The sequence below is a fragment of the Shewanella colwelliana genome, assembly GCF_001735525.1.
GTDB lineage: Bacteria > Pseudomonadota > Gammaproteobacteria > Enterobacterales > Shewanellaceae > Shewanella > Shewanella colwelliana.
This window is the reverse complement of record NZ_MCBT01000003.1, coordinates 1-83,073: the sequence shown is the minus strand read 5'-3', so window position 1 is coordinate 83,073 and position 83,073 is coordinate 1. Positions and strand designations below refer to the sequence as shown.

The 83,073-nt window shown below is 44.9% G+C and carries 72 protein-coding genes and 2 pseudogenes; 28 read left to right on the top strand and 46 right to left on the bottom strand.

Going from position 1 to position 83,073, the window contains the following annotated elements; translation table 11 throughout:
* Positions 1 to 1,322: 1,322 nt before the first annotated feature.
* Positions 1,323 to 3,653, top strand: a complete 2,331-nt coding sequence (locus tag BEL05_RS01805) for a putative bifunctional diguanylate cyclase/phosphodiesterase (protein WP_245686919.1) — start codon at positions 1,323 to 1,325, stop codon at positions 3,651 to 3,653.
* Between the two features lie 18 nt (positions 3,654 to 3,671).
* Here BEL05_RS01805 and BEL05_RS01800 read toward each other — a convergent pair whose 3' ends face one another.
* The 7 genes from BEL05_RS01800 to BEL05_RS01770 form a co-directional block, all read right to left on the bottom strand.
* Entirely contained in the window at positions 3,672 to 4,655 is a 984-nt protein-coding gene (locus BEL05_RS01800; protein WP_069670096.1) for an alpha/beta fold hydrolase, read from the bottom strand.
* Positions 4,656 to 4,785: 130 nt separating this feature from the next.
* Positions 4,786 to 6,609 (bottom strand): DUF885 domain-containing protein, encoded by a 1,824-nt coding sequence (locus BEL05_RS01795; RefSeq protein WP_069670091.1) that lies wholly within the window; start codon positions 6,607 to 6,609, stop codon positions 4,786 to 4,788.
* Positions 6,610 to 6,844: 235 nt separating this feature from the next.
* Positions 6,845 to 8,221, bottom strand: a complete 1,377-nt coding sequence (gene hemN / locus BEL05_RS01790; RefSeq protein WP_083250277.1) for an oxygen-independent coproporphyrinogen III oxidase — start codon at positions 8,219 to 8,221, stop codon at positions 6,845 to 6,847.
* A gap of 181 nt (positions 8,222 to 8,402) precedes the next feature.
* The gene (locus BEL05_RS01785) at positions 8,403 to 8,870 is read right to left on the bottom strand and encodes a DUF2489 domain-containing protein (protein ID WP_028764526.1); all 468 of its coding nucleotides are present in this window, start codon (positions 8,868 to 8,870) and stop codon (positions 8,403 to 8,405) included.
* A gap of 84 nt (positions 8,871 to 8,954) precedes the next feature.
* A complete protein-coding gene (yihI, locus tag BEL05_RS01780; protein WP_028764527.1) occupies positions 8,955 to 9,494 on the bottom strand; it encodes a Der GTPase-activating protein YihI in 540 nt (179 codons plus the stop codon).
* A 48-nt stretch (positions 9,495 to 9,542) separates the two neighbouring features.
* Complete coding sequence (locus BEL05_RS01775) at positions 9,543 to 10,211, bottom strand: methyltransferase domain-containing protein (protein ID WP_028764528.1); 669 nt, start codon at positions 10,209 to 10,211, stop codon at positions 9,543 to 9,545.
* 721 nt (positions 10,212 to 10,932) lie between these two features.
* The gene (locus BEL05_RS01770) at positions 10,933 to 11,553 is read right to left on the bottom strand and encodes a c-type cytochrome (RefSeq protein WP_069670090.1); all 621 of its coding nucleotides are present in this window, start codon (positions 11,551 to 11,553) and stop codon (positions 10,933 to 10,935) included.
* Positions 11,554 to 11,721: 168 nt separating this feature from the next.
* Between BEL05_RS01770 and yihA the strand changes: the two genes are divergently transcribed.
* Complete coding sequence (yihA, locus tag BEL05_RS01765) at positions 11,722 to 12,378, top strand: ribosome biogenesis GTP-binding protein YihA/YsxC (protein WP_028764530.1); 657 nt, start codon at positions 11,722 to 11,724, stop codon at positions 12,376 to 12,378.
* 1,144 nt (positions 12,379 to 13,522) lie between these two features.
* Here the strand turns inward: yihA and polA are convergent.
* On the bottom strand, positions 13,523 to 16,285 hold the full coding sequence (polA, locus tag BEL05_RS01760; RefSeq protein WP_069670089.1) for a DNA polymerase I: 2,763 nt from the start codon (positions 16,283 to 16,285) through the stop codon (positions 13,523 to 13,525).
* 389 nt (positions 16,286 to 16,674) lie between these two features.
* Here polA and elbB point away from each other — a divergent pair, with 389 nt between their 5' ends.
* Entirely contained in the window at positions 16,675 to 17,331 is a 657-nt protein-coding gene (elbB, locus tag BEL05_RS01755) for an isoprenoid biosynthesis glyoxalase ElbB (protein ID WP_028764532.1), read from the top strand.
* A gap of 33 nt (positions 17,332 to 17,364) precedes the next feature.
* On the opposite strand, the gene glpG is transcribed toward elbB, so the two are convergent.
* The 6 genes from glpG to BEL05_RS01725 all read right to left on the bottom strand — a co-directional run bounded on the left by glpG (position 17,365) and on the right by BEL05_RS01725 (position 22,742).
* Positions 17,365 to 18,201, bottom strand: coding sequence for a rhomboid family intramembrane serine protease GlpG (glpG, locus tag BEL05_RS01750; RefSeq protein ID WP_069670088.1), 837 nt, complete (start codon positions 18,199 to 18,201; stop codon positions 17,365 to 17,367).
* Positions 18,202 to 18,225: 24 nt separating this feature from the next.
* Positions 18,226 to 18,531 (bottom strand): thiosulfate sulfurtransferase GlpE, encoded by a 306-nt coding sequence (glpE, locus tag BEL05_RS01745; RefSeq protein ID WP_028764534.1) that lies wholly within the window; start codon positions 18,529 to 18,531, stop codon positions 18,226 to 18,228.
* Between the two features lie 79 nt (positions 18,532 to 18,610).
* Positions 18,611 to 19,636 carry an L-threonine 3-dehydrogenase gene (gene tdh, locus BEL05_RS01740; protein WP_028764535.1) on the bottom strand — a complete coding sequence of 342 codons (1,026 nt, stop codon included), beginning with the start codon at positions 19,634 to 19,636 and terminating at the stop codon, positions 18,611 to 18,613.
* Positions 19,637 to 19,645: 9 nt separating this feature from the next.
* The gene (locus BEL05_RS01735) at positions 19,646 to 20,839 is read right to left on the bottom strand and encodes a glycine C-acetyltransferase (RefSeq protein ID WP_028764536.1); all 1,194 of its coding nucleotides are present in this window, start codon (positions 20,837 to 20,839) and stop codon (positions 19,646 to 19,648) included.
* Between the two features lie 421 nt (positions 20,840 to 21,260).
* Positions 21,261 to 21,911, bottom strand: coding sequence for a TetR/AcrR family transcriptional regulator (locus BEL05_RS01730; protein WP_028764537.1), 651 nt, complete (start codon positions 21,909 to 21,911; stop codon positions 21,261 to 21,263).
* 156 nt (positions 21,912 to 22,067) lie between these two features.
* The gene (locus tag BEL05_RS01725; RefSeq protein WP_028764538.1) at positions 22,068 to 22,742 is read right to left on the bottom strand and encodes a TetR/AcrR family transcriptional regulator; all 675 of its coding nucleotides are present in this window, start codon (positions 22,740 to 22,742) and stop codon (positions 22,068 to 22,070) included.
* Positions 22,743 to 22,908: 166 nt separating this feature from the next.
* On the opposite strand from BEL05_RS01725, the gene waaA reads away from it, so the two are divergent.
* Positions 22,909 to 24,174 carry a lipid IV(A) 3-deoxy-D-manno-octulosonic acid transferase gene (waaA, locus tag BEL05_RS01720; RefSeq protein ID WP_028764539.1) on the top strand — a complete coding sequence of 422 codons (1,266 nt, stop codon included), beginning with the start codon at positions 22,909 to 22,911 and terminating at the stop codon, positions 24,172 to 24,174.
* A 24-nt stretch (positions 24,175 to 24,198) separates the two neighbouring features.
* On the opposite strand, the gene BEL05_RS01715 is transcribed toward waaA, so the two are convergent.
* From BEL05_RS01715 to rfbC, 4 genes are read right to left on the bottom strand one after another with little or no spacing between them, the layout of a single operon-like run.
* Positions 24,199 to 24,930 (bottom strand): 3-deoxy-D-manno-octulosonic acid kinase, encoded by a 732-nt coding sequence (locus tag BEL05_RS01715; protein ID WP_069670087.1) that lies wholly within the window; start codon positions 24,928 to 24,930, stop codon positions 24,199 to 24,201.
* 56 nt (positions 24,931 to 24,986) lie between these two features.
* Positions 24,987 to 25,874 (bottom strand): dTDP-4-dehydrorhamnose reductase, encoded by an 888-nt coding sequence (gene rfbD / locus BEL05_RS01710; protein ID WP_028764541.1) that lies wholly within the window; start codon positions 25,872 to 25,874, stop codon positions 24,987 to 24,989.
* Positions 25,867 to 26,931 (bottom strand): dTDP-glucose 4,6-dehydratase, encoded by a 1,065-nt coding sequence (gene rfbB / locus BEL05_RS01705; protein ID WP_069670086.1) that lies wholly within the window; start codon positions 26,929 to 26,931, stop codon positions 25,867 to 25,869. Before rfbB ends, rfbD begins: the two co-directional genes overlap by 8 nt.
* Positions 26,921 to 27,505, bottom strand: a complete 585-nt coding sequence (rfbC, locus tag BEL05_RS01700) for a dTDP-4-dehydrorhamnose 3,5-epimerase (protein ID WP_069670085.1) — start codon at positions 27,503 to 27,505, stop codon at positions 26,921 to 26,923. Before rfbC ends, rfbB begins: the two co-directional genes overlap by 11 nt.
* A 127-nt stretch (positions 27,506 to 27,632) precedes the next feature.
* On the opposite strand from rfbC, the gene BEL05_RS01695 reads away from it, so the two are divergent.
* The 3 genes from BEL05_RS01695 (at position 27,633) to BEL05_RS01685 (ending at position 30,944) form a co-directional block, all read left to right on the top strand.
* On the top strand, positions 27,633 to 28,676 hold the full coding sequence (locus BEL05_RS01695; protein ID WP_069670084.1) for a glycosyltransferase family 9 protein: 1,044 nt from the start codon (positions 27,633 to 27,635) through the stop codon (positions 28,674 to 28,676).
* 109 nt (positions 28,677 to 28,785) lie between these two features.
* Complete coding sequence (locus tag BEL05_RS01690) at positions 28,786 to 29,862, top strand: hypothetical protein (protein ID WP_069670083.1); 1,077 nt, start codon at positions 28,786 to 28,788, stop codon at positions 29,860 to 29,862.
* On the top strand, positions 29,859 to 30,944 hold the full coding sequence (locus BEL05_RS01685; protein WP_028764545.1) for a glycosyltransferase: 1,086 nt from the start codon (positions 29,859 to 29,861) through the stop codon (positions 30,942 to 30,944). Before BEL05_RS01690 ends, BEL05_RS01685 begins: the two co-directional genes overlap by 4 nt.
* Here BEL05_RS01685 and BEL05_RS01680 read toward each other — a convergent pair.
* The 3 genes from BEL05_RS01680 to BEL05_RS01670 all read right to left on the bottom strand — a co-directional run bounded on the left by BEL05_RS01680 (position 30,936) and on the right by BEL05_RS01670 (position 33,934).
* Positions 30,936 to 31,742, bottom strand: coding sequence for a glycosyltransferase family 2 protein (locus BEL05_RS01680; RefSeq protein ID WP_069670082.1), 807 nt, complete (start codon positions 31,740 to 31,742; stop codon positions 30,936 to 30,938). The genes BEL05_RS01685 and BEL05_RS01680 overlap by 9 nt on opposite strands.
* A 206-nt stretch (positions 31,743 to 31,948) precedes the next feature.
* Entirely contained in the window at positions 31,949 to 32,797 is an 849-nt protein-coding gene (locus BEL05_RS01675) for a glycosyltransferase (protein WP_069670081.1), read from the bottom strand.
* 36 nt (positions 32,798 to 32,833) lie between these two features.
* A complete protein-coding gene (locus BEL05_RS01670; RefSeq protein ID WP_069670080.1) occupies positions 32,834 to 33,934 on the bottom strand; it encodes a glycosyltransferase family 9 protein in 1,101 nt (366 codons plus the stop codon).
* Positions 33,935 to 34,206: 272 nt separating this feature from the next.
* Here BEL05_RS01670 and BEL05_RS01665 point away from each other — a divergent pair, with 272 nt between their 5' ends.
* From BEL05_RS01665 to BEL05_RS01645, 5 genes are all read left to right on the top strand, one after another.
* On the top strand, positions 34,207 to 35,214 hold the full coding sequence (locus tag BEL05_RS01665; RefSeq protein ID WP_245686917.1) for a CDP-glycerol glycerophosphotransferase family protein: 1,008 nt from the start codon (positions 34,207 to 34,209) through the stop codon (positions 35,212 to 35,214).
* A 4-nt stretch (positions 35,215 to 35,218) separates the two neighbouring features.
* Entirely contained in the window at positions 35,219 to 35,611 is a 393-nt protein-coding gene (locus BEL05_RS01660) for an FAD synthase family protein (protein WP_028764550.1), read from the top strand.
* Between the two features lie 290 nt (positions 35,612 to 35,901).
* Positions 35,902 to 37,332 carry a bifunctional D-glycero-beta-D-manno-heptose-7-phosphate kinase/D-glycero-beta-D-manno-heptose 1-phosphate adenylyltransferase HldE gene (gene hldE, locus BEL05_RS01655; protein WP_069670078.1) on the top strand — a complete coding sequence of 477 codons (1,431 nt, stop codon included), beginning with the start codon at positions 35,902 to 35,904 and terminating at the stop codon, positions 37,330 to 37,332.
* Between the two features lie 81 nt (positions 37,333 to 37,413).
* The gene (gene coaD, locus BEL05_RS01650) at positions 37,414 to 37,890 is read left to right on the top strand and encodes a pantetheine-phosphate adenylyltransferase (protein WP_028764552.1); all 477 of its coding nucleotides are present in this window, start codon (positions 37,414 to 37,416) and stop codon (positions 37,888 to 37,890) included.
* 9 nt (positions 37,891 to 37,899) lie between these two features.
* Positions 37,900 to 39,405 carry a capsule assembly Wzi family protein gene (locus BEL05_RS01645; RefSeq protein WP_069670094.1) on the top strand — a complete coding sequence of 502 codons (1,506 nt, stop codon included), beginning with the start codon at positions 37,900 to 37,902 and terminating at the stop codon, positions 39,403 to 39,405.
* Positions 39,406 to 39,595: 190 nt separating this feature from the next.
* Here BEL05_RS01645 and mutM read toward each other — a convergent pair whose 3' ends face one another.
* The 8 genes from mutM to BEL05_RS01605 form a co-directional block, all read right to left on the bottom strand.
* Positions 39,596 to 40,411 (bottom strand): bifunctional DNA-formamidopyrimidine glycosylase/DNA-(apurinic or apyrimidinic site) lyase, encoded by an 816-nt coding sequence (mutM, locus tag BEL05_RS01640; protein WP_028764295.1) that lies wholly within the window; start codon positions 40,409 to 40,411, stop codon positions 39,596 to 39,598.
* An 8-nt stretch (positions 40,412 to 40,419) separates the two neighbouring features.
* Positions 40,420 to 40,872 carry a hypothetical protein gene (locus BEL05_RS01635; RefSeq protein ID WP_069670077.1) on the bottom strand — a complete coding sequence of 151 codons (453 nt, stop codon included), beginning with the start codon at positions 40,870 to 40,872 and terminating at the stop codon, positions 40,420 to 40,422.
* A gap of 100 nt (positions 40,873 to 40,972) precedes the next feature.
* Positions 40,973 to 41,959, bottom strand: coding sequence for a GTP 3',8-cyclase MoaA (gene moaA, locus BEL05_RS01630; protein WP_028764293.1), 987 nt, complete (start codon positions 41,957 to 41,959; stop codon positions 40,973 to 40,975).
* Between the two features lie 61 nt (positions 41,960 to 42,020).
* Positions 42,021 to 43,823: a bifunctional molybdopterin-guanine dinucleotide biosynthesis adaptor protein MobB/molybdopterin molybdotransferase MoeA gene (locus BEL05_RS01625; RefSeq protein WP_069670076.1), complete on the bottom strand. Its 1,803-nt coding sequence runs from the start codon at positions 43,821 to 43,823 to the stop codon at positions 42,021 to 42,023.
* 14 nt (positions 43,824 to 43,837) lie between these two features.
* Positions 43,838 to 44,428 (bottom strand): molybdenum cofactor guanylyltransferase MobA, encoded by a 591-nt coding sequence (mobA, locus tag BEL05_RS01620; protein WP_069670075.1) that lies wholly within the window; start codon positions 44,426 to 44,428, stop codon positions 43,838 to 43,840.
* Entirely contained in the window at positions 44,412 to 45,143 is a 732-nt protein-coding gene (locus tag BEL05_RS01615) for an ATP-binding cassette domain-containing protein (protein ID WP_069670074.1), read from the bottom strand. Before BEL05_RS01615 ends, mobA begins: the two co-directional genes overlap by 17 nt.
* A gap of 3 nt (positions 45,144 to 45,146) precedes the next feature.
* Positions 45,147 to 45,854 (bottom strand): ABC transporter permease, encoded by a 708-nt coding sequence (locus BEL05_RS01610; protein ID WP_028764289.1) that lies wholly within the window; start codon positions 45,852 to 45,854, stop codon positions 45,147 to 45,149.
* Positions 45,851 to 46,636 (bottom strand): ABC transporter substrate-binding protein, encoded by a 786-nt coding sequence (locus tag BEL05_RS01605; protein ID WP_245686920.1) that lies wholly within the window; start codon positions 46,634 to 46,636, stop codon positions 45,851 to 45,853. The genes BEL05_RS01610 and BEL05_RS01605 overlap by 4 nt, the downstream gene beginning before the upstream one ends.
* A gap of 306 nt (positions 46,637 to 46,942) precedes the next feature.
* On the opposite strand from BEL05_RS01605, the gene BEL05_RS01600 reads away from it, so the two are divergent.
* Both BEL05_RS01600 and BEL05_RS01595 read left to right on the top strand, forming a co-directional pair.
* A complete protein-coding gene (locus tag BEL05_RS01600; protein ID WP_069670072.1) occupies positions 46,943 to 48,325 on the top strand; it encodes a sigma-54-dependent transcriptional regulator in 1,383 nt (460 codons plus the stop codon).
* A gap of 1 nt (position 48,326) precedes the next feature.
* Positions 48,327 to 50,468, top strand: coding sequence for a sensor histidine kinase (locus tag BEL05_RS01595; RefSeq protein ID WP_069670071.1), 2,142 nt, complete (start codon positions 48,327 to 48,329; stop codon positions 50,466 to 50,468).
* Between the two features lie 207 nt (positions 50,469 to 50,675).
* Here BEL05_RS01595 and BEL05_RS01590 read toward each other — a convergent pair whose 3' ends face one another.
* Together BEL05_RS01590 and BEL05_RS01585 are read right to left on the bottom strand one after the other, a co-directional pair.
* Positions 50,676 to 51,137 carry a GNAT family N-acetyltransferase gene (locus tag BEL05_RS01590; protein ID WP_028764285.1) on the bottom strand — a complete coding sequence of 154 codons (462 nt, stop codon included), beginning with the start codon at positions 51,135 to 51,137 and terminating at the stop codon, positions 50,676 to 50,678.
* 86 nt (positions 51,138 to 51,223) lie between these two features.
* Complete coding sequence (locus BEL05_RS01585) at positions 51,224 to 51,892, bottom strand: 7-cyano-7-deazaguanine/7-aminomethyl-7-deazaguanine transporter (protein ID WP_028764284.1); 669 nt, start codon at positions 51,890 to 51,892, stop codon at positions 51,224 to 51,226.
* A 243-nt stretch (positions 51,893 to 52,135) separates the two neighbouring features.
* Here BEL05_RS01585 and BEL05_RS01580 point away from each other — a divergent pair, with 243 nt between their 5' ends.
* Positions 52,136 to 52,885, top strand: coding sequence for a substrate-binding periplasmic protein (locus BEL05_RS01580; RefSeq protein ID WP_069670070.1), 750 nt, complete (start codon positions 52,136 to 52,138; stop codon positions 52,883 to 52,885).
* Here BEL05_RS01580 and BEL05_RS01575 read toward each other — a convergent pair.
* A complete protein-coding gene (locus BEL05_RS01575) occupies positions 52,882 to 54,240 on the bottom strand; it encodes an isochorismate synthase (protein WP_069670069.1) in 1,359 nt (452 codons plus the stop codon). The two genes, BEL05_RS01580 and BEL05_RS01575, sit on opposite strands and share 4 nt — an antisense overlap.
* 389 nt (positions 54,241 to 54,629) lie before the next feature.
* Here BEL05_RS01575 and BEL05_RS01570 point away from each other — a divergent pair, with 389 nt between their 5' ends.
* The 10 genes and pseudogenes from BEL05_RS01570 (at position 54,630) to BEL05_RS20990 (ending at position 62,936) form a co-directional block, all read left to right on the top strand.
* The gene (locus BEL05_RS01570; protein WP_069670068.1) at positions 54,630 to 56,744 is read left to right on the top strand and encodes a TonB-dependent receptor; all 2,115 of its coding nucleotides are present in this window, start codon (positions 54,630 to 54,632) and stop codon (positions 56,742 to 56,744) included.
* 12 nt (positions 56,745 to 56,756) lie between these two features.
* Positions 56,757 to 57,212 (top strand): annotated as a pseudogene (locus tag BEL05_RS21345) (ABC transporter ATP-binding protein); the annotation flags it as partial.
* Positions 57,213 to 57,527: 315 nt separating this feature from the next.
* Positions 57,528 to 58,172: pseudogene (locus BEL05_RS21340) on the top strand (ATP-binding cassette domain-containing protein); the annotation flags it as partial.
* Complete coding sequence (locus BEL05_RS01560) at positions 58,162 to 58,845, top strand: energy-coupling factor transporter transmembrane component T (protein ID WP_069670093.1); 684 nt, start codon at positions 58,162 to 58,164, stop codon at positions 58,843 to 58,845. The pseudogene BEL05_RS21340 and the gene BEL05_RS01560, both read left to right, overlap by 11 nt.
* Before the next feature lie 15 nt (positions 58,846 to 58,860).
* A complete protein-coding gene (locus BEL05_RS01555; RefSeq protein ID WP_069670066.1) occupies positions 58,861 to 59,403 on the top strand; it encodes a core component of ECF transporter in 543 nt (180 codons plus the stop codon).
* A 14-nt stretch (positions 59,404 to 59,417) separates the two neighbouring features.
* Positions 59,418 to 60,155 carry a DNA-binding protein gene (locus BEL05_RS01550; RefSeq protein ID WP_069670092.1) on the top strand — a complete coding sequence of 246 codons (738 nt, stop codon included), beginning with the start codon at positions 59,418 to 59,420 and terminating at the stop codon, positions 60,153 to 60,155.
* Between the two features lie 10 nt (positions 60,156 to 60,165).
* Complete coding sequence (locus BEL05_RS01545; RefSeq protein WP_028764277.1) at positions 60,166 to 60,375, top strand: hypothetical protein; 210 nt, start codon at positions 60,166 to 60,168, stop codon at positions 60,373 to 60,375.
* Positions 60,376 to 60,617: 242 nt separating this feature from the next.
* Entirely contained in the window at positions 60,618 to 61,796 is a 1,179-nt protein-coding gene (locus BEL05_RS01540; RefSeq protein WP_069670065.1) for a cyclic di-GMP phosphodiesterase, read from the top strand.
* 190 nt (positions 61,797 to 61,986) lie between these two features.
* Positions 61,987 to 62,676, top strand: coding sequence for a DJ-1/PfpI family protein (locus BEL05_RS01535; protein ID WP_069670064.1), 690 nt, complete (start codon positions 61,987 to 61,989; stop codon positions 62,674 to 62,676).
* A gap of 101 nt (positions 62,677 to 62,777) precedes the next feature.
* Positions 62,778 to 62,936 carry a hypothetical protein gene (locus BEL05_RS20990; protein ID WP_169731093.1) on the top strand — a complete coding sequence of 53 codons (159 nt, stop codon included), beginning with the start codon at positions 62,778 to 62,780 and terminating at the stop codon, positions 62,934 to 62,936.
* Here BEL05_RS20990 and BEL05_RS01530 read toward each other — a convergent pair.
* From BEL05_RS01530 to BEL05_RS01490, 9 genes are all read right to left on the bottom strand, one after another.
* Complete coding sequence (locus BEL05_RS01530) at positions 62,910 to 63,857, bottom strand: YeiH family protein (RefSeq protein WP_069670063.1); 948 nt, start codon at positions 63,855 to 63,857, stop codon at positions 62,910 to 62,912. The two genes, BEL05_RS20990 and BEL05_RS01530, sit on opposite strands and share 27 nt — an antisense overlap.
* A 119-nt stretch (positions 63,858 to 63,976) precedes the next feature.
* Entirely contained in the window at positions 63,977 to 65,344 is a 1,368-nt protein-coding gene (locus BEL05_RS01525) for a magnesium transporter (RefSeq protein WP_037428723.1), read from the bottom strand.
* A 67-nt stretch (positions 65,345 to 65,411) separates the two neighbouring features.
* On the bottom strand, positions 65,412 to 65,840 hold the full coding sequence (locus tag BEL05_RS01520) for an ATP-dependent zinc protease family protein (RefSeq protein WP_028764272.1): 429 nt from the start codon (positions 65,838 to 65,840) through the stop codon (positions 65,412 to 65,414).
* Positions 65,841 to 65,868: 28 nt separating this feature from the next.
* Positions 65,869 to 66,894: a succinylglutamate desuccinylase/aspartoacylase family protein gene (locus tag BEL05_RS01515; protein ID WP_069670062.1), complete on the bottom strand. Its 1,026-nt coding sequence runs from the start codon at positions 66,892 to 66,894 to the stop codon at positions 65,869 to 65,871.
* Positions 66,894 to 67,799, bottom strand: coding sequence for a 30S ribosomal protein S6--L-glutamate ligase (rimK, locus tag BEL05_RS01510; RefSeq protein ID WP_069670061.1), 906 nt, complete (start codon positions 67,797 to 67,799; stop codon positions 66,894 to 66,896). The genes BEL05_RS01515 and rimK overlap by 1 nt, the downstream gene beginning before the upstream one ends.
* Before the next feature lie 605 nt (positions 67,800 to 68,404).
* Entirely contained in the window at positions 68,405 to 71,092 is a 2,688-nt protein-coding gene (locus BEL05_RS01505; protein WP_069670060.1) for a DEAD/DEAH box helicase family protein, read from the bottom strand.
* Entirely contained in the window at positions 71,085 to 72,950 is a 1,866-nt protein-coding gene (locus BEL05_RS01500) for a site-specific DNA-methyltransferase (protein WP_069670059.1), read from the bottom strand. Before BEL05_RS01500 ends, BEL05_RS01505 begins: the two co-directional genes overlap by 8 nt.
* 40 nt (positions 72,951 to 72,990) lie before the next feature.
* The gene (locus BEL05_RS01495; RefSeq protein ID WP_069670058.1) at positions 72,991 to 75,861 is read right to left on the bottom strand and encodes an ATP-dependent helicase; all 2,871 of its coding nucleotides are present in this window, start codon (positions 75,859 to 75,861) and stop codon (positions 72,991 to 72,993) included.
* Between the two features lie 108 nt (positions 75,862 to 75,969).
* On the bottom strand, positions 75,970 to 76,392 hold the full coding sequence (locus BEL05_RS01490; RefSeq protein ID WP_069670057.1) for a PD-(D/E)XK nuclease superfamily protein: 423 nt from the start codon (positions 76,390 to 76,392) through the stop codon (positions 75,970 to 75,972).
* A 38-nt stretch (positions 76,393 to 76,430) separates the two neighbouring features.
* Between BEL05_RS01490 and BEL05_RS20985 the strand changes: the two genes are divergently transcribed.
* Entirely contained in the window at positions 76,431 to 76,601 is a 171-nt protein-coding gene (locus tag BEL05_RS20985) for a hypothetical protein (RefSeq protein ID WP_175427308.1), read from the top strand.
* 183 nt (positions 76,602 to 76,784) lie between these two features.
* Here the strand turns inward: BEL05_RS20985 and BEL05_RS20980 are convergent, their stop codons facing one another.
* On the bottom strand, positions 76,785 to 76,955 hold the full coding sequence (locus BEL05_RS20980) for a hypothetical protein (RefSeq protein ID WP_175427307.1): 171 nt from the start codon (positions 76,953 to 76,955) through the stop codon (positions 76,785 to 76,787).
* A 223-nt stretch (positions 76,956 to 77,178) separates the two neighbouring features.
* Here BEL05_RS20980 and BEL05_RS01485 point away from each other — a divergent pair, with 223 nt between their 5' ends.
* Positions 77,179 to 78,090, top strand: coding sequence for a BrxR family helix-turn-helix transcriptional regulator (locus BEL05_RS01485; RefSeq protein ID WP_069670056.1), 912 nt, complete (start codon positions 77,179 to 77,181; stop codon positions 78,088 to 78,090).
* Between the two features lie 493 nt (positions 78,091 to 78,583).
* Here BEL05_RS01485 and BEL05_RS01480 read toward each other — a convergent pair whose 3' ends face one another.
* Positions 78,584 to 80,002, bottom strand: a complete 1,419-nt coding sequence (locus tag BEL05_RS01480; protein ID WP_069670055.1) for a DEAD/DEAH box helicase — start codon at positions 80,000 to 80,002, stop codon at positions 78,584 to 78,586.
* A gap of 5 nt (positions 80,003 to 80,007) precedes the next feature.
* Positions 80,008 to 80,529, bottom strand: coding sequence for a VspR family transcription factor (locus BEL05_RS01475; RefSeq protein WP_069670054.1), 522 nt, complete (start codon positions 80,527 to 80,529; stop codon positions 80,008 to 80,010).
* A gap of 131 nt (positions 80,530 to 80,660) precedes the next feature.
* On the opposite strand from BEL05_RS01475, the gene BEL05_RS01470 reads away from it, so the two are divergent.
* Positions 80,661 to 80,867 (top strand): helix-turn-helix domain-containing protein, encoded by a 207-nt coding sequence (locus BEL05_RS01470; protein WP_069670053.1) that lies wholly within the window; start codon positions 80,661 to 80,663, stop codon positions 80,865 to 80,867.
* Between the two features lie 304 nt (positions 80,868 to 81,171).
* Here BEL05_RS01470 and BEL05_RS01460 read toward each other — a convergent pair whose 3' ends face one another.
* Complete coding sequence (locus tag BEL05_RS01460) at positions 81,172 to 81,486, bottom strand: hypothetical protein (protein ID WP_069670051.1); 315 nt, start codon at positions 81,484 to 81,486, stop codon at positions 81,172 to 81,174.
* Positions 81,487 to 81,891: 405 nt separating this feature from the next.
* A protein-coding gene (locus BEL05_RS01455; RefSeq protein WP_139151799.1) for an IS3 family transposase occupies positions 81,892 to 83,000 on the bottom strand; the annotation gives its coding sequence in 2 pieces (ribosomal slippage) (positions 81,892 to 82,748 and positions 82,748 to 83,000; 1,110 coding nt in all).
* Between the last annotated feature and the right edge of the window lie 73 nt (positions 83,001 to 83,073).

Sequence of the window (83,073 nt, the reverse complement as noted above, 5' to 3'; positions counted from 1 at the left end):
CTGTCATGCGTGCCGAAGGCACACGGGTTCGAGTCCCGTCCGCTCCGCCAACATTACGATAAGCCCTAGCAGCAATGCTAGGGCTTTTTCGTATCTGGAATTCGCAAAAAACAAATCAGTAGTTCAGTTGGTTAGGGCTTTTTATTAGAGATAGTCGGCCTGTCATGCGTGCCGAAGGCACACGGGTTCGAGTCCCGTCCGCTCCGCCAACACAAAGACGAAAGCCTCTGCAGCAATGCAGAGGCTTTTTTCGTTATGGCGTCACGGATAAATTCACCCCAGCTACGCTAAAGCTTCGCGCTCGTATGCTTGTGGCTATCGCCACACTTGCCCACAAACATTACGATAAGCCCTAGCAACAATGCTAGGGCTTTTTCATGTCTGTTTTTCAGAGACATGGTCATGACTGTACAAGGTTAAATAGGTAACTCCTTGCTGACGGAGCGGTCACTTTTGACCATCCATGGTCGACATGACCTTTGTATATCATGCACTTCGTCGTTCAGTTGCTTAGACGCTCAGCATCGAAACGTCGGCCCGTCCTAATTGATGAAGGCAAGCCTGTCTCGTCAACATTATGATGGAAGCCTCAGGCGAAATGCTGTGGCTTTTTCGTTTGGCGAAGCTACCTCTTTAATCGGCATTAATCTGTACAAGCTTCGTATTTATAAGTTTATAGCTCGGAGATATTCCTCCATACACATTACGATATGCCTTAGCTAGAATGTCCGAGCCTAAATATCTGGTATTTCTCTAATTCAGCTGCCCCCTTGTCTTATCCGTATTTTTTCACGTATTAACGGCCTATTTAATATCTCAGCTTCTCTTGGGTAATCATCTTGCCATGGTCTATTCAACGGTTAGTATTCGATGCATATTGGTAGTCAGTTCTCTCACTTCTATAGAAAAAATAGAGTTTCCTTTTCCAAAGACGCTGGAGAATAATATTAATAGTGTGGTTAACGTTATGTTTTATATTAATAAAAATCTTCTCTGTTTTGTTGTTCATGTGTTTTGTTTTATTCATTGGTGATATATTGATTGGTGAAGAGAGCCTGCACAGGGAAGTTATGGCATAATCAGGGGCCGCATTTTCCTTTACCTTATGCTGGTTTATGCATGCTAATAATAAAAATTGATATTGGGTGATATCGCCTTTGCTTAGAGCTTTTTTTTGTCCCTCACTGTTAGTTATCACGCCCATTATCTGTGTGGTGTTATTTGCGCTGTCAATTGTGTCTATCTATTTTGTAGAACGTGATCAAAGTAGAAGCGATGTTTATAACAGCAAAATTCACGCCTTGTCTCAGCAGCTGTTGAGAATGGATCATATACTCTCTATTGCCACATTTCGTGAGGATTCTTCGCGTATAACGGAAGAGATATCGCTTGTAAGCAGTGATCTATGGATGTCTGTTTACACCTTAATTGATGATCAAGGTATTATTCGATTTGCCAACCATGCAGTGTGGAGTGAAAGTTCTGCGAGTTTGGTTATTGATGGATATAGCCATCAACTCCATCAGCAAGCGGTATTAGAAAAAGCATCTTTGATTCAATTCAATCGGCAGCGAAAGTCAATACAGGCTTATTACCCTATCGCGGTAGCTATGTCTGCTTTATCTGATGAGCAGCCAAATCTGATTTACCTGGAATACGATATCTCTCCAGCCCTCTCTGCTTCCGATGATGAAGTATTTATGCGGTTGGTGCGTATTGCATCAATTTTCGCGGTCGGTGGTGGACTCGCGTTGATACTTTTATATATCGGTGTACTTAGACCCATTAGGCTGCTTAATAGACAAGCGAGCGGTCTTCCAGTGGCCACTGGGGATTTCCATCCAATGCCATCACGATTTAGCGAAATTTCGGCGTTAGGCCATCATCTTTATGAATTTAAACAGCGTTATCATATTGGCGCTAAGCAGTTGAAGGATAGCGAGCAGCGCTGGCTATTTGCTGTAGAGGTTTCTCGCTACGGTATTTGGGATTGGAATTTAACTGATAACTCACTATTTTTGTCAGATAGATGGAAGGATATGCTTGGCTATAGTGCGGATACGCTTAAAGGTGAGTTAGCGACCTGGGAGAGCCGACTGCACCCAGAAGATAAGGCATCGACACTTGAGCTGCTGAACCAATACTTATCGGGTAAGTCTGATGAATTTGAGAGTGTACATCGTTTACGGCATAAGCAAGGGCACTATGTTTGGGTTTTAGATCGCGGTATGGCTGTAGAGTGGAGTGACAAAGGTAAGCCCGTCAGAATGATCGGGACCCTGTCTGATGTTACCGAAGATGTTCGGAATCAAAGAGCGGCACAGCATCAGACAAAACATGATCCACTCACCGATTTAGCTAACCGTAGGGCCTTAATGGATGTACTTTACGGTCTAACGCATGAAACAGACTACAGTGCATCACTGTTTATGGTTAACTTAGATAATTTCAAAGTGGTTAATGATGCGCTTGGGCATCATGGCGGTGACCGATTACTCATTCAAATTGCAGCAAGGTTGTCGAGCTACTTCTCCTCAAACGCATTGATTGCTAGATTGGGTGCTGATGAATTTGTGATATTAGTTAAACGATTGCCCAAAGATCCCGTTATAGCAGCTAAGCGTTCCCAAGCGGTAGCGAGCCAGCTTAGGCAATTGATTGCTCGTAGTTTTAGCATTAGTAATCATACGTTTAACCTCTCTGCTTGTGTCGGTACGACGATAATCAATAATGATGAAGATGTTGAACCGGAACAACATCTAAAGCGTGTCAGTTTGGCATTAGCCCAAGCGAAGGAGAATGGTCGAGATGGGTGTGTTCTCTATAGCAAAGAGATGGATAAGCAGGCCGAAAAGCATCTGCTGATTCGTACAGAATTAAACCATGCAATTGCTAGGGAGCAGTTATCATTGGTTTATCAACCACTCATTGCTCGTGATGGCTCGGTTGCGTCGGTTGAAGCATTACTGCGTTGGAATCATCCTCATCATGGGATGATATCTCCTGCTGAGTTCATTCCTATTGCTGAAGGTAGCGGATTAATTTTAGAGCTAGGGCGTTGGGTTTTACTGGAGGCTTGTCGTTTTATTCGTACAATGGAAATGCAAGGAATTGAGCCTCCGATGGTCTCTATTAACGTAAGTGCAAGACAGTTTAATCAGTTAGAATTTGCACAGAAATTATTGGCCGTTTTGAAGGGGCAAAATGTCGCGCCTAACAAAATTGAACTTGAGCTGACCGAGTACGCCTTATTGACCGATATTGCACAGGTCCGCCACTCAATGTGTTTACTTCGTGAGGCGGGTATTAGTATTGCGGTCGATGATTTTGGTACGGGTTATAGCTCTCTTAGTTATCTAAAGGGGCTGCCTTTGAATCGGTTAAAGCTTGATGCCAGCTTTATTCGAGATATGGCGGATGGCGATGCCTCAACCGCTATCGTTAAATCAGTTATCGATATGGCACATGGCCTAGATTTGAAGTTTGTAGCTGAAGGCGTAGAGATTCAGTCGCAGTTTGAGCAATTGTTAGATTTACAGTGTGACCTATTTCAGGGCTATCTGTTCCATCGGCCAATGAATGGCGAAGCATTGAAAGCCCTGCTATTAACAAATTGTAGTAAAACAAAAAAGGAAGTTAGCGCTACCTCTTAACGGTATCTGTTGAACGTTCTATTTTGTGTGTTCATCTAAAAACTGCATTAATGCTTTTAGGGCTATTGTGCGGGCCTGATCGCTTTCCATAAATATTTCATGGCGTGCATCGGTGATGCTGACTAGCTGACAATGTTTACCTGCTGCCCTATCCTGAGCCCGATTATCAACAATGGTGTCTTGGTCTGCCTGTAAAATTAAAATTGGGACAGTACTATTCTTTGCTGCGGTTCTTGCTTGTTCGGAAGCCTCGATTGCTTGCCATAGCCAACGATTCGTTGGGGAGCCTAGTTGTAAACTTGGCTGTTGAGCATAGAGCGCACGGTAAGCGTCATAGCGGTGCTGACTGTTCGTCAGATCATTTTTTTCAAAAGGGTCAGGGCTATAGTCCTTGCCGCCTAAGACATAGTTAGGCGCAGAACTTGAGTCATTATCTAACTTTTTGGCGAGCCAATGTATGAACGCCCTATTTGCCGGGAGAACAATACCATACATGGGGGCAGAGAATACTGCAGCTTTGAAGGTAGCAGGATGATGCTGTATATAGAGCGTACCAATGGTTCCGCCCATTGAGTGGCCCACAAGATAGAGTGCGTGGTGATGGGCTGGCTTGACTATAGTGTCGATGAAACAACTAAAATCCTTAACATAATCATCAAATCTGTCGATATGACCTTGATGTGGATTATGTGTTGTACGACTGGATAGGCCCTGACCACGATGGTCAATCGCGTAAATGCTATAGCCTAGTTGGTAGAGGTCATAGATTAATTCTTTATATTTTAAGTAGGTCTCGACTCGTCCACTACTGATAACAATTGCTTTTGTCGATGCAGGATTATGAACCCAGCAGTAAGCCAATTCTACACCATCGTTAACGGCGAGTATTTTGTGATTAATTTGCTGCCAGAAACGGTCTAAATTAGTGCTATCTAGCGCCATTTCTGAAGAAAATGTGAGCGAAGGTAGCTGATTAAGAGTGGGATTAGCAACAGTAGACATTGAGCTTTTAGCAATTGATGGGCAAGACCATGAGTGTAACATAGCATAGCCATTAAGCTGAATTTCAGTCCTGTTGGGTCCAGTGATTGATTCTGCAGAGTAGTGGGATCTCCACTACTCTGCATTGGAGTTAGGCTTTTGCTTTGTACTGGGCAATAAAGTCATCGATCTGCTGTTCTAGCAGTGCCATAGGTACGGAGCCGTTAGCCAGTATGGCGTCGTGGAAGGCGCGGATATCAAATTGAGTACCTAAAGCGGTTTCAGCTTTTTTACGTAAACGTTTAATGGTTAACTCACCCACCTTGTAGGACAGTGCTTGGCCTGGCCAAGAGATATAGCGGTCAATTTCGGTAGTCACATTATGCATTGAAAGTGCCGTATTGCTTGCCATAAAGTCGAGTGCTTGTTGTCGGCTCCATCCTTTTGAGTGCATGCCTGTGTCGACGACTAACCTTGCTGCGCGCCACATCTCATAGGTTAAACGTCCAAAATTACTGTAAGGGTCTTGATAAAAACCAGCTTCAAGGCCGAGAAATTCTGAGTAAAGCCCCCAACCTTCGCCAAAGGCTGAAATATAGCTATAACGTCTAAATTTGGGTAGCGAGTCTAGCTCTTGATTTAACGATATTTGTAGATGGTGTCCGGGCACTGCCTCATGCAGTGTTAGTGCCTCCATCTCATAAAGCGGGCGCTTGTCCAATGCATAGGTATTAACCCAGTAGTAACCTGGCTCATCATCTCTATTAGACCCAGAATAGCGTCCGGTAGTGTATTTTGGGGCTATCTCGGCAGGCACCTCTTGAATACCATATGGCGTACGAGGTAGCTTGCCAAAATATTTTGGTAGCATGGCATCGGCTTTCTTGGCGATATAGGCGGCTTCTTTGAGTAGTTCCTCTGCTGTTTTGGGGTAGAACTGTGGATCGGTGCGTAGAAAGTGCAGGAACGCTGAAAAATCGCCGTTAAAGCCCACTTCATCTATGATGGTTTGCATCTCTGCGCGAATACGTTTGACCTCTTTAAGTCCAAGTTGATGAACTTGCTCTGCGGTCATGGGTAAGGTGGTGTAGTAGCGTACTCGATTTTCATAGAAAGCATTACCGTCTGGTAGGCTCGATGTAGCAATAGAAGTGCGAGCGCCTGGAATATAGGTTTCGGTCATAAATTGGTAGTAGGTCTGATAGGTCGGTAGCACTGTGTTTTTGACTAACTCTTTACCTAGCTTGGTTAAACGTGCTTTTTGCTCGGCACTAAAGTGCTTGGGGTATTGTGTAAATGGCTTGTAATAGCCACTTTCCTCAACTGGAACGATAAAGGCGCTAATACTCTCTTCAAACCCGTTTAATACCACTTTCGCAGGAGTAATACCGGCTGATAAGCCCTGCTGAAGCCAGTATGTTTGCTGGGCAAAATATTTAGGTAGTGCTTTGAGCTTAGCAATGTAATCTTGGTAGTCTTGCTCGCTCTTGAAGCGTGCTTTGGCTATCGAGGCAATATAAGCGTGGAAGCCACTTTCTGCTGAGATAGGTAGGTAGTGATCTTTATAACGATAGAGGTCGACACTGTTTTGTAACTGGTACTGCAATATCTGAGCATTGATCTTGTCTTCTTTAGAGAGTGAAGATAAGTCCAATCGTTTAAGGGAGGCGAGCAGGGCTTTCTCTGCTCCAAATGTCTTTTGTAATGCCGCGGGGGATAGGTCGGCTAGTTTACCCGCGGCACTTTTATCGCCCTGTGAATACGCTAAATCTGGGCTAGAATTTAATCTAAGTTGCCAAGCACTATCTATAATGGATTGCAGGTTACTGCTAGCCTGATTCGTGGATTGATTTGCTTTGCTGTCACTCTGCTGGGTAGCATCTTTGGCGGCATTATTGTAATCCGATGTCGTGGTGTTAAGTTGGCACGCACTGAGGCTTAATATGAGAAGGCTGGGCCCAACGAGCTTGTACATGAGAGTCTCCCTTAATTATTTTTTTATTTGTTCAGGGATTATGCACGAATTGCTCTTAGAACGTCATAATTGGTAGCGATAAATGTGTTAATTAGATTTCTTAAGCCATGACAAGCAAGGTTGTTGGATGACATTAATTGTAAGTCTTACCGTTTTGTTTTGTGCTGGTTAGCACTAGAGACTTGATACAAAAAAGCCGGTGATCACTCACCGGCTTTTCTAGATATCTAAAAGGCTAGATCACACGAGAGAACTGTTGTTGGCGTGCTTTGTCACGATAATACACATCAAAACAGATACAGATGTTACGGATCAAGAGACGACCCGTGTTGCTAATAGTGATCTTACGATCTGTGATATCTACCAGCTTATCATCAATAAACGTTTGCAGTAGTTTAAGATCTTCAACAAAGTATTCTTCAAAGTTAATACCTAGTTGTTGTTCAATCTTGGCCATATCGAGATCGAAGTGACAGATTAATTGCTTAATCACCACGCGACGAATTTCATCATCACGGTTGAGTTTACAGCCTTTCCATAATGCGTGACCCGATTCATCGACCGACTCATAGTAAGGGCGAATATCTTTTTGGTTTTGTGCATAGCAATCGCCAATCTGGCTGATTGATGAGACACCTAGACCGAGTAGATCACACTCTTCTTGAGTGGTATAGCCTTGGAAATTACGATGTAGACGACCTTCATTTTGCAAAATCGATAGCTCGTCGTCAGGCTTAGCAAAGTGATCCATGCCAATATATTGGTAACCTGCACCCGTTAAGGTTTCGATCGTCTGATGCAGCATGTCGAGCTTTTGCTGTGGCGAAGCGAGGTCTTCATCTTTAATCTTACGCTGCGCAGCAAAGCGTGCTGGCAGATGCGCGTAGTTGAACACAGAGAGACGGTCCGGCGATAAATCTAGGACACGCTGCATGGTTTCTGCAAAAGTCTCAGGTGTCTGATGTGGCAAGCCATAGATAAGATCTATATTCGTTGACACAAAGCCCATTGCTTTTGCTTTTGCCATCAAGTCGAAGATAAACTGCTCATCTTGCTCGCGATTGACCGCAATTTGAACTTTCTTATTGAAATCCTGTACGCCGATAGAGATACGGTTAAAGCCAGCTTCTTTGAGGGTATCTAACATCGATAGCTCAATTTCACGTGGATCGACTTCAATAGAGTATTCGCCTTCATCCGCAACGTTGAAATGCTCTTTGATCAGTGCGGATAGTTTTAAAATTTGCTCAGGGTTGAGAAAAGTCGGCGTGCCGCCGCCCCAATGGATCTGTGTGACGAGATAATGCTTAAATAGTGGCGCGCGTTTTACTATTTCTGCAGCCAGATATTCAATATATTGATCGGCTTTATGCTGGTGACGAGTAATAACTTTATTACAGCCACAGTAGTAGCAAAGCTTGGCGCAGAAAGGAATGTGGATATAGAGCGAAAGCTTATCACTTTTGCTGTTTTTAATAGACGTCAGCAGATCATCTTCGGCAAAAGAGTCGTCAAATTCCAGTGCGGTCGGATAAGAAGTATAACGGGGACCGCTGTAATTATATTTTTCGATCATCGACTGATCCCAACTAATTTGGGTGGGCTGCTTCAAGGCGTGTCCTCCGAAGGTGGTAATTTAGCAACTAACGAAGTATGCAATGTTATTGATTGAATAACATTGATCCATGTTGCAAATTGGCACTGCAATTAATAATTGCTGCTGAATATGGTTCAAAATTGGGGGAATGTCTGTGGCGTTTAGTCGTTTTTGTGCACAGCTTCACGCCATCACATCAGCTAACGTGATGGGCGTAGTCTTTTGCCAGTTGTTGAACCTCTTCTAAAATAAGAGGTTCAAGTGCGGCTTCCGATTTCATTCGTGCTAAATCGAGCTTCATACGAGCTTGCTTATCGAGTGCTTTTCTAGCATCCATAATCGGATGTTTTTCAATGATGTCAAAGTGTTTGAACAGTGAAGGGTAATGGCTGTTAACCTCTTGGGTCAGGTTAAGCAGGCCAAATAACTTGCCAATGCGCATCACACCTTCAGAGAGTTCACATCTATCTTCTAACATGGCGACGGCAATATAGTGGATATCGCCTTGCAGTGCTTTCTCTTTTGCTGCAGTAGCTGCTTGTTGCGCTGTTAACAATGCTTGCTGTTGGCGAGTTTGCTGTCTTACTTTAAGCAGTAGATTGGCGGCATAAGCTGAGAGCAGCAAGATAATAGTAGAGCCAATGATGATAAGCGCTGTAGTCATGTCAGATCCTGTTATACAACTTTATTAAATGCCAGATATAGAAATGGCATCGAATTCGATGCCATTAACGTAATGTGGACTAACTTAGTCTTTATTTTGATAATCTTTCAATAGATCGGCACCCGATTCAAACTGTTGAAGAAGGTCATCATCAGAACGCGTCGCTGTTTTTACAACATGCTCAAGGTCGTCTTCTTCGGTAATGCCTAAACGTTCCATTAAGCGCTCAATTTCTGACAGCTGCTTCTCTAGCCAAGTTTGATCTGCCTCGTTGAGTTCTCTGCCCTCTTCAAGCATATCCAGTAACAAGTTAAGGCGTGGATCATCTTCAAGTTTTAACAGCTTCTGCTCATCACTGAGCTTAGGCGTTGCCGCTTTGGCTTTCTTCTCTACGGGTTTAGCGTCTGGCAGGTTAAGTTGCACTGGCTTCTTGCTGCCATGGCGCGGATCTTTTGCTTTCTGTGTTCCACCAAGAGACTGTTGGATCTGCTTTTCGTCATGACGACTGCCCGCTTTATTGCCTGAATTCTGCTTCTTACCACTTAGTGCGCGGTCTTCTTTCTTCGTTCTTGGCTGTCGTTTAGGCGCATTTTCATTGATTTTGCGCGTTTTTTTACGGGACATAGCATTAATCTCAACTACAAAAATATCGTGAACTTATCTTATCTGATGTCAGATAAGTGAACTTGGGTCGCGTGTTATATCAGATTTTGATGGTTTTTGCACCAAAATGAGATCGTTTGATGCGAATAATAGCTTAAAGTCAGCTTGCTGAGCTAGAAATTGAAAGGTTGCCTGCTGATAAAAGCTAACGTGGGTTAAATTATTCTTGTGATGCCACTTAGCAAATCCGTTTAACTGGACTAATAGTTGTGTGTTAATCGCTATCCAACCCCCTGGTTTTAGGATTGAGCAGAGTAAGTTCCACTCTTTATTAGGAAAACGAAAGTGCTCGAATACCTTGTAGCAGGCGATGAAATCATATTGCTGCTTTAACAAGCTATGGTCGGGGGCAAAGAAAGGATCGTATTGATAGAGTTGGTGGCCCCGTTGAGAAATAGTATTGACCACACTGGTCTCGAGAGTGCGACCAAAATTGAGGCCTAGCAAAGGTTGTGTGGTTTGTTGTGCGCACTGTTCAAGTAAGCTCATCACAAATTGCTGTAATGCCTTGTGCTTATTAGCTGCTGTTTGATATTTATTTAATTCAGCTGCCGGGGGGAGGTGAGAGTTGGCGTCGGCAAAAAGGAGTTCACATGCTTTACAGCGATAGATAGCACGTTTTCTGTCTTGATAGAAAGGTACGCAGTTATCATTGCTACACAGGGGACATCTTCGCATTGGTGTGAAGTGACTCTCTTAATGATTTAGATGGTATATAGTTTGCCATAAAAAAAGGCGACAGTATTACTGTCGCCTTCCAAAAAGTACCAAAGGTACTCAATTCTGATTCCAAGTTTCCATACTTGCTATGCGACCTTCCCAGTCGGATTCCATCTTATTTTTTAGTCTGCTTCCATGCATAGTTTTTCGTTATTGGTCTTCCAGACACTTTTTTTATTTCCCTGTTGCCTTCCTGACCACAGCTTCCGTAGATGGTCTTCTTGACACATCACAATCCATATCGTCATCTATGACGCCAAATAAACCATCCTTGTCGGTATTGCTTTAAGTTCAGCAATGAGCAGTTAAACTGTCTTCTGAACGTGTAAGGGAGAGTGCTAATTAGCGCATTGGCCTTCCTAACCAATATCCTTACCTAAATATTTATGACCAGACTTCAATGTTGAAGTACGACTCTTATTATTTTTAGTGAGTGGTCTAAGTATTATTATTGTTATTGCTTATCTTTATTCTTATATCTTAAATGTTTACATACCGAAATCTGAAAGCTGTTATTAGATAGATTTTATACAATCAGTTGGGTTCACCTCGGTACGGGCACAATTAAACCGAAATCTGTGATCTATGTCAAGCGACATTTTTATTCAGTTTACGTAAACGTAAACCTGGTGTTGTAAAAAAGGGCAGCAAAGCTACCCCTTCATTGCACCAGTAAAGTTTACTTAATGCTTGATATATATTTAGATAATGCTTCGATATCTTCGCTTGTCAGCTTCTTAGCGACATCTTGCATCATGCCATTTAAGTCGTTGTTACGAGTTGTATCATGGAACTTATTTAGCTGGATCTTGATATAATTGGCATGTTGACCAGCGATGGCTGGGAAGCCTGCTGCTTCAGAACCTTGTCCACTTGGACCATGACAAGCGATACAAGCTGTGATGCCACGAACCATGTCACCACCTTTGTAAAGCTGTTCGCCTAGCTCTGGCACATCTTTAACATCAGCCATAACCAAGGTTTGTGCATTGAAGTAAGCTGAAAGATCTTCAATATCTTGATCGCTTAAGGCTGCTGCCATAGCGCTCATCATGGGATCGTTACGACCCTCTTTACCACCAGTGTGAGCGGCTTGACGAAGATCGTGTAGTTGCTTATTAAGGTAAGTTACTTGTTGACCTGCAAGTTTTGGGTACATGTCTATCATGCTGTTACCATCAACACCGTGACAGGCAGAACAAACGATTGCTTTAGTCTTTCCCGCTTCAGCATCACCTGCTGCGAGAGCCGGAGTTGATAATGTGGCTAAAATTGATAGCGCAATAGCTAACTTTTTCATGGCGTTCCAACTTTTAGTTAAATTTTTTGTCCTGAGCTTACGAGAGTGACCTGCAAGCGTGATAAAATGTGATTTATGTGATCGGAGTAATATTTTACACGAAATTGTGCAAATGTAAGCAACTCTTCGATATTAAAACTGAAGAATAAACAAATTTTGGAGTGGGTAGTGACTGATTCTCGTATTGATTTTCGACAGGCTAAGTTTTTGATCAGTGCGCCTGACATTGCTCATCTCAATGAGCACTTGCCTGGTGACGTGGGGGTAGAGATCGCTTTCGCTGGTCGCTCGAATGCTGGTAAGTCGAGCGCATTGAACCAACTAACCGAACAAAAGAGCTTAGCTCGTACCAGTAAAACCCCAGGTCGAACGCAATTAATCAATGTATTTGCATTAGACGAACATCGTCGATTGGTGGATTTACCGGGTTATGGTTTTGCTCAAGTTCCTTTGGCGCTAAAGAAAAAATGGCAACAGGCATTAGGTCAATATTTACAAGAACGTGAATGTTTAAGTGGCCTCGTTGTGTTAATGGATATTCGTCACCCGTTGAAAGATTTAGATGTTCAGATGATTGAATGGGCGGTAGACAGTCAAATTCCGGTGCTTGCGCTGCTGACAAAGTGTGACAAACTCGCTCAGAGCGCACGGATGAAGATGGTTAACGAGGTGCGTAAAGCGCTGGCTGATTTTGGGGATGCGGTAAAGGTTGAACCATTTTCTTCATTAAAGGGGACTGGTAAACCTAAAGTGCTTGGGATTTTAAATGAGTGGTGTCATCCCGATTGGTTAGTTGAGGCGCTTGCTGAGGAAGATCAAGAATAAGGACAATGTGTTAAATAGGGCTCATGACGCTTCCGTAATGGAGGCGTTTTTTTTGGGCTGAAGATAAGTATGTTGTGGTAGATAAAAAAAGCCGACGGCATAGGCCATCGGCTAAAAAAATAGCTCTTTTGGGGAGAAGCTAAATTTCAACAAGACTCAAGTACCATCAACCTCTAATTGATGGCGCTCAATGTCGATAGCATATCGCGAATTGAAACTTAGTTAAAGTATTTGCTCTAAAATAAATTTCAGACGAAAAAAAGCCCCAGCAAATAATTTGCTGGGGCGCCATAATTTGGCTGTTCACTTAACGTGAAATAAAAAGGTCTGAAAGATAGAACATCTTAACCTCTGTACCCTACGCAGAGAATAATACTGCATTGGACGTATTATGGGAAACTGTTTTTTATAAAAAACGACAATAATGTGACCTGTCTCTAACTATTTGTTTAATTAAACATCGATTTTTGATCCGAAATTTACATTTTAGGCTTATAAAATAACTGTTTAGCTATAATCTCGGGGTATGTAGCTAAGTGTATCAATCGAGTCCTATTAAGGATTTTATTAGATTTGTTATTATTTACAGTTGGTTAATAAGCTTAGGGCTGCTTATTGAGGAGGGAATGATATTGCTTATGGTGGATAGTCCTGTGTGATTGATGTGGAGCAGGAGATAAAGAATTTGTTATTTAGGCATCACAATTGAGCGTTCAGAGGGTTTAATCGCTAGCGAAAGGACCGCGCTTTGGAGGAGTGTTGGCGCAATGTTCTTGCGGTGCTGTATCCTAACCAATCGTTCAAAACCTGATCCAGCTTTCTAAATAATTATTATTTTCTCAGTTTATGGGTATGCATAAAGGGTGTTTACAACCTCTGAGGGTGAGTGGGTGGAATGGATAAAGTATTAAATAAACCGTCCAGGCCCTGTTGACCGCAACACGTAAAGGCTATGCATAAGGGTAAAAGTTGGCCTTTTAAGCCTGCTATCTCTTCGGTGGATGAACTTAAAAGAGATCAAGCATTCCTGACCGTATTGTCCATCTTGAATCGGCCATTATCTTATGCCTGCAGAGTTTTCTAGCTCTAGATAGAAAAAAGCCTCATCGACGTGAGGCTTTTTGTGCGTAAATTGACGGTTAGCTTAGTGCGCTTGTTCCCAGTTGTCGCCAATGCCGGCTTCCGCGAGTAGCTCAACATCTAAATCGGCTGCCTGAGCCATAAGATGGCAAACTTTTAGCTTGAGCTGCTCAGCTTTATCACTGTCTACTTCAAAGACCAGTTCATCGTGCACTTGCATCATCATGGTGATTTCACCATCTGTTTCATTTGTTATCCAGTCGGCAATTTTTAGCATCGCTTTTTTGATGATGTCTGCTGCAGTGCCTTGCATTGGTGCGTTGATGGCTGCACGTTCAGCTGCTTGACGGCGCATAGCGTTTCTATCTTTAATCGCAGGTAAGTAGAGGCGGCGACCAAATAATGTCGATACATAACCCAGATCAGCGGCTTCTGCGCGGGTATCTTCCATATATTTAAGAACACCCGGATAGCGCTTAAAGTAGATGTCGATATATTGCTGTGCTTCGGCGCGCGGGATGTCTAATTGGCGAGCTAACCCAAAGGCTGACATGCCGTAGATTAGGCCAAAGTTAACCGCTTTCGCTCGACGGCGCTGTTCTGTAGTGACGTCATCAAAATCAACGCTAAACACTTCAGCAGCTGTGGCGCGGTGAATATCTTTTCCTTCTTCAAAGGCTGCTAGCAGCCCTTTGTCCTGTGATAAATGCGCCATTATGCGTAGTTCGATTTGCGAATAATCGGCCGCCAACACCTTACGCCCCTCTTGGGCGATAAAAGCATGGCGAATACGACGACCCTCTTCAGTGCGGATAGGAATGTTTTGCAGGTTTGGCTCACTAGAGGATAAGCGTCCAGTTGCCGCGTTTGCTTGATGATAGCTAGTGTGGACGCGGCCTGTTTTGGCATCCACCATCAGCGGCAGTTTATCTGTGTAGGTGCTCTTAAGCTTGGATAGACTGCGGTGTTCGAGCAATATTTTTGGCAATGGGTAATCCAATGCTAGCTCGACTAAAACCTCTTCAGCTGTTGACGGAGCCCCTTTGGGCGTCTTTTTAATAACCGGATAACCAAGTTTCTCAAAAAACAGGGTTTGTAGCTGTTTCGTCGAGCTGAGGTTAAAGGTTTCACCCGCTATCTCGTAAGCTTTCTGTTCTAACTCATCTATTTTGCGTGCGAGTTCATCACTTTGTTGGCCGAGTAGCATACTATCAATCAACACACCTTGGCGCTCTATTGCAGATAATACCGAGACCAAGGGGAGTTCTATTTCTGTAAATACCGACGCAAGCTGTGGTGCTTTTTCCAGTCTTGGCCATAGATGCTGATGCAATCGTAAGGTGATATCAGCATCTTCAGCTGCATAGGGCGCTGCGGTTTCCAGTGGTATTTGATTAAAGGTTAGTTGCTTAACGCCTTTGCCGGCTACCTCTTCGAAGCTAATGTTCTTATGACCTAAGTATTTAAGTGCCAGATCATCCATATTATGCTTGGATGCAACTGAGTTGAACACGTAAGACTCAAGCATGGTGTCGAAAGCGATTCCGCGTAATGAGATGCCGACGTTAGCTAAAATGCTCATATCATATTTAAGGTTTTGGCCCACTTTTTTAATGTTGGCATCTTCTAATAAGGGTTTGAGTTTAGCCAATGCAATTTCTGTGTCGAGTTGCTCTGGTGCGCCGGGATAATCATGTGCCAAGGGTAGGTAAGCTGCAGTACCTGGGGCGGTGGCAAAAGAGAGTCCAACCAGTTTTGCTTGCATATAGTTGAGGCTGGTGGTCTCAGTGTCGAGTGAAAATAGCTCGGCATTAGCGAGTTTTTCAATCCATTCATCGAGTATGTCCCAACTTAAAATGGTGGTGTAGTCAGTCGTGATATTTTGCGGAACAGGTGCGCTATCATCGCTGCTTGAGTCGACCGTTGCTGTGTTCTTAGTACCTTTATCACCAAGAACTTCCGCAAGCCAGCGCTTGAACTCCATTTCACCATAACATTTGATCAGTTCATCTTTGTCCGCTGGGGTGATGGTGAGTTGGTGCCAGTCTTGTTCTAATTCGACATCAAGCTTAATGGTGGCGAGTTCGTAAGATAGCTTAAGCATGTCGCCATGTTCGGCAATTTTTGCCGGCATGGTCTTAGAGCCTCTAAAGCCCAGGTCCGGCAGCTTTTCGGGGGTCGCCAATATCTGCTCAATGCTTCCAAGTCCAGTTAACATGGCCAATGCTGTTTTTTCGCCAACACCAGGTAGTCCTGGTATGTTATCTGCCTTGTCTCCCTGCAGAGCGAGTAGGTCGATGATGAGCTCTGGGCCAACACCAAACTTTTCGGTGACTTCATTGGGTCCTAAGATGGTATTTGTCATAGTGTTGATTAAGGTGACATTGTCATCAACAAGTTGAGCCATATCTTTATCACCAGTGCTGATAAGGACGGCTCGGCCTTCTTTACTGGCTTGGGTGGCTATAGTGCCAATTACATCATCAGCTTCCACGCCAGGAATACAGACTAATGGCAGACCTAGGGCTCGAATAATACGATGTAGAGGTTCGATCTGTGTCCTCAGATCATCTGGCATTGGCGGCCGATGTGCCTTGTAGTCGGCGTACATATCGTTGCGGAAGGTTTTACCTTTCGCATCAAAGACCACCGCCATTTGCGATGGCTGATATTGATTTAGCAAGCTGCGCAGCATATTGATTACGCCGTAAACTGCGCCTGTGGCTTCACCTTTTGAGTTGGTCAGGTGAGGAGGTGCATAGTAAGCGCGGTAAAGATAAGACGATCCATCCACAAGCACGAGCGGGTTTTCAGCAATAGTTGGCATAATTTCAATTCATTTATCGGGTTTCGATGATGGCGCTAGCATGCCACAGAAGGGCGATTTCGGCCACGCAAAATTACTCACTAGGCTGTGGATAAGTCTGTGAGCTAAAAAATTATCAGCGATTAATTATCACGACGACGAACAAAAGCGGGTGATGTAACCTATTGAATTTTATTTGTATTATATTTTTTTGTGAACTAGGTATTACTTCCGAGTAAAAACCTCTAATTTGTGGACTTTTTTATTTGTCTATCCATTTTTTAACTCTCTCTTGGCGAAAAGCAAATGCCTTGCTAGAGTCGATGAACTAACTTAGCACGAAAAATAAACAGATCAAGCGCTTTGTTATCTGCTTGTTAAAACCATTCGGTCTATCAAAGGAGTTTTTAATGAAAAAAATAGCTGTTTTGTTGAGCGGTTCCGGTGTCTTTGATGGCAGCGAAATCCATGAAGCAGTACTAACCCTGCTTTCTTTAACTCATGCCGGGGCTGAATATCAATGTTTCGCGCCAGACATTGAGCAGCTACATGTCGTGAATCATCTCACTGGTGAGGTTGCGGTAGGCGAGCAACGCAACGTATTGGTTGAAGCGGCAAGAATTGCCAGAGGAGAGATAAAAGCCACCACTGAGCTTGAAATTGAGCAGTTTGACGGACTAGTGATCCCTGGTGGGTTTGGTGCAGCCAAAAACTTATGCAACTTCGCTATTACTGGCAGTGAGTGCAACATTGCGCCATCGGTTAGTGAGTTCATCCAAGCATTCGTTGATGGGCAAAAGCCGGTTGGCTTTATCTGTATTGCGCCAGTGATGATTCCGAGGCTGTACCATTCTGGTGCAAAAGGTACCATAGGCAATGATAGTGAAACTGCCCATGCGTTCAACCTGATGGGAGGCGAACATCAAGAAGCTAGCGTTGAAGATATTGTGGTTGATGAAACCAATAGGCTGGTGAGTACGCCAGCCTATATGTTGGCGGAAAATATTACACAGGCGCATATAGGTATCGAAAAGCTGGTGAAAAAAGTGTTGTCGCTCGCGGATTAGTCTAGCTTTTATGCTAACGGCCTAGGCTGGTGCTTAGGCGCGTTTTCTGCTGTCTATAAAACCTTGAATAACACCCACTATCAGACCGCCTATATGTGCCCCGTTGGCAATCGATAACCCGAATAGATCGGTAAAGCCAAACACAAGCCAAAGCAACATAAAGCCGATATAAGCGGGCGGTAGTCCAATTCCGGCTTCTGGGCGTTTAACCCCCATAATCCAGGTGTAACCCACAACCGCATAAACGACACCAGAGAGTCCTCCGAAGTTTGGACCAGCAAGAAAATATTGCACAACATTGGGCAGGGTGCCTGCGACCAGCAGCAGAATTGCGAGTGGCGCGACGCCTATCTTGTTTTCAATTTTTCCGCCTAAGTACCACCACCACAGCAGATTGAAGATAATATGCATGGCAGAAAAGTGCATTAAGCTTGGGGTGAAGAGCCGCCAGAATTGGTTTAGCCCACTATCTGGTACGGCACCGAAGAAAGAGAGGTGCTCGAACAAGGTATTGGCAAAGCCAACATTGAAACCTAAAAAAATGATGCCGCAAATCGCGATGACGCTGAGTGTTAGAGGGCCAGCACCAGAGATAAACTGAGTAAAAAGCTGTAGACCTGGTGCACCATAATCGAGCTGTTTTTTGGTTGTGCCATTATCCCAAGATGCGGCAAGGTATTTGTCATCAAATGGGTTCTGTATAAAACGCTCATATTCATTACGTGCGGCGTGATAGTTGTTTTCATCCACGACCGCTAGGGCGACACCTTGCTCTGTATGAGTGATATAACAGGCGATGCCTTGGCCTTTCAGATAGTCGACGAGTGCCTGAGCGGCTCGTTCATTGGGTAAGTGACCAATCTCTAGCATCATGCGCTCCTAAGTTGATTGGTGTTAGTTTGCCTCGCGCCAAGCTTGAAAGCCACCATCTAGACTGTAAACCTCATCGAAACCTTGTTCATTAAGGTACTGCGCGGCATTTTGGCTGCTGATTCCGTGATAGCAGACGACAATGAGCGGCTTATCCATATCGGCGTTACCAATATAGGCGGCGAGGTTCTCATTAGTAAGGTTGGTAGCGTTAGCGATATGTCCTGCCTCAAAGCTCGCGCTATCACGAATATCCACAATTTGGATATCTGTTGAGGACGCTTGCATTTGAATGAGTTGGTTGATGCTTAAGTGTTGAAAAGCTGACATAGAAAACCTGACGAAATAGAAAATATAGAGAGAGTGTGCAGTAAGGGGCTGCCGCTGTACAGCCCCAAATCTGTATCGGTTAATCCCAGCTTAAGATCACTTTTCCAGATTGACCTGAGCGCATGGCATCAAAGCCGGCTTGGAAATCATCAACTTTAAAGTGGTGGGTGATGATAGGTGAGATATCAAGACCTGATTGGATAAGGCTTGCCATCTTATACCAAGTTTCAAACATCTCGCGGCCATAGATGCCCTTGATGATTAAGCCTTTGAAGATCACTTTACTCCAGTCGATAGCCATGTCACCGCCAGGAATACCTAGCATAGCCACTTTCCCGCCATGGTTCATGGTATCTAGCATGGAGTGGAATGCTGCTGGTACACCAGACATCTCTAGTCCCACATCGAAGCCTTCAGTCATGCCAAGCTCTGCCATGACATCCTCAAGCTGTTCGGTTGCGACGTTTACAGCACGAGTCGCGCCCATTTTACGCGCTAGCTCTAGGCGATACTCGTTGACATCGGTGATGACAACGTGACGAGCGCCAACATGGCGACACACGGCTGCTGCCATGATGCCGATAGGGCCTGCACCTGTGATCAACACATCTTCGCCGACTAAGTCGAATGATAAGGCCGTGTGGACGGCGTTGCCAAATGGATCGAAGATAGAGGCTAGATCATCTGAGATATCATCAGGGATCTTAAATGCGTTAAATGCTGGGATGACTAGGTATTCAGCAAAGGCACCATCGCGATTGACGCCCACCCCGGAAGTGTTACGACATAAGTGAGTGCGGCCTGCACGGCAGTTTCGGCAATGGCCACATGTGATGTGCCCTTCGCCCGATACGCGGTCTCCAATAGAGAAACCACGTACTTCTTGTCCAATTTCAACCACTTCACCAACATATTCATGACCCACAACCATAGGCACAGGAATGGTGTTTTGCGACCATTCATCCCAGTTGTAGATATGGACATCTGTGCCACAAATAGCCGTTTTACGGATCTTAATTAGCAGATCGTTATGGCCCACTTCAGGTTTTGGCGCATCGACCATCCAGATGCCTTCTTCAGGCTTTAATTTACTTAACGCTTTCATCATAGAGTCCTAAATAATGCCCATCTCTTTAGCGATGCGGGTGAAGGCATCGATGGCGCGATCTAACTGCTGGCGAGTATGGGCCGCTGACATTTGCGTGCGGATACGAGCTTGACCTTTAGGTACCACTGGGAAGGAGAATCCGACGACATAGATATTCTCTTCAAGTAAACGGTTAGCAAAATCACCGGCAAGCTTGGCATCACCAATCATCACTGGGATGATTGCATGATCCGCCCCCCCTAAAGTAAAGCCTGCTTCGGTCATTTTTTCACGGAAATAACGACTATTTTCCCATACCGATTCACGCAGTGCTTGACCCGTTTTTAGCATTTCTAATACATGGATAGATGCCGTTACGATAGACGGTGCAAGAGAGTTAGAAAATAGGTAAGGACGAGAGCGCTGACGTAACCAATCAATGACCTCTTTCTTGCCCGATGTGAACCCGCCTGACGCGCCACCAAGGGCTTTACCTAAGGTACCGGTAATAATATCGACGCGGTCCATGACGTCGCAATATTCGTGGGTGCCACGACCATTCTGACCAATGAAGCCTACAGCATGAGAGTCATCAACCATCACTAATGCGCCATATTTATCGGCAAGATCACAAACCCCTTGGAGATTAGCAATGACCCCATCCATTGAGAACACACCATCGGTAGCGATCAGAATATGGCGTGCTCCCGCTTCTTTAGCGGCTTTAAGTTGAGACTCAAGATCGGCCATATCATTGTTGGCATAACGGAAACGTTTCGCCTTACATAGACGCACGCCATCGATGATTGAGGCGTGGTTGAGTGCATCGGAGATAATGGCATCTTCTGCGCTAAGGAGTGTCTCGAACAGACCTGCGTTCGCGTCAAAGCAAGATGAATAAAGAATGGTATCTTCCATGCCTAAAAATTCACTTAGGCTTGCTTCCAGTTGTTTGTGAATATCTTGAGTACCGCAAATAAAACGCACTGACGCCATACCGAAGCCATGATCAGTCAGGCCCTGTTGAGCGGCACTAATGAGTTCTGGATGGTTGGCGAGGCCAAGATAGTTGTTAGCGCAGAAGTTCATCACTTCAGCGCCGTTTACCTCTATTTCAGTTTTTTGAGGAGAGGCAATTACGCGCTCACTCTTGTATAAGCCTTCTGCTTTAACTTCAGCAAGCTGCTGGTTGATCTGGTTGTAGAATGAGGTCGTCGCCACCTGTAATCTCCTTCTTTTATATAATTATATTTTTAATATTGATGAGGTTGGCTCTGTGCATTTGATTCGAGAGAAACCACATCAATGATATAAGTTAGGAATCATTTTAGCCGTTATTGACGGCTTGAGTTTAGCTGTATCTGCCTGATTGATGAGTGCCTTAGTTTAGCTTAAATTCACTCATAATTTCTGTATGCTGTTTTGTGTCGCTATCGTTTGCGGCGCCTACGCCATGCGATAGATTGGCCGAATTCTAACCTTAAACAGGGCGCGTGCCACACACTTTTTTTGTGCTATTAACTAAGATAGTGCTAGCGCAACTTTCACATAACAAAAAGTAATGTGAAATGTCACATTTTGGGTGCTGATAAACTGAAGATTTAGGGGGAGCTAGCGATAACTAACGCAGCCCCCTGACGGCCTAATCTTCTTGCTCTGCCTTGGCAAGTGCTTGGTAATGTTGCTCTAGGCGGATAAAGGTCGGTTTAGAATTGGGGGTTGCATAAGCCTTAAATATCATCAGTACGCGCAAAAGTCCTTCATAGAGTGACGTTTTGGTGATCTCTGTGGTATTGGAGTGTGTTAGACGATTACTGATCCAGAAGCAGGCAACCATACGAATTGTGTCGGCCAATGGGGTGATCTCACTGTCATCAATCACCAATACACCATCTTGTTTTAATTTAGACAAAATGCCCGTTGCACGAGTTAAAAAACGTTGTTGAGTTTCTGTGTATAGGCGGTTCAGCTCTTCATCTCGGCCCAAAATAATCACCAAGTTGGCGTACATAAAGCGGAATTGCCATAAAGTGTAAAACAGAGCATCGAAATAGCCGATAAGTAGATCAACATCGACCTCTTCCCCCTCATAAGGTTGGAAACCCGACTCTAGATGTTGTTCGTAAAGGGTGAAGATGGAGCGAATAATGTCTTCTTTATTGCGAAAATGGTAGTAAAGGTTGCCCGGACTGATCCCCAGATGTGCGGCAATATGGTTGGTGGTAATGCTTCGTTCACCATGCTCGTTAAAGAGTGCCAGGCTGGTATGTACAATTTTGTCACGGGTTTTCATGCAGATCCTAAATGGGTCAGTTAAGAGTTGTACTCAATCACTCTCTAATGGGCGCTGTCAACGAAAGGCCACCCATTAAAATAGAAATTGAAAGGTAAACATGCTCTTAACAAAAGTCAATTGATGGCTAATCAGACCAGTGCCTATTTGGCATCACTATAGTTGTACGCTTAACTCGGATGCTTGGCAACTTTGAGGCTGTGCTAACGTTTGATAATGCTCCTCTAAACGGTTGAAGGTGGCAATAGAGGTTGGCGTGGCGTGTGCCTTGAAAATCATGATCACTCTGAGCAAGCCTTCATAAAGGCAAGTTTTGGTAATGGCAATAGAGGAGGAGTGGGTCTGTTTATAGCCAATCCAAAAACAGGCCACCATTCTCATGGTATCGGCTAGTGGCATGACCTTATCATCGTCAATATGCAATAGACCATCGCGCTTGAGCTGCCCTAAAATATTGCTAGAACGATCGAGAGCTAACTGCTGAACTTGCAGATAACGTTGCAGTAAGGCCTCGTCGCTGCTCAAGATATAGGTCAAGTTGGTATACATAAAACGGAAACGCCACAGGATGTCAAACATAGTATCGAAGTAACCAACCAGCAGCTCGACATCAACTGCTTTATTCTCATAGGGCTGAAATCCTGCGTGGAGGTGTGTTTCATACAGGCTAAAGATAGAGCGAATGATGTCTTCTTTATTCTTAAAGTGATAATAGAGGTTACCAGGACTAATCCCCAAATGTGCCGCAATATGGTTAGTGGTAATACGCCGCTCGCCCTTAGTATTGAATAGTTCTAGGCTAGCGTGGACAATTTTTTCACAGGTTTTCATGCTATTACCGCTGTTATGAGGTGAGTGATTTATCTTAACCTAAATAGGAGGCCAATCGAAAACGGGGTTGTTAGCACATGTAAATACCCTAATTGTCTCTGTTTTCTGTGCTTATGTTAGTATTACGGCAACTAAGTAAACAAAATGCAATCAAGCGCACACTTTTATGAATCGAATCTTATACTCTGCCCTGTTATATCTACTCTCTCCCTTATTGCTACTCTATTTGGCTATTCGTTCGATTAAAAGTCCCGCTTATCGCAGCCGCTGGAGTGAGCGTTTTGGTTTAAGCCAATTAGCCCCAACCGATCTGTTGATCCATTCCGTTTCAATGGGGGAAACGTTAGCGGCAATACCACTGATCAATAAAATCATGGCGAGCTATCCACAGCTAAGCATTACAGTGACGACAACCAGCCCCACAGGATCGGCGGAAGTAGTAAAAGCTTTTGGTGATCGAGTGCAGCATTGCTATCTACCGTTTGATTTGCCGCTATGTGTGCAACGGTTTTTATCTCAGTTGCAACCGAAAACCTGTATTATCATGGAGACTGAGCTTTGGCCAAATCTCGTTCATTTGGCAAAAAAGCGTGGCATAAAGTTAATGCTAGCCAACGCGCGTTTATCACCTAAATCCGCCACACAATATGAAAAGCGTGCAGCATTATCTGTGCCTATGTTACAAGCATTAGATATTATCGCCGCGCAATCAAAACCAGCAGCCGAACGTTTTATTGATCTCGGCACTGCACCTCATCAAGTTACTGTGTGTGGTAGTCTCAAGTTTGACCTCACCATTAAGTCTGAACTGTTTGAACATGCGTCAGCAATGCGACAGCGCTGGCAGCGAAAAAACGCCTCTATTTGGGTCGCAGGTAGCGTACATCCGGGTGAGTTTGATCTCATGCTGGCTGCACATAAGCGAGTGTTAGACGCTGACCCTAGTGCTCTATTAATAATGGTACCAAGACATCCTGAACAGTTTGATGCAGCGGCAAGCCGGGTGGTTGCCGCGGGTTTACGCCTTGCTCGGCGCAGTCTCAATGATAATGTCGACGAGCATACGCAAGTGCTGTTAGGTGACACCATGGGCGAGCTACTGAGTTTTTATGGTGCTGCGGATCAAGCATTTGTTGGTGGCACTTTAATAGCCAATGGTGGTCATAATCCGTTAGAACCTGCGGCCATGGGCTTGCCTGTATATGTTGGGCCTAATCATTGGGATTTTGCCGAAATCACCGAGTTACTTCGAGATGCTGGCGCATTAACTGTGGTCGATAGTGCAGAGTTGCTAGCGCTGCAGTTGAATAACAAATTTGCAGACAAGAGAGCTTACCTCACTGCCAGAGATGCTGGTTTAAAGGTGGTTGAAGAGAACAAAGGCGCGCTTGAGACGCAATTTGCACTTGCCTGCCGTTTAATAGAAGCGTAATTCCCGGCGCACAACCTGAGTCGTTTAACGGCTCGCCTCGGCATAGCCTGCTAGCAACTGTTGCCAGTCAGGCTCGCTAAAATGCAAGGATGCTAGCTTCGCTTTCTCCTTATTGAAGGATCGCAATAGGCGCGCTAAATTGGCCTGCTGCCAAGATGGAGAAGGAGACCTTATTTCGCCTCTGTCGAAATCGATGAGGGTAAAGTCATCGCCGCTAATTAAGATGTTTTTCGCATTCAGGTCGGCATGATAGACGCCACGCTGGTGGAATTTGGCAATTAATTGTCCAAGTGCTTGCCACTGCTGCGCAGTCATCGGCAACTTGGACAGTTGAGCAACCAAATCTTGTGCCCCTTCAACACGCTCGATGATGATATCGCCACGATAGTGTATGCCACTGCGTTGAATCTGCGCCGCTATAGGCTTAGGGACGGCAAAACCTTCATCAAATAGCTGTTCTAGCAGTTTCAATTCTGCAATGGCGCGGGTCCGATTTAGGCCTGTGTAGAGGTAAGCATCGCGGCTCACTTTTTCTATTAAGCCACCACGATAGTAATGGCGTAATACCCATTGCGAATGATGGTTGTTAGTGACAGCGCTCGGATTGACAAACCAAGTGGTATAACGACCTTTCGAAGAGCCTGTAACACAGCCTATATCTTGCCAATAATCGACAGTAAACCAATCTGGTGTGATGGATTTGAGTGCGGGCTGACAAAAAGCAATAAAGCCAGCATCAGTCGGTTTGATCTGCATAAGTGAATCGACTCAGTTGGGTTGTTTGGCGCGAATAGGCTAATTGTACCCGATATTTACCCGCTGTCAGAACTCTTTGCGTGCTTAAGGGCTTGCATGACGGTTTCAAGATTTTCTTGCCAGGGTTTCGGCTGTGCTATGGACCACGACGCCTGTGAATTGAGCGCGCTAAATGCTGGCCGTATCGCTTGAGACGAATATTCACGGCTTAATATCGGCTTTATGGTGACCGGATGGTTAAGAAGTCCGTTTCGCTGCCCGCTCTCTGCTATCTGCTGAGCAAATTCATACCAAGAGACAGCCCCTAAATCGCTCCAGTGATAGCAAGGTGCTAATAGGTCAACTTGGGTTAGCCGCCAAATAAAATGTGCCAGCTCGATGGCCGATGTAGGGCTACCAACTTGATCCTTGATGACACTCAATGTTGTCTGCTGACGCATCACTCTGAGCATGGTTTTGACAAAGTTATTACCAAAGGGCGAGTAGATCCAGGCACTACGAATGAGCGTACTATTTTGAGGTTGGAGTTGCGTGAGCGCGTGTTCGCCCGCCAACTTTGACTTGCCGTAGACGTTGAGCGGATTCGGATGGTCATCGACTCCATAGGAGGCCTGCTGCGTGCCATCAAACACATAGTCACTCGACAAGTGAATAAGGCGAATATTTTGTTTAGCGCAGAGCGTGGCAAGGTGTTCAACCGCTGTTGCGTTAAGGTCGAAGGCTTTCTCGGGTTCTGATTCAGCTAGATCGACAGCGGTATAGCCGCTGGCGTTGATGATCGTGTTGACTTTGTGTTGGGTGAGGATATTTTCTAACTGATCTGCATGAGTGATATCAAGTTGTTGCCTGCCAAAAAATCGTGCAGTAACGCCACTTGGAAGCGTTGCCTTAAGTGCTTGCGCCACTTGTCCTTGCTGTCCGATCACCAATATAGGGTTACACATTGGCGATATCTGTGGGGGGATTTTGAGCAGAAATATGCGCGCACCAATCGAGATTGTCGAGATACCACTTCACCGTTTTTTCGAGACCGGTTTCAAAACTCTCCACGGGTTGCCAATGCAGTGTTTGAGTCATCTTGGTGGCATCAATCGCATAACGAGTGTCGTGTCCCGGCCTGTCTGAGACAAACCTGATTAGGGTGCTGAAGTCATTGATGCCCACTGGCTTGATACTGACGTGTTGATTGAGTTGTTCACAGATAGCGGCAACAATTTCTAAATTAGTTTTTTCATTATTGCCACCTATGTTGTAGCTTTCGCCTAGCTCACCTTCAAAGGCAACTTTACACAGGGCTTTAGCGTGATCATCCACAAATAACCAATCGCGCACCTGTTGGCCATTGCCATAAATAGGCAGAGGTTGTCCCTGCAGAGCATTGAGTATGACCACAGGGATCAACTTTTCAGGATATTGAAAGGCGCCATAATTGTTGGAGCAGTTAGATAATACCACCGGGAAGCCATAGGTTCGATGCCAGGCTCGAACGAGATGGTCGGCGGCTGCTTTACTGGCTGAATAAGGGGAACTTGGTGCGTAGGCAGTTTGCTCGGTAAAGTAGCCTGACTCTCCTAAATCCCCGAATACCTCATCGGTAGATACATGGTGGAAACGAAACTGCTTTTTGAGATCCTCATCTAGGCTATTAAGATGCTTGCGACATTGCTCAAGTAGCTCAAAGGTGCCGATAATATTGCTGTCGATGAAAGCTCGTGGGTCATCGATTGAGCGATCAACATGTGTTTCAGCCGCCAAATGAATCACTAATGATATTTGATGGTGTTGCAGGGCGCTAAAAACCTTATCGCCCTCATTGATATCGGCGTGGATAAAGTGATATCTCGGGCTGTCAGCAATGGATGCCAATGACATCGTGTTGCTCGCATAGGTTAATTTATCTAAGTTAACCACGGTATGCGATGTGTGATTGATGAGGTGACGAATGAGCGCGGAACCAATAAATCCAGCACCACCAGTCACCAAAATTGCCCTATTTCCCATGGACGTTTCCTGCAGTTAGGCGGTTGAAGTCAAATAATTTCGCGTCATTAAAGCTGCCCGCTTGGCGATCTTTGTCAGAGATGATCAGTGGAACATTATTTTGTTTAGGCCAGTCAATGCCTAATCCTGTATCGTTCCACCTGATGCTATGTTCATCTTGTGGTGCATAGTAATCGGAGCAACGATAGTGGCACACGGCGGTTGCTGACAGGACGTAGAAACCATGGGCAAACCCTGCGGGGATCCACATTTGGCGGCGGTTGTTGGCGGATAAGTATTGCCCAGTCCATTGACCAAAAGTTGGGCTGCCAAGTCTTAAGTCGACACAGACATCAAATATCTCTCCAGCGATCACCCGTACTAACTTTCCTTGAGGCTGTTGGAGTTGGTAGTGTAGTCCGCGCAGTGTCCCTTGAGTGGATAAGCTTTGGTTATCTTGGACAAAATCGACACTGGCAATATGTTGTTTGAACCATGCATCACGAAAGGTTTCAAAAAAATGGCCGCGCTCATCGCCAAACACCTGTGGTTCGAGCAACTTTACATCAGCTATTGAAGTATGGATGATTTTCATAATTATTCGTAGCGGCTTATCACCGAAATTTGACCTCAATATAGGTCTAAACATGGAACCTAGTCACATTCTACATTAAACTCGGTGCGGATCCTTACGCCCATTAACTCCAGTGGCATCAAATTTTATGCATATCAATTTATCGACGATTCAATCCCTATGTTTACTTCGCCTATCTGCGATAGGGGACGTTTGTCATGCTGTGGCTATGGTACAGGCGATACAGCGACAACACCCTCAGATTCAGATCACTTGGGTGATAGGAAGAATTGAATACCAATTACTGAAGCATCTCCCTGGGGTGGATTTTGTGGTGTTCGATAAGTCACAGGGATGGCGGAGTTATTTCAATTTAAAGCAGGCGTTGGCGGGTAAACATTTTGATGTATTGCTGCACATGCAAGTCGCCTTGCGAGCGACGATCGCTTCTTTAGCCATTTCGGCTAAGGTGCGGATAGGCTTTGATCGCGCGCGTGCCAAAGAGGGGCAGTGGTTAGTTACAAACCTTAGGGTAGAGCCTTTGAGCACCCCCCATGTGCTAGAAGGCTTTATGGGGTTTGCTAAGGCACTAGGGGTTGAAGATTTAACACCTCGTTGGAATATTCCTGTGCCTGAGACAGATACTGACTTTGCAAAGCATATGATCCCTGACGCACATAAAACGTTAGTTATTTGCGCCGCTGCGAGTAAGGCTGAGCGTAATTGGTTGCCAGAGCGTTATGCTGCCGTTGCCGATCATGCTAGCGAGCAGGGGTACCGAGTTATATTGTGTGGCGGCCCCTCTAATTTGGAAAAACAACTGGCTGACGCGATTCAAGGTTTTGCGATACAGCCTATCGACAATCAAGTGGGGAATACCTCTTTGACAGAGTTGCTGGCAGTGTTAAAACGCGCGTCGATAGTGCTGGCGCCAGATACGGGACCGGCTCACATGGCGGTGACCCAAGGCACGCCGGTTATTGGTCTTTATGCGCACTCTAATCCCGGTCGTACTGGGCCTTATACTTGTCTGGATTCTGTTGTTAGTGTGTATGATCAAGTTATCACGGCTCAAAAAGACGGTGAGATTTCTTGGGGAACACGTGCTAAAGGTGAACATTTAATGGCGTTAATTGACGTTGAGTCCGTTATCGTCCAATTTAATCGGGTGTCGCAACAGCTTAGTCACTAGTGGTAAACTGTTGCGAAGTTAGTCCTTCATGGATGATGAACGACATGAAAACGCGTTCTTTTATGGAATAAAGGTTGGCTTATTTAAGGTAGGTCGAAGGGAAGAGTTGATGTCGAAAGCGCCGAAGTTTCTGTTTGTCCCAGTTTCCTCAGAAGAGGGAATTGGAGAGTATATGCGCTCTAAGATCCTTGCTGACGAGGTGGTGAGTCGTTGGCCTGATGCCGAAATAGAATTTGTTCTCAATAGTTATGCGCCATACAGTCAGCAGTGCCCCTATACCACCCACTTGGTGAACGACACACCAACTAAGCGAGTGAAAGAGGTCAACGCTCTTATTACCGCGTTTAGGCCTGATGTGGTTATTTTTGATGCCGCAGGCCGTAAGGCACAGCTTCGCCATGCCCATAAATGTGGTGCTAAGGTTATCTTTATTAGCCAACATAAACGCAAACGGTCTCGGGGGATGAAAGTTGAGCGGGCGTTAGTCACCGACAGCCACTGGGTGGTCCAGCCTGAATTTGTGATGGGTGATATCAGTCAGTTTGATAAGTTAAAGCTCAACTTAATTAAACGAGCTTTCCCTATTTTTACTGGATCGATTTTCACCCAACCTAGCAGCCTAGTACAACAGGGGTTGTACACTAAATATGGCGTGATGCCAAAACAGTACTTGCTTTATAGCGCCGGTTCAGGTGGACATAGTTTAAAAAATCAACTTGCTGCAGATCTGTTCGCGCAGGTAGCTCAAGCGATTTTCAATCAAACGGGGATCCCTAGCTTGATGGTGTTTGGGCCTAATTACCCCAACGCGCTACCTCAACTCGATGGCGTTACAGTTATTGAGCAGCTTTCAAGTGTAGACTTCATTAACCTTCTTGACAGTGCTCAAGGAGCGATATTGAGCGGTGGTGACACTTTACTGCAAGCGATAGCACTTAAAGTACCCACGTTAGCTGTTGCGGTATCTAAAGACCAACCTAGCCGAATAAAGCAATGTGTTAATGAGGGGCTAGTGCTGCATTGTGAGTCAGAGACTGATGTCATGGTAAGTCAAGTTACGCAACTCCTCCAACCATCAAGTTCGGAACAATTACGGAACAAGATGGAGAGCGTGGGTGAAACCAAAGGACTTGATATCTGTATGGCTGAAGTCGCTCGCTTGTTAGACGCTGCACCGTGCCAATGAAGCGTATTGCGATTGCGATTGATAGCTTGGCCGGTGGTGGTGCCGAGAAAATCGTGCTGACATTAGCGGCAGAACTTAAACGCTTAGGGCATGCGCCACACCTGCTTGTGTTGACGCCGCACTGTGAGTATCAATTGCCAGCCGATATTCCTGTGCACTTTTGTTTCGATGAATCACAAAAGCAGAGTGATAGTATTTGGCGGGTGTCTCGCTCAGTTGAGGAGGTCAAGCGATGGGTGTCAGAGATAGAGGCAGAATATGGACTGTTCGATCTGTTTTTATCCAATCTTGATAAAACCAACTTATTGTTTACTCAGGCCAATTTATCACCGCTATTTTGCATTGTTCATAACTCCATTGAAGAGGAGCTAAAGCGGCAATTGAAATTGGGGCCGCTGGCGTACTTCAATATGTTGAGAGCCAAAAAGTCACTCAATGGTCAGCACCTAGTGACAGTATCAAAAGGCATAGAGCGTGAAATTATCGCGTGTCAGCGGATCTCTCCTCAATCGATTCGAACCATCTATAACCCCTTTGACCTAAAAGATATTCGTGGTCGTGCCGATGAGCTAAACCAAGCTATACCCGATGGGGACTTTATCATTCATGTTGGACGGGTCGCGAAGCAAAAACGCCATGACATTTTGTTCGCAGCGCTTGCCAAAATGAAGCATCAGTTACCCTTAGTGTTACTGTGCAGTAACCCTAAGAAGGCGATGAAGTTAGCGAACAAATATGGCGTGGCAGATCGTATTATCTGCCCGGGTTTTCAAGCTAACCCTTTTCCGTGGATCAAAAAAGCACGTCTATTGGCATTGAGTTCTGACTATGAAGGTCTACCCACAGTGTTATTGGAGTCGCTGATTTGTGGCACACCAGTGGTGAGCACAGATTGTCCACACGGGCCCAATGAGATTTTAACGGGCCCCTTAGCCGACTTCTTATCGCCAAGACGCGATGTAGACCAGCTAAGTGAGAAAATGGATGCCGCGCTCGGCGACTACCCCAACATGGAAGATATTGCTCTGTTTGAACACATTGAGATAGAGAAGATTGCTAAGACTTATTTAGCGTTAATTTAGATCACTGAGTTGACTAAATTCATTGATACCGAGTGTGCAGCAAGTCAGCCCGCTTTGTTGTATTCCTCTGAGAATATTTGCATTTTTAGCGAGATTTTCGCGACTGTTTTCGTTGTGATCTAGGTGGTAAGCCACTGCATAAAACTTAATGAGCTTTCGTTGTTTACCGCTGTTAATTAAACGAAGTGCGAACTCTCTATCCTCTGGCCCCCACCCTTCAAACTCAGCATTAAAACCATTCACATCAATGGCATCTTGACGCCAGAATGCTAAGTTGCAACCATGAATCCCCTCTATTGAGTTTCCTCTTTTTACGCTCGCGTATTGTTGTAAACGCCAACTACGAATGGCAAGTTCTCGCCCCCGCGCGATGCCACGAGAGAAGAAAGAGAGTTGAGTGGGACCTTGCAACGCTTTTTGGCTTAGGGCTGAGCTAAGTTTGACCCGTTTACCCGTAATGAAATAGCCTTTTTCGGCGACAGCTATATGGTCGGCAACAAAGTGTTTATCTAGGGACAGATCGCCATCAATCATAATGATGTAAGCATAGCGAGCGCGATTTATCGCTTTATTGCGGCTGCGTGACAATCGAAAGCCTTTATCTGCTTGCCAGCTGTGGATAAGCGGGACGGGAAAGTCAGGCGCTAGACGCTTAATCAACTCTGCGGTGGCGTTAGTAGAGCCATCATCTGCAATAATCACCTCGTCGGGAAGTCGCGTTTGAAGCGCGACACTTTGCAGCACGCAATCGAGTGCTGCAGGCCAATTATAGGTCGTGATGATTAGGCTTGTTTTCATGATGATAATGTTGTCGAAGGTATTAAGCTTCTTATATAACCCATTGTGGCTAAGTGAGCGAATATATTGGTTTTTTTGTGTTTTATGGGTTAATTTTGCTGCAAGGTGGGGGCGTGGGTGTTTCTAGCTGTGGCGGGGTTGTTGTAAAAATGTGGCTGTGGCTAGGCGCTGGCTCATTGGTCAGCACCTAGCCCTGTACTGAGGTACTAGTACTTATGGCTTGGGTGAATTAAGCCAAATATAAAATTCAAAAAGGAGATTGGCAGTTTGGTTTTGCGCTGTTGCTTGAGCATATACCAGCGCCACGCTTGTTGTTTATATGCCAGTGCTTCTTCTTTAGAGAGCGAATCTTGATACATGTCACAATAATCTGCGATGTACTTTAACTCCCTCATCGGGATCTTTCCACGATACCCGCGCCCAGCATAATGAATGAAACTGGCTTGTTGATAATCATCAGCGCCAAGTAATGGCATGCGATTGAAGCTTTTGTCTACAGAGATATTGTTAATATTGTCACGGCGGATCAGATAATTAATATAGGTTTGATCGTAAAATTTAACTTCATTGCAGACCTGTTGCATCTCTTCTGCACTGGCATTTTGAAATAGGCCAGTTTGCTTTGAGACCAAAATCATTCCTGAGTTAAAGTAGACCATTTTGTCTTTTTCTATTGGCCAGTTAACCTCTCCGAGAATCGAGTTAATTTGCACTGATTGCTGTGACCTGTCGATATAGGCACCTTCATTGAACATGTAGACGGTGTCTAGTGAGGGGTGTTTTTTAAAGATATTCTCTGCCCAAGGAGTGACAAGCATATCGGCATCTAAATACAAAACGCGATCATACTCTTTGAGTAGCTCGATCATGTACAGCTTCTCTGACCATGCTGGACTTGCATCAAATTTCTTATTATTTACATTGAGTTTGTAATGGAGCTCATCAGAGACGATGACATCGGCGCCGACTTTTTCGCCATACTGCTTAAAACTCGCAATGGCGGCTCTGTACATGGGGTTATCGCCAATGGCGAGAGTAAATATTGCTTTTTTCATTTGCAAGCCTTTGAGATTGTTGAGTTGCGGAGCAACCTAAATCATTGAAATATATGTCTCATAAACATTTTTTACCGATATATCGGAAACATAGCCTTTCCCCTCACTCGCATATAGCACTTGTGCCATATCAGATGTCGGGGGCGCCCAATAGGGTTTTTTAGCTCGCATTAAGGCGATAAGCGGCGTATGGGCCGCGGTTGCAAAATGCATTATCGCTGTTTCAACTGTGATAACGAGATCCGCAGCGGCTATCATGGCGGGTAGTTCAAAAAAGTGATCCTGCACCGTAAACACTGCAACATTGCTTTGCTGCGCTGCCAAGCTCGATGCGACAAGTTCACACGCTCGTGAATACTGTTCTTTCGTCACGTTAAGGACTACACGACCATCGGGTCGGTGTTGCAGAATTAACTCAATTAGCTCAATAACCTGCTCTTCACTCCAATCTCTTTTGGTATTGGTCGACAGATAGTTAATTAAGATGATCTTTCCTGATTGTTGGCCAAACGCTTTGATTAGCCATTGTTGCGTATTGCTGCGATAGGTTTCATTAATCCGTAAGGCTGGCATAAAGTCAGGCTTAGACAGTGTCAGTCCGGCAATGTCATGTAGTATGGTGTAAAAACGGTCGGTAATATGATGATCTTGCGCTAATCGGTTGGCATCTAGCTGATATAAACTATCACTATGGCGAAAGATGATCTTGTTAAGCAAACCCTTGAATGGCGCCTTGGCGATGCTTGAAACAATAAATGCATCGGGAGATATTTGCCGAGCAAGTGCTGAAAACTGCTGACTCTTACTACCGGAGTGGCAAATGATCACGTCATACTTATGTTGCTTTGCTTGCGCTATCTGGGCTGTTTGGTGAGCCACTGAGTCAGTGCAGCCAAAACTGCGGTTAAAGGCGGGTTCAGCTTCAATCCATTGCTGTAATATTTTGCTGCGAGATAATCGCCAAGCATCAGTATTGCAACGGTTATCATCTAACCAAATATCTAGCTCAATATGTGGATTCTGTTGCTTTAATGCAATTAGAAAGGTTTTTAGATATAGAAAATCACCTAGGGCCACAGGCGACATAAACAACAACCGCTGACAATGATTCAGTTGTTTTTGGGAGATGATAGACATAATTACAGGTATCCGTTTTCTAGTGGCTTAAGCATACCTTGTATTGTGAAGGTTTAAAAAAATTACCGTGAAATATGCGGTAAAAAATCGACTTTTATCTATCGAACGCACCCATTGAGTGCGTGGATGTAGTAACCCAATCTCAATATGTTATTATTCAGGCTGTATTATGGTAGTCACGGCATACTGTGACTTAACGGCGATAGTGAAGGCTCATTTTGATTTGCTTTGATGCATTACACCCTTATTACTTACCTCAGTATTTTCCTGTTATGAATGAGTTGCGTGCTCGTGGTGAACAGGTGCATTTTGTGGTCTACAAAAGTGTAGAGCAACAAGGTGTTCTCGACGCCTTAGTGGCAAAGTATCAACTTCCTGTGACTTGGGTGGATAATGAAGAGCAAGCCTTAGCATTTTACTTGGCGAAAAAGCCAACTTGGGTCATATTTGGCAATACATTTGAACATGCTGAAAAATTAAAGGGTATTTTCCGTACAGCGTTAATGCAGCATGGTATTGGCCCTAAGGCCTGTTATTACACGGTTTCCGATTCGGAATTTGATGTGCGCTTTGTTGAAGGTCAGTACCGCCTAAATCGTTTACAGCAGATGTATCCAACTAAGCAATTCATTGATACGGGTTATGCCAAGTTAGATCCTATTATTCAGGGTGTTGAGCCTGGGTTAGATTTGGCGGCACTTGGACTCGATCCCACTAAACCTACCTTATTGTATGCCCCGACGTTCTACCCCAGTAGCATCGAAAAAATGGCCAAACATTGGCCTGCAGAATTCAGCGAATATAACATTTTGCTAAAACCCCATTACTTTTCATTAAGTAAACCTGCTTATAAAAAGCAGAAGCAGCTTTTGGAGCATTGGGCCAGCTTTGATAATGCCTATCTAGCAACCGCAGAGCAGGCTAATTTATTGCCCTTTATGGCCAGCGCAGATCTGCTCATTAGTGACGCTTCGTCGGCACTGTTTGAGTTTGCTGCCCTAGATAAACCTGTCGTATGGTGCGATTTTTATCATCTACGTTGGAGTTATCGTGGCATCTTTAAGTTTCGTTTTAATCAGCGTATGGATGAAGACCTGTACCGATATGCTGGTGTCGCTGTTCATGCAAAAACATACAAGATGCTAAAATCAGTCGTTGATCAGCAAATTAGTGAACCAGACTCTTTTGCATCGCAACGTGCGCAGTACACCTATGAGTTAGCTGGTAACGTTGATGGTAGATGTAGCGAGCGCATCGTTAATTTCCTTTTATCCGAGTAATTAGATGAGAATAATCACTTTTGGTACGTTCGATATGTTCCATATTGGACATTTAAACATTATGGAGCGCGCTAAAGCTTCAGGGACTCATCTAACGGTAGGTGTGTCTTCTGATGCGCTTAACTTTTCTAAAAAGCAACGTTTCCCCGTATGTTGCGAGCGTGATCGAATGCGTATCGTTAAGGCTCTAGCTTGTGTTGATGAGGTATTTTTAGAAGAATCATTAGAGCTTAAAGCCGAATATATTGCTGCACACAAAGCAGATTGCTTAGTGATGGGGGATGATTGGCAAGGTAAGTTTGATCATTTGAAACCACTGTGTGAAGTTATCTATTTACCAAGAACACCAGCAATTTCGACCACGCAGCTTATTGAAGTCGTCAAAGAGATTCCATAGTCATTACGGGTAATTGATGGCTGCGATTTTTAGAGGCTTATCAGCCTATCAACAATGATATTTTTGAAAATCGATACAGGTTTGGGTATGTGTCCGTGCGGCAATATTGCGTAAATTTCAACGTTGCGGATGTCTCAATGATCGCGCTTTAATGATTTCCTTGATTCATGTGTTGCGCTTTTATATTCGGTCATGTCTAACATCACCGTAATAAAAAAGCGTAAAGCTAACCGCACTCGATAAAATTAGGTACAATATGCGGTCTAATTTTCGCAAAAGAATAGAGTGTTATGAAGGTTTCTCTACCAGCATTTGAAAAAGCCAAAGTACTTGTGGTCGGTGATGTCATGCTAGACCGATATTGGACTGGACCGACTGGACGAATTTCACCTGAAGCGCCCGTACCCGTTGTGCGAATTAACCAAATTGAAGATCGCCCAGGCGGCGCCGCTAACGTCGCGTTAAATATTGCCACCTTAGGTGGACAGGTATCTTTGGCTGGTATCGTCGGTCAAGACGAAACAGCACAGGCCCTAACGACAGGTATCCAAGCATTAGGCGTAGAGCCTAAGTGGCACACGGTCAGCGGCCTCCCTACCATTACCAAGCTGCGCGTGATGTCGCGTAATCAGCAGCTTATTCGCCTCGATTTTGAAGAAGCTTTCCCTGCAGCGGAGAGTGAGGCGTTACTTGCGAGTGCTATCGAGCAGCTATCGTCCGTTGATGTGGTGATTCTGTCTGATTATGCCAAAGGTGCATTAGCTGAGCCGCAAGCATTTATTGCGCAGGCAAAAGCGGCAGGCGTTAAGGTGCTAGTCGATCCTAAGGGCAGCGATTTTTCTCGCTACCGTGGTGCAACCTTACTCACCCCCAATTTGGCTGAATTTGAATTGGTCGTTGGAGAGGTAACCTCCGAGGCAGACTTAGTCGCAAAGGCACAAGGTTTACTTGAAGAGTTTGACTTTGAGGCCTTGCTAGTGACGCGTTCAGAGAAAGGGATGACCTTAATTACCGCGGGTAAGCCTGAACTGCATATTCCCACCGTGGCGCGAGAAATTCATGATGTCACGGGGGCTGGCGATACCGTTATTTCGGCGCTGGCGACGGCATTAGCTGCGGGGAGTTCATTGCCTGAAGCTTGTGCGATTGCCAACACTGCCGCGGGTATCGTGGTAGCTAAATTGGGAACGTCAACGGTCAGCCGTATCGAGCTTATCGATGCCTTATCACAGTCTCGCTCAGAAATGGGTTATGGGGTCGTGTCGGAAGAGCAGCTGATCTATGCACTCGAAGAGGCCAAATTACGCGGCGAACGAGTAGTGATGACCAACGGTTGCTTTGATATTTTACATGCGGGTCATGTGAGCTATCTGCAAGAGGCTAGGGCCTTGGGTGATAGATTAATCGTTGCCGTTAATGATGACGACTCAGTCAGACGTTTAAAGGGTGACGGCCGGCCTGTAAACTCTGTCGATCGTCGTATGGCAGTCTTAGCTGGACTCGCGTCGGTAGACTGGGTTGTGCCCTTTAGCGAAGACACCCCACAACGTATTATCTCTGGTTTGTTGCCTGATCTCTTAGTAAAAGGTGGTGACTATAAAATTGAAGAGATTGCTGGTGGCGAAGAGGTGATTGCTGCGGGTGGAGTGGTGAAGGTGCTCTGTTTTGAAGATGGTATTTCAACCACCAAAATTATTCAGAACATCATGGAAAATCAATAATTTAATAGAATATAGAATAGGTTTCTGCGCTGAATGCACTCGGTGCAGAAAGTGGTTTTCTTGTAATAGGGCACGCATGTCATGCACACAAGAGCAATATACCCAGGCACATTTGATCCGGTAACCAATGGCCATGCCGATCTCATTGAGCGAGCGGCAAAACTGTTTAAACACGTCATTATCGGTATTGCGACCAACCCGTCAAAGCAGCCACGCTTCACATTAGCGCAACGGGTGGAGTTGGTTAGGCAAGTCACTGCACACCTTGATAACGTAGAAGTGGTTGGTTTTAGCGGATTACTTGTGGACTTTGCTAAAGAGCAACATGCTAGTGTGTTGGTGCGTGGTATTCGTGCGGTATCGGACTTTGAGTATGAGTTTCAGCTGGCCAGTATGAACCGTCGCCTAGATGAAAACTTAGAAAGTGTGTTTTTAACACCAGCAGAAGAGAACACATTCATCTCCTCTTCGTTGGTGAAAGAGGTGGCATTACACGGTGGTGATGTCAGTCAATTTGTTCACCCCGTAGTGAGCAAAGCATTGTTAAAAAAGGATTGAGTGTTGGTTATGCATAGAAAAATACAGACTTTTGCAGCGGGAGTTCTGTCTGCCGCTTGTTTATTGCTCTCTGTGAGTGTCCAGTCGGCACCTTGGGTTGATGTATCTGATGTCTACCTTAGAGCCGACATTCAAGCGCTTGCCGATGCTGGCGTGATCACTGTACCGGTCAATACCTATCCGTTAATGTGGTCAGGTATTGGTGTTGATTTAGGTAAGACTGAGGCGTCGACCTTGTCTCCAGCGCTAGCCGATGCCTACGCGCGGGTTAATTTTTATTATCATAATGCGGTTAACAACCGCGGCAATACACGGATAAAAGCGGCTGCGGCAACTGATGCAGCGCGTTTTCAGCATTTTGGCTCAGATTATCGTGAACAAGGGGAAATTACCGCTTCTCACGAATATATGGGCGATCGCTTTGCCTTTAAAGTAACAGCATCAGCTAATTACGATCCGTTCGACGAAAAAGAGTTTCGCCTGGATGACTCCTATTTTGCCGTCGCATTAGGTAATTGGATGGTGACGGCTGGTGCGGTTGAACAGTGGTGGGGACCAGGGTTTGATTCGGCACTGCATAAATCTAATAATGCCCGCCCAGCCCCAGCATTGATGCTATCACGTAATAATGCCGCGGCATTTGAAACACCTTGGCTGTCTTGGGTTGGTCCTTGGACGCTTACGACGGGGATTAGCATGCTCGAAGAGGAGCGTGCTGTTGAAAATCCGTTGGTGTGGAATTTTCGTGGCACGATTAGACCTATTCAGCAATTAGAAATGGGGGTCTCTTGGACCACTATGTTCTGTGGGGAAGGTGAAGAGTGCGGTTTGTCGACGTTATGGGATGCGATGACAGGCAAAGCAACTTGTCCTGATGGCAGTACAAATTGTGATGAGGCGCTGCAATCTAAAATCGGTAACCAGATGGCGGGTTTTGATATTCGCTATGGCGATACTTGGTTCGATATTCCGGTCGGTATCTATTTAGAGCGCACCTGTGAAGATTCGAGTGGCCCAATGCCTTGGGATTTGGCGGACTGCGCTAAGATGTTTGGTGTCGACACGCGCTTTGACTTTGATAGCCAACAGTACAAGCTGTTTTTTGAATACACAGATACCATGGTGGCTTGTGGTGAGAATCAAAACGCCTTTAACTGTTTTTATGAACACGGTACCTACCAAAGTGGCTCACGTTACTATGGCCGTTCACTTGGCAGTACCTATGACAGTGACGCGAAAGTCTATGTTTTGGGCTTAATCGGTCAGTTTGCCAATAGCCGAGGGATCACTTCAATTCTGCGTTATGCTCAGTTGAATAAAGATGGTGCAAACCGAGGTGGGGAGTGGGCGCCACAGCCACTGAAAGAAGATCTCTTGATGCTAGAGCTAAGCTATCGCATGCCAATTTGGATGGGGATGATGAGTGTTGGTGGTACAGTGTCACAATCTGAGTTTGAAACCTTAGATAAAGATACCAATGCCACTCTATTTGGCACTTACGAGTATCGCTTTTAAGCGTTACATTGGTTTAAGGTTCTAGCAGCGAAGTGTTAATCTTCTTGCTAGAACCTAGAACCTAGAACCTAGAACCTAGAACCTAGAACCTAGAACCTAGAACCTAGAACCTAGAACCTAGAACCTAGAACCTAGAACCTAGAACCTAGAACCTAGAACCTAGAACCGTCTTCAGGTCACCTTTAAAACATCACCGCGTCTGACACAAGCCACAAAATACTGTCGCGCGTTGCCCTAGCTTAATCTCACTTAATAGATGTCCACATTGGTTACAGGTTTCACCGCCACGTCCATACACGTGGAGTTTCTGTGCAAAATATCCCGGTTTTCCTTCGGCATTGGTAAAGTCTTTTAGAGTCGTTCCCCCCTGCTTTATCGCATTGGTAAGGATCTGTTTTACTTCTGTGACTAAAATTGTCAGCCTGGCAATATCGACTTTGCCCGCTTCAGTTTGTGGGTGGATTCCCGCGGCAAAAAGAGCTTCATTGGCGTAGATATTACCGACGCCGACCACGATATGATTGTCCATCAAGCACAGCTTTATCGCCTTCTTCTTGCCTTTTAAGGCTTGCTGAAAATAGTCCACATTAAAAGTGGGTAGTAAGGGCTCAGGTCCAAGTTTTGCCAGTAAGGGGTGGGCAGCTTCTGGCAATTCACACCATAGCCAAGCGCCAAAACGTCGTGGATCGTTGAATCTTAGCACTTTACCATTGGCCATCTCGAGATCGATATGGTCATGCTTTTCCACTGGCGTGGATTTTGACAATATGCGAAGGCTTCCCGACATACCGAGGTGGACAATGGTGGTCCCCGCATCCGTATCAATCAGCAAATATTTAGCGCGTCGTCTGATACTGCGAATCGTTTGGCCAACAATTTGTTGGGCGATATCGGGCACAGGCCAGCGTAACGAGCCATTGCGCACAATCAACTTAGTCACTTCTTGGTCAAGCAGGTGGGGCGATATCCCTTGGCGGGTGACTTCAACTTCTGGTAATTCAGGCATGATGTTCTCTATTGGCTAGCGGCGCTAATAATGGGATTGAGTGATGCGCGAAGACTCGGGGGAATTTGATACCAGTTTCCCGAAGGAGACTTAAGTAACCCCTGTTGACGATAAAACAGCCATAGTTGTGGCGTTGCAATATCCTGTATCTGAATCACTAATTCATGAGGTGTCGATTCTGGTGGGATCAGCTTTTCGATAGGTGATATTTGCACCTTACTCCAGGCGTTAGCCCACTCATCACAGTTGAGAATACTGGCTTCACACTGCCATGAAAAGCCGCCCTCACTGAGCCAAAAATCATCATATTGAAGTTGTTGCAGTGGCGCTGCATCATCAAAAAGTGGTTGAGCGTCATCGGGTAATTTTTCTCGCTCATTGTCGAGCAGAGTTAGGATAGCCACCATAAAGATGGAGGCGAAGATAATGATGTTATTCCATTTTTTTCGGGATAAAGCCATTGGCGAATGCGCTCATACTTACTTGTGATCTTACTTGAGTTTATCACCGAAAAAGCATGAGAGCATTAACGCACTGCGTTTGCTTAGGTAGGAGCCGCTGTTAGCCACCCGTTGCATTCATAAAGCGCAAAATTTGCGTGTCGCCTTCCGGACCAAAGTGATGCTCTTTGGGTTTTAGCTTGATGGCATCAAGAATGGCATGCTTCAATCGCGCTATATCTCCAGGTGATTCACGCACAATGGTTTTTAGATCGACCGAATGCTCATTGCCTAAACATAATAGTAAACGGCCTTCAACGGTAACGCGGACACGATTACATTCATGGCAAAAGTTATTGCTGTGGGGGGAGATAAAGCCCACATGGATTGTGCTACCTGGCATGGTGTAGTAGCGGGCAGGGCCGCCAGTACGCTTATTGGAGAGGTGCAGCGGGTAGCGTTGGTTGATGAGGGCTTTGACCTCATCGCTGCTGCAATGACGGCTTTTTTTGCGCTCATCGATCACGCCTAAAGGCATCTCTTCAATAAAGGCAATATCCAGCTCTCGTTCACGACAAAACTCTATGAGGTCGAGCACTTCATCGTCATTTTGGCCTCGTAAAATAACGGCGTTAATTTTTATGCGCTCAAATCCCGCAGCTTTGGCTGCATCGATCCCTTCAATAACACGTTCTAATTTGCCGTTACGGGTGAGTTGAGTAAACAGCTCTGGTTTAAGCGTATCTAGGCTGATGTTGAGTCGACTTAGCCCTGAATCACGCATTTTGCCAGCAAACTTGGTGAGTCGAGAGCCGTTGGTCGTCATTGACAGCTCCTTTAGCCCAGGGAGATCGCCAAGCAGTTTGACCAGTTGATCGCAGTCAGTTCTAACCAAGGGTTCACCGCCAGTCAGACGGATTTTTTTGACCCCCAACTCGGTAAAGGCTTGGCCAATCCAGGCCAATTCTTCGAGGCTGAGTACTTGCTCTCTATCGAGGAAGCAGGGATCTTCACTCATGCAATAGACACAGCGGAAATCACATCTATCTGTCACCGACAAACGTAAGTACTCAACGGTGCGGCCAAAGGTATCAACAATCAAACTCATACGGACTTACCTACTACAGACAGTGGGGCTGACCCACTGCAACGGCTAAAAAGGTGGCCTTTTATAAAAGGTCGGCAAAAGGTTGGATATAGACAGTATCGCCAGGATTTAACTGCTCATTTTGTTCGCCAATGACGATTAAGCAATTTCCTTTTACCATTGAACTCAACATTCCAGAGCCTTGTGCGCCTGTACTGGAAACATGTAGCTTGCCATCCGTCCCTAAGTGGTAGACACCACGGGTGAATTCAGTTCGGCCGCTGCGGCTGCGAAGTGTGCAGTCGGCAATGGCGGGCACCATGCTTGGTGACCAGTCTTTCTCACCTGCGAGTTTACGTAGTGCTGGTTGTACAAACTGCATAAAGGAGACCATCACTGCAACAGGGTTGCCGGGTAAGCCGAAAAACAAGCTGTTACCAATCTGACCAAAGGCCAGTGGTCGACCGGGTCGCATGTTGATGCGCCAAAAGTTGATCTGGCCAACTTTCTCTAGGGCTAACTTGATAAAGTCCGCATCACCCACCGATACCCCACCAGAGCTGATCACTACATCTGCTTGGGCTGCTGCGCCTTTTAAGGCATCAATAAGCGCGTCTTCTGAGTCGTGAATGATACCAAGATCGATCACCTCACAACCCAGTTGCTTGACCATAGACTTAATGGTGAAACGGTTGGAGTCGTAGATGCAGTTGGGTTTGAGTGGCTCACCTGGCTGGCACACTTCATCACCTGTTGAGAACACGGCGACACGCGGTTTTCGATAAACGGGTAAGGTGCCAAAGCCTAAAGAGGCCAACATACCTTGATGAGCCGCTTGTAAGCGGTGTCCTGCAGCCAGTGCGGTGTGGTCTTTTGCGATATCCTCACCTGCCTGGCGCACATGCTGGCCAAGTGAAATAGAGCCTGAAAAACTGACGGTGTCATTATCCTCTATGGCCATCTCTTTCATCTGTACCGTATCGGCACCCGCTGGTACAGGTGCACCGGTCATGATGCGTACGGCTTCGCCATCGTTAAGGTTACCTTGATAGCTATGTCCTGCCATCACATCGGCAACAATGGTGTATTGCGCTAACATCGGCTCACTATGTTTAAAAGCGTAACCGTCCATAGCCGAGTTGGTGTGCTGAGGGACATCCACTGGCGATATAGCATCACTTGCTAGCACGCGATTACTGCTGTCATCAATGGCTTGCTGTTCGACTTCCATTACTGGATTAACAAAGGAGAGGATGCTATCGATGCCTTGCCTTACGGACAGTGTTTTGCTGGTATCTAATTCACAGCCACACTCCGGCGCTTGCAGTGGTCGTTGGGTTTGGCTCGGTTGCCACTGCTTGATATATGCAATCACAAAATCTGCAATTTGGCCGACGTTGTTAATATCAAGACGTTTTAATTCTGTTGGTAGTTCGGTGTCATCACAGCAGGCAATAGCTTGAATGTTGTCGTCGTGCGTATGGATAAAAGGTTTACCGTGGGCGGCGCGGTGCAGCTCAATTTTAGGTAGGGCTAACTTTTTAAATCCTTCAACTAAGACAATATCAACTTTCTCTTGTTCTATCTGTTGCAGTAAGTGTGGCAGCTTAGGTGCATCATCGACTAAGTCTTCGGTCATCAATGCCCAGCGCACATGGGAGGCGACCAGTACTTGTCGAGCGCCGGCTTTACGCATTTCGTAACTATCTTTACCAGGAATATCGACATCAAAATTATGATGAGCATGCTTGATCACCGCCAACTTGATACCACGACGATTGAGCTCGGGGATTAACTTTTTAAGTAAGGTGGTTTTACCTGTGCCACTGTAGGCACAAAACCCGAGAACAGGAATCGACAACGGATTGTTAAACGGAATGCTCATGTAGACCTCTAAATTTATTTGGCAATTGCCTCAGAAAGTTGTTGATTTTGTTCTGGTGTGTTGACGTTAACAAAGGCGTTGGGTTGATCAGAAAAATCACACACGACGCACTGGTGCTTGGCGTACCAAAAATCAATTTTGCGCTCACCCGCGTCTAAAAAGGCTTTCATCGATGCCCTGAGTTCTGGTTTCATTAACAGCACCACAGGTTGTTCTCGTTTGCCATCACTCGCCACTGCAAGTTCTGCATTATTAGTGTCAATGGCCGCTAACATTCGTGGAACAAGATCTAATGGCAGTAGCGGGCAATCACAAGGAACAACCAGTAGGTAGTCTGCCAGTGTATGACCTAGCGCGGTGATCATGCCTGCCAATGGACCTAAGTAGCCAGAGTCTTCATCACTCAACACTTTGTAACCAAACTCAGCATAGTGATTTTGGTTACGGTTGGCGTTGATCAGGATCTCCTTAACTTGTGGTTTTATCCTATCGATGGCGTGCTTTATCATAGGTTGGCCATTAAGCTCGACCAATCCTTTGTCGTTTCCGCCCATACGGCGAGCCATACCGCCGGCAAGGATCACTGCATCAATACGCTGTGACATAGTTTAATTCCTGAGTTTGTTGATGTTGGCCTGCAGCCGAGAAGGGTGATGGTGCTGTGGGCGCATCACCTGCTGCAATGATGTTATCGTGAATCAACCAATTTTGCTCGCATAATCCTGTTAGCGAACAGTTTTGGTGGCTGCTGATTAACATGCCAGTGCCTTGTTGTTTCAGGTCGCTAATCATGGTTAAAACCAGTTGCTGGGACAGTTTATCCATATTCGATGTTGGCTCATCGAGCATCAGCAATTTGGGGCGCATTATCCAGGCTCTAGCAATTGCTAAACGTTGGCGTTCACCACCAGAGAGACTCGCTGCTTGCTGAGTTAATAAACTGCCAAGTTGTGCCCTCTCAATAGCGTGAACAGTACGCCTTTCAATTTCGGCACGGGTCAACTGGCAAAATGGATGGGCGTAGTTGAGATTATAGTCAACCGTCCCATCAAATAGGTAAGGGTGCTGATGCAAGTATACGGCTTTGCCCAATAACGGGTTACGTCGCCACCATGGGTTTGTTGAAAAACCTTGTGTCACAATTTTTCCGGCGCTCGGTGCCTGCAGGCCGGCAAACATCTTCATTAAGGTGGTCTTGCCTGAGCCATTATCGCCTTGCAGGTGAACAGTTTGCTCTTGCGCCAAAGATAGGTGCTCAAATCGATATAGAAAGCGCTCACCAAAGCGCATTTCGATATTGTTGGCGATCACTTTAACCATAGATTAATGTGTCCTCGGTTCAGCTTTGCCACGCAAAGTCCCTAAGGTGAAATTTAGTATTAGCGACAGAATTAATAATACCAACCCCAGTGCGATTGCCTGGGCAAAGTCGCCTTTGCTGGTTTCAAGAGCGATGGCTGTGGGGATATTACGGGTGACATCGGCAATATTGCCACCGACCATCATGGAGCAACCTACTTCGGTTAGAATGCGGCTAAACGCGGCGACGATGGCCATCAACAGTGGAACTTTCAGTTCTCGGCAAACGACCCAAACGGAACGTAGCCAAGATGCACCTAGAGTACGAGATGTTTCCCATGCACGTTTATCAACGCTAGTAAATGCAGCTTGGCTCATTGCCACAAGCACTGGTGCACAGATCATCATTTGGCCTAAGATCATTCCTTTTTGAGTAAATAGCCAGCGTAGATCTCCCAGAGGCCCCATTCGAGTTAGCATGAGATAGACAAGAAGGCCGATAACAACGGTAGGGATTGACTGGATTGTCTGCACTAAGTTGGTGACAAACCAACGGCCAGGAAAGTGGGCAAATGCAAGGATAAAGCCTAATACAAGTGACGGTATTAGGGTGAGCGCAAGCGCTGCAAACGAGACAGAAAAAGAGACACTTACGATAGACCAGACATCGGGGTCTAATGAAAACAGCAGGCTTAATGCCTGCTGTATCAGGGCTAACCAGCCTTCACTCATTCGCTATATGTTGCCTTAAAGAGTTGCTCACCTTGTACGGTATAGCTATTGATCATGCTTTGAGCTTCAGCGCTGATCAGCCAGTCACTCAGTGCTTTAGCACCTTTGTGGTTTAAGTCTGGATACATTTCCGGGTTAATTAACATAATTTGATAAGGGTTCGCTAGCGCTGCGCCACCATCGTAATCAACAGCAAGGTCTAGCTTGGCCTTGTACGCAACAAAGGTACCACGGTCTGACAGTGTATAGCCTTGTAGCTCGTTTGCCATTAGCAAAGTTTTACCCATTCCTTGTCCCACTGAGCGGTAGCCTGCAAACTGTGGTTCAATTTTAGCGCCTTTCCAGATGATTAACTCTTTCATATTAGTGCCAGAGTTGTCACCACGAGAGATAAACGGTGTCCCTGACTTGGCAATTTTAGCAAAAGCTTCTTCAGCTGTTTTACTATTACGAACGTTTGCGGGGTCGTTTTTAGGCCCTAAAATCACAAAGTCATTTTCCATAATGCCACGTGGCATCAGGCCATAGCCTTCTTGGACGAACTTAGCTTCGGCTGCTGGGGCGTGAGTCATGACGACGTCAACGTCACCTTGTCTGGCAAGTTTAAGGGCTTTACCTGTTCCGGTGGCAATCACTTGTACTTTGAAACCCGTTTCCGCTTCAAACTTGGGTAATAAGCTTTTAAGTAGACCTGAGTTTTCTGTACTGGTGGTTGTTGCAAGCTTAATGATCTCTTCTGCTTGCACTGGTGCACTAGCGATTGTGGTGGCGACAAGCGCCATGCTAAAAATCGTTCTTAGGTTAAACATTACTGCTCCTTGGCATTTTGAGTGAAAAACGTGATTCGCCAGGGTCACGTTTGTTCGAAAATCAATACGCTCAAATTACAGCAAAAACAATGCCAACTGAGGTAAACGGAAAAATATGTCACACGGTAATGGCAAAGTGTGAGGCAAGTCCCATGCTGGGTAAATTGTTACCAGACATATTGTCCCAACTGATGTTTAGACTGGTTCAGGGTGACCAATTTGCTGAACTTTGATGCTAGAATCAATTCAATGTGAGTCAAAATGTCCAAAGAAGACAATATGAGCCAATCAAATAAAGAGATGAAGCCGCTACCATCTGCCGTATCTGTGTTAATCGTTGACGATGAGCCTGGGATGCGTAGCTTTTTAAAGAAAGCCCTATCTAAAAAGTTTGCCCTCGTTGAGACCGCTGGCAGTGTAGAAGACGCCGAGCAGTTACGTAGCCGTTGTCATTTCGATCTCTTAATTGTCGATATTCGTCTACCGGGCCGTTCAGGTATTGAGTGGGATGAAGCGCTCAATGATCAGGAGCGTCGCTCTGACATCATTTTCATGACAGGCTATGCCGATATGGATGTGGCGATTAAAGCGCTGCGGGCTGGCGCGTCAGACTTTATTATGAAGCCATTTCACCTAGAGCAGATGATGAAGGCGGTAGACCGCTGCATTGAACGTCGCTTGCTTAAACGTGAGAATTTGATGCTTCGTCGTGAGGTGTCCATCGGTCAATCCTCTACCATTATTGGTAGCAGTGACGCGATGATGGAAGTGAAGCATGTTATTGAACGCGTCGCCCCCACCAATGCCGTTATCTTGATTGAAGGAGAGTCAGGTACGGGTAAAGAGTTAGTCGCTCGACAGTTGCATCTGCTCAGTGGTCGCCAAGGCCCGTTTGTGCCCGTCAATTGTGGTGCGATTGCCCCTGAGCTATTAGAAAGTGAGCTTTTTGGTCATGCGGCAGGCTCGTTTACCGGCGCTAAAGGTAACCGTGAGGGGCTATTTAGCTTTGCATCTGGTGGGACTATTTTTCTCGATGAGATTGGCGAGATGCCACTTAAGATGCAAACAGCATTGCTGAGGGTGCTGGAGCAAAGAACCATACGTCCAGTGGGCAGCGAAAAAGAGATTAATATCGATGTGCGCGTGCTCGCGGCCACCAACCGTAAGTTAGCCGATGAGGTTGAAGCGGGTAACTTCAGGCGAGATCTGTTCTATCGACTTAACGTACTGGATATTGTGATTCCGCCTTTGCGAGATCGCCCTGATGATGTCGTTGAGTTAACCCATCATTTTACACGTCAATTGGCGGCTGAATTAGGGGTGAAAGAGGTGGTTTGGAGCCACGAAGATATGCTCAAGCTGCAACAGCATGAATGGCCGGGTAATATTCGAGAGCTGCGTAATATGATTGAGCGCTGTATTTTACTGGGTAAGCCTCCGGCGGAATATTGGAAACAGCAACCTAAAGCGGATGTACTTGGAGAGTCTGGTTACCCGCTCGACTGGACGCTTAAAGAGGTTGAAAAACACCATGTAACCCAAGTGGTCGATCTACATCAAGGTAATAAATCTGCAGCCGCAAGGGATCTTGGGGTGTCGAGAAAGACGCTCGATCGTAAATACAAAGAGTGGTTTGACGTTAGTCAAAACGAGAAAGAGTAATATGTCATTTTTTCCTCGTATTTTTGGTGTTAATTGGCAGCAAATGCAGGCCAAAGTGCGTTATCGCATTTTGATTTTGACCTTATTGCCAATCTTACTGACCTTAGTCAGCTTAGTGTTTATTACCATCTACTGGAATATTAGCTACACAGGTAAGCAGCTATTTATGAAGGTAAAGGCTGATTTAACGGTAGCCAGCAATACCTTGGTGTCTGTGCAAGATACTCAAGAGAATCAACTTGAGTTGGTGAAGGCATCGTGGGAATTCCAAAATGAGTTTAGAGATATTGACACAAATACTCGCCAGACTCGTGAACAAATAAACACACTCTTAGCGATAAAAAAAGAGAGATTAAACCTCGACTTCTTACGTCTTGTTAGCGTGTCTGAAGCCGCTGCTGATCCCGATCTCCGGGTTATGCTGCCTAAAATTGAGAATAATGAGGCGATTTCGGGCTTGATGGTACTGCAGCCGCAGCGACTTTCTCGGCTCGACCCTCAACTGGCGATTGATGCGGTGGTTAAGTTGGTTGATACACCGCGCTCACAAAAGCCAAGTAAAGAGAGCGAGAAGCGTGGCATGTTAAGCCGCAGTCTACTGCCAATTGTGGGCAGTGATGGCTCCATCCGTTGGTATCTTGATGGTGGCATTTTGCTCAATCGCGATATTCGTATTGTCGATCATATTCGCGATCTGGTTTATGACAAAGGTACATTGCCAGAGCGTTCAATCGGTACGGTGACCATATTTCTCGATAATACCCGTATTAGCACCAATGTACCCTTGCATTTCTTTCCTCAAGGTACTGAGAAGCAAGGCCGCGCCTTAGGCAGCTTAGTGTCTGAAGAGGTACGGCAAAAAGTGTTAGTGCAGGGCCTATTGTGGGTCGACAGAGCATTTGTTTATAACGATTGGTTTATCTCAGCTTACGCCCCGCTGCAAGATATACGGGGTGAGCGTATTGGGATGATCTATACCGGCTTTTCAGAATCGCCCTTTATCCATAACTATCTATTGAACATCATTGAATTGGGTACCATCTTGATGCTGGTATTACTGGTGTCGGGATTGTTAGTGTATCGCGGCGCATACAGTTTGCTGCAACCGATTGAACGTATTCACCATGTGGTGAAGGCGGTGCAGTCAGGCAGAAACTTGCGTATTGGGTCATTAGGGTTGGAACGTGACAATGAGCTATCTAACCTCGCAGAGCAGTTTGACCGTATGTTGGACCTACTACAACGTCGTAATACCCAGATCCAAGCGGCAGCCGAACAACTTGAGGTCAAAGTTGAAGAGCGCACCCGCAGCTTGCAAGAGAAAACTGACGAACTCCAACGTAACGTCGCCTTGCTGAATGAAACACGTCAGCAGCTAGTGACCAATGAAAAATTGACCGCATTAGGGGAGCTCACTGCAGGTATTGCCCATGAGATCAATAATCCCACAGCGGTGATTTTGGGCAATATGGAGTTACTTAAGTTTGAGTTAGGGGACAAAGCTGAAGATGTCGAGGAGGAGATTGACATCGTGATCCAGCAAGTGGGTCGTATCAGCACCATTATTCGTAGTCTGTTGCAGTACAGCCGACCTGGTGAATTTAATGCGCCACTGGAGATGCACCAGCTCACCCCGATTATCGATGAGATGATGGTGCTAGTGAGGCATTCAATTCAGAAGCAGCAAGTGGTCCTGATTCAAGATTTAACTGCCAGTTACCCTATTGAAGTCAACCGTCCGCAGCTCTTGCAGGTGTTGATAAACTTAGTGGTCAATGCAGCGCATGCGATGGATGGTCAGGGGCGGATCTGGATCCGAACTTACGACTGGGTACTTCACGGTGAGCCGATTGGGGTAAAGATCGAGATTGAAGATGAAGGGAAAGGGATACCCGAAGAGCAATTAGGGCGTATTTTTGATCCATTTTACACCACCCGTAAGGATGGCACCGGCTTAGGTTTATCACTCAGTTACGGCATTATTAAGCGCATTGGCGGGACTATAGAGGTGAGTTCGACTGTGGGTAAGGGCACCCTGTTTACCATAGGACTTTATCATAAGGCCATTGACGATCAGTTTAATCCACCCTATGAAGGACTGCATTTCTCCAGCAGTATCAATAAGAAACGTACCGCGAAATAAGAGTGCTCAAATTAGGCACAAAAAAAAGCCGGAATAGTAATATTCCGGCCACAAAGAGTGTGTGAGCAATGTTGTGCTTGCGAACTCAATGGGATTAAGCAGAGATGAAGTGCTTAAATTACTGAGCTTTGGAACACATGTAAATAGTAATTATTATCATTTGGTTCTGCAAGCTCTTTTAATGTAAAGATTGCTCCAATAGTCTCTTTAGCAAATCAACTTGTTTAAAATCAGTTTATTATCATCAATTTTATTTGTGGCACTTTGTAGTGCGGCAATCTGGTAGCCTTGGCGGATCAACATCTGCAGCATGGTAGCAAATCGATTGTAAGTCTTGACTTCAATGTGGCTTATGCCGTTGTCTTTGCCCCATGCTTCCTGATCGACTAACAATGTTTTTGCCAGCCCTAACTGTCTGAAGTCAGGTAAGATGCCTCCAAGCCAACTATAAAACTGTCCCGTTTTTTCACTGTAACCTAGCTTAAATCCTGCCAGTTCACCTTCAACATAGATAAATTGCAGTAAGGCAGGCTTGTTCTGCAGACGTTGCTGGTAGTCTGCCAATGTATAGCGAGATTCAAACTCAGGTATAGCGCGATTCAATTCAATCAGTGCGAGTAGCTGAGTGTCGGTGATCTGAGTATGGCGCTCTATGGTGATGTGATACATCTTATCTCCTGATAAATACGCCAAAAAAGGCGGCACAAAAATGTGGTCAAAATTTGAGAGCCGCGATGATATAGCAAAACAACTGGTCAGGCCAGTGTGTTGGTCGAATTTTCCCCATCGACACGCAAAATTCTCTCCTGTAGGAGCTTGAGTAGTACACCGTAGACGGGAAGAAATAAGCCCAGGCTGACGATGAGTTTGAAGCCGTAGTCAACCGTCGCGATTTCAGGCCAATGTGTTGCCATAAATTGATCGGTTGAGGCGTAAAAAGCCAAGCCAAAAAAGACTAAGGTATCAATAAGGTTACCTATGATAGTTGATGCGGCTGGGGCCACCCACCAGGCTTTTGCTTGGCGCAACTTGGCAAATACTGTGATATCCATCAGCTGACCCACTAAGTAAGCAGCAAAACTGGCAAAGGCGATGCGAAATACAAAGCTATTAAACTCGGCCAGCGCTTGCCCGCCTTGAAAACTACCTTGATGGAACAGCACTCCCATTAGGTAGGAGATCACTAGGGCCGGTAGCATAGCTCTGAGAATGATCTTTCTGGCAGCCTGTTGACCGAAAATTCGCACGGTTAAATCTGTCGCTAAATAGACAAATGGAAAACTAAATGCTCCCCAGGTGGTATGGAAACCGAATATTTGAAATGGAAGCTGAACTAAGTAGTTGCTTGTCGAAATGATGAGGATATGGAAGCTCACCAATAGCAGTAAAGCACGTTTTATTTGTGCAGGTGTTAGCATTAACATCTTGTGGCCTTTTTAATGGGTTGATGCGGGGTGAGGGAACCCGCTTGATTAAATTATGGTGTCCATCGAAATGTTTTGTATTTGGATGGCTTCTTATGGTTAGGGCGGAAGATTATAGTGGAGGATTAAAAATGAGCAAGCGGTAAGCGCTAACTTTGTGGCAATGTTTTTGAGAAATTGAGCGACCTAACTTCATAATGCGTTCTAAACTAAATGGATTGCAGGTCTACTTTGAGGTGTTAGATGCAGCAGTTTGCTAGGTGGTGGTTAATATTGCTTATTTGCTGGCCATTGTCGCTGTTAGGTGCAGCACCAGTGACAATTAATGCGGTGACCGATCACTGGCCTAAATACAGTAACCTTGATGGAACTGGTTATTATATTGACCTACTGCGGCATGTATTCCCCGAGCCTGATTATCAGTTGGAATTGGATATCGTGCCTTTTTCTAGGGCGCTATTTTTAGTCAATCAACAGCGTGTTGATGTGGGGCTAGGTTTTTATCGTGGTGATGTTGATCCGAGTTATTACAGTGAGATACCCGTTGAGGTCGATCGCGTGGATGCGGCGGTAACCCCTGAACTTGCCGCTGTTTGGAAAGATATTACCAGTCTAAAGCAAAAAAAGGTGCAGGCGATGCTAGCGTATCGTTTTGACAGCTTCATTAGTGTCCCTATGTACTATGAAGAGAGCAGCGAACTCTTGTTAATGCTGAACCATGTCAATGATGGGAAAATAGATGCTTTGCTCGACTACAAACGTTCGATGATCTCACTCGCCAGTCATCTCGACCACCCTCGGCAATATGTCATCATTGAAAATGTATTGAATCCAGCAGTCTATTTTGTATTCCCGCAAACCGAGAAAGGTAAGCGACTCAAAGTGAGATTTGACAAGCAGATGCAACAGCTCATTAAAAGCGGTGACATTGAACAGCTCTTTAAACGTTATGTCTCTGATAGAGAGCGGGTAGCAAAAGCACGTAGTGACTAAACTTCTGTCAAAATAGACAAAATCGTGGCGAGTTTGTTTTCTAACTCGTGCCACTCCGCATCAGCCTCAGACCCTGACACTATGCCTGCCCCAGCGAATAGATTGATGCGACCTGGCTCAATCAAGGCGCTACGGATTGCCACGGCAAACTCGCTTTCATGCTTGTTAAAGTAACCACAGGCACCCGCATACCAGCCGCGGGTGTAGCCCTCTCTTTGCCTGATAAAATTAATTGCAGACTCTTTTGGCAGACCACCTACAGCAGGGGTCGGGTGGAGTGCTTGTAGAATTTGGAAGTCGTTAACACCGCCCTTCAACTCGGCTCTAATCGCGCGGTGAAGATGTTGAATATGGCTGAGCTTAAACACTTTTGGCGATTCGTCAGCACCTACATAGTTACTGAGCGGAGTGAGAGCGTCGACAATATGTTTTCGAACCAGCTGATTCTCATGGCTGTTTTTGCTGTCATCCAATAGCTGCTGCGCCAACATCGCATCCTCTTCTTCATTGAGGCCACGCGTTGTCGTGCCTGCTAATGCTTCAGTAAACAGCTCGCGCTGACGTCTTCGATAGAGGCGTTCGGGTGTGCAGGAGATAAAGGCGCTATCGGGGCTAAATTGGAAGCCAAATTGAAAACTATTTTGGTTTCGTCCCTGCCAACTGGCGAGCAACATCCAGGGATCGATCTTTTCGTTAATCTCCAACTGAGTCAGCCGTGACAAGACCACTTTTGGGGTCTGTTTAATAAATTTTTCGTGAGTGACTTGGTTAACGAGCTCAGTCCAGCGGCGGTGATCGGGACGATCACTGCGGCTGAGCAGGTGAATCTTGTTTGGTGGTGAAAGCGGTGAAGGCGATGCTAACTGTTGCAGAGCTTGCAACGCGTTTTGACGCTCCTGCTCTATCTCTTCGTTTTCAATGTTGAGGTTGATCACCAATTTATAGTCATGGCCGCTGCGTCTTAACTCGAGTCGTGGCAGCACAAAATGCGCTTTACCATACTCTGGCCAGCAATCGGTATCACGATCAAAGGCAACCCCGCCGTAGTAGCGAATATCTTGATTGGTGGATAGTGCTCGTTGCTGCTGATAAGCCAAGGAGAGCTGGTTATCGTCTACAGCATCTTCAAAAATAAAGTCTTTACAGGATCCTATCGCCGCCACTTCCTCTTGGGTGTCACGACCTCTCCAGTAAATACGCGGATAACAAGGTTGGCTGGCTAACCACGCAATAGTCGGCAAAGGGCATACTGGTACGGACACCTGAATAATAGGTTCGCCATGTTGATGTATGTCGAGTCGCTCAAGTTTGCTGACTAAAGATTGTATAGCCTGTGATAGCGAGAAAACGCTCAATGAATATTCCAACCTTATTACTTTAGTGTCGATGCATGCGGTGAAAAGCAACCGCGGAGCCGATAGTGAACAGACTTACTCTGTATTGGAAATAAGAATCTTTACCACAAACTAATATCCTAGCAAAAAAGTGTCAAGTTACAGGGAGGTAAGCTGTGAGCTTGGCCAAGAAATCCTCACCTCTTCCAGGCAGTGATGGTGTTTGCTTACACTGAGAACTTTTGTCTGACCTTATACTTTGCTTGGACATTCTGTCCCGACAATTATCAATCACCCACTCCCAATGTTTAAATTAGTCGATCTAGGTTGGTTTTTGGTTTTTGTTTGCTTGCTGCGCTTTAGGGATACCTTCAACAATATGGGCAATTAGATCAATAACAGTGCCTGTAATGAAAACAAATCAAAAACTTATCAAACTTTCTATGGTGGCGTCAGCCATCACTTTAAGCCCTTTTGTGAATGCCGTTGATGCGGCCCGCGATCCCATTTTAGATGTCTCTGAGGTGATCGTTGTAACGGGTGAAAGGCCGACGCCACTTGAGCAGACCACCACCACATGGAGTATCTCTGAAGAGGAGATTCGTGAGCTAGGTGCCCAAAGCCTAGATCAGATCCTAAAGAATGCTCCTGGCGTCTATGTCAGAACCGGTGGACAGGGAACTCCTAGGGTCGATATTCGCGGTTTTAAAGCACGTCATGTGATCTACTTAATTAACGGCGTGCCCGCTAATGGTGCCGAAGATGGGCAGTTTGATCCCAGTGTTATCCCTGCTAGCCAAATAGCGTCAGTCACGGTATCCGTTGGCCCCACATCAGTGTTGTATGGCCCTGGTGGCGCGGGCGGTGTGATCAATATTCGGACTAAGCAGGGCGATGATGCGCCTAGGTTATCTGGGCATTTAGAAGCTGCTGACAATAATACTTTTAATGGCGATATCACCGCCGCTTCCTCTGGTGCACGTTGGCAGGGTTTGATGTCACTATCGCGCCAGCAGACAGATGGCTGGCCCATATCCAGTGATCACTATGATACCGCGTTGCAGTCTGGTGATACACGCCTTAACTCAGACAAAACCATCAATAGTCTATTTGCTCAGGGAAGTTATTGGTTGTCGGACCGCACTCAATTGATGGCAAATGTCAGTTTGCGTAGCGGTGATTGGGGTAAGCCAGCCATCGATGGCTCCAGTACTGGGAAACCTAAGTTTGAGCGTGTCGATGATTATCAATCGCAGACGATTCAGTTGGGCATGGCGCACAAGTTCGATCAATTAACCTTGCGGGGTTTTCTTTATCAAAATCAAACTGACGTGATAGAGAATCGCTATACCGATAGCCATTACACCTTGATGCAACAAACTCAGGACGGCCGGTCTACTGTGAGTGGTGGTAATCTGCAGTTAGTTGCTGATTTGGAGCAAGGGCATCTGTTAACGAGTTCCTTGATTGCTGAGCGTCAAAGCTGGCAGTCAACCAGTAGCAAGCCGGTTGTAGAAACAACATCGGGCAGCAACAGTGGTGCTGGTGGCTCTGGTTCTGGTTCAGGTGGAGGCAATGGCGGTGGTTCTGGTTCCGGTGGCGGTAATGGCGGTGGTTCTGGTTCTGGTGGAGGCAATGGCGGTGGTTCTGGTTCCGGCGGCGGTAATGGCGGTTCATCGAATGAATCGTTTGATGATGCGGCGTGGCTATACACCTTGGCTGCGGAATATCAGTATCAGCAAGATCAGCTAGGCGCAACCTTAGGCGCTGCAGCACACCAGCAAGAGCGTGTTAGTGATGATGAAACGGACTATTCAGCACAAGCGGCGGGTTATTGGCAGGTTGCCGATGATACCCGGGTCAACCTTGGGCTGGCGCGTAAAGTACGTTTTCCGTCGATGAGAAACCTTTACTCACTCTCTTCAGGTAATGATGCTCTGGTGGCTGAGACATCTGAGCATGTTGAATTAAGCATGGCGCAAAACTTTGCTTGGAGTACCGACCTTCATTTAGCGGGCTTCTATACCGACACCGAAAACTATATCGCCAAAGATTTAGGCGGTGTCTATCAAAATATGGGGCGTTATCAGTTTAAGGGTATCGATCTGTCGTTACGTAACCAAAGTATCGACAAGCTAGCCGTGACCTTTGCCTATAGCTTTCTTGATACTGAAGATAAGGATGCCACGCCAGGGCTAGAGACATTAGCATATCGCCCACGCCATCAGTTTAGAGTACAAGCCGATTATGAGTTGCCATTTGCACTGCGCCTCAACCTCAATGTCGAGCATATTGTGGGGCAAGTTTACCATCAGCAGCAAAAAGTTGCGGGGCAGAATATGCTGGTTGAACAGGATCTAGACGATTACACCTTGGTGGATTTGAACCTCATCCAGCCAATTATGGGTGATAACCTAGAGCTCTACCTCAGAGCGACCAATTTGTTTGATGAGCACTATTACCAGAGCGAGGGATTACCTCAAGCGGGTAGACAAGTGTTTGTCGGCCTTAATTGGCAGCTGTAAAGCGTTATCATTATGTGTTTACTTGAGCTCAAAGCGGTAAGTTTTGGCTATCAGGCTGCAATCGGCGAGCTCTTTGATGAGCTTAGCTTACAGCTACGTCAGGGAGAGTGTCACCTCATCCATGGGTCAACGGGCTCAGGAAAGTCGACCCTGCTAAAGCTGCTAGTTGGCGTACTCTCCCGGCCTTTTTCCGGTGAGAGAGTTTGCCAACAGCCATGCTCAATTGGCGTTGTTATGCAAGATCCTAATGTGCAGCTGCTGCGCCAAACTGTTGGGGCTGAAGTGGCTTTTGCGCTGGAAAACAGCGGTGTACCCAGCAATAAGATGATTGATTTGGTGGCGCATGCTTTGCGGCAGGCGGGGCTGTATGTCGCCTTAAATACGCCAATTGCCAACTTATCGCTGGGTCAGCGCTATCGCTTAATGATTGCCGCACAACTGGTGTCGTCCCCCCAAATATTACTGCTAGATGAACCTTGGGCACAATTAGACAATCAAGGTGTCGATGAGCTCACTGGGCTGCTGTTTGAGTTGCAACGCCGTGGTATGGCGATTGTGATTGTTGAGCATCACCGAGGGGCTTTTAGCCAATGTGTGACTCACAGGTGGATGTTGAGTGGCGGAAAGTTAATCTCTTATCAACCATGTGATGAGCCGGTTATATCTGTCTGCCAACTGCCTGGGTTAAACAGGCGCCGAGACCTGTCATTGTTAGCGCCAGTGGTCGTTAGCAAAGCACTGACATTGCAGTTTAACGACAACAAGTTACTGTTCCATTCTAGTGGGCTTAACCTGTACCCAGGAGAGGTGGTTGCGCTTATCGGAGACAACGGTAGCGGCAAAAGCACACTACTTAAAGCCTTGGCGGGGATTCAATCTGACATTGGGGCGCTGGATCTCAATGTGCTGGGTGTGCGGCCTAAGTTAGGACGCTATGGTGCCTCCTTAGCACTACTGCACCAAAGGCCGAGTCGTCAATTGTTTGAGTCGACGGTGATTGAGGAGATGCAATTTAGCTTAAAGCGTTACGGCTTACCAATAGAGCGTGGTATCGGCATGCTGACCAAATTAGGCTTGAGCACTTTGGCAAATCTGTCTCCTCATACGCTCTCTTATGGTCAACAACATCTCGTCGCTTTGGCTTCTCTGGCGTGCCTGCAGCCTAAACTTTTGCTGCTTGATGATCCGTTTGCGGGTTTAGATAGCCGCTATGTCGATGTGGTGGTCGATCTCATTAATGAGTTGAGTCAGCAAGGCTGTGCCATTTTACTCTCCAATCATCGTGTTCAACCTCAGTTAGCCGTGGACCATTACTGGTGCATTGCTCAACAGACGTTGCGCTGCTATCGCGCGGAGTCGCTTGCCGGTGAGGTCGCTCTTAAGCACTGTGATGGCATGGTTTCTGATGGTTATCAAGATGTGGGTTAAACGTGTTAAAACACCGTTTTTTGATCGCTCTGGAAGGGATCGAACATCTCCTCATTACGTGGTACGCAGCGCTAAACTCTGTGCGCTATGTATAGTCGCGACGCTCTGCTGTGCCAGCGGTGCATTTTTTGTCCCCAATACCGCACTCATCCCCCTGCTTTTGATCAATGCTGCTTTGCTTGGGCATGGACGTTATTTAGGTGGCAGAGTACGTGGGTTGCTGTTGCTTTTCGCCACACAACTATTGATCACCTCAATGCTCTATCTATTGCTCCACGGCGTAGAGCGTTTGCATGAGGGAGGATTGGCGGTGACACGTATTATGTTGGCAATCATTCCAGGTTGGTGGTTGTCAATCGTCTGCACGCCTCAGCGCATTGGTGAGGTACTTAGTTGGTGTTTACCTCGAAAGTGGGCGTTTGTGATGGCAGCGAGCTTTAGCCTGTTGCCCTATATGGCCAAAGAAACCAGAGAGATTTACCAAATGCAGGTGATGCGTGGTGCCAATATCACCGCCAAAGCACTGTGTTATCCAAAGCATTGGCCGGAGTTAATTTACTGCGTGCTGTATCCGCTATTAATCCAATTGTTAAAGCTCTCTAAGCAGATGGCATTGGCCGCCAAACTCCGTGGCTTTGGCAGCCATAAAAGACCAACCCATTGGCCTGACTAGGTAAGGAATATTGAAATGAGTAACAAAGGTTTCAGTCTACACGACTCACTGTTTATTGGGTTCTGTGCCACATTATTGGTGGCGCTTAAAGGGATGTTACGCCTAAAACTAGGCATCACAGGTCATTCAATGTTTTTGATCTGTTTCTTTTATCTTATTTGCTACGGGGCCGTAGGCAAGGCGGGGGCGATAAGCGCTTGCGGCATGTTGGCGGGGCTATTAGCGATGATGTTGAGTGTGGGCAAAGGCGGACCATTTATCCTGCTTAAGTTTGCTTTGCCTGCCATAGCGATGGATTTCTGTTTATTGATACTGCCGACACTACTCGGTCTGAAGTGGCGTTTTATCATGTTGGCGCTGGTTGCAACGTTAGCGTGGGCGAGTAAAGGGTTAATTGAAGATTTACTTGTGGGCATGAGTATCGCCGTGGCACTAGTGCAATTTGCTAAGAGTGCACTGTTTGGCAGCCTGTTTGCTGTGTTTGCCGCAACGTTAGTCCCCCCTGTACTGCAGCGATTAAGAAGCCATGATCTATTAGATAATACGGAGTTAAAGTAATGCTTAATGGTAAATTGAAATCTTGGTTGATCTGTATTGATGACACCGATGATATAGGCACAAAAGGCACAGGAGAGATCGCCGAGGAGATAGCGCTGCTGATCAGCGGTGAGCCACTGAGTCGCTGTAGTTTTGTGACAAGGCATCAACTTTATGTCCATCCCGAAATCCCTTACACCTCACATAATAGTGCGATGTGTTTTCAGGTTCGCACCCACCTCTCTTTAGCTGAGATTCGTGACGTCGCCGTCGCGCACTTATTGCAAGAAAGTGCCGCTGCGGCAGACCCTGGTCTGGCAATACTCGACTTACAATCAGATATTGACCGTCAGGCGTTAATCGATTTTGGCCTTGCTGCAAAACAAAGTGTGAAAACTAAATCTCAGGCCTACGGATTAGCGGAGGCGTTAGGGGTGAGCTTAAGTGAGCACGGTGGCACCGGGCAGGGGATCATTGGTGCATTGGCTGGGTTAGGTTTGCGTTTACAGGGCAGCGATGGGCGCATCAAAGGACAAGTAAAGCTCAAAGGCTTATTAGATGGTGAGCAGGTTTTTTCGGTAGCTGAGGTGATAGAACAAACCGGAGTCGACAGTGTGCTCACCCATACTGGACAGTTTTTATGCTTTAAAGAATCAGTGACACTCTCTGGCAAACTCAAAGCCGTTTATCACGACCACCAGGTTTGCCTGCTGGTTTATCCCCAAGACGGCATTTGGCGTAACGCCTTAAAGCAGCACTTGCAACATTATTGATGGAGTTGATATGCGATCTATTTTTCGGTTAGTCGCGGATGTTTGGCAATTGAATATTATTGATGATGATTATTGGCAGGCCCGGCTTGTGGCATCACGTTGTATCCAGTTCTGTGCCGACGATGAGGATGAACAGGTTGATGACACATTGCGATCTTGTGTCAATTGTACTCGTCGCCGTTGGTTAGTGAATGGCATTACGTGCACTGAAGCACAATAACAAGAGTCACCCGATTAATATTAGTTGTTGCTGTATAAGGTTTTTTGTTTTGGCTTGTAAAACTTTAATAAATTAATAAAAGTTTGCATAAATTTATTGGCGATTTAACGCCGCTAGGCATAGTATTAGCCCCCTATTTTCTCGTAAATTGACTACCTCGCACTACCTTAAAGTATTAGACGTACTAGAATAGAGGGGGAGTGTGGGTCATTTCGAGCATTTTTACTATCTGAGTGGGGTTTATGGGCGAAAGAGTTGGCAATAGAACAGATGTTATTAAAGTACCTGTGCCACGTTTGTCTTTAGGTATGTTTGTCACGGCTGTCGATAGCCAAGGAAAGGTCAATATCGCCAATCCTGGTCAGATAAAAAGTCGTGAAGCCATTAGTAAGCTCACTAAAAGTGGCATTAAGTTTGTTTGGGTCGACGTTGAGCGTTCATCGGAAGATTGTGGCCTAAAGAAAAAGTCCGCCACTCTGCCAACAAAGCCGAAGAAAGTCACTCGAGAGCAGTCTCAAGAGAAAGCTAAGCGATTAATGCAAGAAGCAAAAGGCTTAGTAAAAAAGGTTCTGTCAGAGACCTTTGAGGGTAAGGCTGTACAAGTTGAGCCTTTCGAAGACTTAGCGGAAAACATGATTGAATCGGTGATGTTAGATGCCGATGCCTTTAAGTGTATCTCTGCACTGCGTTCAAAAGATGCCTACCTGCTTGAACACTCTATCAACGTCGCCTTTTTGTTGGTGACATTTGGTAAGTACTTAAAATTAGAACGTGAAGTGCTCAAGCAGCTTGCGGTTGGCGGCATATTGCATGACATTGGTAAAGTGCGTGTTGATAATAAAATTCTGCACAAACCAGGGCGTTTAACACCCGAAGAGTTTGAGCATATGAAGCTGCATCAGGTCTATGCCAAAGAGATATTATCGGAAACCGAAGGCCTCTCTCAAATTAGCCAAGATGTCTGCCTGATGCATCATGAAAAAATTGACGGCAATGGTTACCCAAATGGCCTAAAAGGCGATGAACTGACGCTGCATGGGCGGATGAGCTGTATTGTTGATATCTTCGATGCCTTAACGGCAACCCGTTGTTATAAAGAGGCAATGAGCCCGGCCGCCGCATTTAAAATTTTGCTTAGCCTGACACCGTTCCATCTCGATGAAAAACTGGTTTATGAGTTTATTCGTTGTATTGGTGTGTATCCTGTGGGCTCATTGGTACAGCTTTCTGATGGTCGAATTGGTATCGTTTGGGATGCCAAAGATAGAGATGCTTTGCACCCAATACTCAAGTGTTTCTATTCAATAAAGCATAAACGATATACTGAAGTGGCTATGATTGACTTGAGTAAATCAGAACTGCATATCGAGCGCGGCATTTCCCCCAGCACCTTAGAGGTTGACCCTTCACCTTTTTATTAATCCTTGGGCAATCGTCTATTTTTTAGTTTGTCGGCAGTATGATGAGGTCACAGGTATTCAGATAATGTGGCCTCGCTGACAAACTCCGCAACAAACAATGAAGCCATTATCTTCGCTTAGCTATACTCACCCGCGCTGAACCATGACGGCACCTGATGTCCATTCCTGATTGTTTACACGGATTAATTAAATGAAACGACGTGATTTTTTAATTGCTGGTGGCTTAACTTTCGCTGCGGCTACCCTTTCCCCATCACTGTTTGCTTCGCAACAACAACCATTAAAAATATTAGCTTTAGTTTTTGATGACTATGAAACCTTAGATCTTCACGGGCCCATTGAGATGTTAGGCCACATGCAAAATGTGCAGATTAAACTGATTGGTGCTAGCCCTACAGTGAGAAGTTATCAAGGACCCAGAGTGGTTACAGATTACCAGCTTGATGATGTCGTTGATTGTGATCTGTTGTTGGTTCCTGGTGGGTTAGGCACGCGAACATTGATCAATGATGAAGCCTTGTTAACGTGGCTTAGGCGTCAGGCAAGCGTGTCTAAAAAGGTATTTTCCGTCTGTACTGGTTCAGCCTTGTTAGCGAAAGCAGGGTTGCTTGACGGAGTGAGTGCAACCACTAACAAAATGGCTTTCTCATGGGTTACCAGTTTGTCACAGCAGGCGTTGTGGCAGCCAAGTGCTCGTTGGGTCGATGACGGACGTTTTTTGACTTCATCTGGTGTTTCAGCTGGTACCGATGCGGCGTTATTTTATGTCCGTCAACGGCGTGGTGAGGCTGAAGCTCGTCGGATTGAGAGATTGACCGAGTATCAGTGGAACAGTGATGCGGCGAATGATCCCTACGCAGTTGAGCCAATGACACCTTAGCCGATTCGGCTATTTGTTAGTAAAAACGGGTATTTGTTGCTACTGGCCTGATTGATAAATAATAACCACTCTCTATAACCGCCTAGTCATGAGGAGGCGAAATGAAGCAGTGGTTAATTATTTTTTGTTGTGTCGTCTTTGTAATGGCCTCTGTGCTGACCACTGGATTAGTGCGCGCTTTAATCGATCTTAGTGCTTTTATCGCAATACTAGCCTTAGTATGGCATCAAGACTCAGCTAAAGTTGAGAATATAGAGTAGCGAACCCGTCCCAATTGACAACCATAACAGCACGCCGAGAAGCAAAGGTTTAGCGCCAGCTTCTCGCATCCTTTGTATCGTGATGCCCGCTCCAATAAAAAATAGACACAAAACTAAGGTGCGTTTAGATAACGCAAATACCTGCTGATATAGCGTTTCTCCCTGTGGGAAATAGTGCGCGGTTGCAATCGCTACACAGTAGAAGATGATAAACAGTGGAATATTGAGTTTGCGTTTATCCCCGCCAAATATCATCGCGCTGATCAACGCCAATGGCACAATCCATAGCGCCCGCGCTAGCTTAATCGTTGTGGCGACTGTCAGTGCCTCATCACCATAGGCGGAGGCAGCACCGACAACCGATGAGGTGTCATGGATAGCAATCGCACTCCATATGCCAAAGTGATATTGGCTCATCTCTAGTAGGTGACCAAGAGCTGGGAACAGAAATAGCGCCATAGAGTTCAGTACAAATACCGTCGCTAACGCGATAGCGGTTTGCTGGCTGTTGGCCTTAATGGCGGGCGACACTGCTGCAATGGCGCTGCCACCACAGATAGCGGTACCAGCTGAGATCATATGGCCAAGTTTGTCATCGAGTTTCAGTACTTTGGTCAGTAGCGCACCCAGTATCAAGGTAAAAACGATGGAGCCTAATATCAGGCTGATATTGGCCATGCTGGCTTCTATTGCTGCATCGAGTTGAATACCAAAACCTAAGCCCACAATGGAGTAAGCCAATAGTTTCTTGGTGAGACTGGCGAGATTAAACTGTGTTGGCACAAACCCTAAACTGGCTAGGGTAAAGCCAAGAATTAACGCAATAGGCGATGAGATAAATGGTGTTAAACACAGCAGTGAAAAGCCGATAAATACCACGGTTGCTGCGCTATTAGCGTGTCGAGAAAATAGAGCCTTCATCTTGCCTTGTATACAGTGTGATCAATAAGCATCGCAGTATAGTCGCTAATAATATTCGATGAAATTCAATTGCACTTACCCAGAGGTTAAGTTTTGCTTAATCTCTGGGTGATTCAGCATCAATTTAATAGGATTAAACTACCTAAACCTAAAAAGATAAAGAAGCCTACAACATCGGTAACCGTGGTTAAAATCACTGACCCCGCGACGGCTGGATCTATTTTCATCTGCTTCAAAATAAAAGGGATAACAGTCCCTGATGACGCGGCTGCTAAACTGTTAAATACAATCGCGACAAAAATAATGCCTCCAAGTGCTACTGATGAAAACCAGTAGCTGACGACCAACCCAATGAGTGCGCCGAGCAGTAGCCCATTAAAGGCCGCAATTTTTAACTCTTTATCTAACAATAACCTAAGGTTACTGCGACTTAAGTGATTCAGTGCAATACCGCGCAGTGCCACCGCTAAGGTTTGGCTGCCTGCAATGCCGCCCATACTGGCGACTACTGGCATTAAAATGGCCAGCGCGACAACTTGTTGCAAAGCATCACCAAACAAGCCGATGACCCAAGAGGCTAAAAAGGCGGTTAATAGGTTAGTCGTGAGCCAAATTGCGCGCATTTTTGCCGCCACAGAGACAGGGGTAAACAGATCCTCTTCATCTTGGGCGGTGTCTGAGGCGAGCACTTCAAGGCTTCGCTCTTTTAAGCGTTGCATCAAAATTGACACTGCAATGGCGCCGATGATCTTGCCCTCTTTTTCAACGGGAAACCAGGCAAAGCCGGTTGTAGGGTTAAGGTTCTGGGCGGCTTTGGTGATATCTTCCTCATCATTGACCAGCTCAACATCGCAGAGAATCTGTGACAATGGGGCTTCAGGTGGCACACTGTGTAACTGCTCCATATTGCAGGCGCCGTGGTACTCGCCTTGAGCATCTACCGAATAAATAGCGACTATTTCCCGGCTCTTTATTTTTGCGAGCCGTTCTAATACCCGCCCCACAGAGGCGGTGGGGCGAGAGCGTAAAATATCACTGTTGAGATAACGACCCACTGCCTCATCTTGATAGCGCAGTGCTTGTTGCATCTGCTCTGTGGTGAGAGACTCTTGATGGTCAAGGTAGTCCTCAACTACCTCGTTTGGCAGTATTTCGGCAAAGGTAAGAATATCGATTTCTGATACTCTTGCTGCCAACCCTTTGATCTGCTTCTCTGTGAGCAGGTTTAAAACGTGACGAGCGGTTTCATAATGCAACAGATGCAATATGGGCCAACCGCGATCGATGGGGATATTGTGGCAAATAGGCGAACGGTACTGATCCGTTACCGATTCCAATAGGTCAGCCAGTTCACCATCGCTGTAATCACCCAGAAAGGCCAGTGATGCAGGAGTCTCTTCTTGGTGACTAACAATGTCAATCACCTTCGCTAATAGTTGGTCTTGCTCCAAGACTTCGACGAAGGGGGCTGGATCTGGCATTGTCATCTTACTTCCTTAATTGGACGACGTGGTCATCTATTTGCCGGTAGAGCGATGGTAATCGCTTTACCCTTTATTCGCCATTGATTAAAAAGCTGGCCGAGGGATCGACGAGCACTTTATCGCCCATGCCTTCACGGCCGAGTAACATCAAATAACTCATATCTTGGCGATTACTTAAGGTCAGCTCAATTGGCCACTGGTCTTCACCTAGCTGTAATAGGGTTTTGATGACGCAACGCTGTTCAACTTCGCCATTAGACGATTTTATCCGGCGCGTGTCATGCAGGGGCGCGCGACAATGCACCGTCTGCTCCAAATTATAGATATCGGGATGCAGGTCAAACTCGACAAACGGACGCCCAGCCACTTTAATGCGTTTGAGGTTGTCCACATGCAAAGAGGAGGTTTTTGCTCCAGTGTCGATACGGACATGCAAATCATTAATGCCAAGTTCTGGTAAATGACAGGCCTCAAGATTACCAATAATCATTTTCTTCATATAATACTCATACCTTTAACCATTTCTTTCAGGGTTGTATCGAATTCGACAACGGCATAATTTGATCTGTCATGATTTCGATATGTTCAATCACTTCATCGGCTGAATCGCCAAAATAAGCGATATGGAACATCGCATCACCCTCTAAGACCAATGGAATATTTTGTTTGCCGATAATAATGCCCGCACGCGTCGAGGTCACTTGTTGGATCAGCTCTCCCAGAGGGCTATTGATATCGGCCAACACCTCGCCTTTTTCCACATAGGCACCAAGTTTGGCATATTCACAGACAAACCCACTGGCCGATGCACGAGTCCAGTCGCTCTTGTTAGCGACAAAGGGTTCAATTTTTTTACGACCGGTGCGCTTTCTAATGACACCAAGTGCTGAAAGCACATTTTTAATGCCGCGAACACCCGTTTGAATTGACAATTCGTCAAAACGTAACGCCTCTCCCGCTTCATACAGCAATACTCGTGCGCCCTTATTAACGGCGGATTCGCGTAATGAGCCATCGCGGACATTGGAGTTAAGTAGCACTGGTACCCCAAAAGCTTGTGCTAATGATAAGGTGTCGGCGTCATCCAAATTGGCGCGAATCTGTGGCAAGTTAGACCGATGAATCGCGCCCGTATGCAAGTCAATCCCATAATCACAGTGGGCAACGATGCTATTTAAAAAGGTATAAGCTACGCGTCCAGCAAGCGAACCTTTTTGTGAGCCCGGAAAGCAGCGGTTTAGATCGCGTCTGTCTGGCATGTAGCGGCTCTGATTTAAGACGCCATACACATTTACCATAGGCACTAAAATTAGCGTGCCCCTGGTGAGCTTCACTTGGCTCTGAATTAAACGGCGAATAATTTCAATACCGTTGAGTTCATCGCCATGAACCGCAGCACTAACAAAGATTATAGGCCCATCCTTTTTGGCACGAATAACATGTACCGGCATCGACACTTCGGTGTCGGTATATAAACGTGCTACAGGCAGTTCTAGCTGTCTTTGCTCTCCGGGGAGAATATCTACCCCGCCAATCGTTAACGGGGTTTTCATTAGCCTTTTCCGCGTGTTTTGTTGGCGTGAGGCTTAGCTTTTTTCTCAATAAATTGGAAAATCAGGTCGGCTACATCTTTACCTGTCGCTTTCTCAATGCCCTCTAGTCCCGGTGACGAGTTAACCTCCATTACCACTGGACCATTGTTAGATTGCAATATGTCGACACCACACAAATTAAGCCCCATCGCCTTAGCTGCGTTGAGTGCCGTCGCGCGCTCCTCTTTCGTGAGGCGCACCAATTGAGCTTCGCCGCCGCGATGTAGGTTAGATCTAAACTCGCCTTCAGCAGCCTGACGCTTCATTGCCGCAACAACTTTATCGCCCACCACAAAACAACGGATATCGGCACCGCCAGCTTCTTTGATGAACTCTTGCACTAAGATGTTGGCCTTAAGCCCCATAAACGCTTCGATAACACTCTCGGCTGCTTTATTGGTCTCGGCTAATACCACACCAATACCTTGTGTGCCTTCGAGTAACTTAATCACTAAAGGTGCGCCACCGACATTTTTGATTAAATCTTGAATTTTATCTGGCTTGCTCGCAAAACCGGTGCGCGGCAGGCCTATGCCCTTACGCGATAACAGCTGCAGCGAGCGTAGTTTGTCACGTGAGCGACTAATGGCCACAGATTCATTGACTGAAAACGTACCCATCATCTCAAACTGGCGTACTACGGCCGTACCGTAGAAGGTAATCGATGAACCGATACGAGGAATGATGGCATCGTACTGTGGCAACACTGTACCCATATAACGTACCGTCGGATTACTACTGGTAATATCCATGTAGCAATGAAGTGTGTCGATGATATCGACCACATGACCGCGAGCTTCTCCCGCCTCTTTCATGCGACGGGTTGAATATAGGTTTTCACCACGAGACAAAATTGCAATGCGCATCTGTTCATTCCTTTAAATCTAACTCTCATCATGCATGAGAGTGAAGCATTTGGTCCAACTAGCGCTGGACGATGAATTGGATAAATAATCGCTAACCTTAGGTCAGTCTACACTAACGGTTGCGTTATAAATATAGCCACTAAAATGGCTCTAGTGTCTAATTTACCAATAAAAAGTACGATGGTGTTGTTACGATTTTTTTTACTAGCCTAGCCAACGAGGACGCGAAAATAGGGTGAAAAACTTTAATTGGAAAGCTAATTATTTTTATCGTAACAATAACAAACGCTAATCGTTAAGTGTGGGGCGCAGTGCATCGAAGTTATTGATAAAAAAAATGCCCAACACTAAGCAAAGCTTGATGTTGGGCATAGTGAATATTTAGCCGTTTTTTACCAAAAAAGCTTATCTCATGGTCATGATGTACTACCACACGTGGAATCTGGAAGATTTCTGTAAAGCCTTTAACAACAAGGCGTGTGTGTATTTTCCAGAAAAATGATATTTATCGGTCACTTTTCCTAAAAATCTAGATATCAACATATCATTTTCCAGAGTACTTATCACTATGTAGTTGCTATATTCTGCGTATAGCCAGAGTATACTTAACTTAAGAAACTACGATCGTAAGTACCACTTTCAGCGATTTTACCCGCAATTATTTCGTAACCAATACCTGAAGCTACTCCCATCAAATCTGCCGCATCTTTTTTATCTTTCACGTTCTGAGAGTCAATCATGTGCTCGCCTTTAACCTCGATCATCACATAAGAGCCATCTTGCTTCTTGATTAAGAAGTCTGGGTAGTAGCTTCGCACACGTTGTGTTTCACTATCCACGTAATGGATAACAAAGTCGCTCTGGCCATGTGTTAGCATACCGGTAAACCAGATCTTATCGACTTTATCTTCGTGCAACATGCTCCAGAAGAAGTCTCTCTCAGGGTTAGAATCGAAGCAATAGTTATCAAGATGGAAACTTTTTCCAACATTGGGGTTTGATTCGCTACTCGACTTGCTAATGACCTTATCCTTCGCGACCGTTACAGGGTAATAGCCCACATCAATAGGTGGTTCGTTTACAAGATCTACTTCGAATTCTTCAGTAATGCTCTCAGCTTCGATATCATAAATCGCTTTAAACAGGCGTGGGATGACCTCATCATAAAGCACCTCGTTGAATTCGTTAACCATCTTCAAGATACCTTCGAAGCCTTCGGTTGTACCTGTAATGATTTTCTCTGTAGCCAAACAAGGCTTGTTGAGGTAACGCGCAATATCAGCAACCAACGTTAGCTTTGAAAAAGTGCGCTGAACTTTGATATGGGAAATATCGTTATGTACTCGAGATTTCGCAGAGCCAAGATCATCAGGCATCAGCATTCCGTCTTGAGTTGAGTGGATAATTCGATATTTATCGACTTCCACATCTTTAAGGCCAAGTTCATACCCTTTGTCTAAGTCTTCTTTCTCTATCAACTTGAACTGACGACGTACCCGCTTAATCGGAATCTTTATGCTTGGTTGCTCAACTCTAACCTGCATCGTGACTTTGTTCGGATCGGGATCTTTCATCTCTTCAGCTGAGATACGGAAGTTCGCTTGAAGCTCTTTATCTAGAAGCTTCATGTTCTCATCGGTCAAGAAAACCTGACCTGTATGTTGACGATCACCGATAGCGCGCAAACAACGCATAGTCGCTTGGAGTATGAACACTTTTGATTTAGGCTCCCGGAACATCGCAACAGAAAATAGCGAACGACAGTTCCAACCTTCGCGACCTTTGTTTACCAACAAGATGAACTGCTTTTCCGATCTCGGTGTGTCTAGGCGATTAAACTCGCGAATGTCATCATCGGTCGTGAGTTTCTTATCACCAACGTTCACCAAAATACGATCTATTGAGATGCCTCGCTCTGCTAAAATTTCTTCTACGGCGGGGCGAACAACATCGTTTATCTCTTCGATAGTGGTCCCAAAAATAGCCATTTTTGGTAGCATATTTTCTGGGCGATCGACTTCCTCGGCACCTTCTAAGAACTTATCAATGGCAATCTCAAGGAACTCTTTTTGACGGGTCTGAGTAAAGCTATGAAGCTTTACCTGCTTCAGGTAATTGTTGTCGATAGCTTTACGCAAACCATAAGCGTAGACCACCTCAGGGAGCACATCTTTACCCACATAAGGCGTACCCGTATAGTTATAACAGCCAACAACTCGTGTCCCAGCTGCTTTTAAGTTGATTGCCAGCTCATCGATGGTTTTACGCAACGAATTGGCCGTATTATCGGTTTTGACCCCCATATCTTGAGCGAGCTTTGTGCCGAATGCGTGGTGCGCTTCATCGACAAAGATCCCTAGCTGAGGAAGGCGTTTGATTTTCTCGAAGCGTTGGTTGGTGACTAAGTCTGCTTCATCTTTTGGTGCGACATTCATTGTTTCCGAATCAAGATCGAGTACATCCATCATGTCATCAACAACGTTGCCCATTCCTTGGTAGGTATCTTTGCCTGAGCTAAACAACATATCCGCTGTTGATTTACCCTTGTTATCGCGACGCAAGATAATTTTCTGGCTGTTCGATACGATGATGTTGAATTTAGAGCCATCTAGCGTATTAAGCGACACACCGACATCTTCTAAGTAATGAAACTTAAACTCCGCAACAATCTGCATGTATTCAGACGGCACAACTTTAGTGTGGTCGAAAGACTCTATCTCACGCAAAGATTGGAGAACAGTCTTATCTGGGGCAAAAATAAGCGCGTTCTGAATAAAACGGTTATCATCTTTGCTCTTTTTGTTTCCAGCCAAGAAATCATAGAAGATACAAGTGGCCATCAAGATGGTTTTACCGGTACCCATTGTCAAAGCGAAGATGTAGTTGGGGTAAAGTCGGCCACCATTACTGGCCTTCATCTTATTGAAGACACCTTTGTAATCTTTCGCAGACATCTCCCAGAACATATCCCCTTGCATAAGCTGGCCATCGACCGCGCTAATACCAGAGACTCGTTCTTCGAAACGGCCTTTGTTGCCGTACCAATCTTCAAACAGTTGGTAAACAGGTTTGTTGTCCAAGAACTCTTTCAAGAAAACGTAAATCTCGAGCGCTTCGAACTGCGGCGTGCGCAAAAAGCTCCCTGGACGAGAAGGATCGTTGAAATCCAGAAATGCCTTACTTAGACGAGAATAATGCTTGCGGATCGTACCGCAGTGAATCTTATAGAACTCATGCAGGTGCACATAAAATGCATTGTTGAGTTCGAAGTTCTCTTGGGCATTTTTAGCCATGCGCAATCACCTCTTCATAAGATTCAGAGAGTAAATCTGTGATCTTAATCTTGATGTTATTTGCACCTTCTGGGATTTCGTATTCACCAGCAACGAATTCATCTTTTGCTGGGATATCGATAACGATAGGCTCCATGACCGCACCATCGAAGTTCCAGTCGATCATGATAGATTCCACCATTTCTCGCCACTCAGTTACGTCGTCTTTTTGTTGGCTGAGCTTTTGTAATAGGTTGCGAGGATAGAAGGCTTCGATGACTAACTTACCATCTTTAATTTCAATAGATGCTTCTGAGTCGTACTTGAAGGTAAGGTCAGATTTATCACGCAGAATATCGACCACTTCAACCTTCATCTTATAGCTAGACTCATTCTCAAGAATTGCGCCTAGTCCCGGCTCATGTCCCATACAAACCAGCATGATGTCTTCTACCGGTTTATTAGGATTTGCCTCTTTACGCTCCTCGAATTGCTTATAAGGGAAACCCTGAATCAGATCGTTCAAATCTTCTTTGGTTGCAATACGGTTTATAGGCATAATTTTAACTTTGTAACCGTCTTTTTCGCCATCGTAGATGGTATTAGAGCCAAGAGGTTGTATTTCTAAAGCTTCAAGCAGTAGTTCTTTCGCCTCTACAGGGTTGCGGAAAATGTCATAGTTATTGACGTTATAGACTTCGAAAGCAGCACCTGAGTTTGATAATCGCTTGGTTGTAGTTTGAATAGCACCTAAGTTTATATCTGCACCAACGAATCGTCGATTCAACTTGTTAGCAGCGACTTGAGTTGTGCCCGATCCCATGAATGTGTCAAGAACTAGGTCATTTTCATCTGTCGAAGACAAAATGATGCGTTCCAATAGCTCTAATGGCTTTTGTGTTGGGTAGCCAACACGTTCAGCTGCTTGGGAGTTAATTAAGGAAATATCATCCCAGATATTACCTACCGGCTTACCCTTATCATCTTCTGGTCGCAACTTTCGAAACGGAACATTGTTAGAAGACCACCCAATGTTTCCTTTTAGGTCGAGTTTCTCTAATGTTTCTTTTTTTACCCTCCACCCAGACGCAGGAGGCGTGTAACCTTTATAGGTGTAAACTAAGCTAGGTCTCTCTCCCATAGACATAGAACGGATAATTGGAGCATCATAGAATGGCCCTATCTCATCCTTTCTATGGTATTTCTCGGCAATCTCTTCTTTATTTAGTGGCGCTCGAACTCGATCGATGTCAATAACGCTATTTTCCGACTTTGAGTAAAAGTGGATAGAGTCTGTAAACACACTGAATTTTGACGCTTTATGTTGAGAGCCCTTTGGGTTAGTAGATCTAACCCATACAATTTCATTTCGAAAGTTGTTTGCTCCAAATATCTCATCCATCATCAAACGAATGTAATGGGACTGATGCCAATCGCAATGTAAATAAATGAAGCCATCATCACTGAGTAGTTCTTTCAATAAAACAATACGCTCATAAATAAACTGTAGGTAATCATCATTAGCCCAAATGTCTGTGTACTGTTTTTCCTCAAATGTAGTAGAGTCGTTCTGTACCTGCTTACCTTTAAGCTTTATTGTTTTTTTATAATCAGCCTTAGAATCAAATGGAGGATCTACATAAATAAGTTTGAACTTCCCGCGAAATTCTTTTAACAAATGGCTCATAACCTGAAGGTTATCGCCCCAGAAAATCTTGTTAATCCAGCCGTTATCGTCTTCTTGACCGTATACTTCTTTTAGTTGCGCTGGGAAGAACTGAGTCGAACGGAATGGACGTTTACCTTTCCAATTCAGCATCGGGTAGCCTTTGATCGGCTCAAATTCGTAGTTTTCTACGTTGGTCTGTTCATTAGACATAGTCTTATTCTCTTTATTCTTTGATGTCACTTAGCCTTCGCTAAGCAAAAAATTTCCAATTCTTTCGGTCACAATAACCACGCGCACTGCAGTCAACACATGTTTTATCTGGTCGAGCTTTGAGCGAAAAATCTTTGTTTTCTATTCTGTCGACAATACTATCAAACTGTTCAATGGTTTGGCCGATCACTGCCGTATTTTTGTTGAAACTGATGGTCGGTAAGCCTACGGACTCCCCCGTAAAATAAAGATGCATTTTACTCACCTTATAGCCGGTGTTTTCTTCGACCAAATGCGCGTATACCTCAAGTTGACGCTGATGGTGCAAAATGCGCTCTCGGTCCTTTTCCATGTTTGGCTTGCGCTCTGACTTAAAGTCGATGATCTCGACTGTATCGCCTTCTCCTTTGATAAGATCAACACTGCCGGTAAGTACATAGCGATCTTTAACCAATGAGATATCCACTTCCGTCTCTCTAATATCATCCCAATTACTGCCTTTGCGGTCCACGTAACGCATCACATGTTGCAGCGCCGCACCAAGGGTTGAATCACCTAAGTACATTCGCTCGCGGTTAGCCAGATTTTGGTAGTTATCTTGGAGCCATTCCGCAATATTCTCTTTGGTTATCTTATCTTCTTCCCCGCGAAGCGCAGCTTTGTGCACGTCTTCCAAGGTTTCGTGGATCAAGGTACCGAATAGCATTGGGCTTGCTTTAACCGGCTGAAATTCAAGTTCCTTGAACAAGCGATATTGCTCAGCGCAAGTCTCAAACAAAGTAATGTGCGATGTAAATGCGTATTCGTGTTTGATGTTTACGTCTTTAACTTGCTCAAACTCAATAGAAGCAAGCTTGTGCCTAACATCTCTCCAATATGGGAGCTTTGAAGTGTAATCCGTAAAGTACTTTGATGGCGTTTTTCCGTGGCCAGATTTCTCTTGTCCTGTGAGAACAAGTAGATTCTGAGGGCGAGAGAAAGCCGTATAAAAAAGACGCCAGAAGTCAAAGTGCTTGGTATCTTCTAACGGCTCAAACGGAGGTTTGGCCATGTACTGGTGTTCGATGATTTCGTCTAAGTCAGTGTATTGCTTTCTTGGTACTGCTTCGAGCGAACCGACGAATACAATAGGAAACTCCAACCCTTTCGATTGGTGAATGGTCAAGAACGAAACACAACCAGACGGTGCGTATTCAGACATATCCTCATACTCATCGATTCCACCTTCGAAAAGAAACTTCAAGAAGTTGTCGAATAGAGACGTCAGGTTTCGCAGTAAGTATTTTGGACTCAAGACACTGATATGGTGTAGGTACTCGAATTTTCCAAGCATTCGGCTCATCTGAGCTAAATTACGCTGCGCACGTTCGTGCCCATTCTCTTGTTCTAGGAAATGCGAAAACAACGGAAACTGAAGCAGCTCATAAAACAACCCAAGGAAAGCCGATTCTGCGTTCTTTGTCATATTATGGTGCGCTGCAGCTTTGCGCTTACACCAGATGAGTAAATCCGATTGCTCCGGTTGGCGCAGTTTTTCAATAAAAGGTGCGATGCATTGTAGTTCGTAGTAATCCCAGATCGGTAGCCGTTTACCTTCTTGGATTTTTTTCTTTCGATCTAGCATCACCATAGGAAATACCATGTGTAATGCACCCATTAAATGACGAATTTCTTCTCGCTCAAAAAACAGATTTGCGCGTGGTGAATATACAGGAATACCTTTTTCTTCAAGAGATTGCGCAAGCGCTCTTACCTTATCCGCTTTTACGGAGCGGAATAAAAACGCTGCTTGGTTCCAATCGGTAAGCTTGCCTTCATTTTTTAGGTGCATGAGCATCTGATAGACATCTTCATGCCAGTCATCACCTTCAGGTGTCACAGCACTGACAACCGTTGGGCCTGCGTCAAAATCTCCTTCACGGGCTTCGATGGTTTTACTGTAACGGTAGTTCACACCGCCACGTAACCATGGCTTATCTCCCATATAGGTATCATAAAAACCTACGATGTCAGGATGAGAGCGGTAGTTGATGGATAGCTTAACTTGCGCGCACTCTCCTAGAGTAAACTTAGCCGGAAACTCCAAGATATTGCGAACGCTCGCCCCTCTGAAACGATAGAGTGCTTGGTCATCATCGCCAACTACACATAAATTACGCTTCGATCCCATCAGAAGCTGTAAAAGTTGCTCCTGAATAGTATTGGTATCTTGGTATTCATCGACCATGAGATATTTTATTTTCGAAGTCAGCTCCTCGAGAATAAGAGGGTTCTGTTTTAGCAGGGCAAGTGTTTCTATTTGAATGCTTGAGAAATCTAGTGAATTATGTGTTTTCAGTAGTTCTTGATAAATTTTATAGCACTCACCAAGTGCACAGATTGCTTCATCTGGTGAGCTAACTAATTTATCAATATCTAGTATTTCTTCTGAGGCCTTGTTCAGCCAACTTAGTAAGTTCTCAGATTTTGCCCAGGCAGGTATTTTATGCTCGCCTAAGATATGTTCGATACCGCTGATGTCTTTGAACTCACGAAGCCTCTGATAAATAAAGTACTGTTGATCGAACTGATCCATGAGCACGAAACTGCGCTTAAGGCGTGTAAACTCACGATACTCTTCTAGTATGCGTAAACAGATGGAATGAAAAGTACCGAGGTACATATTGTTTACATTGAAGTTTGAACCGCGCTCAAGAAGGCGATTTGAAATTCGGGTTTTCAGCTCTTGTGCTGCTTTCTCGGTAAATGTGACTACTAATAGCTGCTCGGGCTCAGCTCCATGCGCAAAAATAAGATTCATTACTCGCTCTACTAGCGTATAGGTTTTACCTGAGCCAGGACCTGCAATAATGAGCAAAGGTCCTTGAAAGTGATGAATAGCGGTTTGTTGAGCAGCATTTAGAGATGTCATATCAACCTATTTAGCGTTTTGAGCAACCCAAGCTATTAAATACAATAGTAATATCTCTTACTTACAACCTTGCAAGCAAGAGATATTTAGTTAAAAGATGAAGCAAACCTAAGCTGCTTTAAGTTTTATATCATCGCTTAAAAAGCTTTCAATATCTTCAACTCGTAATGCATGCAGTCGAGGAGCTATGTTCTTTTGTCCATTGAGAAATTTTATTGCTCGACTATGTTTGAGTAGCTCATTACCACCACAAATCACCAAATAGTTATCATATGTGGTTCGAGCTGCATCTATAGCTGTATAGCCAAGTTTCTCCATTGTCGTACCTGTTGACTCCTGATACTTAGCAACGATTTGTAGCGTTCGTTTAGGTGTGTAAAGGATATAATGAGCATGATCACTTTTATCCGCAAAAATACTCGGATATTTAATGTTAGATTGATAGGTGAAAGGTGCTTTAGTGTTACTTGGCACAAAACCCATTTTTTCAAAAGTGGTTGATATATCTTTTAAAAGCGTTTTTCTACACATATTCTTTCTCCGAATAGCGTTAACTAAATTATTGAGTGATGCTTCTGACAATTTCAGTAGCATCTATTGACAGCTTCTCGGTTATCGAGGAAGTGATCGAAGGTGGCTGCTTACGTATTCTTGCCGACCGTTACGGCGACGAATATATGCACAAACCAGCACATCTTTTTGTCGAATACTCATATGAGTTTCCTCCCAAAAAAGATTGAAGAGGGAATTCTGCTATTGAGATGAACACATTTGAAAGGTATGATTGCGAAACAAACCTGAGCAATCTTGCCTTTCAGTGGGCTTGAAACCTCTTTATGTTGGGCCTTATATAGTCTGTTGGCGCAGAGTATATAATTCACCTCATTATAAAAAGCACTTTTAGTCTCTACTAAAAGTGCTTTTTATTTCTCTTTTCTAACACCCTTGAATGGGGTGCCATCTTGTTTTACATCCATAAATTGTCCAGTATTGGCATCTCTTTTTACCCAGTGTCCCGATTGGGTTTGAGTTTGAGAGCGTTCACGGACCATTCCGTGTCGGCGGTTATCGCCTGATTTACCATTTGTAGCCATAATGGCCTCCTAAATAATGCAGTTAGTTTGCTTGATACTTGCCTAGCTTGTTCATTATATGATCGATCACCGATCGAGATCAACTGCATTTATATTTTTTATAAGTCAATTTCACTTTTATAGTGTTTTTTTTGTAACTCATTGCTCATTTTTATAGTGCTAATATATACATGCCAAAGTCTTTGATCTAAGATTAAAACAAAATAAAGAATGGATACTTTTCATGATTACATTCGAAGAATTGAAAAACTCATACCCAAAAACCGCAGACAGACTAGCTTTTATAGATTTCATGCTTAGATTTACAGGTGTAGTAAAGCGCTCAGGCATAAGCGAGATGTTTAATCTTTCTGATGCAGCATCTTCCAAGGTTCTAGCGGAGTATAGTGAATTAAAGCCTAATAATATTGAATATAATCGAACGGTTAGAGCTAATGCTATAATGAGGGATAGTTTCCGACCGCTACTAGATTTAGATTCTGAGACTGCTTTGGGAATGCTTGCTAATGGCTTTAATAGAAATAAGTTGTCCTTTCCCGTGAGAACCGCAATCCCTTTCGAAAAAATAGGGCGAGTTCCAAATAATCTTCCAACAGATTCTGTTGCAAAGATTACAAGGGCCATAAATGGTAAATATGCCATAAGCTGTTGTTACCAATCAGAAAGCAGTAGTAACCATGATAGGCGAGTAATAATTCCCTTAAGCATTATGCATGATGGCTCAAAATGGATGTTTAGAGGCTTTGACCGAAACGACCCTAAAAATATTTTTTACAAGAATTTTCATTTCTCTAGAGTAAGAGATGTAGAGGAGTATTTTCAGAACAAAGATTATCAAGCAGAACCAGAGGAAACTCTTGAAGCGGATAAACAGTGGAATTTGATTTTACCTTTGCAGTTACAGATCCATCCTGATAGAACACTTGAAGAGGCAACTAGGATCCGCAATGATTTCGGTATACCAGCAAGCGCCAATGAGTTAACTATTGAGGTGAGATGTGCCCTGATGTTTTTCGTTGAAAAACAATGGTTCATTGATAAGAGGCTAAACTCAAATCAAGATGTAGAACGATATTTCAAGTTCAAACTCATGAATGCAGAAATGTTAGAGCTTGTAATGCAAAAAAATTTATAACTTACTTGGTACTCGACCACCTAATAACCTGAGTCAGGTAAGCTCTTGCCCCCACCGCTTTTATTAGGCCGTATATCATCATATTGAGCTCGGTAATTAGAAGCTCAGTATTGTATTAAAAAATCCGAAGTTATATTTAGCTTCGGATTTTTTAATACAATAAGCTCTAATAGGTACATTTATTTTTTCAGCGTCTTATTCAGTGATAATGCTGTAGCAATAAATGTTGAGTCGTGGGCTACATTTAATTTTGATATAAATATCAGTTTGATAGATGTCATAAATCTCGTGAGCTGTTATTTATAAGCGGGTGAAAAACCGGTTTTAGTGATAATGAAATCCGTAGATAGGCAGATTGTTGATGGGTTCTTAGATAGTTAGGGCTCAAACTCTCATGCATAGTTTTATCAAAGTATAAGCTGAGTATTATGGGTACACCATAATACTCAATAACAGTAGAAAAATGGGTGTACCATAATACTCAGATTATAGCTTAGAATGGCGAATCGAACGTAGATATTACCTTTTCTCTAAATCCCCCTAAAAGCTCAAAAGACTGTGATACAAAATTTATAATATGATTAGATGGCATTGTATTCAGAGAGTTAGATTTAATGGGGTTTTGTAGATAGTTACATCCTAGATCTAGCTTACGAACACTTCGAGATACATTATGATCTTCCATAACTTCATTTTTTTCTATCGATAGTACTTCTGACAAACTGACATTTATTGGCCTTCTGAATATTAAAGGCCTGTCAGGTATTTCTTCTGCTATGCGGTTTGCAAACTCTACAAGCTTTGGCTCTGCAAATGTGTATAACCAAGCTTGTGGGTTAGCCGAATCATCCGTACGTAAAATACGGCCTAGCACTTGCCTAAAATAGAGCTCGGTTTTAACTCTGCTCAGATGACAGCAAACCTGCAGACGCGGTATGTCAGTTCCTTCACTTATCATGCCTACACTGACAATCCAGTTGGTCGTACTGTTTTTAAATTCATTTATCTTAAACGAAGGATCATCTTCTTTGTATGTAACGATCTGAGCCGTTTCACTAAACTCAGTTTTTAACATATTAAACATATATGCAGCATGTTTAGTTGACGAGGCTACGATGAGTCCGGCTGCATAAGGGTTGTTCTGTTTTATTACTTTAAGCTTGTTCGTTGCTAACGCTAAAGTATGTCGAATTGCTTCATGGTCATTGATAACAGCCTGGTATGAAATCGATGAACCTTCAAATAAGTCGTGTAAGCAACTATATGTCTTTACTTCATTTTCTTCGTCAGTTACTGAAATGTTGTCATTGTCGATTAGTACAATTTGGGGGACCCGACATACACCATCGGCAACAGCTTCCTTCAGACCATAAATATAGTCACATTGAATCATATTATCCGGATCTGTATATCGAGATAAGGTAATCGGTGCTTGATCAGAACGCCAAGGCGTACCAGTCAGGGCTAAGGTGTACTGCGCTTGCTCTTGTATGTTGAGTAAGATTTCTTCCCCCCAAGCATTAGCATCCTCAAGATTACTGCCAGAACAATGATGGATCTCATCAAAGACAACCAATACTCGATTTCTTTTTAGCAGTTGCCAGAAGTCTTCTTTGAAAGAAAGCATCCCTTGATAGGTATAAGAACAACCTACAGATCCAATTACACCATCAAAGCGGCATTCCAACCGGTGTGAAAATGTTTTTTGAATACCTTGGGAGATGTTTACTGAAGGAGAAAAGCACAATACAAAATCAATAAGATCTTGCTTGAATAATTCCGCTGCCACCTCTGCCGCCATAATCGTCTTACCTGCGCCTGGAGTCGCCAAACAAAGGAAGTGTCTTAGATTTGAGTCAAAGTGCTCTAGAGCGCGATTAACGCACTCTGATTGCCATTTTCTTAGTTGCATTAAAGTTACTTTTTCTGATGAGCAAGAACAGACTTAATCGCTTTGACTTGACCTAAGAGCTTTGAGCTATTCTCTCTCGCTAGCATGTATTGTGATTCAAGGTGGGCTTTCATTTCTGGGAAAGATTGGTACAGACGCATGTATTCTTCTGACTCACCAATGCTGGTGAGTAGATCAACTTCAGATTGCTTAAGGCGATCCTTTAGCTGTCGGGTTACATTGTATTCGATTGGCTGGCTGGCATCTTCACTACGTTGACTTATGATGAAGCTCACTTGATCAAATTGTTCAGTTTTTTGATAAGTTGCTGTTTTAGAGTTTTCGCTGATAGCTTTCTTTAAAACTCCTTTTTTAATGAGCTTATTTACCTGCCTATAAATAAATTTATAGGCTTCACTAGCACTTTGATTGCTAGGTGAGACAGCCAAAAAGGCATCCCGCAGCTCTACAACTTGGAAGTTATTGCAGTTCTCGTCCTGGAGAATAGTATGCAACGTAGCGCATATTTTGATTGAAACTTTTGACATTACTTTCTCACAAGAGGTTAATCATTGGTTCTAATTTGGAGTAGAAGAACATTATAAACTAAATGCGGATTATAATCCGTGGCTTTATAAGCCGCAACTTTGGATAGTCTTTCTCTTTAACGAGATGAAAAATGAAAGACTTAGCAATCCAATTTGGCTTGAAATTACGGAACAAACGCAAAGAGTTGGGAATATCCCAAGATAAATTGGCGCTTTTAGCTGAGATTGATCGCAGCTATGCGGGGAGAATCGAGCGTGGAGAAGTCAATATCACGCTCGAAAAAGCATACCAATTGGCTGAGGTCTTGGATTGTGATGTAAGGGAGTTGCTCCCTTAAATTTTTAGATATCGAAATGAGTCTAACTGGTTGAGTTTTGCAAACTCCCGAGCCTCATTTTTTGTCTTGAAAGGATGTATACCAAGCTCTCGTAACTGTTCGATTGCTTCTCTTGGGCAAGAAACCATCCAATCATTTTCTCCACTCATAAAGCTTGTAGATGATAATTTTACTGTACGAACTTCACCGTTTTGGATAAACGTCTTAGTGAGCGACTCAATGTAATCTAATTCAGGGAGAACTTGCTGGCAGGTAAGATCGTAGAATCTAGGTTCTGAGTGCATGGTAATCAAGAAGTACATTATTAATTCTCGCTTACTATATCGTTATCCAATGGTCCTACTACGATTTGCTTACCCAAATCGAACCCTATCATTATTTCGCAGATACCGGGATCTAGCTCAAGCTGTTGGCATACCCGATTGGCTTCGAGTACTTTTTTGAATGATTTTGCTTGGTCTGGGAATTTATGCCATCCCTTAAGAACACGTTCGGATGAAATGTCGAATTTGGCTAAAAATTCATCAGAGTCTCCGCGGTAAATCAAGTAACCAAAGAATGGGATATGATCTTCCACTCCCAAATTTTTTCGTATCGTTTCTAGTTTTGGTTCATCCATAAACACCTCTTAATCATCCAAAATATGAGATTGCAAAGTTACATTAATTGGTTGATGAAAATGAGGCAAGCTTTAAGTGGTAAGCCAATGGATTCTAGATTAGTTAGGTTTAATGCGCTAACAGGCTTATGCTCATCAAAGTGGCATAACTAGAATACATTTAGCAATCTAGTTCTTGCTGTCGCTTACTCAGGCACTGAAGTAGAGGGCATCATTGCAAAAATAAAAGTGGCATCATGCCGTCTAAGTCGCGTTAGGCAAAAGGAAAAGTCTGAAACTCAAAAAGAAAGTCAATTTACTAATTGATCGTATTGGTCTGTATTCTTTTCAACTGCACCTACTGACAGTTATGGTTGGTGAGTACTCTAGACAGAGTAAGGATTTGGAGCGGTAATCCCCCCATTTTTAATGGAGTTCAGAAGTAGACTTGTTAATTTGGGCTAAACGCTGCATGGGGGTTATTCCTCCCAATGCCATGTTTGGTCGTTCATTGTTATAAACCCAAAGCCATTCAGTTGCAAAGTTTTGTAGCTCGGTCACAGAGTCAAACAGGTAATGAGATAGCCAATCATAACGTACAGTTCTATTGTAGCGTTCGATATAGGCGTTTTGCTGAGGGTTGCCTGGTTGGATATAGCAAAGCGCTATTTGATGCCTCTCAGCCCAAGCTACAAGTAAACTGCTGATATACTCAGGCCCATTATCACACCGTATAGACTTCGGTTTTCCACGCCACTCAATGATCTGCTCAAGTGTTCTTTGCACACGGATTGCTGGCAAAGAAAAATCCACTTCGATAGCTAACCCTTCTCGATTAAAGTCATCGATCACATTAAATAATCTGACTGAACGGCCGTCTGCAAGTTGATCATGCATAAAGTCCATTGACCAACATTCGTTGGCTTTTTCAGGTACCGCTAGTGGCTGTGGTTTTTCACGAACCAATCGCTTCTTAGGTTTGATACGAAGGTTTAACTCAAGCTCACGATAAATTCGATAAACACGTTTATGGTTCCAACCAAAGCCTTTGACGTTACGTAGATGAAGAAAGCACAGGCCAAAACCCCAGTTACGTTGGTTGTTCGTCAATCGAATTAGCCAGTCAGCTATGACAGCGTTTTCGTCTGAGTTTTTAGGCTGGTAGCGATAGCAACTTTCGCTGACGTGGAAGGTGCTACAGGCCAAACGGATACTCACTTCCCTAGAGCTTACGGCGTTCCTTGCCATCTCGCACCGCAGAGACGGCTTTACCACTTTTTTGCCATGGCTTCCTGGATCAGCTCGGCTTTGAGTCGCTCTTCTGCATACATCTTTTTAAGGCGACGGTTTTCATCTTCTAGCTCTTTAAGTCGTCCCATTAACGAGGCGTCCATACCGCCATATTTGGAGCGCCATTTGTAAAAAGAGGCGCTGCTCATACCGTGCTCACGGCAAAGCTCTGGAACAGGTGAGCCTGCATCAGCTTGTTTAAGAATTGATAGTATTTGGCTGTCGCTAAATCTTGATTTTTTCATTGAGAATCTCCTAGTTACAGATTACGAGAAAATTCTACTTATGAACACCGTGGTTTTTCGGGGGGATTACCGA

Bases quoted from the DNA above. Each gene is read 5' to 3' on its own strand.
- BEL05_RS01805 (WP_245686919.1), top strand. From the start codon at position 1,323: ATGGATCATATACTCTCTATTGCCACATTTCGTGAGGATTCTTCGCGT.
- BEL05_RS01800 (WP_069670096.1), bottom strand. From the start codon at position 4,655: ATGTCTACTGTTGCTAATCCCACTCTTAATCAGCTACCTTCGCTCACA.
- BEL05_RS01795 (WP_069670091.1), bottom strand. From the start codon at position 6,609: ATGTACAAGCTCGTTGGGCCCAGCCTTCTCATATTAAGCCTCAGTGCG.
- BEL05_RS01785 (WP_028764526.1), bottom strand. From the start codon at position 8,870: ATGACTACAGCGCTTATCATCATTGGCTCTACTATTATCTTGCTGCTC.
- yihI (WP_028764527.1), bottom strand. From the start codon at position 9,494: ATGTCCCGTAAAAAAACGCGCAAAATCAATGAAAATGCGCCTAAACGA.
- BEL05_RS01775 (WP_028764528.1), bottom strand. From the start codon at position 10,211: ATGCGAAGATGTCCCCTGTGTAGCAATGATAACTGCGTACCTTTCTAT.
- BEL05_RS01770 (WP_069670090.1), bottom strand. From the start codon at position 11,553: ATGAAAAAGTTAGCTATTGCGCTATCAATTTTAGCCACATTATCAACT.
- polA (WP_069670089.1), bottom strand. From the start codon at position 16,285: ATGCCAACTATTGCTGAAAACCCGCTCGTGCTTGTGGATGGATCGTCT.
- elbB (WP_028764532.1), top strand. From the start codon at position 16,675: ATGAAAAAAATAGCTGTTTTGTTGAGCGGTTCCGGTGTCTTTGATGGC.
- glpG (WP_069670088.1), bottom strand. From the start codon at position 18,201: ATGCTAGAGATTGGTCACTTACCCAATGAACGAGCCGCTCAGGCACTC.
- glpE (WP_028764534.1), bottom strand. From the start codon at position 18,531: ATGTCAGCTTTTCAACACTTAAGCATCAACCAACTCATTCAAATGCAA.
- tdh (WP_028764535.1), bottom strand. From the start codon at position 19,636: ATGAAAGCGTTAAGTAAATTAAAGCCTGAAGAAGGCATCTGGATGGTC.
- BEL05_RS01730 (WP_028764537.1), bottom strand. From the start codon at position 21,911: ATGAAAACCCGTGACAAAATTGTACATACCAGCCTGGCACTCTTTAAC.
- BEL05_RS01725 (WP_028764538.1), bottom strand. From the start codon at position 22,742: ATGAAAACCTGTGAAAAAATTGTCCACGCTAGCCTAGAACTATTCAAT.
- waaA (WP_028764539.1), top strand. From the start codon at position 22,909: ATGAATCGAATCTTATACTCTGCCCTGTTATATCTACTCTCTCCCTTA.
- BEL05_RS01715 (WP_069670087.1), bottom strand. From the start codon at position 24,930: ATGCAGATCAAACCGACTGATGCTGGCTTTATTGCTTTTTGTCAGCCC.
- rfbD (WP_028764541.1), bottom strand. From the start codon at position 25,874: ATGTGTAACCCTATATTGGTGATCGGACAGCAAGGACAAGTGGCGCAA.
- rfbB (WP_069670086.1), bottom strand. From the start codon at position 26,931: ATGGGAAATAGGGCAATTTTGGTGACTGGTGGTGCTGGATTTATTGGT.
- rfbC (WP_069670085.1), bottom strand. From the start codon at position 27,505: ATGAAAATCATCCATACTTCAATAGCTGATGTAAAGTTGCTCGAACCA.
- BEL05_RS01695 (WP_069670084.1), top strand. From the start codon at position 27,633: ATGCATATCAATTTATCGACGATTCAATCCCTATGTTTACTTCGCCTA.
- BEL05_RS01690 (WP_069670083.1), top strand. From the start codon at position 28,786: ATGTCGAAAGCGCCGAAGTTTCTGTTTGTCCCAGTTTCCTCAGAAGAG.
- BEL05_RS01685 (WP_028764545.1), top strand. From the start codon at position 29,859: ATGAAGCGTATTGCGATTGCGATTGATAGCTTGGCCGGTGGTGGTGCC.
- BEL05_RS01680 (WP_069670082.1), bottom strand. From the start codon at position 31,742: ATGAAAACAAGCCTAATCATCACGACCTATAATTGGCCTGCAGCACTC.
- BEL05_RS01675 (WP_069670081.1), bottom strand. From the start codon at position 32,797: ATGAAAAAAGCAATATTTACTCTCGCCATTGGCGATAACCCCATGTAC.
- BEL05_RS01670 (WP_069670080.1), bottom strand. From the start codon at position 33,934: ATGTCTATCATCTCCCAAAAACAACTGAATCATTGTCAGCGGTTGTTG.
- BEL05_RS01665 (WP_245686917.1), top strand. From the start codon at position 34,207: ATGAATGAGTTGCGTGCTCGTGGTGAACAGGTGCATTTTGTGGTCTAC.
- BEL05_RS01660 (WP_028764550.1), top strand. From the start codon at position 35,219: ATGAGAATAATCACTTTTGGTACGTTCGATATGTTCCATATTGGACAT.
- hldE (WP_069670078.1), top strand. From the start codon at position 35,902: ATGAAGGTTTCTCTACCAGCATTTGAAAAAGCCAAAGTACTTGTGGTC.
- coaD (WP_028764552.1), top strand. From the start codon at position 37,414: ATGCACACAAGAGCAATATACCCAGGCACATTTGATCCGGTAACCAAT.
- BEL05_RS01645 (WP_069670094.1), top strand. From the start codon at position 37,900: ATGCATAGAAAAATACAGACTTTTGCAGCGGGAGTTCTGTCTGCCGCT.
- mutM (WP_028764295.1), bottom strand. From the start codon at position 40,411: ATGCCTGAATTACCAGAAGTTGAAGTCACCCGCCAAGGGATATCGCCC.
- BEL05_RS01635 (WP_069670077.1), bottom strand. From the start codon at position 40,872: ATGGCTTTATCCCGAAAAAAATGGAATAACATCATTATCTTCGCCTCC.
- moaA (WP_028764293.1), bottom strand. From the start codon at position 41,959: ATGAGTTTGATTGTTGATACCTTTGGCCGCACCGTTGAGTACTTACGT.
- BEL05_RS01625 (WP_069670076.1), bottom strand. From the start codon at position 43,823: ATGAGCATTCCGTTTAACAATCCGTTGTCGATTCCTGTTCTCGGGTTT.
- mobA (WP_069670075.1), bottom strand. From the start codon at position 44,428: ATGTCACAGCGTATTGATGCAGTGATCCTTGCCGGCGGTATGGCTCGC.
- BEL05_RS01615 (WP_069670074.1), bottom strand. From the start codon at position 45,143: ATGGTTAAAGTGATCGCCAACAATATCGAAATGCGCTTTGGTGAGCGC.
- BEL05_RS01610 (WP_028764289.1), bottom strand. From the start codon at position 45,854: ATGAGTGAAGGCTGGTTAGCCCTGATACAGCAGGCATTAAGCCTGCTG.
- BEL05_RS01605 (WP_245686920.1), bottom strand. From the start codon at position 46,636: ATGGCGCTTGTCGCCACCACAATCGCTAGTGCACCAGTGCAAGCAGAA.
- BEL05_RS01600 (WP_069670072.1), top strand. From the start codon at position 46,943: ATGAGCCAATCAAATAAAGAGATGAAGCCGCTACCATCTGCCGTATCT.
- BEL05_RS01595 (WP_069670071.1), top strand. From the start codon at position 48,327: ATGTCATTTTTTCCTCGTATTTTTGGTGTTAATTGGCAGCAAATGCAG.
- BEL05_RS01590 (WP_028764285.1), bottom strand. From the start codon at position 51,137: ATGTATCACATCACCATAGAGCGCCATACTCAGATCACCGACACTCAG.
- BEL05_RS01585 (WP_028764284.1), bottom strand. From the start codon at position 51,892: ATGTTAATGCTAACACCTGCACAAATAAAACGTGCTTTACTGCTATTG.
- BEL05_RS01580 (WP_069670070.1), top strand. From the start codon at position 52,136: ATGCAGCAGTTTGCTAGGTGGTGGTTAATATTGCTTATTTGCTGGCCA.
- BEL05_RS01570 (WP_069670068.1), top strand. From the start codon at position 54,630: ATGAAAACAAATCAAAAACTTATCAAACTTTCTATGGTGGCGTCAGCC.
- BEL05_RS01560 (WP_069670093.1), top strand. From the start codon at position 58,162: ATGTGGGTTAAACGTGTTAAAACACCGTTTTTTGATCGCTCTGGAAGG.
- BEL05_RS01555 (WP_069670066.1), top strand. From the start codon at position 58,861: ATGAGTAACAAAGGTTTCAGTCTACACGACTCACTGTTTATTGGGTTC.
- BEL05_RS01545 (WP_028764277.1), top strand. From the start codon at position 60,166: ATGCGATCTATTTTTCGGTTAGTCGCGGATGTTTGGCAATTGAATATT.
- BEL05_RS01540 (WP_069670065.1), top strand. From the start codon at position 60,618: ATGGGCGAAAGAGTTGGCAATAGAACAGATGTTATTAAAGTACCTGTG.
- BEL05_RS01535 (WP_069670064.1), top strand. From the start codon at position 61,987: ATGAAACGACGTGATTTTTTAATTGCTGGTGGCTTAACTTTCGCTGCG.
- BEL05_RS20990 (WP_169731093.1), top strand. From the start codon at position 62,778: ATGAAGCAGTGGTTAATTATTTTTTGTTGTGTCGTCTTTGTAATGGCC.
- BEL05_RS01530 (WP_069670063.1), bottom strand. From the start codon at position 63,857: ATGAAGGCTCTATTTTCTCGACACGCTAATAGCGCAGCAACCGTGGTA.
- BEL05_RS01525 (WP_037428723.1), bottom strand. From the start codon at position 65,344: ATGACAATGCCAGATCCAGCCCCCTTCGTCGAAGTCTTGGAGCAAGAC.
- BEL05_RS01520 (WP_028764272.1), bottom strand. From the start codon at position 65,840: ATGAAGAAAATGATTATTGGTAATCTTGAGGCCTGTCATTTACCAGAA.
- BEL05_RS01515 (WP_069670062.1), bottom strand. From the start codon at position 66,894: ATGAAAACCCCGTTAACGATTGGCGGGGTAGATATTCTCCCCGGAGAG.
- rimK (WP_069670061.1), bottom strand. From the start codon at position 67,799: ATGCGCATTGCAATTTTGTCTCGTGGTGAAAACCTATATTCAACCCGT.
- BEL05_RS01505 (WP_069670060.1), bottom strand. From the start codon at position 71,092: ATGGCTAAAAATGCCCAAGAGAACTTCGAACTCAACAATGCATTTTAT.
- BEL05_RS01500 (WP_069670059.1), bottom strand. From the start codon at position 72,950: ATGTCTAATGAACAGACCAACGTAGAAAACTACGAATTTGAGCCGATC.
- BEL05_RS01495 (WP_069670058.1), bottom strand. From the start codon at position 75,861: ATGACATCTCTAAATGCTGCTCAACAAACCGCTATTCATCACTTTCAA.
- BEL05_RS01490 (WP_069670057.1), bottom strand. From the start codon at position 76,392: ATGTGTAGAAAAACGCTTTTAAAAGATATATCAACCACTTTTGAAAAA.
- BEL05_RS20985 (WP_175427308.1), top strand. From the start codon at position 76,431: ATGCTTCTGACAATTTCAGTAGCATCTATTGACAGCTTCTCGGTTATC.
- BEL05_RS20980 (WP_175427307.1), bottom strand. From the start codon at position 76,955: ATGGCTACAAATGGTAAATCAGGCGATAACCGCCGACACGGAATGGTC.
- BEL05_RS01485 (WP_069670056.1), top strand. From the start codon at position 77,179: ATGATTACATTCGAAGAATTGAAAAACTCATACCCAAAAACCGCAGAC.
- BEL05_RS01480 (WP_069670055.1), bottom strand. From the start codon at position 80,002: ATGCAACTAAGAAAATGGCAATCAGAGTGCGTTAATCGCGCTCTAGAG.
- BEL05_RS01475 (WP_069670054.1), bottom strand. From the start codon at position 80,529: ATGTCAAAAGTTTCAATCAAAATATGCGCTACGTTGCATACTATTCTC.
- BEL05_RS01470 (WP_069670053.1), top strand. From the start codon at position 80,661: ATGAAAGACTTAGCAATCCAATTTGGCTTGAAATTACGGAACAAACGC.
- BEL05_RS01460 (WP_069670051.1), bottom strand. From the start codon at position 81,486: ATGGATGAACCAAAACTAGAAACGATACGAAAAAATTTGGGAGTGGAA.